Raw genomic sequence first — 115,343 nt, 5'->3', positions numbered from 1 at the left:
ATTATTTCTTCAAAAATTTGAATAGTTACCAAATTCACTGGGAATTACTGGCTAATGGTATTGTTCAAAAGTCTGGAGAATTTACCCCTGCAGGAGTGGCTCCTCAATCTGAAAAAGAATTTAAACTCGATTTGGGTGATTTTAATCAAAGCGAAGGAACAGAATATTTCATCAACCTGTTTGCTTTACAGGCCAAGGAAACAGAACTAATACCATTCGGTCATGTTGTTGCTTCAGAACAATTTGAAGTCAGTGAATTTAAAGCCCCGGAAGATCTTTTGATTTCTGCTGATCTGATTTCAATTCAAGAGAATGCAGATCAGTTAAGCCTTACCGGCAAGGATTTTACAGCTTCATTCTCAAAAAAATCGGGTGCGGTCACTTCCTACAAATTGAATGGATACGAATTAATAGAAGACCAGTTAGTACCGGATTTTTGGCGTGCTCCTACCGATAATGATTTCGGAAACAAAATGCCGGAACGATGTGAAATTTGGAAACAGGCTATGAATGATGCAAATCTTCAGGAATTTACATCGAAACAAATCTCTAAATCGGAAGTTTCTGTTCATGCAAAATTACAACTGCCAAGTATTAAAGGTGCAATAGAACTTTCTTATACAATTTACGGAGATGGTAAAATTAATGTAAACTATAGCTTCGAAGCTAAACAGCAAAAGTTACCGGAAATCCCGCGTATTGGATTACAGTTTAAACTGCCAAAGGAATTTAATAATCTTGCTTATTATGGCCGTGGCCCTCAGGAAAATTATATTGACAGAAATACCGCATCGTTCATTGGATTGTATCAATCGAATGCAGCTGATCAATATTTTCCATACAACCGACCTCAGGAAAACGGACATAAAACAGACGTTCGCTGGTTAAGCCTAACCAATCAATCAGGTTTGGGAATAAAAATAATAGCCGGCAGTGAACCTATTGAATTCAATGCACTGCACTACACTACGTCTGATTTTGATCCGGGAACGGAGAAACTTGGACGCACAACTGCTGATGTAAAAGAGCACAAATTCGTAGAAGTTCACATCGACCACAAAATGATGGGACTTGGCGGTGATAACAGCTGGGGTGCAAAACCACACAATCCATATCTATATTATGCAGATAAAGTATATCATTACAGCTTTACCATTGTACCGGTAATAAAATAATCAACACCGGATTACCAATAACACACAATGCTTAAACTGATTTTAATCGGTTTAAGCATTGTTGTTTAAAGGAGTAAAACAACTAATAAAAACTGGTATTAAAAGCAACTCCTTCTTTTCAAGAGAAAGCTTAATTTTCTTATGGTCTTTCCAGAAGGTAGATTTAAGTCTCTTCATACTTTTTTTAAATTCGGGAAGGTCTTTAATATTATCAACCAATGGGTCTATTTCGAAGAAAAGAAGAAACCAATATTGGTAGTTATTCCCTTTCGAAAACAATTCCAAATGTTCAATCGCTTTTTTTGTATCGCCTTTTTGTGCATAATAAACGGCTAAACTTGCATTTTGCTAGATAGACAATACCATACTAAAATGGAGACGGTTACTTGTAAGCATTGCATTTGGCCTGTATCTTGTTCGTCTGTTGGCATTTGATCTTAAAACACCCAATTACTTACTATCCATTGAATCGAACATCTGGATTTTTGCGGTATTCGGTTTTGCCTGTAAATACCTGAACAAACCAAGTAAAGCACTTAGCTACCTAAGTCAGGCAGCCTATCCTATCTATATTTTACACATGGCATTTATGTTTCTGGCTGCAGTTCTTATTTTGCCTCTTGAGATGCCGGTTTTCGCAAAATTCGTTATGGTTATCGCCTTTACAACGGTAGGATCTTTTTCTCTGTACGAATTGCTTATTAAGAGAATTGGTTTTCTAAGACCATTGTTTGGTCTTAAAACAAGAAGTGTGCTTGAGCTGAGCGTAAAATATTAATATACTGAAAGCAAGAAAGTCCAAATCTCTTCATCATTAAAAAAAATGAGCCTAAATTGCAGTACACATGAATACACTAAGGCATTATTTTTGTGGCAATTAGACTGATAATTTTAAAATTTGTAATGATGAAGAGATGGATGTTTTTTGTATTACTTGGTTTGATGACGGGCTGTTTAGACGATTCGGACTATGTTTACATTCGCGAACACAAGCAGAGCATATTGCTGCTGCAGGTTGACTACACCAGTTACGAATTTGAGCAAGGTACGGAGCTCTTTCTGCATGCTGAATATTCAGATGCTGATACTATTCCTATTGGTGTAGATTACGATCCTCCGGGAGATTTTGGAAATATCAGTTTATTTTATGAACCAGGCCATGAGGTAATTTTTAATGGTTCGATAGTTTGGGATGGAACCGGACATTTAAAATTCCCAAAATGGTTCTATTATCCTTCACAGTTTGCCACTTTGAATACTCCGGTTGAAAAACCTGATGATGATGAATTTCAAATCATTTTTCCGGAAGAGGGACTTGAGTATCCACTTGATTCCATTTGGAATGCAGTTAATCATTTATCAATTGTATCAAGATATCTTAAAAGTGGTAAAAAAATCGGTGTTTTTCGTTACACTCCCAGTGTTGGTGCTGGAGATCCAAACGAATGGGACTGGTATGTAATAATGAATACAAATTAAAGATGAAAACAATTTTAGTTCACGAGTAATTTTGATCACACAAAAGAGGATAAGAAAGCAATCTTATCCTCTTTTATTAATGGCACAATCGTCTATTTTACAGTTTTCTTCAAGGTTCCCAAATAAGTCCAATTCAAATCTCTTGTTTTTACTGCTTCATCTATTTTCATTTGAGTTTCGGCATCAACATTAAATACTTCATTACGGCCATAGGCATCAAAATAATGAAGATAATCTTTAAACATATCAAAAGTCATATGAGTAGTCGGAACTTTACTGCCCGAAGGCATCAGTACTCTTGCCAAAGCCCAATGGCTCATACTTCCGGCTTCTACTCTTTCCTGATGCATTGGAAGAAAAAGATTTATCTCAGCCTTCTCATACTCATCTGTTTTACCTTTGGCAGCCTCCATAAAATTCATTCGCATAACAGTTCCTAAATCCATTTTAAAATTATCGTCCGTGGTCTTAATTACTTTTAAAAACATTCTTTTACTAAGTTCTCTTGATTTCTCACCATTCTGCAATGCTTTCCTTAATTCCTCATCCGACATGGCAGGATAAGCTTTTTTTGCTGCACTCCACACATCTCCATCCGATAAAGCTTTTACCGGATCGTCATAAATAGTCACCGTTACATACTGATAGCCCTGCTCTGTTCCACCAGGTTTTAATGACCATAAATCCCAACCTTTAATTTCTCCGCTTTTAAGGCGTTCAGCATGTATTTTTTCCCAAAAAGTTTCTGTCTCCCAATAATTCGTTTCCTGATCGTTGGGAACTTTCATGAATTCAAAAACCAGAAACCGCTCTTGCTGTGCAATACCTGCACCGCAAAACAATACCATAATAACAAATAGTAGTATTTTTTTCATAACAACCAGTTTTAGGTGAATAAAACTTAAGTTACAGCTTTTTATCACTTTGTACAATAGAAAATAACATCCAATCCTTTAAATAGATATTCATAACAAATCCAAATTAGAAACAACCAAGCCATTTTACCAATTAATTATACTGCACGTTTTGTTTATCAGAGAGCTTTTGATAAATTCGAAATCACACTTCATTTAAAACAAGTTAGCTGATCATGATTACAATAAAATCTTTGGCAGGAATTCGTTTTCCTGAGCTTTTCGAAGCTTTTAGCCAGGCATTTAACGATTATGAAATACAATTAGACAGTGAGGAATTAAAAACCATGCTGCACCGCAGAGGATTCCTTCCCGAACTATCTTTTGGCGCATTTGATGACAATAAATTGGTAGCTTTTACCTGCAATGGAATCGGTTCTTTTAACGGAACTAAAATGGCCTACGATACCGGAACCGGAACTGTCAAAGAATATCGGGGACAAGGATTGGCCGGCAAAATATTCAACTACTCCATTCCATTTTTAAAAGAGGCGGGTATTTTTCAGTACTTGCTGGAGGTATTGCAGCACAATACAAAAGCAATATCAGTATATAAAAAGCTGGGCTTTTGCGTGAGCCGTGAGTTCAACTATTTCGTTCAGAAAAATGAGGACATAAAAGTTGATTCCATGAAATTAAATCCTGCCTATGCTTTTAAGCCAATCGATTTATCGCAAGCCGAAAAACAGAGTTCATTCTGCGACTTCATACCATCCTGGCAAAATAGTTTCGAAGCCATATCAAGAAAACCGGATAATTTTACTCTACTGGGAGTATTTAAGGAAGAGCAACTATTGGCTTATGGTATTTTTGAAGCTAAATCGGGCGACATTACCCAAATTGCTGTTGAACCAATACACAGACGAAAAGGCATTGGCAGCCTGCTTCTTAAAGAAATGGTGAAATTGAATCAACACAACTCCATAAAATGCATCAATGCGGAAATAGAGTGCGGGTCGATTACGGAGTTTCTTAAATCAAACTCAATTTTAGTTAGCGGGAAACAGTTTGAAATGATAATGGAATTGTAAGTCAGCTAAAATCAAAAAAAAATGCTTTGAGACAGGAATAAAATACAACTCTTAACACCCAACAAATTAACCTATGAAAATCAGAATTAAATCTGCAGAAATAACTCTTTTAATCCTCGGCATTTACCAAATTATTGGTGCAATCATGGGATTCTATATAATTGCCGTCTTACTATTCCGAACTGGAACTATTAACGGCCCCTTACTCCTTATCTTATTTATTGCAATAGGACTGTACTTACTTTCACTAAAAGCAGGAACTTTACTATTAAAAAAAGAGTACAGGTCAGGAATAATCGTTTCTATGGTATCGCAGATATTACAACTAGTAAGTATAGCTTTTGGTGGCTACAAGTATTTCTTTGTATCGGGAGCAAAATTTAATGTTGGCTTTAATTTTACAGAAGGTTTTCTTTTCAATTTCGATCTTGGAATAACATCAACATTTACAATCATGTTGAATGTTTCGGATAAAGAGTATTACATCTATTTAAACCTGCTGACTGTATTCCTTTTGTATCTATTCAACGATTTGTATTTGGAAATTACATCGGACAAAGTACAAAATGCTGCAATAGAAGAAAGTATATCTAACATGGAAATCAATTAGTCTCAATAAATATAAACACCCCAATGCGCGATCTGTTTTTTGATTTTTTAGTCCAATTTATTGGAGCCTTTGTTGTTTGGCTTTTTAAAGGTTGTAAAGGAAAACTATCAGATGAAATGGCTGGCCCCTACGATAGCAGCTCTAAAACATGGCGAAATTTCGCGATCACTTTACTCATATTTTTAATAGGCTTTGCAATAGTTTTCAAAATTGGGGTATCGAATAGTGAAGTGGAGAAAAAAACTTATGAGATACATCACAAAAGATAGTGGCTCCTTTGTTCTTCGAACATCTCCCCTTAAAAAAAGAAGAAACCCGCACAAACAAAGTTTTCCCTTCTTGAGGGGATTCCGAAAGCTTTCGCGGAACCAACAGCCGAAGAGATTCCAATCCCAATAATTCCAAACGAAGTGCGAACGCAATACAAAGGACCTCACCCTATCCCTCTCCTTCTGGAGAGGAGAACACAGCTTCCTTATGTATGAAATTTGAATGTGGAATACTCCCTTCTCCTTGAGGAAAAAAAGCCGGAGTTGAGGTGATTTCAAAAAAAAAAAGAAGAAACTCACACAAACAAAGTCTTCCCATCATGAAGAGATCCCGAAAGCTTTCGCGGAGCCGACAGGCGAAAGGATTCCAATCCCAATAATTCCAAACGAAGTGCGAACGCAATACAAAGTACCTCACTCCATCTGGAGAGGAGAATACAGCTTCCCAATGCAGGAAATTTGAATGTGCAATACTCCCTTCTCCTTGAGGAGAAGGGCCGGGGTTGAGGTGATTTCAAAAAAAAAAGAAACCCACACAAACAAAGTCTTCTCATCATGAAGAGATCCCGAAAGCTTTCGCGGAGCCGACAGCCGAAGGGATTCCAATCCCAATAACTCCAAACGAAGTGCAAACGCAATACAAAGAACCTCACTCCTTCTGGAGAGGAGAACACAGCTTCCTTATGTATGAAATTTGAATGTAGAATACTCCCTTCTCCTTGAGGAAAAAGCCGGAGTTGAGGTGATTTCAAAAAAGAACCCCACACAAACAAAATCCTCCCTTCTTGAGGAGATCCCGAAAGCTTTCACGGAGCCGACAGGCGAAGGGATTCCAATCCCAATAATTCCAAACGAAGTGCGAACGCAATACAAAGAACCTCACTCCTTCTGGAGAGGAGAACGCAGCTTCCTTATGTATGAAATTTGAATGTAGAATACTCCCTTCTCCTTGAGGAAAAAAAGCCGGGGTTGAGGTGATTTAAAAAAAATCCCCCTTACAGCTAACCATCTGTAAGGGGGAACATTGCAATGTTAAAAAATCTATTCTGTTTCAGCAAGTTCTTCCGATTTGCGGCGGCCTCTCATATTTTGCGACATTTCCAATTTCAGAATGCTCTCATTAACTTTTTTAATCATAGTATCCAGTTCGCCACCCGAAACCAAACCCGACATAGATTCCATATATTTAAACATCCCATCTAAACTTTCAGTAAGTTCCTTACGAAATAATTTGGTGTCGTTCTCACGTTTCTGATCCGCATTTTTACTGTTTCGTTCATCAAGAATCAAAACAAGCGCATCCAAGGCAATTTGCACATTATCAACAATATCTTTAATTCCCAATTGCTGTATTGCCAATTTTGCTTCCTCTACATTTTCGCAATCGGCTAAAAACATTTTTGCTTTTGCATTTTGTTCCTGCAAACTCTCCTGATGCAAATTGTAGCCATGCGTTTTACTCAAATTGATTAAAACAGCAGCGGCTTTGCGCTTATCCTCATTCGGATGCAGCTCGTAACACAAACAAATGTACTTTAAAGCCCTCCATGCATTGTTAAACTGCTTGTCGGCAAGACCCGCTCCGGCAGTTTCTGTTGTCGTATTCAGTTTATTCAACTGAACCACCAAATTATTCAAACTGGTTTCAACCCGGGTATAAAAACCAGGAATACCAAGCCCTACCCAATCGTACGATTTGGTAATTGCAACTACATCACTTCCCAACGATACAAATTCAGCATTTCTGAATCTACTTATACTAAAACCCTCAATTTTCATTTTCTTATACTTTAAAATTCGATAAAAACCTTCAATTTAATTAGCGAAGACAGTAAATCAATACACAATACTCACTTCGCATTTGTTCCATTGCCCCATTTTTAGGACGATAATGCTCTCGCTCCAAAGCGAAGCAGGTATCAGTATGTCGGAAGTATCTTCGCACCAAGCAGATGACTCCATTTTCATTTCGAAACCCCCTTCGCATTGCTGCGAAACAGCTTTTGGATTAGAAAAAAGGCATTCGCACCAGTAAAAACCACCTTTTTTATGCCAATAATACCTCCGCTCCAAAGCGATAATACTTTTACAATAAAAAAAACGCCTTCGCAGTCTGCAAATGACACTATTATTATGCTCAAAACACCTTCGCTCCAAAGCGAGGACACTATTACCATCGCGAAAACCCTTTAAACATGGGCATTCCTCAATTTAAGCACAATAATATACCCTTCACTGATGATGCTTGCTGGTTTCATCCTCCCCCAACTTCTTCTACACTTCCTTTTTATGAAACTAAATGCCTCGGCCGAGTCATTCTCCTTAACAAAACGGTTTCTAAGTTAGAAAATAATAATTGAACAATATTAATTTTAATACATGTTTTTTTATTGCACACCCCAATTATTATGTCATATTTTTGCAAAAAACCAAGTAAACATGCGCTCTCGGGCAGGATGAAAAAAAAATACATTTGTTTTGTTTTTACAGTTAAACAGATGCCGAACCAACAAATAAGACTTAAAATCGAACCAATAAAACAAACAGCACAAAATTACTGACTAACAACACCATTCTTTCAAAACAAAATAATTGCCCCTTCATCAGAAATAGCGACAAACACTTTGTGCAAGTGCAAGCGGCCACTTAACCTGAAAACAATTATTAGGACTGATTCTAATAAACAAAAACACTTGTACTTTTATTTTTATGCTTACCTTGGGGATCGCATAAGGAAAAGCGTTGGAATTATATAATCCATTATTTCATTTTGAAAGTTGATTAACGATAGAGAATAAAAACGTATTGATTTTATAATCCTTTAATTAAATCAAATAAATATGTCAGAAAACTTACAAGTAGGCATTTATCGCCTCAAAAATGAAATAGTTGAAATAGATAAAAAAAATCTACCTAAAAAACAGACGGTTGATATCACTTATTTGACTAAACTATTCCGTGAGAAAAAATACAAATCGCAAATAGTTCAACCAAACCTATCTGACATTTTTGAAATTCATTTATTTTTTAAAAGAACACCCTCAAAAATTAGATGGAAAGATTTTATAAGTAAAATTGCTGATTCAAATCAAGATATCTTAAAACATAAAGGCACTAATAATGAAAACTACATTCTCCTTCTCCGCAATATAAAAAGCGATATTGTATATGCAACAACAGGTGGCTTTGGGCATACAGCTCTTCAAAGTGTTGCGGAAAGTGATTTTGGAATAGAAATTCTATCAAGAATAGTTAAAGCAGAAGATAAAACTTTGCGTTCCACTAAAGAAAAAAATTTAACAGGAGGTATACTTGGAGAAGTTAAATTTTTCAGAAATGAATATAATTTAAATGAAAATGAAAGTTTCGGAAACTTTTACCAAGAACTACATTCTTCTTTAAATCGAAAACTTTTAATTAAAATTTTTGGTTTTAGTCAGCAAGAGATTGACTCTGAATGCCTTTGTGTTGCAAAAAATTCTTTCAGTATTAAGAAATCGATTTCCTTCAATCAATTGATATCAATCATTGAAAGGTGTGAAAACCTTATAGATACAGTGGATCCGATTGTGGAAATCAATGCTGTTAAAAAACTGAACAAAACTGAAAAAGTATTAATTTCAAAACTCGAAAAAAAGATAAGTAAGTCCATCTTAGAAAAGTACCAAAACAAACAAAGTGAAATAAGTATTGAGTTATGTCATAAAGACTTTGATAAATACCTTCATGCAGATACTTGCTTTTTAAAGTACAAACTCAATAATAAAGAACTAGGAAAGGAGTTTGAAAAACCTTTACAAAACATCCAAACAATACTCGATGATATTAAATCTCATGATTCAAATTTATCAAAAGACAGATTGAACACTCTTATTTCAAGAGCACATATAGAATGTAAAACAAATGATGGAGATTTACTTACATCCGACTTGTTAAGCAATCATTTTTATACAGAAATTTATCATCAAAACAAAAGTTACTTTTTAGCAGATAAAGAATGGTATGAGATTAAAGACAGTTTTACGAAAAAACTAAATGAACAATGTCAGTCATTTATTAATGATAATAGATTTAATAAAGCACTGGAAAAATGGAATTACTCCTTAGAAAAAGAGAATGATTTCAATGCAAAACACATTGGAAAACAAAATTTTTTAGTATTTGACAAAATCACTCCTGAAAATATAGAAGCGTGTGATATATTACATTGGGATAGTTCAAATATCTATTTAATTCATGTAAAAGCAGGTTTTGATAATTCTATGAGGGACTTAAGTCATCAAATACATATTGCGGCAAGAAGAATCAAAGAAGATTCAAAAGACGGCTATTCTTTTTTAACTAAAATGTATAATAGCCTTAAAAATACTAAGGGAAAGTCAACATATATGTTGAATGCTAAAAATCAATTAAATAAAATAACAGAAAAAGAATTTATCCATCTTTTCAAAAAAAGAAAACTAATTTTTGTTTTAGCTGTATTAGATACTGCCACAACTAAAAGAGATTTTAAAAACATTAAAAAATATGATTCTAACATTGCTAAATTTTCTCTTCATGAGCTTGTTAAAAACATGAGAAGCTTAGCAATTGATTTTAGAATTACCGAAATTTCCAAATAACATAGTCATATTTCAGTAAAAAATATAAACATATATGGATTTTATAACTATTGACTTTGAAACAGCCACATCACAAAGAAATAGTCCTTGTGAAATAGGATTAACCTTCGTGAAAAATTTTGAAATTGTAGAAAGTAAATCATGGCTAATCAAGCCAATTAATAATGAATTTGATTATTTCAATATTTCAATTCACGGTATAAATCCAGAAGACGTTGCAAAAAAGCCAGAATTTGATGAAGTATGGCACGAAATAAAACCATTAATAGAAAACCAGTTTTTGATTGCCCATAATGCAAGTTTTGATTTTAGCGTTTTAAGAAAAACACTTGAAACATATAATATTCCATTTCCTGAATTAGAGTATTCTTGTAGTTATATCTTTTCTAAAAAAGTTTGGCTTGGACTCCCCGGCTATGATTTAAAAACCTTATGCAATCATAACAATATTAAATTCAAACATCACAGAGCGGAGTCAGATAGTCGGGCAACAGCGGAGCTTACTATTAAAGCATTAAAAAAGGCTGGAGTCCAATCAAAGGAAGACTTTCCTGATAAATTAAGAACAAATATTGGCAAATTGTTTTCAGGTGGCTATAAGCCATCAGATACAAAGAAATCGTCAAAAACAATAGATTTAAAAAAAATAATTGGTGACCCACAAAAACATAATAAAGAAAGCATTTTTTATGGCCGTACCATTGTTTTTACAGGAACATTATCTTCAATGATCCGAAAAGATGCACAACAATTGATTGCCGATATTGGTGGAATAAATGGAAACAGTATTACCAAATCAACAGACTATTTAATTGTTGGACAACAAGATTATAGAGTTGTAGGCGAAGATGGTATGAGCAATAAACAAGAGAAAGCAATTAAATATATTGAACAAGGATCAGATATTGAGATTTTATCAGAAAATGAATTTACAAGAAATATATAAAAATCCTAATTAGACTCTTCAACTAAACCTATTAGCAAGTTTAAATAATAGATATTGCTCAACAGTCAAGTCCAAGTGTTGGAAACAGAACCAAACACCATCCATTAACAATCAACAAAACTAAATGAAAAAATTAAATTTTAAACAAAGAATCATATTTGTCTTGTTATCTGGCATCCCCTATGGAATTGTACTGATGCTTCTGAATTACTTCTTTGACCTTTATACCATCAAGAGTGTTTTATATCAGACCCTGCTTTTCACAATTCTGTTTGGGATAGGCTTTCCTTTTGTAATGGAAAAACTCGTGCCAAAAATGCTTTCTAAGCTTAAAACTCCGGAAATGGAGGATGATGAAATTATTATTTATGAAGATGGTGCCAATTTGTTTAGCGGCACTTGGGTAGCTGTTGGCGGCAAGTTGTTTTTAACCAATAAACGATTGATTTTCAGCCCTCACAAATACAATTTCCAAAAGGGTGAAACATCTATCTACTTAAGTGAGATTACAGAAATCAGTAAAAGAAAAACAAGCCGAATTGTGGACAATGGCTTGCGGGTAGTAACAAAAGACAATACGAAATACGATTTGGTGCTGAACGATCGGGATGAATGGCTTAAACAATTGAAAAAGTGAAAATAAGTCAGTCACGAATTCAGAAAATCATGAAACGAACACTTAGTCTTGTATTAATGTGCATTTGCCTGCAACAGTTTGTTACGGCCCAGCAGTATGTACCCCAATATTTCGCAAAACAGGAAATGGAGCAAGATCTTGTGTTTTTACATCAGAAACTGGCAAATGTTCATCCTAAGTTTTTGAATAAGGATTTCGCCAAAGAGTGGCAGACAAAATACGATTTGTTATTCGGACATCTGTCCGATAGTATCAGTAAAGTGGAAAGCTTTGTAGCTCTATCGAAATTATTATCGGAGGTGGACGATGATCATACTGCTCTTTATTTCCCTTATTCGACAAGAATTAATTACATGAAGAATGGAGGCCTTAGCATGCCGTTTAGCATTCGGGTAAGGAACAACAAGCTGTATATAAACGAATATTTTGCCGAACAAGCCGTAAATGGAATTGCAGGTGCTGAACTTCTGTCCATCAACTCGATTGATTCGAAACAACTACTGCATGATGTAAGGGTTTTAGCAGGCAATAAAAACGGAACCAGCGGCGATAAATCGGTTGAGCGGCTTTTTGCAATGTGTTACTGGATGTTATACGGCGAAACCAAGCAATACGAACTTAAAATAGCAGGCTTCAATTCTGCAGTACTTTGCAAAGCGGTAACTAACGATAAGTATTTTCAGCTAAAGAATAAGTTCTATCCGCCTAAGGAGGAAAAGTCTTTCGGTCTGCAGTTTTCTGAGAACAATGAATTTGCCTGTTTAAAAATTGCCTCCTTTTACGATACTGAAAAATTAGCTTCTTTTCTCAGTCATGCTTTCGATAGCATACAGGAAAACAAGTGCGGGAAACTGATTATTGATGTAAGTGATAATCCTGGTGGCAGAAGCTCCAGTGTTGATAGTTTACTAAATTATTTAACAAGCAAACCTTACTCTCAGTATTCATCCATTTCGGTTCGCCCCAGCCTCGAACTAAAAAGCAAATACAAGAAGAGTAAACCAGACTTTTACAAACTGATTGCCGATATTCCTGTCGATTCGCTTTATCGCATAACTGACAGTTTGTTGATACAGATACCCCGCAAAACCAATTCTCCATTTACAGGTAAGGTTTTTGTTTTAGTAAATGGCAGAAGCAATAGTGCTGCAGCCACTTTTGCCGGAGCTGTTAAAAGGTATCACCTCGGACAAATTATTGGTGAACCTACCGGAGGAACAATAAAATATTACGGCGATTTTTTAACATTCACACTCCCCTGTTCAGGTCTAAAATTCGTTGTTTCGGCCAAAGAGTTTGTTCAATACGGAAACAGAAAACTTACTGAAGGTGTATTGCCGGATTTTATTCTGGCAGCGCAAAATGCTGAACTGTCAGAAATTATTTTTCTCTTAAAAAACACCATCAATAACTAACAACTGACTTCGCACATCAAACAATACATATTTCAGGAAACAGCATCAACCAATCCCCCACTCTTTATGGAAAAATTTAAAAATGCCCTTACTCTTGTGCTCACTATTTTAGTGGTAGTGGTGCTCTACTTTGTGGTATCGGGCAACAGTAAACTAAAAGAAACGCAGAATGCCATCAATCAGGTAAACAAAGAACTGTCTGTTTTAAAAGACAGCATCGGCAAAACACAGCAATCCTTAACACTTGTGCTTAACAAATTGGAGTTTACCGAAAACGAGCTGAAAATTCTGAAAAACGAACGCGATATTCTCGAGTTGGAAGAACTGCAAAGAAGAACCCGAAATAAGGAAGAACTGAAAGTTTTAAAAGAGCAGATTCTGGAAAAAGAAAAAATGAAAAAAGAACTGCAGAAATACGCCAACACATTCGAATTATGAAGAACACTCTACTATTGCTGATTATTTTAGCATTTAGCTGTACTGCCGGCGCTCAGGAGCACGTGGGTCTAAAAAAGGCTCCACTTCAGTATTGCACCTCGAACCAATCGCCCTTGCAGCTTGTAGTTGGAGATACATTGGTTGTAATGTGCGATACCATGTATCTGATTAATAAAACCAGATACCAGTTTTACAAGAGCATCCACAAAGCCACATTGGAAGACGATAATATAGAATGCAAAAATCTGCTTAAGGCTTACGAAACCCGTTTGGAGGAACACGAATTATCGTACAACAAACTATTGGCCAACTGCAGAAAAAGCGAAAAAACCACTCTCAATTTTATCGAATACACCCAAAAATCGTTGGAAAGCACGCAAAAAACATTGCAGTACACACAACAATCTCTCAATACTTCGATGCAAAACCTCGATCGAGCCAATGAGCTGATCCGCAAAGAAAAATGGAATGCCACCCGACAGAAAGTATTGACCGGAATTGCTGGCGTGGGTGTGGGAATTTTACTTGGGGTGCTGGTTACACGATAGGCGTACTATCGAAGTTGAAGCCCTTCGGGCTTCCTTTCCTTCTCACACATTCATAACCGTAGGTTGCACCTACGGTTATTCAGGTTCAATCCCTTCGGGATTATACCACGGCACTCAATCAGAACCACGAAGTGGTTCAAGCTCAATAACCCCGTATGAAATGCGGGGATGAATGCAAAGCACGAAAGTATGAAATGCGGGGATGAGTGCAAAGCACGAAGATAGCGGGGATAGTATGAAGCAAAAATAAAACAATAAAATATGAGCACCTATACACAAATCCTTTATCAAATTGTATTCTCGACCAAGTACAGAGATAAAACACTAAGAGAAAGCGATCGAGAAAGACTTTTTCATTTCATCGGAGGAATACTGGTAAATAAGAATTGCCACCTGTATCGCATCGGTGGTGTCGAAGATCATATCCATATTGTAACGCATCTTCACCCGGCAATTGCACTTTCTAATTTAGTGAAGGACATAAAACTTGGCACCTGCGATTTCATCAAATCAAACCATATCCTACCCGATTTTTCGGGATGGCAAGAAGGCTATGGTGCTTTCACCTATGATGTATCAGCAAAAGACAATCTGATTGCATACGTGAAGAATCAAAAAGAGCATCACTCCAAACTCAGCTATCGTGAAGAGTATATACAGCTACTGGAAGAGCATGATGTTGAATTTGAGGAAAAGTATTTGTTTTAGATGTTGAACACCTTTCGGGCTTCTTTCTCTTCTTTACTCTCATAGCCGTAGCTTGCACCTGCGCTTATTCAGGTTCAATCCCTTCGGGATTACGCACAATCCGAACCACGAAGTGGTTCAAGCTCAATAACCACGTATGAAATGCAGGGATGAGTGCAAAGCACGAAAGTACGAAGTGTGGGGATGAGTGCAAAGCACGAAGGAATACAAAGAAAATATGAACCTGCTCTATCCTTTTTCAATCCAACAATAATACTGGTTTAATTTAACCGTAAAAAGCCAGTCGTTGATCCATCTAAAAATGAAATTGATTTATAAACCCCTCGAATTATTATACTAGCAAATAATTAATGCCTATATTTGCACGCTATGGGATTAAAACCAAGTGAACTTCACGATAAAAGGAATACCAGAATCTATAGCTTTCAGTTTCTTATTTTCAGAATTCTGTCCGATAAATTCCTTCCTCCATCCTACAATTAAACATACTTATATATCCGTTTTGAAAATGGATACTCAATTGCATGCATGCAATATTCTGCATGTCATATTCATCTAATTTACATTTATGTTTTATTCAAAAACGTGGCTGGGGATTTGTTTCCTTATGTCCACTACTTCCGTATATGCACAGGAAAAAGCGACTGTTGACATTGGTGGTGCACTACGCTTCAATTACAATAATTCTACCTGGAAAGATGCCCAACAAAAACGTGGCGGCGATTTGGGTTTCGATGTATTCCGATTAAATGCCAAAGCAGAATACAAGGGCTTAAAACTAAACGCAGAATATCGGTTCTATTCCGAAAGTTTTGGTGGAGCCATGTTGAAACAAGGGTGGATTGCCTACGATTTTAATGAAAACGACGAACTGCAATTCGGTTTAACCCAAGTTCCTTTTGGTATCACAACATACAATTCAAACTCCTGGTTCTTTAGCTTAAACTACTATGTTGGTTTAGAAGACGATCACGATATGGGCTTGAAGTATACTCATCAGGGTGAAAAATGGGACTACAGTCTGGCATTCTTCAAAAATGCAGAAGAGCTTCAATTTGGAAATAATTCAGATGTTTCCAACAGCCGTTATTCTTATGATGTTGCCTCAATTAGTAATAGTGACGGCAATTTGATTCTCAGAAATAAAGAGGTAAATCAACTGAATGGAGATTTGTCCTATAAAATCAACAATACAAATGCAAAGCATCGTTTGGGTGTATCTGCACAATACGGAGGCCTCTATAATATAGATACTGAGGAAATTGGAAACCATTATGCACTTGCTGCATATTACGAATTGAAAGCAGGTAAATTTGGTGTAAAAGCTCAAATAGCCAATTACAAATACAGTCCTGAGAATCCAGATGGTGAACGTGATGATGTTGTTGCTATGACTGCCTATGGTGCTCCTTATTTGGTTGCTGCCGAAGCAAGTATCTATACGCTTGGATTAAGTTACTCTATTCCTCTGGAATGGGGACCTGTATCGAATGTGGTTATCTACAACGATTTTGGATACATGGATAAGGCTGAAAGCAGTTTCGAAAGTTCAATGATGAATGTAACGGGTGCAATGTTTACCGCAGGTAATATTTATACCTATTTCGATTTGGCTGCGGGTAAAAATCAACCTTGGTTAGGATCTGAATGGACCAATGCTTTGGCTGCCGGGACTCCGGATGCTGATTGGGAAATGCGTTTCAATATCAATGTTGGTTACTACTTTTAATTAGAAAAATGAGATGTTATGACGGATCAAAGAAAAATAAAAATAAAAGTTGAGGACTTAACCCTGATTTTCGGAAAACGAAAACAGGAGGCACTCGCATTACTTGATAAAGGGATTTCAAAAGAAGAAATTCTGAAGAAAACAAAATGTACTGTTGGGGTCAACAAGGTTAACTTTGAAATTAAGGAGGGAGAAATTTTTGTTATTATGGGTTTATCGGGCAGTGGAAAATCTACTTTAATCCGCTGTTTGAACCGACTTAATGAACCTACCGCCGGTAAAGTTTTTTTTGATGAGCATGATATTACCCGTGAGACGAATAAAGAACTATTGGAAACCCGACGTACAGAAATGAGTATGGTATTTCAGAAGTTTGGTCTCCTGCCACACAGAACAATTCTTGAAAATGCTGCTTTTGGATTAGAGATTAGAGGGGAAGAAAAGCTGGCGCGGGAAGAAAAAGCCCAACAAGCACTCGAAACCGTGGGCTTAAAAGGCTATGAGCACCAATTTCCATCAGCAATGTCGGGAGGTATGCAACAGCGGGTAGGTTTGGCACGTGCCCTGGCAAACGATCCGGAAGTTTTGCTTATGGACGAAGCATTTTCTGCACTCGATCCGCTCATTAAATCGGATATGCAGGATGAGTTACTGACCATACAAAGCAAGCTGCAAAAAACGATCGTATTTATTACTCACGATTTGGACGAAGCCATGAAAATTGGTGACCGTATTGCCATCATGAAAGATGGTGTTGTGGACCAAATTGGAACAGCAGAAGAGATTCTAACAAACCCGGCAACTGAATATGTTGAAGCTTTTGTGAATAAAGTGGATCGAAAAACTATTATTACGGCTGAAACTCTCATGTTTAAAAAGAATACGCTGGTTCAAATGCCTAAAGATGGTCCCAAAGGATCCATCCGTAAAATGCGTACTATTGGAGTTGATGTTCTTCCTGTGGAGGATGAAAATAAAGTATTTCTTGGTTATGTGTGGTTGCAAGACCTTCTGGAATTGGAAACAGAAAAAGAAACGTCTATTAAGAAAGCACTGAAGACAAATGTTCCAAGTGTATATAAATCCTATTCCGTAGAAGATATGTTACCCCTAATTACAGGGACTAAATACCCTCTGGCTGTTATCGAAGAAGAAACTGGAAAGTTATTGGGTCTGATCTCTCAAACTTCGTTAATTATTGAAGCTACGCGATTTGGAAAAAAGGAAATAAGTGAACTAAAAGAACGTGCAAACGAAATGTAATATGGAAAAATTAATTGATCTTGGTACCATTATAGAATCCGGAATTAACAAGCTGGAAGAAAACTTTTCGGGATTGTGGGGAGCTGTTGATGACATTATCTCGTGGACGGTTCATAGTATGAACGATGTATTGCTGGGCATTCCTTTTTATATCATTATTGCATTTGTAGCCTTGGGGGCTTACTACGCCAATGCCGGGAAAAATGCCTTTAAAATTGAAGGATTAAAAAAAGGAGGCGGACTGACACTATTTGTCATTTTGGGATTGTTTTTAGTATTCGCGATGGGGTACTGGGAAGAATCCATACAAACAACTACTTTGGTTATTGTATCAACCCTGATTGCCCTGATTTTTAGTATTCCTCTTGGAATTTTGGCTGCCCGAAGCAAAACTGCTGATGTGATTATTCGGCCCATACTCGATTTGATGCAAACCATGCCAGCCTTTGTTTATCTGATTCCGGCTATTTTCTTTTTTAGTGTAGGAAATACTCCCGGAGTTGTAGCTACAGTGATTTTCTCGCTTCCACCAGCCGTACGTTTAACTTGTCTGGGCATTCAAAATGTTCCATCGGATGTGATCGAGGCAGGACGTGCTTTTGGTGCAACCGAAAAACAAATTTTATTTAAAATCCAGTTGCCTTTGGCAAAACCAACTATTTTGGCCGGAATTAACCAAGTAATACTACTGGCCTTATCAATGGTGGTTATCGCTTCAATGGTAGGTGCTAAAGGACTGGGAAGTATTGTTTACCAGGGAATTCAGCAAAACGACATAGCAAAAGGTTTTGAGTCGGGATTGGGCATTGTGATATTGGCCATAATTTTAGACAGAATCACACAAGCTATCGCAAAAAAATAATTATAATAATCTATAAATAGAATTATGTTTAAATTAAGAAACTTAGGAATCTTGCTTGTTGCTGTACTATTAACTGTTTCAGTTAGTTCATGCAACAACAATGGCAAGAAAAAAGGAAAAAGTGAAGATAAAAAAGAAATCAGCATCTTTTATCCCAATTGGGCCGAAGGAGTTGCGTTCACTTATTTAGCCAAAACAGCACTCGAAGCAAATGGTTATAATGTAGAATTAACCAATTTGGCTCCAGGCATGATCTATGGTGAATTGTCAAAAGAAAACTCAAAAGGTGATGTATTTCTTGATGCATGGCTTCCGAATACACACAAAGATTACTGGGACAACTATGGTGATAAGTTGGTAATATTAGGCGAATCGTTTAGCGAGGGTACAACTGGTTTGGTAGTTCCTACGTATGTTACGATTAATTCTATAGAAGAGTTGAACGCCAATAAAGATAAATTTAATAGTGAAATTATTGGTATTGGTGCTGGTGCCGGTATTCATGCCAACACGCTTAAAGCTATAGACGCATATAAACTCGATTTCGAACAAATTACATCAAGCGGACCTGCAATGGTGGCCAGTCTTGAGAAAGCAATCAGGGATAAAGAGTGGATTGCAATAACCGGCTGGAAACCACATTTCGCCTGGACCCAAAACGACTTGAAATATTTAGAAGATCCTAAAGGAGTTTACCCAAAGGATGCCTGCACAATTATTTCGCGAAGAGGATTTGAGAAAGACCAACCCAAGGCGGCTGCTTTTTTCAAAAACTTTAACCTTAAAGAAGAGCAGTTGTACGAATTAATGACAGCCATTAAAGACAAAGGTGAAGAAGCCGGAGCTGCGGAATGGTATAAAACCAATAAAGTATTGGTTGATTCATGGATAAAATAATCTGAAAGTTGAAACTTTAGATTCACATATAAAGGGAAAGAGACGTAGCTGGTGCTGCGTCTCTTTTTTGTTACAAAGTTCCTCCCATCTTGTCGAACTCCATTTTTGGTTCATCTTACGAACAGATCCAGAAAATAATCAACTTCAATTACTTAAATTCAGTTTTAAGCTCATTCAACTCCTCGCGCAAAATAAGCTCATCAGATAAAATCATGCCTGAATTTTTACGAAGTTCAATCAAATCTTTTCCATATTCTTAATATCCTGATCAAATTCAATTGATTGCATGGTACCGCAACAATTGGATCTGTCCTTTTTCATGAGCAACAATTTGTATTGAAATGAACATTAAACACCAATATTGTCCTATTTTTTGTATTGTGCTATCCACCCAAACCTGACTTCATAGTTTTTGCTTTATCCAAAAAATGAAAAAAATATATCAAGGACGCTTTTAAAATAATTTCTTTAAATGTCTAATCCACAAAAGCCCAGCATAAATAGGCCAGCTGATGATGAAGTCCTTCCTAAATACAATGAAAAAATTAAATAAATGAATTACATTAGTGTTCATAAAAAGCAAACTACTAAATATTACAATAACAAAAACAGACAACTATCCTGTTAATTATAAGAACTCGATTAGATAAACAACATTAAAAATGACAAAGAAAAAACTTGGTGTTTTAGCTTCAACCGCTATTTGTGGAAATGACATTAGCTCTTCCGTACTATATGTATCTGCTTTATCTATTGGCTTTGCAGGCCAGTATGCATGGATCACCCTGCTTATAGTGGCTGTGGTTTTATTTCTTTTCCGGAAAATTTACGGAGAGGTAGTTGGTGCTCTTCCTTTAAACGGAGGCGCATACAATGCATTGCTGAATACCACAAGCAAATCGACAGCTTCATTGGCTGCAACTCTAACCATACTTTCGTACATGGCCACTGCGGTGATATCTGCAAACGAAGCAATGCATTACTTTCATCACGTTTTTACCCAGTTACCCATTATGATGGCTACAGTTGGTCTCCTATTGGTTTTTGCAGTCCTCACCATTTCCGGAATTACAGAATCAGCGAAAGTAGCTGCCGGCATCTTTATTTTCCATCTTTTTTCATTGTCCATATTGGCTTTATTTATATTCATCTATTTGTTTCAAAATGGATTTTCCCAATTCTTGGAAAACTGGAACCTGCCTATAGGAGGGAGTATTACCATGGCGATATTTTTGGGTTTCTCTGCCTCTATGCTGGGCATATCCGGATTCGAAAGTTCTGCGAATTTTGTTGAAGAACAGCAACCGGGAGTTTTCCGGAAAACACTTTTAAACATGTGGGTTGTGGTAAGTATCATCAACCCATTAATGGCATTCCTTGCACTAAGTTTAGTTCCTATTCCCGAAATAAGATCAGAATACTCAACAACACTATTGTCGCACATGGGTAGTTTATCGGCCGGAGAATGGCTGTCAACACTCGTTTCTCTTGATGCTGTTTTGGTGTTGAGCGGAGCTGTCTTAACTTCTTACATTGGTGTTTCAGGATTGCTTGAACGAATGACTTTGGATCGAATTCTTCCCCAATTTTTCTTGCGAAAAAACAAAAAAGGCAGTTCATACCGAATCATTATCATGTTCTTTATCCTTTCTGTTTCCGTTCTGCTGATTACCAATGGTAATGTTGGGGTTTTAGCCGGAGTTTACACCATTTCATTTCTATCGGTTATGTTTCTTTTCGGATTTGGTAATATCCTGCTAAAAGTTCGCAGAGCCAAACTTCCGCGTCCGGAAACAGCAAAATGGCTGAGTGTTTTCGTTGCCATTATTGCAGTAATAGTTGCTCTTGTTGGAAATATACTGATGGAACCTCAGAATGAAAATGCACCTTCGAATGTGAATGTGTTTTTAAGCTACTTTATTCCTGCTATTATTTTTATTTCTGTAATGTTGAATCGGGTTGCTATATTAAGAGCCTTATTAGGTGTCTCCATTTACATTTTCAATTACATTAAAAACTGGTTTCTGCAAATCAGTTCTCACCTGAATAATGTTATTAATTCAATTAATGCCCAGCAATTCGTCTACTTTGCAAAACGCGATAATATAGCCGTATTAAATAAGGTAATGTTATATATTAAAAACAACGAACACACTAAAAACCTGAAAATTGTTCACGTAATTGATCCTGCAAATGAAGATGAGTCTGAATTCATAGCAAGCTTTAAAAAGGTCGTTGAAATTATTGATGAAGAATATCCGGAAATTGATGTAGAGGCTTCAATTATTGAAGGAAAATTTGGTCCGGAACTAATTAAAGAACTTTCAAACAAATGGAATGTTCCAATCAACTTCATGTTCATTGCATCACCGGGAGATCATTTTCTTTATAAAGTGGAAGATTTAGGTGGCGTGAGACTAATCATTTAAATTCTTTTTAAAGATCTTATTTTACTTTTTAATTTAAATCACAGCAAACATGATCGAATTACAGGAAATATCAAACAAAACAATAGAACTACTTCCCAAAATTGGATTGGGAGGAATCATATTATTCTTGTTTATAATGTTTTCGTGGCTAATAAAGAAAATAGTAACTAAAAGAATTAAGCCTAAAACAAAAAATCCCTTACTCGCTGATTTTTTAGGTAAAGTTGTTGCTTTTATGATCAGCATAACCGGATTTGTTTTTTTTCTTCATATCATAGGACTGGGAGGAATCGCTAAAAACATTATGGCTGGTGCCGGAATCACTACATTTATAATTGGTTTTGCCTTTAAAGATATTGGTGAAAACTTTCTTTCCGGAATATTAATGGCATTTAAAAGTCCGTTTAAAGTAGGCGATCTAATTGAGACAGGAGGAACAATTGGTTACGTGAGTGAGCTTAATCTTCGGGAAAGTATTCTTAAAACACTGGATGGAAAGGATGTATTCATCCCGAATTCTCAAATTATAAAATCTCCGTTATTCAATTATACAATTGATGGTTATTTACGCTATGAAATAACTATAAAACTGGATTACAAGGTCGACTTTAAAAAGGTTTCAGACATTATCAATAGTATTTTAGCAGAAATTCCTGAGGTTCTGAGCGGTGATAAAAAACCCATGATCGTTATTGATGAACTTGCAGCAAATACTGTGAACCTGAAAATCTTGTATTGGATAAATACTTTTAAATCAAAATCCAAAGCTTATCATCTGCAGATTAAGTCGCAGATTCTCATAAAAACAATTGAGGATCTTACTAAAAACGGGCTTTATTAGCTTGTCAATATTGCAGAATAAAAATACAAAACCCCTCAGAGCTGAAAGTCTGAGGGGTTCTTTATCTACAGTAATTTACAACACTACTTCAACAAAAACAGGCAAATGATCGGAAGGATACCTCTCCTCTATCTGATCATCAATAATTTTAAACTGATTCACAACCCCATCGCCTTTGCTGACAAATATGTAATCGATGCGATCGGTAACCGGATCGGTATGCTTAAATGCGTTAAAAGTCCCTTGCGGACCGGAGCAATTTTCGCCAGCCAAACTTTTTGTTTCATCCAATACCTCACTCAAATATTGAATTGGCGGAGTTTCGGGAGTCAGATTCAAATCGCCCATTAAAACACAAGGATATTTCTCTGGATTGTGCTCGGTAATTTTACTGTAAATCAATTTAGAACTGTTCAGTCGGGCCAACTCACCTATATGATCAAAATGAGTATTGAAAACATAAAACCGCTCCCCGCTTTGTTTGTTTTCCAAAAGCAAATAGGTACAAATACGTTCCAAAGCAGCATCCCAACCTACCGATACTTCTTCCGGAGTTTCCGACAGCCAAAAAGTTGCCTGCTTAACTACTTCATATTTGGCCGGCTTGTAAAAAACAGCACAATACTCGCCTTTTTGTTTTCCGTCATCGCGCCCGACACCCACGTAAGAATAATCCGTCAGCGCACTGTCCAAATAAGTAATCTGATCGTTCAAACCTTCCTGTGTTCCAAAAACATCAGGTTGATATTTAGTAATCAAACCAACAACATTGGCTTTTCTTGCGTCCCAACAATTCACTCCATCACCGGGATTGTTATAGCGCAAATTGTAAGTCATGAATGTTTGAGACTGTTCTTGTTCTGTGCATCCAAATGCAAATAGAACAAGCAATAAGAAGAAATAATTTTTCATTATCGTTTTTATTAATTGTGTTGCAATTCCAATTTACTGGTTTTACTATTAAGCACCCAAAACAAACTTCAATTCTCCACCCTGCATCAGCTGTTGATGAGTAATTATCAACTCCTTATATTCTTCACCGTTTAAATAAACAGCCTGAATGTAATGATTTTGTTCTCCCTGATTTTCCGCAGAAATAGTAAAGATTTTTCCGTTTGGCAGATGAATCACTCCCTTACTTACCGAAGGCGAAGTTAAATCATAAATTCCGTTGGCCGGATTGGTTGGATAAATCCCTAGCGAAGACATCACCAACCAAGCTGACATTTGCCCGCAATCCTCATTCCCACAATATCCATCTGGTTTGTTTGTGTATTGAGTAGTAATTATTCGGCGAACCATTTCCTGTGTTTTTTCCGGCTGACCGATATGATTGAAAAGATAGGCCACATGATGACTTGGTTCATTGCCATGTGCATACTGACCGATCATTCCCGTACTAAAAATAGGCAAATCGTCGGTCGTTGCCGGATAGTAGGTGAACATAGAATCCAACTTGGCAGTGAATTTATCCTTCCCTACTGTGGCGATAAATTCAGGAATATCTTGCGGCACATACCAGAAGTACTGCCATGCATTGCTCTCACAATAGTAATTGGTATAATCTTTCGCTGCAAAATCGGGGATGAAATTGCCATGCTCATCTTTCGGACGGAAAAATGTAGATTTTGGATCGTATAAGTTTTTCCAGTTCTCTCCTCTCTTCAAAAAATATTGGTAATCATCTTCCTTGTTCAACGCTTTTGCAAACTGAGCAATGCACCAGTCATCATAAGCATATTCCAGTGTCTTGGAAACTGACCAGTTCTCTCCTTCGGCATCGGCAGGGACGTACCCCAATTTCATATACTCATCAATCTGTCTGCCTTTTTCCATGGCTGATTCTTTACAAGCAGTATAAGCTTTCTCAGCATCCATTTCAATTCCTTTGAAATACGCATCAACAATTACCGGCACAGCATGGTAACCAATCATCATATTCGTTTCGTTTCCTGCCAGCGACCAAACCGGCAGTAAACCTGTTTCATCGTAGTGAGCCAAAAATGATTTGATAAAATCAACAACTTTATCAGGACACAAAATAGTATACAAAGGATGAGCTGTTCGGTAGGTATCCCATAAAGAAAAGGTGTCGTAACGATCAAATCCTTCGGCTTTGTGATTCTTTCCATCTGCTCCTTTGTGCATTCCATCAACATCCGAAAGCAAGGATGGTGTCAAATACAAATGGTAGAAATTGGTGTAAAATATCTCCTTCTGAACTTCCGATCCGGTAATTTCAATCTGTGAAAGTACTTTCTCCCATTCCTGATCAGCGCTCTTAACTGCAGCATCAAAATCCCATGCCGGCAATTCAGCCTTCAGGTTTTTCTTTGCGCCTTCCACCGAAGCCGATGACAAAGCCACCTTTACCAATATTTGTTCCTTTTCCGTAGTGGGAAAATGGGCAACAATTTTGGTTTTTGCTCCATTCACTTCACTCTCTTCTGATTTTGTCTCCGCCTCGAACAAATCGGCACTTTTAAAAGCTTTCGAGAACTTCGCTGCGAAATACACATGCTGATCTTTCGCCCATCCGTTCGATTTTCGATATCCGGAAATGGTTGAATCATTTTCGATGGTAATTTGTGTGGCATACGGACTGTCCCAATTCATTCTGAATCCTAAATCCAGAATAATTTGTGATTTTTCATCTTCGGGAAAAGTATAACGGTGAAATCCTACCCGTTTGGTCGTTGTTAATTCGGCAACAATATCAGAACTTAGCAAATCAACTTTATAATATCCTGGTGATGCCTCTTCTCTGTCGTGAGAAAATTTAGAATAGGGACGATAATCGCCTTCAGGAGTTAAACTTTCAGTAAAACGACTGTTCATTGGCATGAACAACAAATCGTATAGATCTCCCGCTCCGGTGCCCGATAAATGTGTGTGGCTAAAACCTGCAATGGTAGAATCGGGCCAAAAGTAACCTGCTATGCGATCCCATCCAGGCAAACCATTATCAGGACTCAACTGAACCATTCCAAAAGGAGCAACTGCCCCAGGATAAGTATTGCCAGGCCCATCAGTCCCGACAAAAGTATTTACATAAGCAGTAAGCTTGTTCTTGCTTTCAACATTCTTTTCACTACAGGCAAAAAGACAAATCATTGCCCAACAGGTGGCGAATAATCTCATATTCTATAATAGTTTGAATTTCTGATTTTTCACAAGATCAGAAACAATATGGAAAATTTGGCTTTTGGAGATTATGCCGTCAAATATACGGAAAAGAACAACATCCTCTAATGGTTTGAATAAACAAGAACAAAAAAAGGATCGGCCACAGCCGATCCTTTAGATTATCCATTATCTTAAACCAATAAAACCCACCAACTTATCTATTAATTAGCGATAATGGATATAACATGTACAACTACTAACTAACTATTTTAAAATTATTTTTTCCACAAGCGTCCCATTTCCTCCAAAGTTTTTCCTTTGGTTTCAGGAACTACTTTCCATACGAATAATGCTGACAATAAACCCATTCCGCCATAAATCCAATAGGTAAATCCGTGATTAAACTGGTTGGTTAACCATGAGTTGTCATTCATCATTGGGAAAGTCCAGGAAACAATCATATTTGCAATCCACTGAGCAGCAACTGCCATCGACATGGCACTACGAATTGAGTTCGGGAAAATCTCTGATAACAACACCCAGGTAACCGGTCCCCATGACATGGCAAAAAAGGCAACATATCCTAACATGGCAAACAAAGCAACCAAACCCAACTGATTAAAATAGAAAGCAAAACCCAATGCGAACATACAGATTCCCATACCAATGCCACCAATCATCATTAACGGCTTACGTCCAAACCTATCAACAGTATAAATTGCCAATACGGTAAAGATCAAATTAATTGCCCCAACCAAAATGGTTTGAAGTAAAGATGTATCGGTATCGCTGCCCATATTTCTGAAAATCTCGGATGCATAATACAACACCACGTTGATACCTACAAATTGCTGGAATACAGATAATAATATTCCGATAACTATAATTAATCCTCCAAAAGTTAACCATGGAGCGTTATTTTCTTTTAACGACTCTTTAATATCGACTAACAGACCCGGAGCTTTTTCCGAACCAACAATCTTATTTAAAAGAGTTTTTGCTTCCTCTTCTCTCGATTTCATAATTAGAAACCGTGGAGTTTCAGGAACGAAATACAGCAATACCAAAAAGATAGTTGCAGGAATGGTTTCAGATGCAAACATGTATCTCCATCCTATTTCATTTAACCAACCATCATCACCACTTGAAGCAATAATGTAATTCACAAAATAAACCACCAACATACCAAAGATGATTGCAAACTGATTCCATGAAACCAATTTACCACGAATGTTTGCTGGTGCAATTTCAGCAATATACATAGGAGAAAGCATTGATGCTATTCCTACACCCATACCACCAATAATACGGTAAAAAATAAATGAAGTGATGGTTCCGGCTCCGAAAATATTCATAATTTCAGGCATAGCCGAACCAATTGCAGAAATAATAAACAGAACTGCAGCAAGAACTAAACCTCTTTTTCTACCAATATTCTGACTAACATATCCGCCAATAGAACCTCCAATAATACAACCTATAATGGCACTCGAAATCGTAAAACCATTAATCGAATTTAAGGTATTTTCAGAAATTTCGTTTACAGATACCCAAAACTGAGTGTACCAAACTATGATTCCTGCAACAATTACAATTCCACTGTATATCATTCCCTTCTTCTTTCCATACATGCGAAACATGAAGCTGGAAACCAACAAGGAAACAACTACAAAACACAAAGAAATGATAATCTTATATTCTCCAATAACCTGCAATGCGAGAGCATGATCAGACTCTAATGGAGTAACAAAAAATACTTTTAGTGCTTCAATAGCACCATTAATTACGGCAGTATCGTAACCAAACAACAATCCCCCAAGCGTTGCCACTAAGGTGATGGTTAAGATAAACGAATTACTCCCCTGGGTTTGGGCTTGAGACATGGATTTGAAAATTAGAATTAAACTCCCGCAGGTTCGATTGCGGGAGTTTATAAGATTTATTTAAATATACCAGTTAATTAACTGCTCTAACATTTCTTGTTTTCCACTTAGTTGTTTTGGTTCCCCAACTTCTTTTGCAATCTTTCTAAGATCTTCTAAAGAAAGGTCTCCGTTAGCAAATGCTTTTCCATTTCCTGATTCGAATGAAGAGTAACGGTCTTTTTTCATTTGTAAATATGGAGATTCGGTTCTGATTTTATCAGCAATAACCAATGCACGTGCAAAAACATCCATTCCACCAATGTGAGCAATGAAAATATCTTCTAAATCAGTTGAATTACGTCTGGTTTTTGCATCAAAATTGATACCTCCGTGAGTAAATCCACCATTCTCAAGAATTGGTAACATGGCCGCAACACTTTCATAAATGCTTGTTGGGAATTCATCAGTATCCCATCCATTTTGGTAATCACCTTTATTCGCATCAATACTTCCCAACATGTTGTTGTCAACAGCAGTTTGTAATTCGTGCTCAAAAGTGTGACTTGCAAGTGTAGCATGATTTACTTCAATATTAATTTTGAAATCGTCAGCCAAACCATACTTATTCAAGAATCCCATTACAGTAGCCGAATCAAAATCGTACTGATGTTTCATTGGCTCCATTGGCTTAGGCTCAATAAGGAAAGTTCCCTCGAAACCATTCTTACGACCGTAATCACGGGCCATAGTCAGGAATCTTGCCATATGATCCAATTCCTGTTTCATATCGGTATTGAAAAGAGACATATAACCTTCACGACCTCCCCAGAATACGTAACCTGTACCACCTAAAGCAATAGTAGCATCCAATGCATTTTTAACCTGAGTACCCGCATTAGCGATTACATTAAAATCAGGATTGGTAGAAGCACCATTCATGTAACGGGCATTCGAAAATACATTCGCTGTTCCCCACAACAATTTAACTCCTGAGTCAGCTTGCTTTTGTTTTGCATAGTCAACCATAGTAGCCATTCTCTTCTCAATCTCGAAAACTGTACCATCACCAGCAACATCGGTATCGTGAAAACAGTAGAAAGGCACACCTAATTTTGTAATAAATTCAAATGCAGCATCCATTTTCGATTTAGCAGCACTAATTGCATCAGCTTCATTTCCCCAAGGAAATTTTTGAGTTCCAGGTCCGAATGGATCTCCGCCATCGCCACAGAAAGTATGCCAGTAAGCCACTGCAAAACGCAAATGATCTTTCATAGTTTTACCTGCAACAACGCGGTTCTCATCGTACCACTTATATGCCATAGGATTTTTTGATTCCGGTCCTTCGTAAGCAATCTTACCAATTCCAGGAAAATACTCTTTGTCTCCTTTTAGAATAGTCATGATGTTCTTTCTTATTAAATTATCAATCTGTTTATTAGCTATCTACTATATATTTTTTTGCAATTCTTTGTTCCAGCGATCATATGCCTTCAACATTTCTTCACGAAGACTTTCGTCAGGCTTGATTGTACTGATTTTCTCCAATCCTGCGAAAGCTTCTTCCAGAGAAGAATAAATGCCTGCACCAAATCCTGCCCCTCTTGCGGCTCCCAACGATCCATCAGTATCATACAATTCAATGGTTGCTCCTGATACGGTTGCTAAGGTTTCCCGAAACAAGGGACTCAAAAACATGTTTGCATGTCCGGCACGAATTACATTTGGCTGTACGCCGATTTCCTTCATTACTTCCATTCCATAATAAAATGAAAATGCGATTCCCTCTTGTGCTGCTCTGTAAATGTGAGCATCGGTATGTCGGTTCAAGTTCAAATTCGAAATTTGAGCACCTATTTCACGATTGTTCAAAACACGCTCAGCTCCGTTTCCAAATGGCAGAATTGTTATGCCATCCGATCCAACAGGAATTTCCATTGCCTTTTCGTTCATTTCTGCATATGACAGTCCTTTCGCCACATTATGATTCAACCATGAATTCATAATTCCGGTTCCATTAATGCACAACAAAATTCCAAGACGATTATTCTCTTCCGTATGGTTCACATGAGCAAATGAATTTACTCTTGAATAAGGATCAAATTTCACCTCATCGCTAACACCATATACCACACCCGAAGTACCTGCTGTAGTTGCAACTTCGCCTGGTTTCAACACATTTAAAGACAATGCATTGTTTGGCTGATCTCCTGCACGATAAGAAACTACCGCACTGCTCGAAAAGCCTAATTCTTTAGCAATTTCAGGAAGCACCTGTCCCTGATTCGAGAAAGTATCAACAATTTTAGGCAATACATCAGCCGACAAACCATATGCATTCAGTACATCTTCCGAAACTGAATTATTTTTAAAATCCCAAAAAATTCCTTCCGACAAACCTGAAACAGTAGTACAGGTTTCTCCGGTTAATTGCATCGCAATAAAATCTCCGGGCAACATTATTTTATAAATTTTCGCAAATATTTCAGGTTCATTCTCTTTCACCCAAGCCAATTTGCTGGCAGTAAAATTTCCTGGAGAATTTAGCAAATGCGACAAACATTTGTCTTTTCCAATACTTGCAAAAGCTTTATCGCCGATTTCAACGGCTCTGCTGTCGCACCAAATAATTGAAGAACGAACCGGCTTCAAATCTTTATCAACACAAACCAAACCATGCATCTGATAAGAAATACCAATGGCTTTAACCATCTCCCCATCTATATTTGCTGTTTGCATTACACTTTTGATTGCCTGCTTTAGATTACTCCACCACATTTCAGGATCTTGCTCGGCCCAACCAATTTCGTGTGCCGTAATTTCCATTTCCTTTTTGGGAAAAAAATCAGCAGCCAAACATTTGCTGCTCTCAGCATCCAATAATGATGCTTTAACTGAGGAACTTCCTATATCTAATCCTAATAAATACATTTTCTATTCTTTTTTACCGTTCTGCCCTGTTCTGTTCTGATGCAAATTTAAAAATGTTTTTTTAATAAAAAAACATTTTTAAAAAACTATAAAGATTTTCTCATTACAAGTTGAGTTGGTACACAATAATAAACCCGTTCAGATGTAGTTACAAACTCTGCAACCTTTTTGCCCATTAGATCAAAATCTGTTGATATTACAGTAATTCCTTTGTCGATATATTTTTTCATTGGTGTCTCATTGTAAGAAACAAGTCCTATATCTACGCCAAATTCCAGGTTTTTCTCTCTTGCTTTATCCAGAATCTTAGCCATTGCCCGATCACTAACCGAAAAATAAGCCGCACCCTTTTTCACATCGATGGAATCAATATCAGTATAAATGGAATGTTTTATCTTGTTTTGTTTGCAAAAGCGCAGAAAAAACTCAACGGTCTCGTATGGATGATAAGTATAATCCGGGTAAATCATACTAAACTCTTTGTATTTCTTTATCTCCCCCAAACCAGACTGCAGAGAAGTAAGAACAGACTCTCCAAAGTCCTGAAAGATTTGAGAATGCTGATCATCAGCCTTAATGTTCCAATCAATAATCATTACATTCTTTGGATCCAACTGCTTCAAACAGGCGGCCACTTTGGGATGATCAAAATTCATGATAATGTATTTGCTGTACTTGCCAACACTCTCTCGAATCTGAGATTTAAATACATCGATATTGTAATGATGAAAATGCAGATCCACAATTACATTATCTGCTAATCTTTTCCTGAAACTATCGTACAAAACCTCTTTGTACGCTTTAAAAGTATCCAAAAACAAAAACACTCTGGTTATTTCACCCGAAACAAAATATCCTTTATTCGGAACAGATTCAATCACGTTCCTTTTCTTCAATTCAGCATATGCCTTAAATACAGTGTCTCTGGATAGAGAACACTCCCGGCACATCTCATTTACCGAGGGCAATACATCGCCTGGCTGGAATATTTTTTGGCTGATCGCATCCTGAAATGCTTGAATTAATTGTTGAAATTTTGGGATTGGAGAGTTGCTGTCCGGAGTAAATTGAAATGCTTTCATGCGTATTATCGATTCAAGTATTCTGTTCTGTTATGGCTCAAATGTATAAATAAATTTTTAATCGGTAAAAACTGAGCTTATTATTTAGTAAATTGATACTTCTTATCCTACAAATTCATTTTTAGATGAAAATACTACTTACAGGAGCCAATGGTTATATAGGGAAACGATTACTACCCGTCCTGCTGGAGCAAGGGCATACTGTTGTCTGCTGTGTTCGTAATAAGGAACGTTTCTCACCACAAGAAATTGATCATCCCAATTTGGAAATCTTCGAAGCCGATTTATTGGATTTACAATCTTTACGCAAACTACCAGTGGATATTGAGGTGAGTTACTATTTGATTCATTCCATGCTTCATGATACCGATGGATTTGAAAAATTGGAGAAAACCTGCGCACAAAACTTTGTAGAATTTATCGATAAAACACAAAACCGGCAAATAATCTATTTAAGTGGTATTGCCAATGTAGAAGTACTTTCGAAACATCTTGAATCAAGAAAACTGGTGGAAGACATTCTAAAAAAAGGCAAAAGTTACCACACCATTTTACGAGCTGGAATTATTGTTGGCTCGGGAAGTGCTTCATTTGAAATTATTAGAGATTTGGTTGAAAAATTAGCCATTATGACAGCGCCCAGATGGCTACTCACAAAATGTCAACCCATTGCAATCCGCAACGTTATTGATTTTTTAACCAAGGTTATTGATCACGATGAATGCCTGAACCAAACTTTTGATATTGGTGGCCCTGAGGTGTTGAGTTATAAAGAAATGCTGCAGCAATACGCCGAAGTTAGAAAGCTGCCAAGAATCATCACCACCCTTCCGGTAATGACTCCCCGCCTTTCTTCCTATTGGTTGTATTTCATCACTTCAACCTCCTATAATCTGGCCTTAAACCTTGTCGACAGTATGAAAATTGAAGTGATTTGCCGTCCGAACAATCTGGCATCAAAACTGCAAATTACTTTAATGCCCTACAAAGAAGCCATAGAGCGGGCAACCGGAAAAATTAAACAGCAAATGGTGATCTCTTCGTGGACAGATGCTTTGAGCAGCGGTATTCTGCCCAATGAAAAAATGAAGTATGTTGAACCTCCTGATTTTGGATGTTATACTGATAATAAACGTTATAAATTCACGAACAATCTGGAACAGGTAATTGAGAATGTTTGGGCTTTAGGCGGCGACAGAGGTTGGTATTACGGCAATTGGCTTTGGCATTTGCGTGGCTTGCTCGATAAACTTTTTGGTGGTGTTGGTTTGAACAGAGGACGAAGACATCCTACTGAAATTGAAATGGGTGATTCTCTTGACTTTTGGCGTGTTCTGCTTGCCGATAAAGAAGGCGGAAGACTATTGTTGTATGCCGAAATGGTTTTACCCGGTGAAGCCTGGCTCGAATTCACAATAAACAGAAAGAATAATGAAAATTTCATCTCCCAGAAAGCCACTTTTCGCCCCAAAGGAATCATGGGAAGATTGTACTGGGCCTTGAGTTATCCATTTCATCTTTTTATTTTCAGAGGAATGGTAAAGGGGATTATAAATTATCGGAAGAAATAATTAGACTAGTATCATAGATATGAAGATTTGGATTAAAAAAAGAGAATAATTAGCCGCTTTTTTCTATTATATTTTTGCTGATTCAAGCTTTGGTTGTGGCATCGGTTCACATAATTCCAGTGATACAACCTTTCTTCTCATTACACCCTTGTTACTAAAGTGTCTATATATTTCATAAGTCCTTTCTACGAAATCATTATCCTCTTCACTTCCGTGATAAAATATTTTTATAGACTTACAGTATTCCGACTCAAATATACTTCGAAGCATAGTTCTATCGGAAATCCCACATGAGTGACCATAAATATGGACTTGAAAATTATCAGATTCAATAAACGATAACAAGGAAGAATAATTCTGATTTTTTGAGTAATCGAACGATTTTATATGCTTAAAATATTCGTTACCGTCTTTATCTTCAAACTCTAGAAACTTTTTATCAAACTCATCACCAAACCCAAAAATTGGAGCACCTTTCGTTCCATCTAAATTTCCGTGAATGTAGTTAATTGAAGCAGTCATTTTCTTTTTACATTCGACTAAGTAAGGCTCGCACGTATTGGTATAGTTAAAATTTAAAAAGTATAATGATTCTGGTTTAACTATTGTCTTGGCTCTTACCCTTGAAAATTCACTATAGTCAATAAGTTGGGTGAAACAATTAACAAGTGGAGATAAATCAAAATCATTTGAAAAATCATCCTGTTGTTTCTTTAGATATGTCATTAATTTATTTTTGAGAAAATCAAATTCCTCATTTAACTCACCCACATCAATTTGATTTGAATCAGCCGATTTTCCTAGTAAATTAAAATACTCTTTCTCAATATCAACCCAGTTTTTTGTTTCTATCGATTCATTTATCTTTCTTAATATATCTGAATTTATAGAAATATCAACGCTCATGTGATTTTTAAAATCTTCAAGCACTTTCGGTAATTCGCTAAATCCACTCGTGCTAAAATAATTCAAATCATTACCATAATCTTGCTTATGCTTTATATTTAAAAGCTTATCTGAATAAGTCCTATCCCTACAAAATTCTTCAATAGCATTATTATAATAATCTGTGATGAAGTGGTTAAAACTGGTCTTCATTCCATGTGCAAGGTCGAAGCCATTACCTACAATGATTAGTCGATTCATATATTATAATTCTATTATTAAACATTAGGGTTATGTAAAAGTAACAAAAGAGATAAATAATGTCCTAAATTGTTTACAAAAACAACTTTTCGGAGTATAATATAAATATGATATTTTACTCGGAATGAAATAAATTAAGTAAGAAACTATTTCAAGAAGAAGGTTTTTCCAATGCCAATTTAACAACATCTTTGTCCAGAGATTTTTACTATATTTAATACTCGTACAATTTTAAATCAATTATATATCACTCTATGAAAAAACGAGTAACAGGAATCGGGGGAATCTTTTTCAAATCGAAAGACCCAAAGGCAAGCAGAGAATGGTACAACAAACACCTGGGCATTCAGTGTCCTGACGAATACGGCGGCATGTTCGAATGGCGAAAAACCAGCAAGCCAGAAGAAACCGCTTATACAATCTGGAGTCCTTTCGAAGAAAAAACAGAATATTTTGAGCCTTCGAAAAAAGATTTCATGTTCAATTACCGTGTTGAAAATCTGGTTGAACTGCTTAAGGTTTTGAAAGAAGAAGGCGTTGAAATTGTTGGTGAGATTCAGGAATTTGAATACGGTAAATTTGGATGGATACTCGACCCGGAAGGCAATAAAGTAGAACTGTGGGAGCCTATTGAAGGACCATTCAGCGAAATGTACAAAGGAAAATCTACTTCAGAATAATTTTAACTTATTAATAAAAGATTAAAAACATTACTTACTTTGTTTGGACTTTTAAATTAAACAATACACTTTCAGTTTAAACACACATGAATAAACCAATTGTAGAGTTTCACCCCCCTTTTAGCATTGCATCGGAAAAATTGAAGTATTCTATTGTCTGTTCTCAATATCAGAACAAATGGGTATTTGTGCGCCATCGCTTGAGGGAAACCTGGGAAATGCCTGCCGGACATATTGAAAAAGATGAATCGGCCTTAGCTGCGGCAAAAAGAGAATTGTATGAAGAAACAGGTGCTACTCATTTTAGTTTGCGTGCGGTATGCGATTATTCCTGCGATTGGCAGGGAGAAATAAAATCAGGTAGAATCTTCTTTGCCAACATTCAGCAATTGGGTAAATTACCCGAATTGGAAATTGCAGAAGTCAAGCTTTTCAAAAATCTACCCAGAGAATTGACCTATCCGGATATTCAGAATTTGATTTTTGAGAGAGTAAAAGAGTTTTTGAATAAGATCCAGACACTTTAATTTCAGAATTATTTGATTTACAAAAACGACAACAATTAAATCCATGTCTCAAATTCACTTTCACGAAGATTTTTACATTCCTGTTCTTAAAGGAAGTAAAACACAAACAGCCCGAATCGATGAAGCATGTCCCGAATTAGGTACTGGAACGGCAATTTTTGATCATGGAAAATCAATTCCCATTGAAATCACCTCTGTTTCGTACAAAAGCTTTGATGAAATGAGTTTGGAAGAGGCACACAAAGACGGCTTCAAATCGAAAGATGAACTATGGTACGCTTTGCTGACTTTCTATCCCGATCTGCAAAAATCGGATTTGCTGATGTTAGTTGAGTTTAAACGTGTTGTTATTTAAAGCTGGAAATTCAGTTTTAAAAAACTTCATGTCTCAACTTTTTTGGGTGAGGTTTCTTAGAATTAGCCATATTTATTGACGGGCGAAGCTTCCCCATTTTGGGCGGGCAATACACCACCTGGGAATAATTCTCTGCAAATCGGGCGGGCAGTCCCCCACTTCGGAATAACTCTCAGCAAATCGGGCGGGCAATCCCCCATTTCGGAATGACTCTCAGCAAATCGGGCGGGCAATCCCCCACTTCGGAATGACTCTCAGCAAATCGGGCGGGCAATCACGACAAAATAGTAAAGGCATTCCTGAATACAAGCTAATATTCTAAACAGCCTACTATTTCGCCCCAAAAAAGTTCAAGTTTTAACTTATTTTTTGCCGGAGCTATTGCTGAAATAGAATACAAACCGGACTGGGCGCTTTTATTTCATCAACGAAAGTTAGCTTTCCGGTTACAGAATCTCTTTTAAAACTCACAATATTGTTGGTATTTTTGTTGGCAACCAGCAGAAATTTATCGTCGGGCGATAAGCTGAAATTACGGGGATGATCGCCACGTGTGGATTCATGTCCAACCAATTTTAAAGCTCCGTTTTCCTGTACTTCGAAAATAACAATGCTGTTGTGCCCACGGTTCGATCCGTATAAAAATTTACCGTCCTTTGAAATATGTATATCGGCAGTATTGCTTACTCCATCGAAATCGGCTGGCAAAGTACTTACATTCCCAATCATACTAACTTCTTCATTATCTGAAATTGAAAAACCAGTAATGGTATTGTCAAGCTCATTAATCACATAAAATATTTTTCCATTGGGGTGAAAAGCCAAATGCCTTGGTCCTGCCCCGTCAACCAAAGAAACTTTTGCCTGATTTGCCGGCACAAATTGATTGCTGACAGTATCGATGCTTGAAATCCACAACTCGTTGGTTCCCAAATCGACTGCAATAATATGATTTGAATTGGGCTGAAACCAAACACTATGGGCATGTGGCTGATCCTGACGATTTGCAACCGTTCCTGAACCGGTGTGTTGCTGCACATCCAAAAGATCAGACAATTCTCCATTCTCATCAACTTGTAAGTATCCAACATTACCTCCTGTGTAGTTGGCAGTTAGTACTACACCAGCATCATTTGCAGTAACAAAGCAAGGATGCGCTCCTCCGCTCGGCTTACAACTAATCAATTTTAACGAATCACCTGTCTGGTAAGATTCAACACTTCCCATGTTATTATCTTTCACCAATTCGTTGATAGACAAAAGTGTTTTTTGATTATTCGCAAAAGCCAAAAACGAAGGATTGGCTGTTTCAGCAACCAAACCAATCATTTTTAAATGACCATCTGCTTCCATTTTCAACTTGTAAATTCCTTTGGAATCACCATCGGTGTAGGTTCCCAGAAAGAAGGAGTATGTATTTTGCTTCACAGAAGTTTTGGGTTTAGAGTTTTGACATGCTGCAATCATCAAAATTGAAGCAATTAGTACAATGTTTCGTTTGATCATGAATGTGGTTTTTTTTAGAAGTCTAAAGATAAGGAAATATCATGATTAGAAAGACGGATGCAATAAAGAAACATTTGAATTTTTTGTTGAACCCATTTAAAGGGTTCTAAATATTTTAAATCACTACAATCTTCTTCTTCACCGTTCTATCCAAAAAATGAATGACTAAAAAAAAGATCCCTGCCGATAAACCACTCAAATCCATATCTGTTCGGTTGCTCGTCTTTTGGTGCTGAGAAAGCTTCCGCCCCTCCGAATCGAAAATTTCCACTTGAAACTCTGTAACCGTATCGTCTTCAATCACAATGGTAAATTCTCCCTTATTGGGATTGGGAAAAACTTTCACTGCGCCCAAATCTTCTTCTCCCGGTTCTTCGGGTGTTGGGTCGGGATCAGGATCGGTACCCGGATTGGGATCTGTGGCAAGAGTGTCTCGCACAAGTATTGTGTGATTTCCACCTGGCAAATCCACTGTAGCCTGAAGAATTCCATCCGAATTCGTGTCTCCTGAGCGCTCTAAAACATCATCTACAAATATTCCAAAAGATGTTTTACTTATTAAATCGAGCGCAAATATTTTAATTGTCCGATCACCAACAATGTCTTGAACAGAATAAGACACAGATGCCGTATCTCCCTGAGCATTTAAGAGGTATAGATGATTCTCCCAATCAACACCAATAGTGCTTTCGTTAGAATAAAGTGTTCCTCCTGCAACTGCCGGATTCAAATTGTCCCCAATCTTAATCGTATGCAAAAAAACGGTGTTCTCCTTCACTGCAATTGGTTCCACTTCAATTCGCCAGAATCCAGGGTGTTCATCATCCAAATTAACATTTCGGTTTGGCGGATAATTGGTTCCATCCACCCAATATTCATATCCGCTGCCACCTATTAAAGTTGTTGCACTAACTGCCGGCAATAAGGTTCGAACCGCAACACTCCCCTTGCCATTTGCGGCTTTATAATCTTTCCCGTTATAGGTGATGATATGATTTGCAACCTTTGTATTCGTAACGCTTCCGCTGATATCCGGTTTATTTACAAAGTGATTGATGTACTTGGCTTTTCGCACTCTGGAACTTGTATTTAATAAATGAACATGATCCAAAACAATTACACGGTCGGGCTTATGAAACAACAACCGACGTTCAAAACGATCCAATTTGTTTGCCTGATAAGAATCTGCTGCATCAGCCACCTGATAGGAAAAATCGGCACCTGAAACATAACGAATCCATTTCCCTCTTCTGTGCTGAACAGAAAAAACATCATCTAAATTTTCCAATCTATCCGATTCTATTTGCCCTCCGTCATTGGAAACACTTCGCCCAAGGTTTCGATAACTTTCTGTTCCATCGTAAACACAAATGGAATTGTGCGCTATGGTCCGCGTGTAGTAATTATTATAATGAGAAGTGCCAAACGAATCGTAAAACCCGGCATCCAAAATCAAAGGTTTGTCTTTTATAATGGTAAATGTGTTGTTATCCCGGTGCTCATGATCAGCCCGTTTAGCAGGAGCATTGTAAAACCATAGCATTGCTGCATCTTCGTTCCAGGAAGTACGGCTCACCGACAATCCGGTTTTATCGGCCCAATAATTGAGTGGCGGCTGTGGATGCGGTACGTAAGAAGCTGTAAAATCCTTGTACATCAGTTTAATAAAAACCAATATTGAATTGTTTAGATATTGTGATTGATTAAAAACCTGAACCAGATACTGACTTCGGGCATCTTGATATTCTGCTGCATGACGATACATTGCACGATTTGCCTGATCCAATTTTACAATGGCGTCACCCAGATGAATGCAATAATTATTCGGACGAAAAAAATACCAATACTGATTGACCGACTCACGAATCCAAGGCTGGGTTTTATAATAGTCCCGATCGGTTCCGTACTTCATATCGTCGAAGAACTGGTATTGATTCGGTAAATTTATCATTCCGTAGGCCGCACCCCAATTCCATCCGCCATCATCATCACGAAAGTGTGCAAAAGCCGGTAAAATGCCATTTTCCCACTTTCCAAGCAAAGTTTGATACCAGGAATTTACTTGAGACAATTGCGAAGAAGAAAGGCCATCGGCTCCATGCAGTGCAATAGCTGCACGCATTGTCATGATACAATTGTTTATGTTGTGACTGGTTACATAACTATTTCCTGAACCTGTTAAAATATAGTTGTTCATGAAATACTCCAGAACCCGATAGAAGGAAACGGATAAATTTTGCCGCTGCGTTACAGGAATATAATCGTAAGTCCAATCGAGAAGAATAGCGCCAAACTCACAATTTTCGCGAAGCAAATTCTCTTGAGTATCTCCTGAATAATTGTCGAAATTAATTCCATCGATATAAGTAATGTATTTCTCAATAATAAATTCACACCTCGCCTGAGCCAAATTATCAGTCCCTAACTGCAGTAAAAAAGCAGTCATTTTAGATAGCATATAGGAATCACCATTCGTCCAATTATAAGTCCACTGAGCTGAATTTGAACCAGCTAAGTAGTGATCGGAATCTGTAATCCAATTGTTATTGTAGCTATTTATAAATGTATTGTAGGTACTGCCGCTATCTCCACCCGAAATATTCGACTTTAGCCAATCGAATCTTTCCTTCCCCAATTCTACTCTTGGCCTGTTCGCATTTACCTGCGAATAAACCTGATAAGAAGATTGAATAAGAAATAGAAATAATATGATTGTCCTGAAGCCCCTCATTGATCCCGTCAGTTTAATACAAACATCAAATTACAAAAAATCGGGGAATCGAAATCTAAAAAAGATACATCGGAGACTTATTTAGAATACACAACACTCTGCATTTGTATACTAAAACGTATTAAAAATTAGCCTAGTACAATTTATTATTGAAGTCAATTTCCCGATTTAACTTTCGTAATTCTCTTATCAGGAAAGCTCCCGCCACAATGGCTGCACCAATATCGGATATGGGACCGGCAAACCAAACACCATCCAAACCAAGAAAAGTAGGAAGAATAAAGAGAATTGGGATTAATAAAATAACCTGACGCATTAATGTAAGTACAGCCGAAATGCCGGCTTTTCCTATCGACTGAAAATAATTCCCAACAACAACCTGAAAACCAACCACCGGTAACGCAATCAATATAATCCGTAAACCGTAAGACCCCATATCCAGTAATTCTGCACTGGAATTATTGAAAGCCTTAACAATTAATTCGGGGAATAACTGAACCCCAAGAAAACCAACAATCACAATTCCTGTTGCTGCTTTAATGCACAATATCAGACATTCTTTAACTCTGGCGTAATTTTGCGCCCCATAATTGAAGCCAAAAATAGGTTGCGCCGCCATATTTAGAGCCACCACAGTCATTACAATCAGCATGGCAACAGAGTTAATTACACCCATTGCTGCTATAGCAATATCGTTGCTGTACTCTACCAACTGCACATTATATAATGCCTGAACAAAACTTCCGGCCAATTGCATCGAAAATGGAGCAAAACCTATGGTTAAAATGTAAAAAACAATCTCCCGGTTCAATTTAAAATTTGAGAACCGAAGTTTTATGACTGATTTTTCGCTTCTGAAATGCCTGATTACCCAGATGCATAAGATCAATTGCGAAATAATCGTAGCATAGGCAGCTCCTGCAACGCCCATATCCAAAACAAAAATAAAGATGGGATCGAGAATGATGTTTGTGCCGGCACTAATCAGCATGGAGTACATCGCTATTTTGGCGTTTCCTTCGGAACGGATCAAATTGTTTAAAGAAAAGCCTACAACACTAAAAACCGCCCCGTAAAGAATAATATTTAGATATTCGTTGGCAACGAACATGGTATCATCTCCAACTCCAAAAATCCTGAGTAATGGATCCTTTATTAAAAATCCGATTACAGTAATAATAACTGAAACGATAATCATGAGAACAAATGAATTTCCCAAAACCCATTCTGCTCTGCCCAAATCTTTCTTTCCCAGATTGATAGATATTCGAACGCCTGCACCAATCCCGATTAGCATGCCAAATGCCATCATGATTAACATGATTGGAAACACTGCACTCAGACCTGATAACGCAATTGCACCAACACCTTGACCAATAAAAATCCGGTCGACTACATTGTACAATGAGTTAATAACCACCCCGGTAAAAGCTGGTAAGAAATACTTCCAAAGCAAGCTTTTGATACTTGCACTCTCCAACTCCTGAACATTCTTACTATTCTTATCCATAAACTTATTTCGAGATGCAAAAGTATCAATAATGCTCGCTTGCACTCAATTTTATATATAAAAAAAGGTTAAAAATCGGTAAACGCAAGCTAATGAAGGGTAAAGCGAACAAAAAAAACATGTTAACAATTTGTATTCTTCGTATTCTCAGATGAATCCTTTTTGACTTTTTGCCTCAGTTACAAGCACAATATTTATTTATTATTAATATTCATGAAACTTTTGCAGATTATAAAAAAATAATAGTTCTTTTGCGAAATTTATTTCCGAAATTAAACTCTTCAATAAAATAACCTTCAAGATAAAACCAAATATGTTTGCATCAATTGATAAGATATTAAAGTATCAACTCTTTAGCATTGACAATTATAAAATCACAATATTTACTTTGCTTAGTATCTTACTGATTTATATACTAACTAAAATATGTCTTTATTTAATTAAAAAAACCCTTTTTCGTAAGCACAAATTTGTTAAAACAGACGAAGGCAATACATATGCCCTGTTCCAGATCATAAAATATGTGGTTTGGATCATGTCGATTGGTTTAATGCTTGAAGCCATACATATAAAAGTAACTGTGCTTATTGCCGGCTCGGCTGCCTTACTGGTTGGTGTAGGTTTAGGTTTACAGCAAACCTTTAACGATATGATATCAGGAATCATCCTCCTCTCGGAGCGATCGATAAAAATTAATGATATATTGGAAATTGATGGAGATATAATTAAAATTCAGAGCATTGGATTGCGAACCTCAAAAGGTTTAGACAGAGATGAAATTTCGATTATTATTCCCAACTCGCTAATTACTACAAACAAAGTGATTAATTGGAGTCATCAATCTAAAAAAACCCGCTTCCGGATTCCTGTGGGAGTAGCCTACGGCTCTGATGTTGATTTAATATTAAAAACCTTAGAAGAAAGTGCTTTTGAACATCCCGATATTTACGAAAGACAATCTATTGAAGCCCGGCTTGTAAATTTTGGCGCCTCCTCATTGGATTTTGAATTGCTATTTTTCAGCAAAAACATCTTTAGAATAGGCAAGGTGAAAAGTGATATCCGTTTAATTATTAATAAAAAATTTATTGAGAACAATATAACTATCCCTTTTAATCAATTAGATGTGAATCTGAAAAAAGAAATCTAATTGCAAATTGCTCTCATATTGCTGTTTTCATGGTTTTGCCTGAATTAAAAGTATAAATGAAAAAATGAATACAAGTTTGTATTGATTCTCCTTTCAGGAAATGATCGTACTATTGCATCATTTCCATTACAAGTTGGCATAAAGTAGATATAAAAGGGGAAACAAGCGTTTAAAATTAATTTCCTACATTGGAAAATTTTAAATTGCTTCTCAACGAGAAAAATAAAGAAATTACAATTACATGAAAATAATCATTGGGAAAATTGACAGGGCTGATTTTCCGGATCTGCACTTATCAAATATTGATTTAAAAGTTGATACCGGAGCGTATACGTCTTCTATTCATTGTCATCAAATTGAAGAGTGTCAGGTTGGAAATGAAAGACATTTAAAATTCAAACTTTTGGATCCCTCCCATCCCGATTATAACGAAAAAGAATTCACTGTTAAAAATTACAAGAAAAAAAGAGTTAAAAATTCTTTTGGGAAATCAGAAACCCGTTTTGTAATTGAAACAATTATTATATTATTTGATAAGGAGTTCCTTATTGAGCTTTCTTTAAGCGAACGCAGCGAAATGAGATATCCGATACTAATCGGAAGAAAACTTTTAAATGGAAAATTTATTGTTGATACTTCAAAACGCAATATTTCTTTCAAATTGAAACAAAAAAATCAGCAATAGAAAATTTAAAGTCCATCCAATAAATGTTAATTACATATTATGAAAATTGTTATTTTATCAAGAAATCCTAAATTATATTCTACCAAAAGATTAGTTGAAGCAGCAGAAAAAAGAGGCCATGAAGTACTTGTTGTGGATCATTTAAAATGCATTATTGAAATTGAAAAAAAGAAACCTAAGATCTTCTATGATGGCGCATACTTGATGGATGTTGACGCAATAATTCCAAGAATTGGTGCCTCTGTTACTTTTTACGGTTCAACAGTAGTCCGCCAATTTGAAATGATGAAAACATTTACAGCTGTTGGTTCTGAAGCTTTAATAAAATCGCGGGATAAATTAAGAAGCTTACAGGTTCTTTCACGCGCAGGTGTAGGCTTACCCCGCACCGTTTTTACCAACTACACAAAAGATGTTAATCATGTAATTCAATCGGTTGGAGGCACACCACTTGTACTTAAACTTCTGGAAGGAACTCAAGGATTAGGTGTTGTTTTAGCCGAAACTCCAAATGCTGCAACTTCAGTTATTGAGGCATTTAACGGACTAAAAGCCCGTGTGATTGCTCAAGAGTTTATTAAAGAATCGAAAGGTGCTGATATTAGAGCTTTTGTTGTTGATGGAAGAGTGGTTGGAGCTATGAAACGGCAAGCATTAAAAGGTGAATTTCGATCTAACCTTCACAGGGGAGGTTCTGCAACAATTATTGAATTGACTGATGAAGAGGAAAACACGGCAATAAAAGCAGCAAAGGCAATGGGATTAGGAATTGCTGGTGTGGACATGCTGCAATCAGCAAGCGGACCTTTGGTTTTGGAGGTAAATTCATCGCCAGGTTTGGAAGGTATCGAGATAGCAACCAAAAAGGACATCGCAAAACAAATAATTAGATTCATTGAAAGGAATGTTGATTGATAAGTATACCATACTAGGCAAAGAAATTCAGAAAGGTGAGCGTGCTTTCTTAGAATTGGAAGTTGCAAAATTGCATACCCGAAATACCATTAAGGTTCCCGTAATTGTGGAACGTGCGAAAAAAGATGGTCCTACCTTGCTTTTAATGGGTGGTGTGCACGGTGATGAAGTTAATGGAGTTGCCATTGTTCGAAATATCATTCGAAAAAAATACAACAAACCAAAAAGGGGAATGATTATCTGCATTCCCGTTTTTAATGTATTTGGATTCTTAAATCTCCGCAGAGAATTTCCTGACGGCAGAGATTTGAACAGAATGTTCCCTGGTTTTTTAAATGGTTCTCTTGCCAGTCAATTTGCATATCGTTTTACGAAAGAAATTGCACCCAAAGTTGATTATGTGATCGATTTTCATTCGGGCGGTGCTGACAGGTCAAATTTCCCTCAAATTCGATGCGTAATTAAGGAAAAAAAAACATTGAAACTTGCACAGGTTTTTAATGCTCCGTTTATTTTGAATTCCGATTACATTTCCAAATCTGTTCGCGACACCATTCGCAATCTGGGAAAAACAATTCTGCTCTTTGAAGGTGGAAAATCGAATGATCTGGATGAAGATGTTATTAGCTGCGGTGTAGAAGGCGCAGTGAACGTGATGAAATATTTAGGATTACAGAATGGAGATTTGCAATTAAAGCAGACACCAGTTGTGATTCCTAAAGCTCAATGGTTAAGAGCTTCCAATTCGGGTATGTTTCAATTACGGGTTGCTAATGGAAGTTGGGTCGTTAAAAAACAAATTTTGGGCGAAATAACAGATCCTTACGGAGGATATGAAAAAAAAGTGCTTGCTCCGTTTGATTGTTATGTGTTTTGTGTAAACACTGCACCTATGGTGCATAAAGGAGATGCTCTGTTTCACGTTAGTCTTGAAACGGATAAATTAAATTCGGACCTTATCTCTTCTGACTATTTGGTAGAATAAAAAACCCTTTATTAATCTCTATTCAATATAAAAAACAAACTATAAAAGCCTATTACTTTCAACAACAAACAACTCAATAATTGGCACATCACAGCAGGCTTACACCTCCTAATAAACGATAAACCAAACAATAGCTAATCCCTTAAAATAAAGAGTCATACATTCAGAATAAGTTAAGACACTTATTCATGTCAATCACAGATCATTCATTCAACAAATCGGATTTCATCAATTTATTTTGCATCTTCAATAAATATTTTAAAACCTGATGATGAATCCAATTAAATACTTTTCCATACTAATCGGTATTTTTACAATCCTTTTTACATTATCGCCACAGTGCTCTCATGCTGAGGAGACTGATCCAAACAGGACTCAAGTTCCATTTTCAACAGACACACAAAATTTTACCGTTTGGAATGGGGAAAACTATGTGCCTTTTTTTATTAAAGGAATTAACCTTGGCGTTTCAATTCCCGGAACATTCCCAGGTGAACTGGCCGCAAGCAAAGATCAATATGCTCGCTGGATAGAGGATATTCATGATGTTGGATTTAACTGTATTAGAGTCTACACACTTCATTACCCTCGTTTTTACGAAGCTTTAAAAGAATTTAACGATGCAAATCCGGCAAGTCCGATGTATATAATGCATGGTGTTTGGCTAGAGGAAGAACTAAGTGGGTACACCAATGATTTGTATCAGCTAAATGATGCATTCAATCAGGAAATTAAAGACGTGGTTAACTGTATTCATGGAAATAACAGTATAGATCACCGGTTTGGGAAGGCCTATGGATTATATACTGTTGATGTATCGCCTTGGCTTATGTCTTATATTATTGGAAGAGAAATTCATCCGGCAGAAATTCAGGAAACAAATAGTAAACATTCTGATCAAACTTCATTTTCAGGTACTGCTTTTAAGTTGGCAAGCGCCTCTCCATCCGAAGTTTGGGCAGTATCACATCTGGATGAACTTGTACGATACGAACGCAACAATTACAATACGGAGCGTCCTGTTAGTATTTCCAGCTGGCCTACTTTGGATCCCTTAGCACATCCAACAGAAACTACAACAGATGAAGACAAGCAATCATTGGATTTAGCCAACTTAGATTTATCGGGAGCACCTGCCGGTTATTTTGCCAGCTTTCACGCATACCCATATTATCCTGATTTTATTAGCGAAGATCACGGCTATAAACAATACTCCGATCCCCTTGGTCCGAACAGTTATTTGGGTTATATCAGCGATCTCAAGAATCATTATAAAAATTTCCCGGTTCTTATTGCCGAAATTGGAACCCCTTCAAGTTGGGGAATTGCACATTATGCATCCAATGGAATGAATCATGGTGGTTGTTCAGAAATTGAACAAGGACTCAATTTCCTAAGACTTCTTGATAATATTGAGGAAGCAGGTTGCGCAGGAGGAATACAATTTTCATGGATAGATGAGTGGTTCAAACGAACCTGGATTACCGATGCTTTTGATTTCAATCCTGAAGCAAGAATACTTTGGCACAATATTACCGCTGCAGAACAAAATTTTGGTTTAATCGCATTTCGACCGGCAGAAACCACCTACACCGAATTAGAAGATTTTGGCACCAATAAACCCATAAAAAAAATCCTTACTTCTGCAGACTATGATTTTTTCAACATTCGTTTGATGCTTGAAAAAGAGCTTTCGAACATTGATACCATTTGGATGGCAATTGACACCTATGATGCCAACTTGGGCGAATCAATATTGCCTTCGGGAACTACGATTACCAACAAAGCGGAATTTGCCCTACGTATCACCAACTATTCTGCCGAATTATTTGTAACTCAGGCTTATGATTTATTTGGTTTATGGCATGGTGTTTCAGAAGACAAGCAGCTTTATCATTCTGTTGCAACAGATGGAGCTCCATGGAATCTGGTTCGCTGGAAGAATAATGACGAAAACTATGAAATACAATACGTTGGAAATTTAAAAACCCGCAGAACAGAATTACCTCCTTCAAGTTTGGATGCTGTCATCATCTCAAATGATTCAATTGACATTCATCTTCCCTGGTCGTTATTACAGGTTACCGATCCTGCCAATGCAAAAGTAATGAATGATGACCGAGCCACACCTGAAACAGAAGAAGCCATCTCTGATGGCATAGCCCTAAGCGTTCTCCATAATGATGTATTATTGGAAGGAAATAATAGATTCATTTGGAGCTGGGGTGTACCAACTAACTATGTAGAAGTGAAAAAGCAATCTTACTATGTTGTAAAAGATGGATTGATTGAATTTAATAATGTACCAATTGCATATACTGATAGCTATTCCACAAATCAGGGCGAAAATCTTGTCGTTGAAGCTGAAAATGGACTCTTGGCCAATGATTTTGATTTTGACGGCAATACATTCTATTCTGAACTATCAGAATTCTGCGAAAACGGCTTTGTTTTCCTTTCGGAAGATGGATCCTTTGAATACATTCCTGATACTGGCTACAGTGGTGAAGATTTTTTCACATACCGCGCTTTCGACGATAGTGGCCACTCAATTAAGACAAAAGTGACTATTAATATCACTCCTGTTACTGCTGTTGATGATTTTACAAAAGAAGATTTTGCACTTGCTGTTTACCCAAATCCCGTAAGCACATTTTTACGTATTGATTTGCCAAATAATCGACCAACTCAATTGCGAATAATCAATCTAAAAGGATCTATTATTTACCAGAAACAAATAAGCGACACAAAGCACATCATTGATGTTCATTCATTTTCAAAAGGTGTTTACTTACTCAATATCCAAACAAGCAATAATCTACTGAGCAAAAAAATCATCATCAATTAAGGAAAACAATGAATACAAAAAAAAACCTCGTTCAACGAACGAGGTTTTTTTTTACCTGCTAATATTGTTAGATATCTTTCTCTGAGTGCTGGACTCCACTTCCTCTTTTTTTAGTTTTTAACACATTGTACTTTTTACCAAAATTATATCGGAAGGTCAAATTTGCCACCCTATTTTCAAAATTGTACTTCATTCTTTGAGTAAAACGATCTCCTGAAGTATTTACATTATACTTACTGCTATTTAAAACATCGTAAATCCATAAAGATATACTTGCTTTGCCTTTCATTATTCTCTTACCAAAAGCGAAATCTACTTGAAAGGATTGATCGTAATTTCCTTGAACAACAGGCATATCAGAGTCATAACGCAAAGTTGTTTGAAAATTGAACCACTTAGGTATTCGCATAGTTGAAGTTAGCTTTCCAAAAAAACCAAAATCGTCATTGGTAGAAAAACTCACTTTAGCAGAGGGTGTATACTTTTGATAGATTCCGGACAAGTAGGAATTAACACTCCACCATTTGTTAAATTTTGTAGATATATTAAAATCAACACCTGCATATTGTAGATTTCCAACATTCTCATAAGTCACAATCGCCACATTGCTTTCATTAACAGAACGATACTGTCTTATGATATTATCCTTGTACTGATAATACAAATTTGTAGTATAGGTTATCTTATCTCTTTTGTAAACAAAAGTTAACTCCGGCATATGCGTATAATAGGCTCCCAATTCTTTAGAACCCAATCTCTGATTTTCCGGATCTTGAAGATTTTGAAATGGATTCAACATTCTGGAATCAGGACGATAAACCATTTTAGAATAAGTCAGCAATACCTGCTTATTGTCGGATAATTTATAGGAAAGATGTACGCTGGGGAAAAAATCTAAATAATCGTCATTATACGCTTTATTCGTCTCAATATCCGAATACTCAGACCGCAAACCAAACTGATATCCGAAATCTCCTTTCTCTCCACTAAATTGAAAATACAAACCATGAATGCTCTCTTTATAATTAAACGCAGTAGATAAATCGATAGGCTCATTGTACTTTATCTCATTCGTTCGGTACAAATATCCGGTTTCTATCGAACCCACTTCACCTAAAGGCTGTTTGTAATCCATTTGAATAATTGCTTCCTCGCGGTTAGAATTGAAAAAGTCACTGGTATTCCCTTCTACTTCATCAGTATAATTTCCGTAATTTTCTGCTTTATTCCTTGTATAGCTTGCATCAAAAGAAAATTCCTGTCCTTTTCTATCAAACTTACGAATATAAGAGGCGTTGTACACCCAGGAATTCAAATCAATATCAACAGCACTTTCACGGGATGTTTCATTTGAAAAAGTACTACTGGTAATTAAATTTCGTGAATAGTTATAGATTCCATTCCGATTTTGCTTCACATTTCGATTGGTAACAGAAAAACTCACGGTGTTCTTATCATTTATTAAATAATCCATGCCCAATTGTCCAATGTGACTTCTATCGCCTAAATCGACATCGGCACGGCTATTCAACATCTCAACATTATTGTCTATTTCTGTAAATCGTGATAATTCATAATCTCTGCCAGACCAATCGTTTCGATAGCTGTATGATCCTGACAAATTGAGTTTTCCGGTTCGTAAATTAAGTGCAGTCCGACCCGAATGCTTGTTGATCGTACCAATGGTGGCGGAAGCATTTCCATTAAACCCCTTGGCTCTATCCTTCTTCATAATAATGTTTACAATCCCAGCTGAACCTGAAGCATCATATTTTGCGGAAGGACTTGTAATTACTTCTACACGGTCAACATCTGCTGCCGGCATATTACTCAATACATCTCCGGGACTCATTCCAAGTAATCCACTCAGTTTCCCATCGATTAATATTTTCACATCAGAACTTCCCCGTAATTGTATTCCGCCATTGGCTGTAACATTTAATTTAGGAATTGTTGCTAAAACTTCATTTATAGTACCTCCATCTGAAACAGGTGATTTTGACACATTGTAAACTGTTTTGTCCAATTCGATTCTGGCAAAATCACGATTCCCGGTAACTTCCACTTCCGTTATCCTTTGAGTATTGGCACGTAAAGTAAGTGGTTTAGACAAAAATAGCTTTTCATTTTCTTTTAAAAGAATTGGCTTACTGCTATAGCTCTCAAATCCAAGATATTCAACTCTGTAATAGCAGTTTAAGCTCTCTAATCCAGCTAATTCAAACTCCCCTTTTCTATTTGTGATAGTTCCCTTAACCAATAAAGAATCAGGTAAGGAATAAATTGATACTGTGGCATACTCAAGAGGCTTTTGATGTTCATTATCGACAACTACACCATTCAAATATGAATTTGTTACAGCTTTTGTAGAATCCTGAGCATAGGAATGCACAGCGGGGCTTAAAAAAAACAGAAGGACCGGCAATAATCCATTTCTGCAATCAAGTTTTAGACTCATTAGTAGTGTGTAAATTAGTTAGTGTATATAGTAACAGGTTGCACAAAAGTAGAAAATTTATGTTACGAATCAATTAAAAATCAAAAAACTTTTCCGCCAATTCACAAACAGAAACAATCAGTTTGTCATCAGTTTACATGTACTCACACTAAAAACCTTATTAACACTGGTCATTCGACTAAAACAACAAAAACTCAGCACAATTTAGTATAAAACACACTTAACAAAAGAAGCCCTAAAAAAACATATGGCTTTTGACATAAAAAAAGCATCTTTTCGTGAAAAAATGATGCTTACCATATAAAAACAGATCAATGATTAAATTTCCAACTGCAGTTTTAATTGCTTAAATCCATTTCGACTGACGTTTAAACTTTCCCCGGTTTTTAAAATTACAATCCAATGATCCTTCTCGTAAGGCTGCAATTGAGCTATCTGATCAATCTTCACCAAATAAGTTCGATGTATTCGACAAAACTCTTTCGGGCTTAAATGACTTTCAAAATATTTCATTGTCTTTTGCTTCAGATACCTTCCCTCATTGGTATAAATCATCACATAATCGTCCTGAGCCTCAAAATATTTTATTTTGTCAATTGCAATTACGTCAATTTTATTTCTTGATTTCACCACCACCCGGGTCAATAATTCATCCGAGGAATCGTTATGATTTTTTATTTTCTCAATCTGATCTTCACTCGTCACCGAATTTGAAATGCGATCCTTCACCTTGCGCACGGCATCCTGGAAACGTTCATTTGAGAATGGTTTGAGCAGATAATCAATTGCATTGTGTTCGAATGCTCTGATTGCATATTCGTTGTAAGCTGTTGTAAACACAATATTGCAAGGTTTATCGAGTAATTCCAACATTTCGAAACCTGTCAGTTTAGGCATCTGAACGTCTAAAAACACCAAATCCGGCTCCAACTCATTAATTGCTTTTAAGCCTTGAAATCCATCTGAATACTCACCTAAAATTTCAATATCCTGACAAGCTCCCAAATAAGAGCGAACCAAATCTCTGGCCAATGATTCATCATCAATAATTATTGCTTTTATTGCTTCCATATCTTATAAACTTTGTGGAAATTCCAGATAAACAGTAAATTGATCTTCTTTCTTAACAACTCGCATCAAATCAGCACGGCCATAAATTAAATGCAGGCGTTCCTGTATATTTTGTAAACCAATACCATTTCCCTTTGCAGGAACCGAATCCGGATCAAAATTATTACTGATATTAATTTTTAAAATATCATTCTCAAAACGACACTTTGTTAGTACACAAACAGGCTCAAGGCTTTCATGCACTCCGAATTTAATCGCATTTTCGTATAATGGCTGTAAAATTAGATTGGGAATTTTTAGTTTCCCGCAGTCGGGTGAAAGATCAAAATGAAGCTGCAGACGATCACCAAAACGAACTTTCTCAATTTCCATATACAAACGAATATTACTCAATTCGTTACTCAAATTATTTAACTCTTTTAAATTCTGAGCCAGAGAATAACGAAGGTAGGTTGACAATTTAACAAGCATCTCTCTGGATAACTCTGGCTTTGATAAAGTTAAAGAACTTACCGAATTTAAACTATTAAAAAGAAAATGCGGATTAATTTGAGATTTTAATGCTGTTAATTCTGCCTCTTTCACTAACTCTTTTAGCTCAGATTCACGAACCAATTTATCTTGAAAATTACGATAATACATTACTAAATAATACACAATTACAATATAATCGTACATCCCAAAGGCCATAAAAATCTGCCAATGCACAGGAATAAGATAATCGAAACCTTCACTGGTGGTGCCAAACCACATAGTTCGTAATTGATATGCGGACGATATCCAGATTCCCACCACAATTAAACCAGCAGTTAAATGATGTAAAAAAAAATGGAAAAACCCCAGACTTTCGATACTGGTATACATAACAATAAACCAAATACATGCACCTAATATCAATAATGGAAATGAAAAGCTAAAGGCATTTACGGCAGAATCATAAATAGTCCTTCCCTCGAAATACCATCCAATCATAAATAACAGCATCGCAAAAAATACCCAGGCTGCTATATAAATTGGAATGGCAAAACGATTTTTCAGAAGAGGATGCTGCATTTAAAATTATTTATATGATTTAATTTCACAACCACCCAGAGCGACAAATCCTTTAATGATTAGTTCCTTTTTAGGTTCAACTATATAATTAGTGGTTGGTATTCGTTTGTCGGAAACACCGCCTAAAATAGCAGAGACTTCAACCTTAACCTCCCAATCGGATGGAACAACCAGAACACAACCACCAAACATTGTAAATACGTCAATTATGTTTGTGCCTTCGGCCAGATCGGCATTGGTGAGATTTAATTCTGTTCCTCCAAAAACACAGGTAACTTTTCCACCTCTAAAATTTTTGGTGTTAATTACTTTTTCACCACCGCCAAATATATTTAGCTCATCGATATAATCAGAATCTGATCCTACCGCCGATCGCTTGCTAACATCACATCCGTTTCGTTTTCGGATAACCACAACTCCTATTACAATTAGCATTACAGGCCAAAATAAGCCTCGCCAGTTAAAGCTCCAATCGAATACAATAGGCATTAAAAACACCCCTCCCACTGCCATTAGAACAATTCCTGTAGTTTTATCATCTTTACCAAAAAAGAAAAGTGCCCCTAAACCAAACAGTAACATTGGCCACGAAAAGATAACATGCCTTAAGTCATAGGGAATAAAATCCAGATTTTTAAGAACCAATAAGCATCCAAATAGAATTAAGAAAATACCGAATATTGCACGGTTGTTTGGGTTTGATTTATGTTGTGATCTCATGATGATATATTTTATGATATGAATTTATTTATTTTTACAACAATATGGTGAATCAGGAGAAAAAATAAACGCAATGCCTCCTAAAATAAGTAGTACAGGAAAAAACCATATCTCCCAATTTTGTGGTAGAAAATACAAATCATCCATAAGGAAGTATCCTCCGACAGCTATAGCCATCAGACCTCCAAAAAATCTCCGACGAACCAAAATCTGCAGTACGCCAATTAAAATTAAAACGGATTCCCACCGATACAAATAGGTTTCGATAAAATCAGACTGATAATTGAGCCGTTCCAAAATAATTACGATTCCAACTATTATTAACCCAAGCCCAACAAACAGACTTTTATTTTTTTTATTTTCATCCATGATATTGTTGTTTAAGATTAGTGTATCCTTTATTTCTAAAACTAAAGTAATGCAATATAATAGCTTTTAATTCTTGAAATCGGTTAAGTGTGCTCAAGAATCGGTAAATGGTGCGAAATGAAAATGATCTCCGATATCACTTGGGAACGTCATGTCCAGCGAAGTCAGAACATCTGTTATTCAAAGTTAAAGATTCGTCGACACCACCTCTTCCTACCTGTAATTGCTTTCCATATGGCTGTACTTTACAACTCATAATCAGACAGTTCATCAATTACAGTTTTCGATCTCAAAAATCATTGAAATCACCTCAAGGTTTACTATTTTTACCATTCAGGGCTTGTTATAAAAAACACAGCTCATCTATTCACACAACGATAGACTTTTACAACTATGAATCAGGCAGAAGCAAAAGCTCGCATTGCAGAATTGCGCGGGCAATTACATACATACAATCACAATTACTACGTTTTATCGCAGCCAAGCATCAGCGATTACGACTTTGATATACTCTTGAAAGAGTTGATGACTTTGGAAAATCAATATCCTGAATTTTATGATCCCAATTCGCCAACCCAACGAGTTGGCAGCGACATCAATCTGGAATTTAATCAGGTAGAGCACAAATACCCGATGCTTTCGTTAGGCAATACCTATTCGGAGGAAGAAATCCGCGATTTCGAAAACCGTATTAAAAAGTTGATTGATGGTGATGTTGAATACGTATGCGAAATGAAATACGACGGCACATCAATTTCTTTAACCTACAAAAATGGAAAACTGGTTCAGGCAGTAACCCGTGGCGATGGTGTAAAAGGTGATGATGTTACGGCTAATGTGAAAACAATCAGATCGGTACCTTTGCAATTAAGTGGTGATGGATATCCTGAAGAATTTGAAATACGAGGCGAAATATTAATGCCTTTTACTGTTTTTAATGGCTTGAACGAGGAACGCGGGGATATTGGAGAAGCGCCGTTTGCGAATCCTAGAAATGCAGCTTCGGGAACATTGAAAATGCAAAACTCATCGGTAGTTGCAAAGCGAAAGTTGGATTGCTACCTTTATTATTTGTTGGGCAAGGAAATTCCAAGCAGAAACCATTACGACAATTTATTGGCCGCTAAAAACTGGGGGTTTAAAATTCCTGACAACACAGCGCTTTGTAAAAATATCGACGAAGTAATTGCATTCATTAAAGAATGGGACGAAAAACGCAACTCGTTGCCGGTTCCTGTAGATGGAATTGTAATAAAAGTGAATTCGCTGGATATGCAGGAAGAACTAGGTTTTACTGCAAAATCGCCTCGTTGGGCAATTTCCTATAAATACAAAGCAGAACGGGTATCTACCAAACTGGAAAAAGTGACTTATCAAGTAGGCAGAACCGGATCGATTACTCCGGTAGCCAATTTAACGCCAGTGCAATTGGCCGGCACAACAGTAAAAAGAGCATCACTGCACAATGCTGATATCATTCAAAATTTAGATCTGCACGAAAACGATACTGTTTATGTGGAAAAAGGCGGCGAAATTATTCCAAAAATTGTTGGTATAGAACTGACTGAAAGATCTGCGGAAGCACAAGCAATTCAATACATTGAAGAATGCCCTGAATGTGGCACTCCTTTGGTACGTAAAGAAGGCGAAGCGAATCATTATTGTCCGAATGATATGGGCTGTCCGCCCCAGATTAAAGGGAAAATTGAACATTTCATCAGCCGTCGTGCTATGGATTTGGACGGATTGGGCGAAGAAACCATCGACCTGCTTTTTCAAAAGAATCTAATTCGTGATGTTACAGGTTTGTACCGATTGACTAAAGAGGATATGATTCCTTTAGAGCGCATGGGTGATAAATCTGCAGAGAGAATATTGACAAGCATTACAAATTCAAAAAATATTCCTTACGAAAGGGTTTTGTATGCTTTGGGCATTCGGTATGTTGGCATTACAGTAGCGAAGAAATTGGCAAAAGCGATACCTTCTATCGACAGATTAGCAGAATCGACGCTTGAAGAATTGATTCAAGTAGACGAAATTGGAGTAAAAATTGCTGAAAGTATAGTAGAATACTTTGCCAATGAATACCATAAGAATTTAATTGCCCAGTTAAAAGAATTTGGCTTGCAATTGGAGACTGAAATTGTGGAAAATGAGAGTGCGAGCAATACACTTGAAGGTTTATCCATTGTTATATCCGGAAGCTTTTCAAAATACTCCCGCGATGAATTAAAGGAAATGATTGAACTGCACGGAGGAAAAAATGTAAGTTCTATATCGAAGAAAACAAGTTTTCTTTTAGCAGGAGAAAAAGTGGGACCAAGCAAATTTGAAAAAGTAGAAAAATTAGGAATTGGAATAAAAACGGAAGATGAATTTTTGAAGATGATTGGGATGAGCAGTTAGCAGTTAGCAGTTAGCAGTTAGCAGTTAGCAGTTAGCAGTTAGCACAAAATTAAAAGTTTTAGTCCTTGTTTCTTTACTCTTTTATCTTAAAAAAAAATGAATTTTACCGCTATAGATTTCGAAACAGCAAACGGACAACGAAATTCTGCCTGTTCGCTTGGTTTGGTCCGTGTTGAGAATGGAATTATTGTTGAAAGCAAAGATTGGTTGATATCGCCTCCTGAAATGTATTTTCATCCGATGAATGTTAGTATACATGGAATTACAGAGGAAGATGTAATGAACGAACCCAGCTTCAATTACATATGGGAAGAAGTGGAAGATTATCTTCATGGTAAAATGGTGATTGCCCACAACGCCAGTTTTGATGTATCGGTACTTCGCGCCTGTTTAGACACTTATGGCATTCGTTTTCCGGAATTTGATTACCTATGCACCGTACAAATCAGCCGTAACATATGGCCCAATATGCCAAACCACAAGCTGAATACAATGGCTCACTTGTTCGATATTCCACTTAAACACCACGATGCATTAGAGGACACTTTGGCTTGTGCTAAAATTGCAATAAAAGCATGCGAAGTAATGAATATGAATAGTCTCTTCGATCTGGCAAATGAGTTACACATTGCCCCAGGCAAACTGAATCCAAATGGTTACAAGGCTCCAAAAAAAATTAAATAAGCTTAATTTATGATTTACAAAATGATTTTTTTCATAACTTGTGGTTTCAAATTGTGATTGCCTGTGCAACCCATAAATACAAGCCTTCAACTTAACTATCGAATATAAAATGAGTTTTTTTCAAAATATTAAAAATCAGCTTGCCGGCTTAAAAATCAAAAGCAAGCTAAAAAAAAATACGCGCAAAAAGGAGTTTCACAATTTAGAAAGTTCTAAAAGTATAGGGATCCTGTTTGATACTCTTCAGGAAAAGAATCACTCTGTAGTAAAAAAGTTCGCAGAAGATTTAAGCCAAAAAGGCTATAAAGTGCAAACCGTTGGTTGGGTTAACGCCAACGAACTGCCTGATTTTGGTGTGGCTCAAAAAATAGTTTTCTATACCAATAAGGATGTGAAATGGAGCGGAGAACCAATCATTCCCGAATTAATTGAATTCATCAATACTAAGTTTGATTTACTCTTTGTTCTTACTAAATCGGAACATCTGTCGATAAAATACATTACACAAGTTTCATTGGCATCCTGCAAAGTTGGTTCATTGGTGGACAACTGTGAACATCTTGATTTAATGATTGATCAGGGGAAAAACAATTCTATGGAAAATCTAATCAGCGAAAGCTTAAAGTATCTTTCACAGATTAAAAAGTAATAAGGATGAACAGCAACAAATTTACAGGAACAGGCATAGCTCTTATTACTCCATTTAAAAATAATGGAAGTGTCGATTATACTGCACTTAGCGACACTGTTAATTTTCAGATTAAAAATGGTATTAATTATTTAGTAGTGCTGGGAACTACAGGTGAGGTATCAACACTTTCGTGTGATGAAAAAATTTCCGTCATCAACCACATTATTGAGGTGAATGCGAAGCGCGTTCCTTTGGTGGTTGGCTTTGGAGGAAACAATACACAGGCTGTTATTCAGCAGATTCAGGAGTTCGCCGAATTTGATGAAATTGACGCCATTCTATCAGTTGCTCCTTACTACAACAAACCCAGTCAGGAAGGCTTGTTTCTGCATTATCAGGCCATTGCAAATGCCAGTCCGGTTCCGGTAATTCTTTATAATGTACCAAGCAGATCTGGTGTTAACATCAGCGCTGAAACCTGCGTAAAACTGGCTTCGGAAATTGAAAATATAATTGGTGTAAAAGAGGCTTCAGGTAATATGGAACAACTTATGAACATTCTTAAAAACAAACCAAAAGACTTTTTAGTGATATCAGGCGATGATGCCATAACCTTTCCTCTTATTTCATTAGGAGGCAGTGGTGTTATTTCTGTACTTGGGAATGCTTTTCCAAAGGAATGGAGCCAGATGGTAAGATTAGCATTAGATGGCAAAAACAAGGAAGCTCTTCAGATTCATTATAAGATGTTTGGAATCATCCAAAACCTTTTTACAGAAGGCAATCCTGCCGGAATTAAAGCAATTCTAAGCATGAAAAAACTCTGTGAAAATTGTTTGCGTTTGCCTCTCACTCCAATTAGTGAATCGCATTACCTAAAACTATCAAAATTAGTAGAGGATTTATAATCATATTGGCATAAAAATTGTAATTACCTGAATACAATTCACTTCAAAAAATTAGAATATTATTTATAACAAAAAATGAAAATATTATGAAGTATTCATTTCGCTTATTTGTTTTCGCACTGGCTGTATTAGCTGGCGTTTCGTGCTCGAGACAAGTTACCCGGGTATCTCCTGATCAGCAAATTGATTTAAGTGGTCGATGGAACGATACCGATTCAAAATTGACTGCCGAGGCTTTAATTGATCAATTACTTAATCAAAATTGGATTGAAGATTATCAACAGGAATTTAATCGTAAACCTGTTGTTATTGTTGGCTTAATCACCAATAAAAGTTCAGAACACATCGATTCGGATACTTACATTAAAGACATCGAAAAAGCCATTTTAAATGACAGTCGGGTTCGCTTGGTACAAGCGGGTGCCAAACGAGAAGATCTTCGTCAGGAACGTGCAGACCAACAAGATTTTGCATCCAAAGCAACTCTTAAAAAATGGGGACAGGAATTAGGTGCTGATTTCATATTACAAGGTGACATCAATTCGATTATAGACAGTTATAAAAAAGAAAATGTTCGTTACTATCAGTTAAATCTGGAGTTAACTAATCTTGAAACCAGCGAACTGGTTTGGATGGGTGATAAGAAAATTAAAAAGTACGTAAACAAATAAATTAGTACTCAACAGGAAGTCATTGGTTGGCTTCCTGAATTTCTTTATTCCTTTTTCGATGAAGCAAAAATTATCCTTACATATATCGGGTAAAATACTCCCTGTTTTTTTATTTGGTGTTCTTCTTCTATTATCTGGTTGTGCTACCTATTACATGCAAAATGAAGCTTTTAACAACTATTTTTTGCAGGGCGACATAGCGAGTGCCGAAAAAGTACTGGATAAAGATAAAAAGAGCAATCGAAACAAAAATAAAGCCTTGTTTTTACTGAATAAGGGAACCTTATCGTGGATGCAGCAAGATTATGTTTCGGCGACTAAGTATTTTAACGAAGCGGATCTTTTCATTGAAGATCAACGTAAAAATATTGGTTCGGAAGCATTGGCAATGCTTACCAATCCAATGGCCAGACCCTATGTTCCAGAGGATTTTGAGAATGTAATGCTCAATTTCTATAAAGCGTTAAGCTATTTGGAAATGGGCGATACGGAAGCGGCTTTGGTTGAATGCCGAAGAGTAAATGAAAAATTGTATGCCCTGAACGATAAATATCCAAAGAATTATCAGAACAGATACAGCGATGATGCCTTTGCCCATACACTAATGGGGTTAATTTACGATTCGTCGGGAGATTCGAACAATGCCTTTATTGCTTATCGGAATGCTCTTAAAATTTATGAGGACAATTATCTAAAAAACTTTAATACTCCTGCACCGCAGCAATTGAAAGAAGATCTTCTTCGAACTGCCTATAAAACCGGTTTGATGGAAGATTATGAATTTTTCAAAAATAAATTTGGCTTCGATTTCCAAAAGGCCGACAAGACTGAAGGAGATGTAATAATCATCTGGTTGTCGGGGCTTGGTCCGGTAAAAGCAGAATGGAGCATCAATTTTAGCGCCGTTAATGGTCGCGATGGCTATCTGACCATGGTGAACAATGAAGAAAATGTTACGTTGCCTTTTTTTGTAGGAAATATGGATAGCCGGACACAAAATTCTTTTAGTGATCTGGATTTTGTTCGTGTTGCTTTTCCAAAGTATCAGGAACGAATTCCCTACTACACAAATGCCGATATCATTATAAATGATTCGCTTAGCTATCCTTTGGATAAAGGAGAAGACATAAACGCAATTGCTTTTAAAACATTAAAAGACCGAATGGTGCGCGAAATGGCAAATTCTTTACTTCGACTTGCCACCAAGCAGGCAATTGAAAGTTACACAAGAAGTAAAGATGAAAATTTAGGTGCTATTATCAGCATTTTTAATGCCGTTACTGAAAAAGCCGACACCAGAAATTGGCAAACCCTACCCAACTCTATTCACTACACCCGAATTCGATTGAAAGAGGGAAAACATACCGTTACTCTTAGAGTAAATTCTCCAAACGGAGATAGCAAAGATCAGCAATTTGATCTTGAAGTGAAGGCCGGGAAAACCAAATATTTCACCTTTCACAATATGGAATCAAACTAACACCTCATTTTTTGAAAGGGTGAAACAGACCAATTTGTTTTTCTCTGAAATAAATTCAGTATTTAAAGTCAATTCTTCATTAAAAAACCTTTGACAGCCCATAAATAATCCAATGGCCAAATCAATCAGTAATTTTTCAGTCTGATAACTCATCTGAAACGTGGAATCATTAATTTTCACCACTCTAAAACGTGGAATTTCAACCGGAGTAAAGCGTTCCTGAATTTTATTGTGGATGAACTCATCTATCTGATCCAAGAAATCGAATATGCTGCTGTTACCGGCAAAACTGGGTCGAAACAAAATTACCAAACGGGAGAAAAGATATTCTCCAAAGTTTTTTGCGACATCGGGAACTGAACTTTTCACTTCGGAACTAAGCAAATTACACAACTCAACAAATTGACTGTACGGATAATCGGCTGTTGCTTCGTAAACACCGTTATTTCCTGTTCCCAAATCAGAAATGATCTTTTCGGTTAAGATTAAATCATACTCCTTCTCTATCATTTCCAAAAACTCTGTGAAAAATATTCCCTTCATCGTTCCTCCGCTTTTACTATCGACCAATGCAAATCAATTGTATCAGTAAAAATATATCACTATTATTATAGTGTGTAACGGACTAGAATAAAAGTAATTGTGTAGGAGGGTAAATAAATTTAAAGGAATTAATATTTAATACTTCGCCTTGCTTTACATTATAAATCTATATTGTTTTGAGTTTTATTTTCAAGTTCAACCAATAATTTCTGCATCGCAATAAATTTATTCTCATAATCCCATCTGCCTTTGTCTTTGTTATGCGCAATCTCATAAAACTTTACTGCTTCCTTAGGTTGATTAACTTTTTCGTAGATCTCACCTACGTAATAAAATGACTCTGCTCTTTCAGGATAATTGGAAATAGAATATTTTAAAAAAGCCATTGCGTCATCATACCGTTCAGCATCTTTAAGCTGAATACAAACATTCTCAAGCAGAGAATAGGGCAATTTTTCATTTCTGCCATAACTCAACAATACTTTTCGTTGATAAGTTTCAGCAACCTCAACACCCTTTTCAACTAAAACCTGTACATCAGGATATTTGTATTCCGCGAAAATAGTTTCCATGCCCTGCATTAAACTTTTACGATAGAGGGTGTAATGACTTTCGTCGGGCATCCATGCATAATTCCATTTCAGATCAGATGGTGCTTTTGTTTCTAAGGATAGAATTAAGGATTTACAGGATTTTAACATCTCCGTAGCTTCCTCGGCAAAAGAAACAAACAGTTGTTTTCTAATGGATGAATTGTTGCTTAAGAACTGGTCAATATCGTTCACAATCGCCTTATTATTCCACCAAAGAATCGGACTAAAGGCCAAATATTTATCAAATAAGTCGGGTCGTGTAGAAAATGCATATACTACGAAAAGACCACTATAACTGTGTCCCATAACCAGCCGCTGAGTACTCGCTCTAAAATTATCTGCAATAAAGGGAAACACATCCAACTCGAGGGTTTTAATAAAATTATCGGCTCCTCCCCGGGTTCGAAAAATATTTTTATTCATAATTGAATCAACAGGAGTCATATCGCGAAAGCGATCGGTATTCGGAAGCCCTACAACAATATGAGGCGGAATAAAATGATTATCCATGAGAAAACTTAAAACTTCGATTCCCATATCGAAGTTCGTCTCTGCATCCAACAAATAGATTGTTGGGTATTTATAATATGTGTCGTTATATTCGTTGGGAAGCAAAACTTTTACATCGCGGTATTCTTTAAGAACTGTGGAATAAACACGGGAACTATGCAAATTTTTTAAGTTTACTTCAGCAGAAGTATTCGAACAGATCAGTAAGGCAAATAAAGTTGAAAACAAAATTCGCATCATAATAACATTTGGTTTAGGTTTAAAGCGTTAACAAATTACGATTATTTACAGTAAGATCAAAGATTTAGCGAGACTTTACAAAAGCATCAAAACTATTGTTCTTATTAATTACACAATACAATTCCATATAAAAAGCCGAAATAAGAATATTCCGGCTTATGCTTCTAAAAAAAAAATCTTTACTCTAAATATAAATCTAAATTTAATTCAAAATCATCATAAATTGTTTTATCTCCCAGATTATCGAAGAAAGAACCGGATCCGTAACGAACGTTGAACTTTGTTCTATCGATAGTCATTTTTCCACTTACATGTACACTCGCATCATGTTTGTGTAAATTCGCCATAAATTCAATGGGTTCAGTAATTCCTTTGATTGTAATATTTCCTTTTACCTTGTAATTACCATCTTCCATTTTCTCGGCATTGGTAATTTCAAATTTTGATTCAGGAAATTTTTCCACACCAAAAAAATCGTCGGATTTTAAATGACCTTCCAACTTTGCTTTGTAATCAGCATCCTTCAGGTCTGTATTCGCAATACTTGTCATATCAACAACAAAACTTCCTTTAACAATTTCACCTTCGTCAAGTACCAAGCTTCCACTCTTTACTTTAATGGTTCCGGAATGTTCTCCTGTCACTTTTTTACCTAACCATTCAATTTTACTATTTTCAGCATTCAATTTTAAATTGTCTTTTTTTGCCAAAGCCGTGCCTGGAGTCGAAACAACACTGACAACAAGAACTACTATCATTACTAAACCTAATCTCTTCATAACTTCAAATATTAATTAAATTTCTTTTATTCGTTTTAAAATATCTGTAAGAACCTTACAATTACAAATTTAGCACGTAATTGTTCATCGGTAAATGGACAAATTCCCTTTATTGTTGGATTATTTTCTAATCAGACTCCGATAATCGCTTAATGTTTGACTGGTGTATTTTTTAAAGAAGCGGCTAAAATAAGCCGGATCATTAAAACCCAAATTATAAGCTATTTCCTTGGTATTCAAATCAGAACTATAAAGCATTTTTTTTGCTTCTTTTATCACTCTGTTTCTGATTAATTCTCCTGCTGTGATACCGGTTGTTTTCTTCGTAATCTCATTCAAACATGTTGCTCTCAAATTAAGCATATCGGCGTAGGAAGAAACATTTTTTTGTTCCTTGTAATTATCATCTATCAGCTGTTTAAATTTAATAATGACCGAGCCAGGATGCTCTTCGTCTAAACTCACATCCAAATCGTGCTGCTCTTCATAAATTCTTCTTGATTCCAATAAAAACAACTTCAATTGCTGCAATAACATCTCGTGACGGTATCGATCATCGTTCTCAAATTCTTTTTCCATCAATTCTATAATTCCCTTAAAAACCATTTGCTGCTTTTCATCCAATGTAATAATTGATCGGAAATCGGGGTTACTGAACAATGTTGAATCGGAAACTGAATCTTCACCATTCTCTTTAACAGCAAAAAATGCTTCGTTAAAGGTTATAGAATAACCTGTGCAATGTGCATTACTAATAAAACGATGCATTAAGCCCGGCGGCACAAAAAGAATCGAATTTTTACGCAATGTGTACTCAACATATTTGGTGGCATGTATTGCTTCTCCTTCCTTAATCCATGTAATGGTGTAAAAATTATGCATATGATCGTCCCCATTCTGCTTTCTTACCTCATTACACATGTTCTGAAGTTTATGAATGTGAAATAATGCCTTGGATTCTTCAAGGTCCTCAAATAATTCTGAAGGTTCTCTGTTCATATGATTATAATTGTGTGTGTTTGCCATATGAAACTCCCAAATTACACTCATTCTTACTGTAATTCTTTTCACATGGTTGTTTCAACTGTTTCTTTGTATTCTAGTAAAATTATACAAATAATTCCAGACAATTATATCTTTTACTTGTTAATCGCTTGTTAAACTTCGCCAACATTCATATATCCTTAGCTAAATTTACTACTAGCCAAGACTTCTTAGCTAGTTGCAGTAAAAATTCTTCTATTGTAAAATCCTACCTGTAAAGTTCTTAGCAAAACCATTCGTTTTTGTCTCTAAAAAAACATTAAAACATTTGGAGAAATCGGTCTAAAACCCCTATATTTGCAGGACAAACAAGAATAAAGGACGCGTAGCATAACTGGATAGTGCACCTCGTTACGGCCGAGGAGGTTGGGGGTTCGAATCCCTCCGTGTTCACAGAAAACTCATCAAAAAATTGATGAGTTTTTTTTATGGGCTAATTTCTCAAATTTAAACCGGGATGAGAACCCAATTGGGGTTCGTAACTTGTTCATGACGAGGAACGAGGAATAATCCCTCCGTGTTCACTGAAAAACTCATCAAGAAATTGATGAGTTTTTTTTATGGGCTAATTTCTCAAATTTAAACCGGGATGAGAACCCTTTATAGCATGAGAATTAACAAAAAATGTATCGAGTACCGTTTTTAATGGTGCTTTTTTACCATTAAACTTTGATAAAATACTATTAATTCCTGTAATTCAAAAAGGGTATATTTATAACCTTTACGTATATCAAATTAACTGGAATTATTTATGAAATCTATTTCTCTTAATCGATTTTTTTTCTTTTTGGTATTTTCAATACCATTTTGTATTTCAGCACAAAAGCACACCGAAAGAGAGCTGATTTTAATTGATAAAGACTGGCGTTTTTCGTTTGGTCATTTATATGATACTCAGAAAGATTTTAATCATGCAACAGGATATTTTTCCTATTTAGCCAAAACCGGATATGGAGATGGTCCGGCAGCTCCAGCTTTTGATGATCGTGCGTGGCGAAAATTAGATTTGCCTCACGATTGGGCTGTAGAGCAATCGTTTAGTGAAAAAGCCAGTTTTAGTCACGGATTTAAAACTGCCGGGAAAAATTTTCCTGAAAAAAGCATAGGCTGGTATCGAAAAAAAATCAATATTCCGGAAACAGATAAAGGACGAATTATTTCTTTAAAATTCGATGGCGTTTTTAGAAATTCAAAAGTTTTTTTTAATGGACATTATCTCGGAACAGAAGAAAGCGGTTATAATGGTTTTGAATATGATATTACAGCATATGTGAATTACGGCGGCAAAAATACAATTGTTGTGCGTGTTGATGCTTCGATGGAAGAAGGCTGGTTTTATGAAGGTGCCGGAATTTACAGACATGTATATTTAAAGAAAACGAATCCGATTCATGTTGCAGAAAACGGAACTTATGTTACCTCAGAAATAAAAGAAAATAATGCGGAAGTTACGGCTGATGTTACTATTGAGAATAAAGGCAGTTATAAAGGTATGATTGAAGTTGTCCAGACTATTTTGGAGGCTTCAGGAAAACAAATTGCAACTATTTCTGAAAATACAACGACTCCTGATTTTTATAAAACAATACATTACACTTCAAAATTACAAGTAAATAATCCATTGTTATGGGATATTGAAAATCCGAATTTGTATCATTTAATGACTCAGATTAAACAAGACGGAAAAATTATTGATCATTATGAAACAACTTTCGGAATAAGAACAATAAAGTTTGATGCCGAAAAAGGTTTCTTCCTGAATGGAAAATCAGTAAAACTAAAAGGCACCAACAATCATCAGGATCATGCGGGAATAGGAACAGCTTTGCCGGACGAATTGCAGTATTTCAGAATCAAAAAACTGAAAGGGATGGGTTCGAATGCGTATCGTTGTTCGCATCATCCGCCAACTCCTGAATTGTTAAAAGCTTGTGATGAATTAGGGATGCTGGTTATTGATGAAACCAGATTGATGGGAATTAACGATTATCATTTAAATAATTTAAAACGAATGATCGAACGCGACCGTAATCATCCGAGTATTTTTTGCTGGTCTGTTGGAAATGAAGAATGGAAAATTGAAGGTGGAATTGTTGGTGAGCGTATTACGAACGTCATGCAGGGTTTTACAAAAAGTATCGATACTACAAGACCTGTTACAGTTGGAATTAGCAGTGGTTTTAAAAGCGGAATATCATCTGTTGTAGAAATTATGGGCTATAATTATTTGGGTAACGGGGATATTGATGCCCACCGAAATGAATTCAAACAACAGCCTGGAATGGGAACAGAGGAAGGTTCTACATTTGCAGCACGAGGAATTTATTTTACAGATGATACCAAACATTATCAAAGTGCCTACGACAGAAAACCTCGTCCGACATTTTACAGCATTGAAGAAGGCTGGAAATTTTATGCAACGCGTCCGTATTTAGCAGGACTATTTATTTGGACGGGATTTGATTATCGCGGAGAACCAACGCCTTACGGCTGGCCATCTGTAACTTCTTATTTTGGAATGATGGATGTTTGCGGTTTCCCGAAAGACAATGTGTTTTACTTAAAATCATGGTGGGGAAATGAACCTGTTTTGCACATTATGCCACATTGGAACTGGAGTGGAATGGAAGGCAAGGAAATCGACGTTTGGGCCTATTCAAATTGCGATGAAGTAGAACTTTTCCTGAACAAAAAAAGCTTGGGCAAAAAGAAAATGAAGCAATACGGACATTTAGAATGGAAGGTAAAATACACGCCGGGAACTCTTGAAGCGATTGGTTATAAAAACGGCAAAAAAGTACTTTCAGAAATCCAGAAGACAACTGAAAATCCCGAGAATATAAAGCTTTCGGTTGATAAAGAAAACCAGACAAACAGCAATGTTGTTGTGGTAACCGTTGAGACAACAGACAAAAATGGTGTACATGTACCAACTGCAAATCATGAAATAACATTTTCTTTAAAAGGTGGAAAAATTCTTGGTGTTGGCAATGGAAACCCGACATCTTTAGAAAAAGACCAATTTATTGATAATATAGAATTACTGCCAATAACTGATTTTGAAGAGAAAAAACTGGCTTCAGCAGATTCAAATCAAAAAGTAACAGATTCTGAAGATAACTGGCTGGAAGGGTTTAAAGACAGAGATTATAAAAATCAGGCTCCGGCTTATGTTTACAGAGGTAAATTTGATTTAAAGAGCAATCTTAAAACAAATACGGTTACTTTCTTTTATAAAAAAATTGGCGCAAACGCAGTAATTTCTGTCAACGGAAATAAAATTGCCCCGAGTACAGAAGATGATCAAAAATATGTTTTTAATACCAGTGTTTTAAAGCAAGGAACAAACGCCATTCAGATTATTGCTCAGCCTTTGCAAAAATTAAAAGAGTGGGATGTTATGAACACAGATCCCGGAATTATTCAGGTAATAACACCGTCTGAACCCTGGAAACGAAAGTTGTTTAACGGATACGCACAAATCATTATTCAAAAAGAGGATAATACAAATGAAGTTGTTTTATCGGCTGCAGCCAAAGGTTTAAATGCCGGGAGTTTAACTTTGAAAAAATAATTTCAGGTTAGTTTAACCGCAAAAAATAGAGGTTACAGGTGGCCTTACAATTAATATATATCCACACAAAAAAACTGAGTATTTGTAAATTAAGTAATTTGTTTAAAGTTTAAAAAAATGCCACCCGAATTATCAAGTGGCATTTCAAAATTATTAAGCTTCTAATTATTTGACAACTATGCCCAAAACTTCTAATTTCTGACGCTCGCTACCCTCGTAAAACAAATCGAGACAGGCACGCAAATCGGAGCAATAGGCCATAAATTCGACATAGTACTCTTGTTTTTGAGCGGTGGCTTGCTGCGCTTCTCCATCCTCTTTTTCAGCCTTCAGCTTTAAGTCATCCAGTTTGACCAAGTCTGCCTGCAATGCTGTAATTGCCTCGGGCGTTAAACTAGCCAGTGTCAGTTTTTCCTGAATAGCTTCATGTGTAATAATTGCACTTACAGTATCATCAGCTAAAGATTTCCACTCAGGATATGCCGCCGGCACTTCCTTATTTAAACGCAAAAGGGTTGATAATTCAAGATCATTTTTAAAAAAGTAGCGCCCCACCTTACGAATACGAATCAGCTTATCGCGCAGCATCGTGTAAAACCCGTTGAATTCCCGAGTTGCCTGACTGGATTCAATACCTTCGATATTTTGAAGCTCGAAAGCTGTTTTGGTTTTTGTATAAAGCGACTTTCCCAATTCGATACGCTCTTCGGAATAGATTGGCTGTATGCATTCCTTAATGGATTCAGCAGCCGAAATACCATAAACCAATAGTCGTCCTTTTTCCAGTTCTTTTAAATAACTTTCTTTCATCTGTTTGTATTTTTTTATTTTTGGTTAGATGGAACTTTCCATGAGTAAATAATCATTCCCGAGTATGAGTTAATAATTATTGAATCATGAACGTTTCATAACATTACTTTATAAATGCTCTTTTTTTTATTTGCCATAATGAAATTATTATTCTCAAGTCTGAAAAGCAAAAACTATTCAATAAATTTTTTATGATATATTTCACACTTTAGGAATTCATTTTTTATGACTTTCTGTCACTTTTTGATGATTCCCCCGGCTTTTTAGCTTTTCCCTGCACTTTTCTCCGACTTTCTGTCACTTATGTTCAATCTCCCCACAGTTTGGAAGTGTTCCCCTCACTCATCTCTAATTTTATTGCACTTGAGTAGGATTTTCCTGAGCTTATTAGCTCCTCTCCTCTCTGTTTTGAGATTTTATGCTGCTGATGTGATGCTGAATTGTTCTTTTATGGGATTTTGGAGGGATTTGGAGAGTAGAAAACTGGTGTGACGTGGTTTTTTTCTTGGGGTTGAAAAAAAGGACGCGTAGCATAACTGGATAGTGCACTACCTTACGCCAACATAGGTTGGGGTTCGTAACTTGTTCCCGACAAGGAAGAATCCCTCCGAGTTCACTAATTGTAAACAATCAGCTAGTTGAGACTAATTGGGTGTTTTTGGGTTAAATAACTCCTCTCCCATTCCATAACCTTGTATCTTGCATAAGATCTGCACAAAGGGTGTATTTTCACACATTTCCCTGTTCAAACTCGATTTCAACAAAATTGATCTCGCAGATCGATGCGTAGCATTACTAGAAGTTTATGATAATCGGTACATATATGTATTTAATGGATACAACTTATATGAAGAAAAATAAATGACTCCCTTAAAATAAAACAGGTTTGAACCTGCAAAGAGAAGTAATTACGAAACTCTGACAGGTATTATACGCTGTCAGGATATCGTAATTGGACTGAACTGATCAACGAGTTTTTATTATTATTTCGGGTTGTAAATCCTATTGCTCAGAACTCCTGATTGCAAATCAGGGGCAGCAGCGGTAATCTTTAGTCATACCCTGACATTTACAGCTTCTCTATAGTCAGAGCATGACAAGAAAAATATTTTAAGGCGATACGGCTGGCCCAGATTTGTTATCTGGATTTAATTAGTTGGCGATTTATAATCGCCTAAGCTGTAAATAGAGGATTGAAAATCCTCAACTCGAAACCTGCAGATTTGTAATCTGCAGGAGCACGGGAAATTATAAGATGTTGTATTTGTGTGATTTTTCAAATTATTTCTTCTGTCCTATAGAATGTTTGCCTTACTTATTTTTGTATTTCTTTTGCAGTGCATTCAAAAAATATCTTAGGTACTGATCTAAAAATTCTCGATAGTGTTTATGATCTGGATTACGGAAAAAAGCACTCAACTCATGTTTGCTTATTTTTTTATCTATTAAGGCGAGCATATCTAAGATGTCATCTGATTTCAAGTCCAATGCAATTTTTAGTTTCCGAAGAATCATATTGTTACTTAAAGGATCTTCTGGCTCTGGTAGTGGGCCTTCTCTTTTTCCGCGTTTTTCAATGATTAATCCGTTGAGGAAAATAGCCAGTTCTTTATCTGTGATTTCTACTAATAATGGGTCATCATCTTTTTTAAACCAACCATCCAAATCCGCTTTACTGACATCGTAATTGGCTAATTTAAAAAGTTCAATCATTTTGAGATCACTAAAGTCAAACACGTAACGAACACGTCTTAATATATCATTATTGGTCATATTGTCTTTTATTTAATTTTCACTTCATTCATAATTTTCATTTTCCTAATCTACCCCCCGTTACTTGTGAGGCAGTTGCGCTAATCAACTCTTATTGTATTCAGGTTCCCGAAACTACAAAACAATAAGTGCTTACCAAAAGAAACAAGAAGAAATAAAAAAAGACCACCCCTTGCGGGATGATCTTTACCTAAATGAATGAAGGGATTACTTCTATTTCCTTCGGTATGCAAAAACGATTTAAGTCGTTGTTTCTGCCAGTGGAAATTCCTCTGGTCTACATATTTGTAATCGTTATTATGGATTATAAGTAAAACCCTTACATTTCTCGACCAATTCCATTACTTGAGCATGAGATATTTCGCCATTGGTTATGTAAGGATATTTTATCATTGGATGATCGACCATAAAGCCTGGGAAATCTGCATTATAACCTGATTTTCCTTCTCCTGTGAAGCCTTTGATCCAATTTGGAACTAATTCCATCAGCAATGCCCGGGTTTGCTTGTTTTTCCAGTATTCGCTAAAAAATGTGTACTCGTCGAAAGCCAAAGGAACTTGTTGCGTTGATTGCAGGGCAACAACTTCTGATAATCTGATATCGCGTGATGATGATGCTGCAGAAATTGTAAATTCGCCGCTTTCAGCAATCCACATCTCTCTTTTTCCATCGTAGCAGGAGAAATCCCGGGCTTCCAATTTAAAAGTCACTTCTTTTTCTTCTCCCGGCTCTAAGTCAATTTTCGCGAACTTCTTCAACTCTTTTTTAGGGCGAAATAGTGTACTTTTATTATCGGTAACATACAATTGCACAACTTCTTTCCCTTTTACATCACCTGTATTTTTAACTGTTACTGTTGCGCTTACTCCTTCTTTATCGGTCGTTTTTTTAGCCGATAGTTTAAGATTACTGTATTCAAAAGTTGTATAAGACAATCCAAATCCAAAAGGAAACAGAGGTTCAATTTTCTTTTCATCGTAGTAACGATAGCCAACAAATATGCGCTCTCCGTAAAGGACTTCGCCTTGCTCACCCGGAAAATTTAAAAATGAAGGAGTGTCTTCTAATTTCACAGGAAATGTTTCGGCCAGTTTGCCTGATGGATTTATTTTCCCAAACAAAACATCGGCAACAGCACCAGCTCCGGCTTGTCCGCCCAGCCAGGTTTCCAAAATACCATCCACTTCATTTATCCATGGCATGGTAACTGCGCTTCCGTTGGTAAGTACGGCAACCGTGTTTTTCTGAACTTTCGCAATCTCACTAATTAGTTTGTTATGAGATACAGGCATATTAATATGGGTTCGGTCTATGCCTTCGGATTCGTACTGCAATGGTAAACCTGCAAATACCAAAGCAATATCGGCATCGGCAGCTGCTTTTTTGGCTTCATCTATTAGCGACGTATCATTATCATCAGATAATTTATAGCCTTGCGCATAGCTTATTTTTATGTCCTTGCCATATTCTTTTTTGATGATGTCAAGCGCTTTATCAAGCCGGGTAGGTTTCACTTCAGAGCTTCCGTTTCCCTGATAACGGGGAGCTGAGGCAAATTCTCCAATAATGGCTACACGCTTGTACTTCTCTTTTGTTACAGGTAATATCTGATTTTTGTTCTTCAAAAGTGTTATGGCTTCTGATTCAACCTGCCGTGCATAAGCGTGATGCTTTTCAGCATTGAGTTCAGCACCTTCTTTTTCGAGAGCTTTTGCTTTAAATACAATTGTCAGGATCTCTTTTACCAATCCATCAACAACGGCAATATCCAAATCTCCGTTTTTAACTGCTTCCACTACAAGAGAATCATTTACACCACTAACTCTGGGCATTTCGATGTGCATGCCTGCTTTCATTGCTTCAACCCGGTTAACCACTGCAAACCAGTCTGAAATAACAATGCCTTTAAATCCCCATTCCTTTTTAAGCATATCGGTTAACAAATACGGACTTTGAGTGCCGTAAACGCCCTGAACCCGATTGTAACAGGCCATAATTGTCCATGGCTGTGCCTTTTTAACCGCTATTTCGAATGGAGTGAGGTAAATTTCGTGCAGGGTACGATTATCCATATTGGAGTTGTTGTACATGCGCATGGTTTCGACATTGTTGGCTGTATAATGTTTTAATGATGTTCCCACGCCCTGGCTTTGAACTCCGTTGATATAGGCGGCTCCCAGTTCGCCTGATAAAATTGGGTCTTCAGAAAAGAACTCAAAATTTCTTCCGCCCAAAACTGATCGTTTGATGTTGACACCCGGCCCTAGAATTACATTCACATTTTGCGCCTGGCATTCTTCACCTATGGCTTGTCCAACTTTATTGACCATATCTAAATTCCATGTTGCAGAAAGTGCCGATGCAGTTGGAAAGCAGGTAGCCGGCAACTGATCGCCGTAACCAGCCTTATTGGTTGCCGGCGCCCGGCGCAGACCATGGGGACCATCTGCCACCCAAATCCATGGGATATTCAGGCGTTCGACCGGCTGTGTGCTCCAGTCATCGCGACCGGAACAAAGAGCAGCTTTCTCCTCTAAAGTCAATTTAGAAACCAGTTGGTCAATTTTATCATTGACATCCAGGTCTGATTTTTTAGTCTGTGCTTTCAATACCATATTTGATAGTATTAGGATGGAAAACAATAGTAAATTTTTCATGTTTTATTAATTACAAATTATAGGGTTTAAGGTACAAATAATTATCATTATACACATTTAAAATCCGGCTTAAACAATCAACATAAAAGATTGATTTAAAAATCATTTGACACGAAAAAACTGATTTTAAACTTACCAATTATACCAAATTAACATCAAAATTGATCTTATAAAATAGTGCTTATAGAATCAAGTCATACCCTGACAAGAACGGCTTGGATATAGTCAGAGCATGACAAGCTGATATTTTAAGCAGGATTTTGAAATTAAAACTGATTTTAAACTTGCCAATTATACCAAATTAACATCAAAATTGATCTTATAAAATAGTGCTTAGAATCAAGTCATACCCTGACAAGAACGGCTTGGATATAGTCAGAGCATGACAAGCTGATATTTTAAGCAAAATTTTGAAATTAAATTGGTATTACAAGGATATAGTTGTGCCATAAAAATTAAAACAGTTCCTATTTCACTGCAAACTCAGCACCCAAATCGGCATTGGAATTTCCTCCAATCCAAAGCATAAATTTTCCAGGCTCAACAACATTCGTCATTTGCTGATTATGAAATGACAATTCGCTTGCCGGAATTGTAAAACTCACCCTTTTGGCTTCTCCTGCCTTCAGTTTCACCCGATCGAAAGCTTTTAGTTCTCTTACCGGTCTGGTAACATCTCCAACCAGATCACGAATGTAAACCTGTACAACTTCTTCGGCAGTACATTCGCCTTTGTTGCTTAACAAAACGGATACTTTCAACTCTTCTGTTCTTGCAATCACCGGTGTTTCAATCCGTAAGTCTGAATATTCAAAATCAGTATATGATAATCCAAAACCAAAGGGATATAAGGGTTCAAAACCTTCATCCATGTAATGAGAAGTATTTCCCAATGATGTTTGATAGGCCTTTACGGGAATTTTATCAATTGAAGGCCAGTTATTGGGATCAACAGGTCGTCCGCTGTTTTTATGATTGTAGTGCATGGGAATCTGTCCAACCGATTTTGGCATTGTAATAGGCAATTTACCTGAAGGTGATACTTTTCCAAACAAAATATTTGCCAATGCTGTTCCTCCCATAGTTCCCGGATGCCATGCATACAGCACTGCATCTGCATTTTCGTATACATCTCCAATACTCAATGCTCTTCCTGCCATTACAATCAGAACGACTGGCTTGCCTGTTTCCGATATTTCCTGTATCAGTTCTTTTTGAATTCCAGGAAGATCAAGTCTGGCCCGGCAATGAGCCTCTCCTGATAATATCGCTTCCTCGCCCACGCATACAACAACAACATCAGAGGATTTTGCAGCCTTTATTGCTTGTTTGAAACCATCTGAATTTTTGTCTCTTGTGTATTTTAATCCTTTTGCAAAATTCACCTTCGCATTTCCCAGTAAATTTCTAATTCCTTCGAGCGGCGTAATTGATAACAAACTGTCGGCATCGAAGCTCCATGTTCCCAATTGCTCGTATTTTTCATGAGCCATCGGGCCAATAACTGCAACTGAATTTATTTTTGTGGAAAGAGGCAACAGCTTATTTTTATTCTTCAAAAGAACGATGCTCTGTTCGGCTGCTTCCAGAGCTGCTTTTTCTATGTCTTTTTCTCCAATTTCGCCCTGTCTGTTTTCATCAACATATGGGTGCTCAAATAAGCCCAGTTCAATTTTGATTCGCAGTATATTTCTTACTGCATCATCAACTAAATCTATATTTATAAGACCCTCATCCAAAAGTTCCTTAATATGATTTTTGTAACAGGTGGAAGCCATTTCCATATCAACGCCTGCTATCAAAGCTTTTTTTGCTGCATCTTTTTCATCAGAAGAAAAACCATGACTGATCAATTCATGAATTGACGCCCAGTCGCTGACCACCATTCCATCAAATTGCCACTCCTCTCTTAAAACCTTACGAAACAAGAATTGATTTCCTGAAGCCGGAACGCCATTCAAATCATTGAATCCTGTCATAAAAGTTCTGATACCGGCATCCTTGGCTGCTTTGAATGATTTAAAATAAACATCCCGCAATTCTCCTTCAGGAATAAGTGTTGTATTATAATCCCGGCCTCCTTCTGCGGCACCATAGCCGGCAAAGTGTTTTGCGCAAGCGGCTATTTTACCATTTGAAAAAAGAGAACCATTGGTGCCCTGAAAACCTTCGGTAGAAGCAACAGCCATTTTTGAAACCAAGTATGGATCCTCTCCAAAACTTTCTGCAATTCTCCCCCATCGGGAGTCTCTGGCAATATCAATCATGGGTGCAAATGTCCAGTTAACACCAGCTAAAGAAGCCTCTTGTGCTGCAATACCTGCCCCTTTTTTTACTATTTCAGGATTCCAGGTAGCTGCTTGCCCCAAAGGAATTGGGAATATGGTTTTAAAACCATGTACAACATCTCTACCTATTAGCAAAGGAATACCCAACCGACTTTCTTCAATTGCTGTTTTTTGAATTTCATTTACTGTTTTTACGTCAACTTCGTTCAAAATAGAGCCAACATTTCCAGCCTTTATTTCTTCTTTTATCTTATCCGGAATTTGTCCGGAAAAGCCATTGATCTGACACATTTGTCCTATTTTTTCATCAATTGTCATCTGCGACAAAAGTTTCTCAATCTTCTGATCATTAATAGATAAAGAAGATACACAAGACTGTAAAAGGCAAAGACATATCCCTAATACGTAAAATCTATTTACCATTTTTTCATTTTTAATCGTTCTTGAAAACCCAAACGGAATCAACTTTCACCTGTGTGAAAATTGAATTAGTTTAGCCCAGAGTTTCTTTCTCAGTCCCTTCAACGGCAAACTTAAAAAAGGGGCGCTGCACAAAGAATTCCAATGCCTTCCGAATGCAACGCCCCATAAACTATTCTAATTTATTATAATCATGAACTCTTCCAGATTTAAATCCATGAGTATATAGCCCAAACCTGACAGAGGTGTTATTGAATTGAACGAATTTCCACATTATCAATAGTAATTCCTTCCTTCATATCACCACCGCCACCTCTTATAACAAGATATACTGTTCCTGCAGTTGCTGCGGTAAAGACCCCATTGGTTTCGGTTGAACTTCCTACCTTAGTAAATTTCCCTGCAAATGGAGTTGTTCCACTTCCATCCCATGTATTTATGCTCAATAATTTTTCTCCTTCATTGTAATCGCCGGATACTGTTTCCGGATCACTATAACCACAATACACTTCGAACCATGTATCAGAACAGCCTGTAGTAGAACTGATATACATATCGATTTGATAACTACGCCCTTCCTCTACCTGGATGGCTTGGTAAATTCCATTACCTCCCCAGCTGGGCGTTGTTAAGTTAGCATTACCGTCATTAAAATTCCAGGTGCCGTTACCTGCACCCGTGCCACCAATTGTCCATTCTGCTATATCATCTTCAGAAGTAAACTTACCTCCTCTGATTAAATTTCCAGAAATTGGATCTGAAGTTTCAACATTCACCACGCTTGATGCTTCGCTGCTTAAAATTCCACCTGCTACAATTACCTTATGCTTTATTTCATATTCTCCTGCATCTGGTAAGAACAATTCAAATGAATTACCGCCAGTAGAAAAACCTGTTCCATCTCCTAGATCCCAATAATTACTAATAACATATTTGTTACTATTGGTCGTAATTTGATATCTATTTGCAGAAATTTCATCCACTGAAAATCTTACATCTATCATTTGTTCTGTTACATGTTCTTGATCGTCGTAAGTATCCTGAGTACAGGAAACCATTCCTAAAGAAGTTAACAAGACGAATAATCCTATATATATTATTTCAATACGTTTCATATGATTATATTTTTGTGTGCTTGCCATATGGAACTCCCAGATTACACTCATCCTCCTGTGTGTAAGACTTTTTATAGGGGTCGTTTCATATGATTATATTTTGTTTTTTAATAAGGATTTTGAGTTAAACCGCTATCTGAATCCATCTCGGCCTGCGGAATAGGCAGATGTTTTTTATTCTCTGTCCAAGTGTTTTTTCTGTATTCGTTTGGAGCAAGTACTGTTGCTGCCATTCCGGTACGAACCAAATCCCAATAGCGCTTACCTTCACCCACAAACTCAAGATGACGTTCCTTAATGATATTATCAACAGTAGCAGTAATGCTACCTACACCTGCCCTATCCCGAACTTCATCTAAATAAGTTTGAGCACTTCCTGTTCCTGATACTCCACGTGCTAATAATTCAGCGGCGTTAAGTAGTGTTTCAGCATATCGGTAAACCCTAAGGTTATTGTTGTAATTCATATCCGCAGAACCTGCATAACCGGCATTTCCGTTAGCTCTTGGAAGGTATTTTTTCAAAAAGTTTCCTGTGTCCTGATAACGTCCTTCGTAAGTAGCTCCAGATTGAGCTGCATAAGTTGCAAAATTTAAAATTCCACCATTTTTACGTTGGTCATTATCCTCATACAAATCATATGCTTCCTGACGGACAGGTTCAAATCCCCAACCTCCATCAAAATCATCACTTCCTGATAAACTATTAATACCAATCAATTTAGGATAAACAGTACCCCCATCACCGATGGCACTCCCCCAATCTTTTCCTCCATTAACACTAAAATAGTTCACTTCAAATATAGATTCCTTAGTCCATTCTCCACTTTCTTCCCAAATTCCTGCAAAATCATCATTCAAGATATATTGGTGACTTGCAATAATTTCATTCATGTAAGCCAATGCTGTTGAATAGCGGCTTTCATCATTCTGATACATCACCACTTCAGTATATACCATATAAGTCATGGCCAAGGACACTCGTCCTGTATTTTCAGAAGTAGTTTTTATTGATAATCCACCATTGGCAATCACATCTTCTAATGTTGTGATTATACCTTCATAAACTTCATCGGCAGTTAACTGAGCTGCTATATATGGAAAATCGAGATTAGTTTCATAATATGGAATATTACCCCAAAGTTTCCATAACCACATATAATAGTAAGCCCTTAATGCTTTAGCTTCAGCAATGTAAAGTGCTTTGTTTGATTCGGAAATATCCTGTACATTATCCATATATTCCAAAACAGCGTTAGCACGCTTTACTCCTGAATAAAAAGTGGTCCATAAATCGCTGCAAACAATTTCCGGTGTCGCTTCGTAATTGAACATCTTATGCAGAAAAGGCAAATCACCCTGGTCATTTCCTCCAACATACACATCATCTGACATTACATCTGACACTAAGTTAAGTTGAGTATATTGTCCCCAGGCATAATCTGTCCAGGATAATGGATCATAAGCAGCAACAAGTGCTTCAAATATACGATCCTCTGTTGTATAATAATCATCTATCAATACGCTGCTTGCCGAATCTACTTCAAGGAACTCCTCTTTACAAGAACCCAAAAGGATAAAAAATAAGCTGCAAATTAAAATATATTTATTCTTCATTACTTTAAGTTTTTAATCGTTAAAAAGACAGGTTTAAACCAACTGTATATGTTCTTGCCTGAGGATATATTCCGCGATCAATACCAAGAGAAGTACCTCCTGAAGAAATTTCAGGATCAAAACCGTCGTATTTTGTGAAAGTGAAAAGATTCTCTGCTGCAACATAAAAGCGCAAACTATTTACAAATGCCTTATTGACAATATTTTTGGGTAGAGTGTAACCTAATGTTACATTTTTTATGCGCATATAATCGCCATCTTTAACATAGAGGTCAGATGATAACCAGTTGCCGTTATTGTCTGAAAATGAAAAGCGAGGAATTGTATTGGAAGTTCCTTCTCCTATCCAACGATCTAACATATAGGCAGGCAAATTAATATAACGCAAGTCTGTACGTCGGGTAGCATCATAAATATCGTTACCAACAGTTCCCTGCAGCATCATGCTAAAATCAAAGCCTTTAAAATCAATTCCAAAGTTTATACCGTATGTCCAGTCAGGCATACCCTTTCCAATCATTGTACGGTCATCATCTCCAATAGAGCCATCTCCATTCAAATCCACAAACCTTACATCTCCAGGAACTGCATTCGCCTGGATTAAGCCACCTTCATTATTCACATGTGAATTAATTTCTGCATAATTTTGGAAAATACCATCTGTTTTATATCCATAAAAATAGGGGAATGGCAACCCATTTTGGGCTCTCGAAATAGTTCCTACATTAGCATAGCTATCGTAATTAGCAAAACCATCTGCATTTCCCAGATTAACCAATTCGTTTTCAAGATAAGAAGCGTTTCCTCTAATGCTAAAGTTGAAATCTCCAAGCTTGAATCTATAGCCTAAATCAAATTCAATACCCCAGTTTTTCATATCTCCAACATTACCAGTTGGTTTTGATTCTCCCACATAAGAAGGAATCGACATCGTCATCAACATTCCATTGGTTTTCTTCTCATAGTAATCAACTGTAAATGTCAATGCACTATTTAAGAATCCGAAATCAAGTCCTATGTCGGTTTGTTCCGATTCTTCCCATGCTAATGAAGTATTAGCCAGCCCAGATGCTTTTGTTCCATTTACTAATGTTCCATTCCCTGGTCCAAAAGCATAATTATTACCTGTTGAAGTAAGGGCGGTATAACCAAAAGCCCCGATATTTTCATTCCCGTTTTTACCCCATGAAGCTCTCAGTTTAGAAGAAGTTAACCACTCTGGACGTGATTCCATGAATGCCTCATTTGTAATATTCCATCCCAGTGAAATTGAGGAGAACACACCATATTTTTTTCCCGGACCAAAATTAGAAGAACCATCTCTACGAATAGTGGCCTGAAACATATATCTCTCTGAAAAGTTATAGCTTAACCGGGCAAACATTGACGCTAAAGTATGTGGGCTCCAAGCTCCTCCTCCAACTGTCTGGTCTCCATTTGCAGCTGTTCCGGTAGTAAAATCAATATTGGCTTTGTCTCCATTTTCTTCAACCATAAATTTATTACTTCCGCCTAAACCACGACCTGTTACTTTTTTAGCTGATTGCCCTAACATTACGTTAAAATTATGCTTGTCGGCAATACTCTTTTCGTATGATAAGATATTTTCTACCTGCCAGGTAAATCCGCGATTCATACTCGACCAAACTTTTGAATAATCAGAATAAGCAGATTTACCTAAATAATATTCAGGTGTCCAACCATCATTACCCCAAAATGCAAGATCAGTTCCAAATGAAGATCTAATCTTTAAATTGTCCCAGATCGTTAATTCGCCCCAAAATGACGACACTAACTTGTCCGAGTTATTCTCTTCTCCCGGTAAAGCCAGCTGAGCGACCGGATTAGTGATTTCGTTATAGTCATCACCAGCGATTGTATAAATTAACCCATTCTTTGGGTCACGAACCGCCGTTGGGTGAAGGGCTGCAGCCGCTGCCTGATCCTCTTCATACAAACCTAACAATGGTGAGAATGAAATTGCACCTCCAAGTGCTGAACCATACTCGGAGTTTGTTCCAATACCTTTAGAGTTTATTCTTGAATAGGCAACATTAATTCCTACTGTTAATTTATTTAAAAAATTACGGTTCATATTATCCAAAAGATGGTATGTTGTATTTGACCTTAATGAGATTCTCTCATAATTAGAACGGTCAAAATTTCCACCAACGATTCCATCCTGCTTATAATAACCTGCAGAGAAATAATATAGAACTTTATCGGATCCGCCGCTAACACTCAATTGATGGTTTTCAACAGGGGCATTGTCATAAAAAACCATATCCTGCCAATCTGTACCCTTACCCAATGCATAAGGATCATCATATCTTGCAGTTTCCCCTGAATTAACTAAACCTTCATTTATCAGTAAAGCATATTGTTGGGCATTTAATACATCCCTTTTATTCCATTTGCTTTGCCAACCTCGCGAGAAATCATATTTTACAGATAATTTGCCTTTATCTCCACTTTTTGTAGTTATCAGAATAACTCCATTAGCAGCACGGGCACCATATACTGCTCCTGATGCAGCATCCTTTAGAACTTCAATAGACTGAATGTCACTTGGATTTAAATAATCTATTCCTCCATCAATTGGCATACCATCAACAATATATAATGGATCACTATTATTAATCGTACCAATACCACGAATTCGTACTTGCGAAGAAGCTCCCGGCTGTCCGGAAGATGATGTAACGGTTACTCCTGAGGCCAATCCTTTCAGAGCATTATCGATGCGAACAGGTGCAATACTTTCTAAATCATCTGCTGAAACTTTCGCAATTGAAGCAGTTAAAACACTCTTTTTCTGCACTCCGTAACCAACAACAATAACTTCGTCAAGTCCTGTTGTTTCCACATTTAAAACCACATTCATTTCTGAATTGTTTCCCACCACAATTTCCTGTGAGCTAAAACCAATCAGCGAAAATACCAGTATCCCATCATTTGAGATCTCAATCTGATATTTTCCATCCATATCGGTAGTAGTACCGATTGTAGTACCTTTAATCACTACCGAGGCAAACGGCAATGGTATACCATCCTCTGCTGAGGCCACTATACCTGTTACGACATGCTTTTGTGCAAAGGATTGCAAGCAAAATAATGCCAAAACTAAAAACAAGACTGTTTTTTTCATAGATAATTAGTTAAGATGATTAGTTAATTATTTTCAATAAATGGATCTGTCTGTTAGCTTCCGGATCCACCGTAATTATATTCGGGTAATTGCAAACCCAATATGTTTTTCCTGCTGATTCCCAGCTTTGTAAGAAACAATAACAGTAAGAGAGCAGCTTCCCTCTTGTGCCTTTTTGGTGATGGCAATTCCGAAATTAAGTTTGACTTTTTTCCCTGAGATATTTGGTGAGGAATTGCCATTGAAATCTGTATTACTATTGAAGCAAAACACTTATTTAACAATCAGAACCTTCACGGTTTTGTTTATGTCTTCACCTGAAACTGTAAGCAGGTATATACCTGTTGCATATTCATTTACATTAATGGAATGACTTTTTTCGGAACTCAACTGAGAAAACAACTGCGTTCCGCCCATCGTAAAAAGACTAATTTGCCTGCTGGAAGAGGATTCAAAACTGAGGTTTAAAATATCGGACGTCGGATTGGGAAATACTTCAAATTTCGACTCATGAATTGGATTCTCAATTCCTGTAACAGTGCCGTCATCAAAAGAAATCCAATTCAGATTGTGTTCTCCTGATTCAGACAATAAGCGTAAAACTGTTTTGCCTTTCGGGAGATCTATTGTTATGGATTTTGTTTGCCAGGATTGCCATCCATTGGTACTTCCAAAAAAAACAGATTCATTGGAAACCATTTCTCCGTTCACTGAGTTCAAAACAAGAATTTTTGCATTTTTTGCTGTAGCAAACCTGAAATTCATAGTGAAAGTTCCCGCTGCCGGCACATACAGCAGATATTCCAAATAATCACCATCCGAAGCATAGGAAGTGTTTCTCCCTTTTCCTGTGTCGGTACAATCTTCCAACTCAAAGCCACTATTGATCATGAAATTTTCCGCTTCAATTTTTCCAGGTATTTCAAAATGCCTGTTGAAATTATTTTCGACAATTACATTTGCAAAAGACTCCAGTTCTTTAGAACCTGATTCTACACTGTTTCCTGTATAGGAAAGTTTGATTTCATGATTATAAAACAAATCCTTCTCAGTCATTAGAATCATCTTTCGGCTGTTATTCGGATCCAAAATAAAATCTGAAATGGGAACTGATTCTCCATCAACCGTTAATTCAAATTCATTGATATTAATATCGTTTTCAACCGATGTAATTGGCCGATTTACATCAAGAAATATTTCATTATCAATTTTTGCAGAACCGGCTTTTAACAGCTTAAAAGGAACAGCGCTTATTTCGACTGGTTCAATCAATGAAAAGCGGTTTACATTCAGCTCACCGCCATCAAACACAAGTTTAATTTTAACCATGCCTTTTGGCAGAATAATGTTATTTATTGTGCTGGTTATATAGCTGGTCCAACTGCCTGTAGAAGGAAGTTCAAACGTTTCGGAAACTATCTGACCGTTTGCCTCAATATGCATAGAGGCTTTCCCGGTACCAGCTGTTCTGATTTCTAATTTATAGGCCGCATTAGCTTCCGAATTAACGGTATACTGTAACCACTCACCGCTTTTCACAAAACCAACATTGTAACCATTGGTTTCCGTATCATTACACTTCTCAATATCCACACCGTCATTGCGGTATTCCCAACCCTGATTCCATGCCTTATATTCACCGGTATTTAGATGATAATTTGCAGTGTCTGTATCGAAGTAAGCATAGTTGTTTCTGCCCAGATCATAATCGACGGCAAATATTTTCTGACTTGTAGTATGTGTTTTAAATGGTTTTGTTTCTGTTGTGTGAGGCTGACGAATAAGGGCATCAATTACATCGTACTGAATCGTACAATTTTCAAATTTGTGATTGTTGGCAAAGGTCATAACCGCACTAAATGCTTCATCCGAAGTCATTGTACCATTGCCTTTCCACATCTCAATCATTTGTAAATAATCAGCATTCGTTTCAACCTTTAGTATGTTATTAATGCCTGATTTTTTCACCGGCCACCATGACCATCCCACATTGTTGCTTTCTGCTAATGCCGCCAAATTTGTGAACCATGTATTCGAGTTTTCTCCTGTTTCACCCAACCAAACCGGACGATTTTGCTCTTCTCTAAAATCTGTTATCCATTTTAGTGCATTTACATCATTATATGTCCAATATTTATGAAAACTGTAAACCATGTTATCATCCCAGGCAGGAGTCAAACCAGAAAAATCATTAGCAAACGAATTCCCTTCAATAAATAAAATGTGATTGGTATCCACCTCACGAATGGCATCGGTAATTTTGCCATACAAATCGCGAATTTTCGAATTGTTGCCCTCGGGAAATGTCCAATTGATCTCATTAATTAGATCATAACCTCCAATCCATGGCTCATTACTATATCTTTCAGCAATTTTTTTCCAGAGTGCAACTGTTTTGTCTTTGTTCAATTCACTTTCCCATAAGGATGGCTTCGAAGAATCGTAGTCAGAAATTGCAGCATCTTTCCCTTGTCCTCCTGGTGCTCCATGCAAATCAAGAATCAAATACATCTGATTATCGGAACACCACGAAAGCAAATCATCTATCATGTCGAAGCCTTTGTTTGTCCATGTTATTTCGCCTTGTACAGGTTCGTTTTCGATGGCAGGAGTAAACCATTTGTAATGCATTGCAACACGTATACAATTAAATCCCCATGCAGACATCGAGTCAACATCAATTTTTCTAAAATGATTTGAAAGCCAAACATCATAAAATTCGTTGGTGCGGGTCTCTCCTACTGTTTCAATTAATTTATTTCTGAACTCATGCTGAGTGTTAGCTACATCTGAAGACTGCATCATGTAACCTTCCTGAATCATCCAATTCCCGGTTCCGATACTTCTGATTATTAAATTGTTTCCATTTCCATCAACAATACTTGTTCCATTAACATGTGCAAATCCCTGCGAAAAAGCAGGAGCGGAAAAACTAAGGAACAAGAATATAAAAAAGGAGAGATTGAGAAAAATCTTCATTTTACAATTCCCGTATTTTCCTTCTGATTGATATTCAAGTCGTCGTAACATATTTTTACTATTTAGCAGCAGTTTCATTGGTATAGATTTATTCCTGTTGGATTTGTGGTTATTCGTTAATAACAATTGTTGCAATTGAATGAGCAGGAAGAACAGACAATGCACCTCTTCCTTCTAACCATATTTTAAATTCAAGTTGCTTATCGGTTTGATTCATTGCTACAACAGCAATGCTATTGTCTTCATTTACAAAAGCTGTTGCCAGAATATTGTCATCATTCGAAGAACAAATGATACGCTGTGCACCTGGACGGATGTATTTTGAGAAATGCCCCAGGTAGTAATAGGAATTCATGTAGACAATTTCACCCGTTTTTGTATTTCCGATAATTGGTGCGTAACAATAATTGGCAACATGATTCGGACCTCCTTTTTCATCGAGTAAAACATTCCAATCAACCCAGCCCGAAGCCGAATTATTAAGATCATGAATAATTGACTCTCCATATCTTTCTCCCCAACTCCATTCACCCAGCTTACTGTAATCGAACGGGAATACACATCCTTCAGTGAAAATGGTTTTCTTATCAGGGAATGCCTCGGATACAAGTTTCACGTTTTCAAAATGATCTCCGGTATACCAATGAAAACCAGTACCCCAAATATATTTTGAAGCTTCAGGATCATCTAAAACAACTTGAGCACGCTGGTACATTAATCCTCGGTTGTGATCCCAGATAATAATTTTCTTGTCCCCCATTGAACTATTTTCAAGAGTTGGCCCCAGATATTTTTTTACAAAATCTCTTTCTTCCTCAGCAGTAAAAATGCAGGATTCCCAGCGTTGAACTGCCAATGGCTCATTTTGAACTGTAAGCCCCCAGAAATCAATCCCCTGCTTTTTATAGGCATCAAAGAATTTAACGAAATAATCAGCCCAAGTCTGAAAATATTCCGGTTTTAAACTTCCTCCTTCCAACATGTTGTTGTTGGTTTTCATCCACGCAGGAGGACTCCAGGGTGAAGCGAAAAGTTTCATTTCATTCCCTGATTTGGCCAAAGCTTCTTTGATGAAAGGTATTTTATATTGATTGTCGTGTTCTATGGAGAAATTGTCTAAAGCCGTGTCGCCGCCTACTTCTGCATAAGAATAGCTTTCACTTGAAAAATCACAACTATGAATATGAGTACGACACAAACTATAGCCAATTCCCTTTTCACGATCGAAATAAGCCTCTAAAATTTCGTTTTGTTTGTTTTTGGGAAGCTTATAAAAAGTTTCTGCGGCAGCATCGGTAAGTGCACCACCAAAACCTTCAATAATTTGAAAACGCTTTTTTGCATCTAGTATAAGAGTGGAAAAATGTTCTTCCGGCTGATTAAAATCCCCAACCAACAGGCCATCAGATTTTGAGAATCTTAAATCCCCTTCTTTTGCGGTAGTATATTGAATTGCTTTTTCAAGAGTAATCTTATTATTGCTTCGACTATTCGTCTGCAAATTTTGATCTCCATTCTGTTGATTGCTTTGTCCTGCAATTGGATTACATGCATTAAGTATGCCTATGCTAATAACTGCAAATAAAAAATATTTCAATATTGTGCTTGTCATCTATTTGTTTGTTTGATTTTCAAAACAAATATATATGCGCACAATAGGGTAACATGAGTTTGATACCTCTCAAATACTCCTCAAACGTTTACAGACACTACTCAAAACTACTCTGACAGTTGTAAATATCTTATAAACTGATTCTTATAAAAACAATAAATTGCATTAATTTGATGACAAAAATGGAGATAAACCAAACGAAAAACTTATAAATCCATTAAATATCTCTGTAATGACTCATTGGAATCGAGTTCTAATTTTTTTCGAAGGCGATAGCGGTCGTTTTCGATTGCTCGTGTCGTCTTATGCATAAATTCGGCAATCTCTTTTGAAGAAAGATTCATTCTTACATACGAAGCAACCTTTACCTCAGACAAAGTTAAATCCGGATATTCATTGCGTAACTTACTTATAAATTCATTGTACATTTTATCCAACCGAGGCTCAAGGTATTTCCACTCCTTATCATCGTTGATTTCGTTATCAATCTCATCAATTACAATCTGCAAGCCACTTTTTACTGCAGGCATTGCTTTGGCCGCAAGACCAAGCATCCGATTTTTATAATTGATCAGTACCCTGTTTCTATTTACCGTGTAAAAGGTCAGTTTTTCCAATTCCGATTCAATATTTTCCTTTTCAAGTTCTGTTATTCTTTTTTCCTTTAAAGCCTGTTCCTGCAGGAATTTTATTTTTAAAAGACGCAATCGATAATTATAAGCTGCCACTGCTACACCAACTATTAAGCCAACAACTAAGAAAATAAACCATTTGGTTTTCCAGAAAGGAGGAAGAACATGAATGCTAAGCTCTGCTATATTATCCCCCCACTTTTTATCATTATTTGAAGCTTGAACTTTAAATGTATAATTTCCATTTTTTAAATTTGAATAAGATACAAAACGATGTTCGGAATCGGAATCGTACCAGTTTTCATCAAACCCTTCCAATTTATATTTGTACTGACACTTTTTAGGATGTGTATAATTCAAGGCCGCAAATTCAATTGAGAAGACCTTATCGGAATAAGTTAACTCAATCTCTTTGGTGTGTGTGATATCATTTTGCAATTTAACCAGCTGATTAATTGAATCACCCGGTAAAACTTCCTGGTTCTGGATTTTTAGTTTCGTAAAATAAACTTTTGGAATCGTAAGATTTAAGGACAATTCTGAAGGATTGAAAATGTCCAGCCCATTTTTAGATCCGGTTAAAAAAGTACCATCTTGTAATTTAATAAAAGCCTGAGCATTAAACTCATTCGATGATAAACCATCCGATTTATCAAAAGACATAAATTCCTTCGAATCCTTACTTAGCACAGCAATTCCATCATAGGTCGTCACCCAAATTCCACCGGCTGCATCTTCCTGTATACCAAGAATAATCATAGATGGCAAACCATTTTTTAATGTGTATTGAATGCCTTCCTTCTCTTTTTTATTGTATTTAAACAGGCCATTCCCTTCTGTTCCAATCCAAATATTTCCCCACTTATCTTGAAATAAATCTTTAATTACACCTTCGGTAGTAATATTTGAATTTGTACTAATTCTCAATACATTATTAGCTTGCTTGTCGTAAACATATATTCCGTTGCCTTCGGTACCAAACCATATATCTCCATCGGAATCTTCCATAACAGACATCACATTGGAATGATCAATTTTAATCAATTCTCTGGAAGATGGTCCTATATTTTTGAATGTCTCTGTATCTGAATTAAAAAGATCAACACCATTTCCCAAAAGTCCCAGCCAATTTTTCCCCTGACTATCCACCAGAATGGTCCAAACATTTTCGGAGTGTAAACTTAAATTGTTTTGAGAATTCTGATGAAAATGCTTAAAAGATTTCGTTTTATAATCATATATATTTAAGCCCGCGTTGTAAGTACCTATCAGTATATTGCCATTTACATCCTCTGCCAAACTAGTGATAACATTACCCGATATACTGGTTTCATCTGAAATCTTAGAATAAAAATGAGTTAATTTATTTTCTTTGCTGATAACATGTAAACCTGATCCATCTGTACCTATCCAAACATTTCCTTTACTATCCTGTAAAATGCCAAGCACCGATTTGCCTTTAAAAAAGGAACAAATATTATCAGGCAAAAGTTTGTTTGCAAATTTCTTCGCCAGAGGATCATAATATGCTACACCTTTATCGTATGTTCCTACCCAAATTCTGTTGGCATTGTCCTTATATAATGTATATACCTGATTACTTGGCAAACTATTAACATTTTCATCATCAAAATTCACATAATCAAATGTTTCATTTCGGGTATCCAATATGTTAATTCCTCCCCCATCTGAAGCAATCCAGATTTTACCATCCGAATTTACAATCATATCTCCAGTCAGAACTTCAGAACTCAGACCATTTTTTTTAAAATAAAATTTTGATTTTTTCGATTTCCGGTTGTATTTGCATAAACCGTGCTTGTCAGCAGATATCCATAAATTACCTTCTCTGTCCTCAAGAAGACGCTTTCGATAATTCCCTGAATTTAATTCTAAATTGTTGTAGGATATCGAAAAAAACTTACCGGTTTTTCTATCCAGACGCTGAATATCCTTTTCAAAAGTTGCAATAAATAACTGTCCATCGTGAGTCTCCAAAATATCACTTACTACGTAAGAGTTTATACTTTGAGGCTCACCGTTAGGATGATATACTTTAAATGAATCCGTGCTTTTATCAAATAAAGCAAGACCACTGTTGCTGCCTATGACAACTGTCCCATCTTTTAAAACTTTTATTCGATAAATCTGATTGCCTATACCATTCCTGATGCCGTATTTTTTGAATTGATTTGTTTTTGGATTGAATCTATTAACTCCATTTTGATAGGTTCCCACCCAAATAAATCCATCTTTATCTTCAGCAACAGATAATATCCTGTTTCCGGAAATAGAATTGGTATCTTGTGTGTTTCGATATACTTTCACTTCGTAACCGTCGAAACGACAAAAGCCATCCCGAGTACCAAACCACATAAATCCAGAAGCACTTTGCAAAATGCATTCAACATTGTTATGAGGAAGTCCTTGTTCCTTTGTGATCCTATTAAAACTGTATTGGGCAAAGGAAAATTTAAGGCATAAAATTAACAACGCGCTTAAAAAAAGCTTTTTGTTCTTTAAAGTTTTTATCATCGGTAGGTGCTATGAATTCTCAAATATACAATAATTCACATATTTTAAAAACAGACTAAATATCAATTACTTTCAATATATTCTATTTTAGAAATAGGTAGAATAAAATTCACAACAAGCATCTTAATATTTAGATCTGTAATGTGTTGACATTTAAAAGATCACCCCTTTTTCGAGATGATCTTTACCAAAATGAATGAAGATAATACTTCTATTTCCTTCATAAACCAAAAACAATTTAAGTAGTAGCCTCTGCCAATCTCCTTTGATCCAGATCCGTTTTTATAACAACACAAGTTTCGTGATCGATGGTATAGAAGTACAGGAGAATTGCACATGACATGTATAAGATTCCGGGAATTACCGATATCATGAGTTTTATTCCTGTTATGGCAGTTGCTGTTTGCTCAATATTGGGTGTGAATTTGAATATGGCAAGCAACCATCCTGCCAAAGCTCCACCAATTCCCCATCCTGCTTTTTGGGCAAATGTAGCTGCAGAAAAGACCAAGCCGGTTGAACGTCGTCCGGTTTTCCATTCCGAATAATCAGCTGTATCGGCAAGCATAGTCCAAAGCAAAGGCACGGCAGGAGCATAAGCCATTTTTGCAAGGATATTAAATGCATAAATCATTGTCAAATTATTGGCAGCAGGCAGATACAAGCAGATGAAGAAAAATCCGGAAAGCAATGAACTAGCCAAAAACACATTACGCTTACCGAATTTTTTTGCCAATGGTTTTGAAAATGGAATAGCAACAATCAGTGCTACTGTACCAATCACATTAAACAACTGAACATTTTCTTCCTTGCCTATATAGTATTTAAAATAGTATGCAATGGACAAATTCTGCATTGCAAACATGATGAACGAAATAATCCCAACAAAAAACAGAATCATCCAAGGTTTGTTCTTAAACAAATTTCTAAAATCCTCCTTTAAGTTTTCTTTCTGCTCTTTAGGCGGTTGTACTCGCTCTTTTGTCGTTTTAAAAGTAATCATGAATAAAATAAAACTGATAATGGAAAACAGAATTAACGTGTACTGATATCCTTTTGCATTATCGCCTCCCCCAAAATACAGAGCCAATGAAAGGGCGGTACCTGAAACAATAAATTGCCCGACGAATGCAAAAATAAACCGATACGAATTGAGCCCCGCTCTTTCGTAAGAATCCGAAGTAATTACCGCTCCCAATGATGAATAAGGAAGATTTATAGCTGTAAATACACTCATTAATAAAATATAAGTAACCCCAGCATAAATCACTTTACCCGTTGGTCCGAGATCAGGAGTGGTAAAAGTTAAAACGGCAAGAACACTATATGGCAAAGCCATCCATAAAATGTAAGGCCTGAACTTACCCCAACGTGTATTTGTTCTGTCAGCAATAATTCCCATAATAGGATCACTTATCATGTCCCAAAAACGGGCAATCAGCATAATAGTTCCTGCGGCCGCTGCGGAGATTCCAAAGGTATCGGTATAGAAAATCAGAATCCAGAAACCTACCATATCCCAAACAAAATGAGAGGCTGTATCGCCTAAACTATATCCTACTTTTTCCTTTATCGATAATTTTGAGTCTGTTGTATTCATTGTGATATAATTGTGTAATTTATTGACTCTACATCAAGCCTTTTTTAAAATTAATCTAATGGTTTCTCTATTTATATTATTATCCTAAAGCCGGATGGGCTCTTACTTTTCTCCTTAGATGAGAAAAGTAAGCAAAAGAATCAAGCCTCTCGGAAGCTGTTCGGCTTTTCATGGCAACAGACAACCCAAATCGCGCCCGATCGGCAGTCCCTGCTCTAATTATTTCAACTAAAATTATTTTCTTCAATTCACAATACTCATTATTAATTGTCAATCTCATAGATATCGTATTTTCTGCTCCACTCAATTTCCTGATCTGGTTTTAGGTTTATATCAAAGAATAGTTCTGGACTAATAACATGTTTCCAACCCCAGAGGTTGATCTTGTCTGTTTTAAAACTTCCTGTTTCGCTGACACCAATTTTACTTTTGGTATTGATTAATTCCCAGTGAGCATCCACATTCTTGCTTCCTGAAAGGTTGCTGAAAAAGAATTGTTCATTTGGCATATTTTTAAACGTAATTTCGTTTTGTCCAAGCTCCACTTTCTCTTCAGGATTTACTGTTGCACCTAATAATTCCGGTTTGATATCAAATGGGAATTTTAAGATGTAATTACTTCCCATTAATTCTTTATTGATGGCTAAAAAATTGTGGCAGTATTCATTCGTAGAAATGATTTTTCCGCCTGTGTTATGTAAGTAATACCGAATAACAAAACTGCTTTCCAATAATTCGATTTCCTTTTTCAGCACATATGAATATCCATTAACATTCGGAGAGATACATTCAATGAGTAATTTATTTGTATCAGTAATAATTTTAAAATCGGCAGGTTCAGTTTCATAAGCCTTGCTGAAACTGTATTCAGCCCCCTCTTTTTTTAATGCTCCTACACCTATTTTTGGAAAATATTCTCCCTCTTTTATTTCATCAAAGCCGACAGGCATTTCAATGCCAAATTCATTGTAAAAACCTTTGCCATAAATATTTTCAACATCCCCTTCTATTTTTTCTTGAGTACAAACAGGAATTCCTTTAAATTTTACCGAAGTAATTTTACTTGTCCAATCGAATCTTGAAAACTGATAATTTTCCGATGGCAAATCGATGTGAATTTCCAGATTCTTATTTTTTAGGATGTATGCCATACTGTTATCTTTTTTAGGCTGACCAATAGTTAGTAAGGGTAAAATTGTCAGTAAAAACAATGCTGTTTTTTTCATTCTTATGGATATTGGATTGGACTATTTCGAAACCGGTAAGTTTGTATATTTTTCTTTTACAACAGAGAAAGCTTTTTTCTTGTTCCTGTCAATATCTACTATTTTCGTCGCAAACAAGGATTCTACTCCTATCAAATATTGTAATTGCGACGATTGCAATTGACTTTCATACCCAGGGCGATGCCCCGGGCTATTATATTTAAGGCTTTCAGCCTTATTGATTTTTACCTAACAATAATTGTTTGCAGAGCTTGCGCATTGATCTGTATGTTAACAGAACGATCGCCTAAGGAGATCTTCATATTTTTTGCTTCCTCTTTCATATTCAAAATTACAACAGCGATTATTTTGCTTTGTATTACATCCCATCATAATAAGTAGGAATAAAAAGGATAAGTAATATTTAAAATTTTCCATTTGTTGCTTTTATTGTGTTACTCTAGAGTCAAATTCATCGTAAATTAAATTGTCCCTCCCGCATAATTCGGAGTGTTATTTATAAGAAATATTTTTATCAAAAAATCCTAATGCCTTGCAATAACCCTCATTCGGATAACAATTTTCAAACCTGCTATTTTCTACAAACTGCTTTAATACAGCCACAATTTCTTCTCGTTTTATTCCACCAATACTATCTCTCAGAGCCCTTATATTACGAAATGAGCTTCTATCGCTTTCGGCGTATGTTATAAAATTGTCATAACCAATAGGTTCATTAAAGTTCATTGGACCACGTGTATTATCCATTTTCTTGTATGGCCAAAAGGTCCAATGAATATCATTCTTATCTAACAGCTCTCTAAAATCTTTAACCCAGGCATCCTCATTCTCACCACTTTCACCCATCAATAATGGCACTTTATATTTATCTCTGAAGTCTACATATTGCTGTATTTCCTTTTGTTCAGGTGGCATCCAGTACTTATGAAATGTATAAGCTAATTGATCATCAAACGGTTCAGAAAACACAGAGAAATCTGTCTCCCAAACAGCTCCTCCTAAAAATACAATATGATTACTATCGACCTCTCTTATTGCTTTGGTAATCTTTTTATACAGTGGCTCTAAATATGGTTTTAAATTATCATCATCAAAATATTGAGGGATGGGCTCGTTCAAAAGGTTATACCCTATAACAGCAGTATTATTTGCATACCTCTTTGCAATTTCCTGCCAAATATCAGCGACCTTTTGTTTCATTCCTTCATCCACCATTAACCAAGGATAGCCATCACTGTTGTCTATATTATCACCTGTTTGACCTCCTGGAGCTGCATGCATATCCAGCAATACATAAATATTGTATTTCTCACACCAACTAATGGCTTTGTCCAAATATTTATAACCATGCATATCTCTTCCCAAAAAATCATCATGAGTCAGTAAGCGATAATCGAATGGTAAACGGATAATATTTACTCCAGCTTCTGATAACCATTTTATATCGGCCTCAGTGATATAAGTCTCCAAAAAAGAGTCCCAAAAAGCCGTAGCAGCACTATCCCCGATCAATTCGCGTATGCTTTGGTCTATTTGGCGTGGAGAGTTACAATCTTTCAATTTGAACATATAGCCCTCTGGTAATAACCAATTTCCCAAATTCACCCCTTTTAGGTGCAATAGATCACCTTTCGCCGAGTAAATATTTTCACCATCCACATAAACGAATTTTTTTTCTGCTTTCTGACAAGATGTAAACAGCAATACTAAAATGAAGAATATCCAGATTTTCGACATCATATTTATTGATTTAGCATCGTGTACAATATTCATATTTTTCATATCAAAATGTGTAAATCTCCTTGTTTTTGAGAACCTTATTTATTTGATGAAATAGATAGAATTAAATTCACCTTAAATGAATTGTCATTCACAACTATTCAACTAAGCTTATTTTATATTTTATCAGGTATAATTTCGCCTGTAACATTACTGATCACATCACCTTCATGTTTTACCTTACCTCGACGTGCGATTAAAGCTTCTCTTATTTCATGAGATCTCGTTTCTGTAATATCATATTTCCATATCAATACAATTGCAAGAAATGCTGTAGTAATTGGAATCAGGATATCTGCTAACCTGAGGTTTGTAATGGTCTCTGCAGACTGAACATCAACACTTTCATCGAAGCCAATATAGTGCAAAACAACACCACTGGTAAGCATGGCAATAGCTGTTCCCAGTTTCACCATCCACCAGTAAATAGCTCCGAATGTAGCTTCTCTACGTTCTCCATTATTCAGTTCATCCAAATCGCAAACATCAGCAGTCATCGACATCATTAAAGTAAACAAGCCACCTATCCCGAATGACAAAAACGGAATTGGCATGAACATCAACCAAGGGTATTCAGGATTAAATCCCCACCATTTTAATGCATATCCCACCACTGAAAGAAGAGTGGCTATGATAAAAGCATTCTTTTTTCCAAAGTTCTCCGAAAGTTTGGTAACAATAGGAATTACAAGAAATGCAGTCGCCATTGCACTTATGGTGCCAAACCATGCCGGCCAACCTCCTGCTGCCACTTTATCTCCCTGAAAAAGATAATAGACAATAATAAAAAAGGCAAATTGAGCAATAGTCTGAAAGCCATTAAAAATGAGAAAGGTAGACCCGCAAAGCTTCATGAATGGCTTGTTTTGAATGGTTAACTTTATCCCTTTTATAAATTCTTTTGTGTTGGCAGCCAATTCTTTTGCCGACAAATTTTTCATCTTATCCTGATCGGGAACGATCATTTCATTGTTAAAAAGGGCTGGAAGAATCCCCAGAACCATGCACAAACCACCTACCCAAATGGAAAGAATTCGTGCCCCTTCAGGCGCGGAATCGAAAATCGATGGATTGTATATAATCACCCAAAACCAAGGGGCTATCATCCATGCAATTTGTCCCATAAACTGAGATACGGCCATCAATCTGGTTCTTTCATTGTAATCGGGAGTCATTTCATAACCCAAACCAATTAAAGGTGTCGCAAAAATGGTGTAACCGATATAAAAAAATATGGATATCACTAAAAAGTAAAAGAAATTGTAAATCTCAGAATTTTCAGGATTCAATTGCCACATAATCATAAATGTGACTCCTGAAATAACGCTCCCTATTAAAATATAAGGTTTTCTTCGTCCCCATTTCGATTTTGTATTGTCTGAAATAAATCCCATAATAGGATCAGTTAATGCATCCAAAAGTCTGGGTAATGCACCTAATAATCCGGCAAGGATAGGATCCATTCCCAAAGACATAACCAGTACGACCATAAACACACCCAGAGCAGCAGGAAATAACTGATTTGCCAGATGTCCTGATCCAAATGCCAGTTTTTGTCCAAATGGGACAATGTCTTCCTTTGCTGTTTTATAATGTGTCATGTTTTTATAGATTATGTGATGTGAGATTCTAGATATGAGAAATAATTATTGCATTACTTTTTTTTGTTTTCTATCAACAGTGAATAACCCCCAGTGCTTTTCTGCTCCTAAAGGATTTGCTGTTTCTCCTTTCCAATCTTCATCGAAAGCTTCAAAAAAGAAGCTTGTAATGTTCATGTCTGCAGACCATTTCATCAGGTCGTTATAATATTGTTTTTGCTTTTCTTCGCTGGCTCTTTCTCCAAATTCTGAGGCTACTGTTGCCCATCCTGCTTCTGTTATTACTATTTTGCTATCAGGAAGTGCATTTCTAACTTTTTGCACATTCTCGATGGTGTAAGACATTGCTTCGGCAATATCTTTGCCTTCCCAAACAGGATATACATGAATTGATATAAAATCAACAGCTTTAGATAGTTTTTCACCCTTTGCAGCCCACCATTCGTAATTATCGGCAACAGTAACAGGTTGTTGAATGGCTTTCTGAACTTTCTGCACATAAGAGATGATCGAATCTGTATCTACTTTGTGATCGTTCCACTCAACCAAAGCTTCGTTGCCAACATTAACCGCTATAACAGTTTCGGGATATTGAGTGGCCAAACGAATTCCTTCTTTTATTTCCTTCTGGTTTGCAATATAGTTTTGCTCTAAAATTGCTGCTGGAATCGGTTCAGTTAACCATCCACAAGTTTCATGAGCACTCAATTCAGCTTTCAACCAAATTCCCAACATTACTTTAATGTCTAGCTTATTTTCTTCGATAATTCTCAATACGGCTTCCGAATTTTCACCAGAATCGTATAACCGAATTAAATTAAAAAGAGAATCATGAGAGATAATCTGAAGATCTTCGAGAATCTGTTCATCCGTTGGATTAACGGCTCCTTCGCCTCTATCGGGATGTTGGCCTGTTCTAAATCCAGAATAGCAAACCGCTTTCGAAACTCCGTTCAATAAGTCCTTAGTAGTTTGCTTGATTTCTATCTTAGTTGTCTTGGTTAAATCTGATTCTTTTTGGGACACTTTCTTTTCATTTTTACAGGATATCAAAAGCATTGAAATCACCAAAGTGATCATCATGCCTGTGCTCCTGCTATTTCTTACTGAGTTTTTCATAGTTCTTTAGGTTTCGGGATTTCATACTATTTTGAATCAGCAAATAATTTTGCCATCACCTTTTTTGGTTTTCGGTCGACCGTAAAAAGGCCCCAATGTTTTTCCGGTTCCAATGGTTCTTGCGAACCTTTCCAAGGTTCATCAAAAGCTTCAAATACAAAAGTGAGTACGTCATCTTCCTCGCTCCAATTCACCAAATCGTTGTAATAAATTTCCTGCAAATCCTGACTTACATTTCCTATAGAAATGCCTCTACCGTTTGAATTGGTTGCCCAACCGGCTTCAGTTATTACAACTGGCTTGTTAGGATACTTATCGGCAACACTGTAGTAATTTTGCTTGGTGTATTCCATTGCCTCATGAATATTTTTATATTCCCACACCGGATAAGTGTGAATGGATATGAAGTCAATTTCCTCAACCAAACCTTTCAATTTATCCAGCCATGGCACATAATTTTCACAAAATGTAACGGGCTGTTTTGCTCCTTTTTTAATCATTCGAACATAGCGAATCACATTTTCTAACGGCACATAATGATCAGTCCAGTGAACTAATGCTTCATTTCCTGCTGATAATGAAAAAATAATTTCAGGATATTGATTGGCCAATTGAATCAGCTTTTGAATCTGATTCAGGTTTCTTTCCTTATTTTCATTCAATTCTTCTTCCGAATAGGTACCTCCCCAAGGGCATCCAAAATTGTTCATTTCAGCACCTATGTAGGCGCCTAACATTACTTTAAAATCGAGCTTTTCTTTTTGAATCACCTCCAACACAATATCCGTTTGCTTATCGCAGTCGTATAACCGAAGATATTTCCAATGATTATTCAATATTAAAAGATCTTCTTTAATCTGCTCATAAGTTGGATAAATCCCTGATTCAGGGCTTTGTCCTTCTCTGAAACCCGAATAACAAATTGCTTTTCCGGGTGCTATAGTAAGTGGTTTGTTTCGATTCATTCTGTAGTGGTTCATGCAGTTTCAATTCAAGGAATCAACTATTTCGAAAATTTTAAGTTCTCATCCTTATCCCAAATTCCCCAATAAGCTCCAACATCACCTTCGTCAGAGGTTTTCCAAGCTTCATCGAAGGATGAAAAATAGAAAATGTCGATATTCTCTTCCTTAGACCACAATTGTGTATTTATAAAATATTTAAGAGCATTTGCTTTGGAAGGTTTTGCTCCATGAAATTTTTCACCAACATTTGGCCAGCCGGTTTCAGTGATAATTACTTTTTTACCATTTCCTGCTTTTAATGCACGATTGTACATGTCTTTCATATACAGATATGAATAATCGAGGCTGCATCCTTCCCAAAATGGATAACAATTGGCCAATATCACATCGCAAGCGGTAGTTATTCTAGGACGATTGCCGAATTCATAATAAGCATCAACATACCCGACAGGAATTCCCGGAAGTGCTTTTTTCACCCTATAGATGTAATCCAACAATTCATCTTCGCTTAAATCCTCGCGATACAGCACCTCGTTTCCAACTGCAACAATATCGGCATGACCGGCTTTAGTTACTTCAATAAGACCCGCAATTTCATTTTCGTTAATGCTTTTGTATTTCCCCAACCAAGCACCTACTAAAGTTTTCATCCCATTTTCTTTGGCAATTTTAGGAATGAGTTCATTACCTTCTGTACAAGAAAATGATCTTACCCATTTGGTATGTGGCTTGATGATGTCAATTCTTCTTCTAATTTGCTCCTCACTCAACAATGTTCCAGGCTCCTGCCCTTCTTCATAAGGACTAAAACACAATCCGTGCATTCCAGAATTCAACAATTTATTATAGAGAGAAACTAATTCATCTTCCGTTTTACCGGAAAGATCCATTCCGGCAAGAGACATTAAATATTCACTTCTTACTGACATCTGTTTAAGCTTTTAAGATTAGAGTTTAAGTTAATCTGTACAATCACAATCTTGTTTGTGATTGTACAGATTGTATCAAATATTATTTTTTACCGATTAAAAAATCGATTCTCTCCACTTCTCCACTTCGATTAAAAATCAAAGCACTTGTCTCCCCATCTATTGTATTGTTTGGAATCACTTTCGTTTCTCCATTTTTTAATGTAATTGTAATTTGATTTTTATCTGCTAAAGAATAGATTACAGGAACCTTACAGAAAGTAAAGGCTAACTGACCGCGATGGATGGCAATTTGTTTCTCCTGTCCATTCACATCGTAATAAACAAACAGCTCATCATGATTCAATATCTCTTGATCGTTAAACAAAGATGTCCCAAATACTATTTCGCCATTATTCACATGGATGCCCAGCTCAGCAATTCTTGATATAAAATCTTCTTTTACCTGACCGGTCATGCCTGGTTGTTGAGCACCGGCATGAGAAGGTGTATGAGAATAAGCATCCGTTGGGAAAGCTCCATATAACTTTGGTGATTTATACAATCCAATGCCTGCTTTAATTTCGAAATAATGATCCTTTATTTTACCGATCACCACTGGATCTGCTTCCTGTTCGATGGCGTTAAAATAGCTTTCCTGTGCAGCAAGCAGGAGTTTTGAAACCATGTGCCAATAGATACTACCCAAACCTTCAAATCCATAAAAAGTACCCGAGCGACCAGTAAATGACTGATGATCGAACATCTCTTCGAAAATATCAAGCACCTTCTTTTTTTCCTCTTTAACAAGCTGTCCGTATTTATTTGTATTCAGATTATTGATCGCATTTTCCAAAACCTGGGCATTCCTAAATGTGCCATCAAAATGATAACCGCCTAATTTATCTACATTCAGAATTGAAGAATCCTGATCAGCAAGCAGCTGAGATAATAATTTAGATTCTTTCACCTGATTGGCAGGAATGTTATTCTTTTCTATAAACAGAGGTAACTGTCTGTTTGGATAAAGAAAATAACTGTATTGATCTTCCCGAAACAATGCACTTGCTTTTAAGGCATCGAGTATATCGAGACTTTCTTTAGAGTTTAAATAACCAGAGCTTAAAACAGCAACCTGTCCTTCGAGCATTTGGTATAAATAGCGAACCGAAACACTTTTATCGGTAAATGAAATCAGATTGTAAGCATGATACAAACCATCTTCACGTTTGTTTACTTTAATGGATTGATCCATGTAAACCAAAGCCAAATTGGTGAAATCTAACAATTCACTCACTTTCACAGTTTTTTTCAATCCTGAGAAAGAATTGGCATAAATTCCATTTCGGTAGCTAGTTCCGGCTTCTCCCAATACATCCGCAAAACGGCGTCTGTCTTCATCCGAAAATCCTCTTTCCAATAGAGATGCATTTTCAGAAAACAAATTAAAAATGCTATCCAATAACGTTTTCACTTCTTCGGAAATTTGAACTTCATTTATTTCTAAGCCCTCAAATTTTACAGACCAAAACTTCAGGAATCTTCTTAGGTAACACAAAGTAACCATCGAAACACCATTCCCCACTAAGGCATTGTTAGCGTCGTTCCACTCTGGACGCTGTGTGTTTAACCAGATACCCGCTTCAGGAATAAAATTGCTCAATTTGGCCAATAGTGTTACCAAAATCTTTTCGGTAAGATTCACCTGATACAATTGATCGCCTCCATTTGTTAGCATGCGGGCATCAGCTCCAATCAGTGCTACCCTGCTTCGAATCTGATCATTTAAAGCAAAATCGAACTCTATGGTATCCTGTGGATTTTTTACAATATCCTGGTAAGATTTAATTCGATACGGAACATTTGCATACACAAAATTCTCTTTCGAAAGCATCTCATCTAACTTTTGCGGATGATATTCATTGGATAACTCCAGAAATTTCTGAAGATAAATAATCTGATGATCTCCCCAGTAGCCAATATAAGCCCATGGATCATTCGGATCCGGACATTCCCAATCAATTCCCTCTCTTGTTATTCTGTATGGATTGTAACCATCAGGAGTAGATGCATTTACAAATTTACCAATCATACCCTCAATGAATTCAGGATACGACAAACCTAGTGCTTCCCAGTTTTGAAAGATATCACGCCAGTTTCCCTGATAATTCAATTTTGGTGAGCCATCGTCATTTTTTGTTTCGATAGAAAACTGGTTCCATGGCCGACTTGGATCACCATGCCTTCTGCTGAATGTTAACGGAAGATATTCATAACAGATTCGAATCAAATCAGAATTACCAGTCTTTTCAGCCTGTTGATTCAATTCTGTATAGGTGATTTTTGATGGCAATTGATCAATCCACGATTTAAATTCCTTAGCAACCAATTTATTGGTTTGCTGAACGAATAGCTTAAAATCATCTGATCCAACAAGGTAATTATCAGTAAAAATACCTCCCCGCATTACATTAAAAAGCGTATTTGAAAAGTGACGAGCATAAGCCAAATCATCATTACTCATTTGCAAACCATCCGCGTCTGCAACAATTTGAATTAATTTTTTTGTGCCTAAATCAATATCATTTGCTACTGATTCAAAGATGTTCTTTTCAATATTGATAAAATGATTTAGATTGGCAACATCAGCACTGTTCTGATTTACTTCTGCAACAATTATCCACTCCCGCGAATCTTTTGCCGCCAATTCCAATTCTGCATTTAAAATATAGGCTCCTTTTGTTGCCCTAACATCAAATTCAGCTTCAACCTGAAGTCCTTCCTTAAACCGATCACATTGTTTGCTTGACAAAAGAATTTTCCTTTTGTCATTTAATCCATGCGACCATACAGTAGTTGCATTTAACGATTCACTTGGTTCAGCTCTGTCAACAGGAATTGAACTCAGCATATATAGTCCAAGACCACTTTCCACAAGCAATTCACTTTTCTTATAAGCATCTAATAAATTGCTGTATTCATTCTGAAAATCGTAATCCAAACCACAAGGAAGAATATTTTCAATACCATCAAGTATCTCAAATTTTACTGCTTCATCACTTATATTACTGACAATCGATTTTTTTACCCAGCCAAATTTTTCACTGTTGCTCCAGCCGTATTGGAAACTCATTCCCAAATCGAAATTTACCTCTTCAAAAATGACTTTGTTGCCATAAATACTCTTATACAAATTCCGTTCAATCTTGTATATATGTCGCAGACCATCAGAGAAAGGTTTCCATAGAAAGGCTTTCTCATCCTTTTCAACCAATACAATTGTTTTACTCCCTGTTTTATCTCTGTAATCGTGAATTTTATCAACGGTATAATAAGGGAACAATGCGCTATTCCTGTCTTTTCTTCCTGCCGACAAAGAACCATTGCTCGATATGAACATCCAGTGATCCGAATCACTAACTATACTCATAAAGAAGTCTGACATTTGATCAGAATTGCTGATCTTGTAAAACTTTTCATTATGTAGTTCTACGAATTCCCCCTCAACGTCAGCCTTACTGCAATTCAAACTCGTGTCTCCCAAATAAATGTTATTCTTCTTCATTCCAATTTTAATTGATTCTACTTCAATTACTTTTTATAGTAAAAACTTCTGATTCTTATATTTATAAGTCACAATCAAATTCTTCCGATTGTAAGCATTCATTATTCTTTTACAAGGATCAACTCTAAAACGAAAGCAATTATCTTTTCTGAAAGATCCTCACATAATCAACCTGCATCGTCTGAGGAAATGCTTCAGCATCTATTCCTTCCACACTACCCCAGGCTCCGCCCACGGCAACATTTAATATCAAGTAAAATGGTTTTATATATGGCCATTTAGATTCGCCCAAACCTTCATTTTTATATTCAAAATAAAGTTGATCATCAACATAGGCTCTCATTACCTCAGGTGTCCACTCCCAGATGTAGGAATGAAATTTTTCAGCTACATCAGAAATCATAATTGTATCTGTTTGTTGTGTGCCTTTTTGCCATTGATAATCAGTTGAATGAGCGGATGCATGAATTGCACCTAAATTATGTCCCACATGTTCCATGATGTCGATTTCACCAATATTTGGCCAATCTCCATCCTTAAAAGACCAGTCTTTCGGCATCATCCATATAGCAGACCAAGTACCTCTTCCCTTTGGAAGCTTGGCATTCACCTCAATTTTTCCGTACAGCCAATTTGCTTTTGAATTTAATCGGGCAGATGTATAATCCTTACCTTCGTACTGCTCTTTTAATGCAATAATGTTAAGAACACCATCCTGAACCCATGCATTTTCCTTCTTTGCTTTTGTATAATATTGAGCTTCATTATTTCCCCAACCTTCTGAATTTCCTTCTGTATCGTACATCCATTTTGTTGAATCAGGAAGGCCTGTATAATCAAATTCATCACTCCAGACCAATTGGTAATTGTCGGAATCGCCTTCACTTTTTTCCGAAGTTTTAGATTTCTTTGAATTACAAGCAGACAAGAGAAATATTGTCCCTAATGATAGGATGGTATGTTTTAGTAGCATCATTTATGTTTTGTTTTTTCGATTACTGATATACACGCACGTAGTCTATTTCCATTGATTGAGGAAAAATGGCATTATCGATTCCCTGAGCACCTCCCCAGTTTCCACCAACAGCCACATTTAAAATGAAGAATTGATCTTCATTAAATGGCCAATTGCTTGCCGTTTTAGTTGATGGTGCATAAGTATGAGTTACATTATCAGGAGTATCGATATAAAACACCATCTCTGTTTCATCCCATAACAAACCATAAATGTGGAATTCTTCTTCGGCAGTTGTCAGTGTTTTACTGCTGCCATCACCATTAGAACCAGAACCGGCAGTTGTGTGAACTGTAGCATGAACAACATCAGGTTGATAACCTACATATTCCATGATATCAATCTCACCACATGCAGGCCAGCCTGCTGTGTTGAGATTACTTCCCAGCATCCATATGGCAGGCCATATTCCTGTACCGGAAGGTAATTTGGCGCGAATTTCATATCGTCCGTATGTAAATTCTTTTTTGCCTTTAGAAATCAACCGAGTTGAAGTGTATGAACCGGCAACTTTATCATCATTCACTTTTTTTGCTGTAATAATCAACTTGCCATCTGTTACTTCAGCATTATCACCATTGGTGTAATTCTGTAATTCGTTGTTTCCCCATCCACCGGCTCCGGTTTCAAAAGTCCAATAATCTGCATTAACCGAAGTTCCATCAAACTCATCAGACCATACTAGTGTCATATTATCCACATAGTTAGGATCATCTTGAATTATGGTAATTGTTTGTTTTGTTGAAAAGGTATCATTCCCTACAGCCACAATCAATTCTATTTCATACTGTCCGGATTTAGGAAAATAAGCAATTGTATTCTCCTCATTATCAATCTCCATATTACGATATACCCATTTGAAAGAATCGTAATTGCCTATAGTTGTATTTATCAAAACTACATTATTGGGATTGGTTGGATCAATTTCTGCACTAAAAGAAATTTCGAAATCGGTATTTGAAATGCTAATTATTTTGCTGACCTCTGCTTTATCCCCAGTAAAACCAAATAATGTAAGAGTTACGTTGTACTCTCCTTCAACAGGATAATATATACTAAAGCTTTTATTTTTGTCTGTTGTAGTCACAGGAGTCTCACCATTTCCAAAATCCCACTCCATAGAATAGTATTCTCCTTCAGATTCATTTTTAAATTCCACATGATTACCATCAGTATAATCAAAGGTGAAATTCGCATTCATTCCTGATTCTGAATCGTTGCTTCCGCAACTTGCGAGAAGAAGGAAACCAAAACAAACAAAAATTATTTTCAATATATCTATCCTTTTCATAACCATTATCATATTATTGCGAAACTCCTCATTTACAATTCTAATTTCAGTAAACAAGAAAGATTTGTATTCAATCTTTTAATTGGTAAAAGACGTTGCACAATAGGTATTAAAAATCCAAATATGCAACGTCTTGTTTTCTATATTTCCTTATACCTGATCTTGTGATAAGAATTCTAACCTATTTAGTTAGTAAATTCGTTTTAACAATATCAACTCCATATTATTGCACAGGTTTAACTGTGGTAAAAGTTTGATACCAAGCATATGTTTCATCCTCTTCAACTCTAACTTTCAATAAGTTTTCTGTTACCTGTATGATTTCATAAGTACTTGCTCCAACGTACCATGACATAAAACCACCATCACTTAAACTAAAGCTGGTTCCTCTGTATCCCCCATCAATTGTTGCAACAGATGATGCTGGTCCGAACGAGACGCTTTTAACCCCAAACATAGTGGTAACAACATCTTCACCATAACATAAATCGCCATCAACTCCTATCTTACCTGCGTAGGTTCCTGGAATATATGCAGATCCTGTAGTTTGTTCGAAAGTTAAACCTTCAGCAGTTTTGGTAAACACAAATTCAGCATCATACATACACGATTTTTCGAATGGTGCTGCACTAAACCATGCTCCATATGCTTTGCCTGCATCTTCATAATTAGGGCCTAAAGCGATGTGTCCTGGTTGATCTGCTGCCCAATACCACGTCTTAGAGCTTCCTCCTGTCAGGAATTCTGCAGCTTCATTATCTGTGAAGGTGCTTAAAACTTCAATCTTTATGGTTTTACTCGAAGAAATACCACCTGTACCAATAGCGATTACAGTAACATTGTATGTGTTAACACCTGTTTTAGCAAAAACATGTGATACATTACCATCCGCAACAATCTCACTATCTTTTCCATCACCAAATAAATAATTAAAGGTAATTTCATCATTTGCTGATGCCGAAAAATTTACCGCACCACTGCCATCACCATATGGATTTTCATCATCCTGCCCAACGATCACATAGGAAAGGTCAACATTGCTTGGTACTGTTAGTGTACCTAATTCATACTTCTCTTCATCGCAACCAGTAAAAATTAGCAGCGCTCCCAGAAGCAGAGTGGATATATATTGAATATTTTTTTTCATAAGTTATTCTCTTAAATTAATAGAAATAAAGGTTGTCTATAAAAACCATTGCACCAGAAGATTCGAAGAGCAACTGGGTTACCCCTGTTAAGTCGGTAGAATAATCTGCTAAAGCGATATCAACACCTGCCCAACGACCTAGAATTATGGATGGTACCACCTCAATATCTTCGTTATCTACGATGGTGTTCACCAGTTTTAAAGCAAGACTGGTTGCATCATTTGTCCAATAATCAAAATGCACATAAGTCTTGCCGGACAAATCAGTTGGATTGTCGTAATCTGTAACAATTCCTGTGTAGTTAAGGGCTTGATATAAGAGTACATTATTTCCACCAAAATCAACATTGGTTAATGTAGTTGTTTGTCCCCAACCTGGATTCCATTCATTTACTGTAATATTTGTATAGGCATCGCTAAATATGGAAATCACATCTGCAGCATTAGCTGTTGGTGTTGGCGCAGCTTCTGTCGGTGCCTTATAGAAATATAAGTTATCAATATATACTGTTGCACTCGAAGATTCGAAAAGCAACTGCGTTACCGCTGTCAGGTCAGTAGAATATTCTGCTAAAGCGATATCAACACTTACCCAACTTCCAACAGTAACATCAGAAACCTCTACAATATCTTCACTACCCGCTACTGTGTTCACCAACTTTAACGCCAGCTTATCGGCATCACTCGTCCAATAATCAAAATGAACAAATGTCATTGCTGATAAATCAGTTGGATTGTCATAGTCAGTTACAATACCAGTAAAGTCTAATGATTCGTACAACAAAACATTATTCCCGCTAAAATCAATACTGGTTAATGTTGTTGCCTGTCCCCAACCAGGATTCCATTCATTTACTGTAGTATTTGTGTAAGCATCACTAAATATGGAAATCACATCAGACACATATCTTGCAGGTGGTACTGGAGCCGCTTGTGTTGGCGATGATGATTTTGCTTTATAGAAATAAATATTGTCTACAAAAACAGTTCCTGCAGCCCATGGATCACCAACTAATTTTAATTGAATAATATCTGCAACTGTTAATCCCTGATCCGTAAATGCAGATATCGCAAGATCAATACTGGTCCATTCAAAAGCTGTTAAATCGCTCGAAACTGGTTTTTCACCATTTGTACCGCTTATCAGTGAAGTTTCTAATTTGGTAACATCAGGTGTCCAAACATCCATATGTAAAAATTCCATATCAGTAATATCTACAGATGTTCCATCAGCTAAAGCAATTCCCTGATAGCTAAGATTGATGTATTGAAGCATTTTATCACCATTCAGATCAAATTCTCCATAGCTGCTTCCCTGACCCGATTGTCCCCAATCCGGGTTGTAGTTAATTCCTTCAATATCATCATAAGCAGAACTGTAAATTGAAATTACATCTTCTACATTTCTGGAAGGAGGTGTTGGTGCCGATGTAACCGGAGCTAAAATCTCAGTAACTGTAAATGTGAATGTAGAATCAGTAGTCGCTGCTCCTGCACTTTTTGCAATTACTCTAATCTCATAATCACCTGCCACTGGATAAATGTGAGAAGCAACCACATCAGGCATTGCTGCTGTAGGCTCTTCATCTACTGTATCTCCAAAATAAATTTCAAAAACAGCAGCATAGTCAGCAGTTGCACTAATGTTTACCTGCTTCGAAATGCTCAAATCGTTTTCGATTTTGATTTTGAGATTTTCCGGTGCTTTGAATGAGACATTGACTTCTTGAATAAATTCAGTAGAAAGACCAGTAGAACCAATAGCTAAAATGCTAAGCTGATATACACCTTCGATATAAGTATGCGTTGCCTCTTGACCCTGAGTATATTCTTCAACTTCAGAACCATCACCAAAATCTATTCTATAAGATGAAGCACCATCTGCATTTGGTATAATTGTTACTATACCCGTATTATCCTGAGTAATATTGAATATGGCTGACACATTAATTGGTGCAGTCACATAATCCAATGAATACAACTTATCTTCATCCGTTTCGCAAGCAAAAACGACAGCTAAAATGAAAATAAATGCGCTTATTTTATTTAGTATTTTCATATGATTATAAATTTTTTTTTAGTTGCCATATGGAACTTACCAAGCAGGAATAATCATCCCCATGTGTGTCAAAATCACTTTGGCATGGACGTTTCATATGATTATAATTTGTTTTTATTTGCCATATGGAACTTACCATGCTGAGATAATCATCTCTCTGTGAGTCAAAATCGATTTGGCATGGACGTTTCATATTCTTTTAGTTTTAATAATTTGGATTTTGTTCCCAGTTCCCGTTGGCAAACTGAATTTCTTCTAATGGAATAGGAAACACCTCATTTTTACCTGCAACAAATCCATCTATTTCACTGGCTGCTCTGCCTGTTCTCACCAAATCAAAGAAATGATGTCCTTCTCCTATTAATTCAACTCTGCGTTCATGATAAATCGCATCGGTTAAAGCAGCTCCTGTTAATGTAACATCGTGATTCGTATCGCCAAAAGCTCTGCGTCGAACCTGTGAAAGATATTTTTGTGCTTTTGTGTCTGAGATTCCACCTCTATTATTGGCTTCAGCGGCCATCAATAAAACATCAGCATATCTGATTGCTCTGTAATTGTTAGGATTGGTCAAGTTCAAGTCACCTTGTGCGTCAGCACTCCTTTTTCGCGGAATGTATTTTCTATTGAAGTATCCGGTATGTTCAAAACCAGTAGTATATTCTGCTCCTGTTTCTGCAGCCCAGGCTTCGATATCCAGTATGGCAACATCTTTACGGTTATCACCTGGTTCGAACTCATCTACTGCATCTTGTGTCGGCAGATTAAAACTAAAACCAGACGTATATAAATCACCAACATAACCTCTTACTCCACTAAATCCAACCGCAACATTTCCTTCACTGCATTGCAGACAACCAAAACCAGCACCTTCAACATCAGTATATTGAACTTCGAAAACCGATTCTACTCCATTTTCACCTTCTGCCTCGAAGATTGTATTGTAATCAGATACTAATGAATAATTTTCATCCATAATCAGCTCATCAAAAACTGCAGCAGACTCAGAAAATTTATCCTGAAACAAATATGCTTTACCAAGCAAAGCCTGAGCGGCACCTTTTGTTACACGTCCGGTTTGACTTGCAGTTGTTGGCAACACTTTGATAGCCAAAAGCAGATCTGCTTCAATTTGTGCATATACATCAGATACCGGTGAACGTGGAATTGAAGTTTCATCTCCTAATTTATATCGCTCATCGATTTTAAGTGGAATTGCTCCAAACCATTTTACCAATTCAAAGTAATAATAGGCTCTTAAAAACCGAACTTCACCAATCATTATTTCTCTTCCATCAAAGTCGATATTATCTTTAAATTCCATAAAGTAATTGCAACGCTGCACTCCGGCGAACATCCAGTTCCATATGTCTCCCAGATTACTATTTACAGGTGTATGAATCATATCATCAACCTGTTGCCATCCAACAACATCAGTAGCACTTTCGCCACCACAAAGAGTATTGTTTGAAGCTATTTCTCCTAATATTACATTTACATACGTTGATTGTAACATATCGTAAGATGCAATGAGAGCATTGTAATAATCATCTGAAGAATTAAAATAATTCTCAGAGTCAATTGAATATTCAGGTGATAATTCTACAAAGTCATCAGAACAAGAAAAAACTAATGCTGATAATGAGATAAAAACCGTGAATATAACTTTGTTGTATAATCTATTTTTCATTTTCATGGCTTTTTAAAAATTAAGGTTTAATCCGAATGTAAATGTTCTGGCTGCAGGATAGAAACCATAGTCAATTCCACCACCAATTGGTGCGCCGGTAGATGCTGCCGGATCAAAACCTGTATAGTCAGTAAACGTATATAGGTTGGCAACAGAGCCATAGAAACGCAGTTTAGAGATTCTTAATCTTTCAGTGATACTCTTTGGGAATGTGTACCCAAGTTGAACATTCTGAATTCGTAAGAAAGAGGCATCTTCAACAAAATAGTCTGAGAAAATATTGTTTGCAGTTGCAGCAGTTGTCAACCGTGGAACAGAATTGCTTGTTCCCGCTCCAGTCCATCTGTTAAGGCTGGTACTTAATCTATTTACATTTGAATTGGATCTCTCGTAATTACGAACCATCTCATTTCCAATTGAAGCGTAAGAATATGCTACGAAATCAAATCCTTTATAATTCACTGAAATATTCAAGCCCATTGTTACATCAGGAATAGGATCTCCCAAATTCGTTCTGTCATCAGAAGTTAACTTTCCATCTCCATTGATATCAACATATCTGATATCTCCAGGTGATGCTTCGGCTCCCAGTGCAGTTTGAGAAGGATGTGCATCTACTTCTGCCTGATTTTGGAAAATACCATCTGTTTTATATCCATAAAAGTAACCAATAGCTTTTCCCACTTCCATTCTGGAAGGCGCTGGCTGACCGACACCAAAATTTCCACCTTCAATAAATCCAGAACCATTATTTACTTCAAGAACCTCATTATTTAATGTCGTGAAGTTGTAATTCACTTTAAAACTTAAATCTTTGGTAATGTTGCCTCTGTATCCAACTGCGAATTCAAATCCTTTGTTGCGTACAGTACCCGCATTTACTGTAGGACCAGCTGCTCCAGGAGCAGCTACACCAAGAATACCGGAAACAGGAATATTTCCAATCAGCAAATCGTTGGTAGTCTTAATAAAATAATCGGCATTAACATCTATTTTATTGTTCAAAAGTTTGACATCAACTCCAACATCAAACTGTTCTGACTCTTCCCATTTCACAGTTGGATTTGGATTTGCACCAATAGCTGTTCCCGGAGCCAAAACACCATCAAAAACATAGGTCGCTTCACCATCTAACTGCGAAATGTATTTATAACTATCAATTTTGTCAGATCCTAACAAACCATAACTCGCTCTCAATTTAATAAAATCGATTTCTTCAATGCCGCTCATGAAATCTTCATCCGAAATAACCCAACCCGCAGTTGCAGAAGGGAAGTAAGCAACACTTTCATCAGGACCAAATTTTGTTGAGGCATCCCTGCGGATCATTGCTGACAGCAAGTATTTTCCTTCATAATCGTATTGAATTCTTGAGAAATACGACAATCTTCTTTGATCAAAAGTCCATGATCCCACTGATTTGGAATCACTAACCCCATTAGCTAATCCTATGTCTGCAAAATCCCATGAATTATTTGGAACATCATAACCTGTCGCATCCAAATGATTTCCCCACTCTTTAAAAACGGTAGTACCAAGTGTTGCTGATAAATGATGCTTTTCGTTAAAAGTATTATCGTAAGTAACAAATGCATCAAAAGTATAATCATTGAAGTTTTCGGCATTCTGATTTACACTACTTCGTGTTTTATCGAACACTTTTCCTCCGTAATCAACAATTTTACTAAATGTCTTAGACTCTGAATTACTAGTATTAAAACCAATCCTTGCTGTAGCTTTTAGATGTTTGGAATATTCGTAATCCAAACTAAAATTACCATTCAACTTCTTCAAGTTGTAATCATTATAAGTATCAGCAATCTGTGCTAACGGATTAATAATTTCGATACCAAGACTGGTTGGAGCCAGGAAATAATTTCCATTTGAATCGTAAACCGGCATTGTTGAAGGCATATTTAATGCATTAAATAATACAGATCCAAGACCATTTTCATTAATCGATTTTCTTTTGATATAGGTGTAAATTACAGATGACTTCATCTTAAAATTATCGGAAAGATCAGCTCCTAAATTCACTCTGGCTGTATTACGTTTATAACCCGTTTTATCCTTCCCTACTATTCCTTTTTGGTCCAAATCAGAAGCACTTAAAGAGTATACAATTTTATCAGAACCACCATTAACACTAATATTGTTATTTAATACAGGAGCTCTTTCAAACAATTCATTTTGCCAGTTTGTTCCTTTACCTAAATTTGCAACATTCAAAAAAGGCAAAGCCTCACCATTAGCCGCATAGGCCTCATTTAATAAAACACCATATTCTGTTGCATTTAAAACAGGCAATTTTCTTGATGTTTCCTGAATACCAATAGAACTATTAAAGCTTACAGTTGCTGCTGTATTTTTTCGACCCGTCTTGGTTGTAATCAAAATGATTCCATTAGCACCAACTGTTCCATAAATTGCGGCTTGCGCATCCTTAAGAACAGTAATAGTCTCGATATCATCAGGATTAAGAGTTCCTAAATCACCTTGATATCCATCAATGATTGCTACCGGAGATGCATCACCGTTTGTAGAGATTCCTCTAATACGGATGTCTAATCCTGAACCTGGAGCACCGGAAGCAGAAGTAACTGTTACTCCTGCAGTTGTTCCCTGTAGTGCCTGCTCTACCTTAACCGGTTTTAAAGCTTCAATTGTTTTAGAGTCAACAATGGACACAGCGCCAGTCACATCCCGTTTCTTTTGAGTACCATAACCTACTACAATTACCTCATCAAGACCTGTTGTCTGAGTAAGTAGTATAACGTCAATTACAGTTTGACTTTCGACAAGAACTTCTTTAGTCTCAAATCCTATCATTGAATAAGCAAGTATCGCATCTTCAGTTACTTCAATAGAGTATTTACCATCAAAATCAGTTGAAGTACCAATAGTTGTTCCTTTTACCACTACTGAAGCAAATGGTATGGGCGTACCATCCTCAGCTGAGGAAACGACACCAGTCACAACATGCCTTTGCGCGAAGGTTGTCATGCAAAAGAATGTGAGAAATAAAAACAAGACCGTTTTTTTCATAAATTAGTTAGTTAAGATTAGAAATTAGTTCGATGTTCTGTTTTTACAGTATACACCTACAACGATTGCAATGTAAGCCCAACATCTATCCTAATCAAAAAAAACAATACATCACAAACTCTACATGCTGGAAACACCAATACATCATTACTACATCACAGCGCACATAATCTTTTATAAAGCTCTATTTTTTAGAATTTTAACTTTCCTTAACAATTCAATATTTTTTAAATCCACCATACATCAAATTAAAAAGAGGCTAATGATTTTCATCACCAGCCTCTTTTTAGACAGAATAAATTTTATTGATTAGACGTTTAATATGAAGTCAATTAAATTTTCTTCCCTTGCTATATTAAATTTTTTACGCAAACGATACCGACTTATTTCTACTCCCCGAACAGAAATATTCATCAGTGGCGCAATTTCTTTTGAGGACAGGTTCATTCTTAAATAAGCACAAATTCGTAAATCTTTTGGTGTTAATTGCGGATGCAGCAATCGTAACCTTTTCAGGAAATCTTCGTGCACCTGATCAAAATGCACTTCGAACTGCTCCCAATCCTGATCGCTGTTGAATTCAGCATCAATAGTTTTCATTAATTGCCTCACCTGAACAAGAGCTGTTGGATCTTTAATTTTTTTCAGAGCTTTTTTCAATTCTCCAACCGAATAGGAAAGCACCTCATTTTTATGGATGATATTCATAGTAGATCCGGCCAACTCACGGGTTTTAAACTCAACTTCGCTTCGTAATTTATCATTCCTAAGCTGCACAATCTCCTTTTCTGCAATAAGTGCCTCTTCCCTAAATTTTTGTTCCTTTAGTCTCAGCTCTTCCTCCTGCTTCTTTTTTAACTGGTTTTGCAAATACTTAATTCTATATCTTATAATACTAACAGCAACGTAAATGCAGAACAATACAAGTAAAACATATATAACAAGCGCTGTGTGAGATCTATACCAAGGAGGTAAAATGGTAAAATGAAATGTATCCTTAGCAGATTTAACTCCATATTGATTCTCTGAAACCACTTCAAATACATATTCTCCCTCCGGAAGATTAGTATACTCTTTTTGAGAATTATTTGCCCATGGTGATGGAATTTCATCAAACCCTAATAATTGACACTGATATCGAATTAATTCCGGATTGCTAAATTGAGGCGCAGAATATTTAAATCGGATGGCATTGCTCTTATAAGGCAGCTCAATCCTATTTTCATTATCCGAATTAAATTGAATTTCATTAGCATTGGAATAAGTTCCGTAATAAATAACAGAATCTGTTTTCCCACTGATACGAACTTCTCTAATGATAGTCTGAAAAGTATCGTTGTATTTTTTTTCAACAGTAGGATCGTAATGTACAAATCCATCCTCATTCCCAAATAAAACATTTTCCTTATCAACAACCGTAACATTCTCAAAAGCTCCAATAAAGGAAGATTTTAGGGGTGCGAATGGCTTTTTCAGTATTTCATATGAATTGTCTACTTGTGACTTTAATAAACCTATGTTTTCAGCTTGAAAAAACCAGACATCACCATTCTTTTGCTCAAACAACTTATTAACAGGTTCTTCGCTGTCAAATATATTATTTAAAGACTGATGAACTTCAAATCGATCCGATTCAGCCACATATTTATAAAAACCATTACTGGTTGAAAAAACAATTTCATCCCGGAGTTTGTGTACATCTATACCCAGATTTGACTGAAAGCCGTCTTCCACTCCATAAAATCTGTACTTTGTACATTCATCAAATCCTTCATTTAAGAGCAGACGATATACACCTTTGTAACCGTGACACATCCAAATCGAATTGTCGTCGTTCCAAACCATTTCTCTGCATGATTCATTGAAACCTTCAATTCTTTTGCTAAATTTCCACTTATTATTCGTTTGTTTCGATTTCTCATAAAGTACTAAACCAGTATAGGTTCCACCAATCATTACATTCGGAATCTCTTTTTTATAAATGTAATTCCATCCCCCGGCTATGTCAGAAATTAACTTTCCAACCTTTTTATCAATACTAAATGTTCCTTTATTGTGTCCGCAAATCAGCTCCCCGTCTACTACTTGTAAATGCCATACCTGCCCCGAAGTATTCTTAACCAATTCGAAGGCCTCTTCTCCATTCCTTATACCCTGCGAAAAATCATACTTCCGCGCAAATAATCCAGTGTTTGTTCCCAGATACAAATACCCATCATGATATATTGATGCATAACCTGCTCCAAGATCTTTTTCTTTTGGAAAAATGGAAAGAGGAGAACTAATTTCCAGATAATCGATTCCATTGTCCAATCCAACCCACAAATTTTCCCTTCGATCCAAAAACAGACTTAGTACTGTATTGTTCTGTAAACCTTTTTCAGTATTAATATTTTGAATTATTTGTCCATCCTTGTTAATGATATAAACACCATTCCGAACCGTACCAAAAGCAAATTTTGAATTCCCAAGTGATATTCCTGTATATACCTGATCAGTTTTGAATTTTTGACTCAAATCATTGTTCCATGTGGTAATCTGAGTACCATCATACAAAAACAAACCATCTAATGCAGTAGCAATG

83 protein-coding genes and 1 tRNA gene (2 of these 84 cut by a window edge) are annotated in these 115,343 nt (G+C 36.5%); 35 read left to right on the top strand and 49 right to left on the bottom strand.

The genetic code is table 11. The features are described 5' to 3' along the window. The 3 genes from GQR60_RS02740 to GQR60_RS02730 form a co-directional block, all read left to right on the top strand. Positions 1-1,175, top strand: partial view of a glycoside hydrolase family 2 TIM barrel-domain containing protein gene (locus tag GQR60_RS02740; protein WP_124991460.1) — the end only. It extends 1,948 nt beyond the left edge of the window; the window shows 1,175 of its 3,123 coding nt (coding positions 1,949-3,123); its start codon lies off the left edge, out of view; its stop codon occupies positions 1,173-1,175. A gap of 424 nt (positions 1,176-1,599) precedes the next feature. Then, entirely contained in the window at positions 1,600-1,953 is a 354-nt protein-coding gene (locus GQR60_RS02735; protein WP_124991459.1) for an acyltransferase family protein, read from the top strand. Between the two features lie 128 nt (positions 1,954-2,081). Further along, complete coding sequence (locus GQR60_RS02730) at positions 2,082-2,654, top strand: hypothetical protein (protein ID WP_124991458.1); 573 nt, start codon at positions 2,082-2,084, stop codon at positions 2,652-2,654. Between the two features lie 92 nt (positions 2,655-2,746). Here the strand turns inward: GQR60_RS02730 and GQR60_RS02725 are convergent, their stop codons facing one another. Continuing rightward, the gene (locus tag GQR60_RS02725; RefSeq protein ID WP_124991457.1) at positions 2,747-3,529 is read right to left on the bottom strand and encodes a hypothetical protein; all 783 of its coding nucleotides are present in this window, start codon (positions 3,527-3,529) and stop codon (positions 2,747-2,749) included. Between the two features lie 215 nt (positions 3,530-3,744). Between GQR60_RS02725 and GQR60_RS02720 the strand changes: the two genes are divergently transcribed. After that, the gene (locus GQR60_RS02720) at positions 3,745-4,599 is read left to right on the top strand and encodes a GNAT family N-acetyltransferase (RefSeq protein ID WP_191991582.1); all 855 of its coding nucleotides are present in this window, start codon (positions 3,745-3,747) and stop codon (positions 4,597-4,599) included. Positions 4,600-4,672: 73 nt separating this feature from the next. Next, complete coding sequence (locus GQR60_RS02715) at positions 4,673-5,209, top strand: hypothetical protein (RefSeq protein ID WP_124991456.1); 537 nt, start codon at positions 4,673-4,675, stop codon at positions 5,207-5,209. Between the two features lie 1,310 nt (positions 5,210-6,519). Here GQR60_RS02715 and GQR60_RS02710 read toward each other — a convergent pair. Next, complete coding sequence (locus GQR60_RS02710; RefSeq protein ID WP_124991455.1) at positions 6,520-7,257, bottom strand: DUF6261 family protein; 738 nt, start codon at positions 7,255-7,257, stop codon at positions 6,520-6,522. Between the two features lie 185 nt (positions 7,258-7,442). Beyond that, the gene (locus GQR60_RS02705) at positions 7,443-7,655 is read right to left on the bottom strand and encodes a hypothetical protein (protein WP_124991454.1); all 213 of its coding nucleotides are present in this window, start codon (positions 7,653-7,655) and stop codon (positions 7,443-7,445) included. Positions 7,656-8,318: 663 nt separating this feature from the next. Here GQR60_RS02705 and GQR60_RS02700 point away from each other — a divergent pair. From GQR60_RS02700 to GQR60_RS02640, 13 genes are all read left to right on the top strand, one after another. Next, on the top strand, positions 8,319-10,100 hold the full coding sequence (locus GQR60_RS02700; protein ID WP_124991453.1) for a DUF6119 family protein: 1,782 nt from the start codon (positions 8,319-8,321) through the stop codon (positions 10,098-10,100). Between the two features lie 34 nt (positions 10,101-10,134). Beyond that, positions 10,135-11,046 (top strand): exonuclease domain-containing protein, encoded by a 912-nt coding sequence (locus GQR60_RS02695; RefSeq protein ID WP_124991452.1) that lies wholly within the window; start codon positions 10,135-10,137, stop codon positions 11,044-11,046. A gap of 124 nt (positions 11,047-11,170) precedes the next feature. Beyond that, positions 11,171-11,683, top strand: a complete 513-nt coding sequence (locus GQR60_RS02690) for a GRAM domain-containing protein (RefSeq protein ID WP_124991451.1) — start codon at positions 11,171-11,173, stop codon at positions 11,681-11,683. Between the two features lie 29 nt (positions 11,684-11,712). Further along, complete coding sequence (locus GQR60_RS02685; protein WP_124991450.1) at positions 11,713-13,098, top strand: S41 family peptidase; 1,386 nt, start codon at positions 11,713-11,715, stop codon at positions 13,096-13,098. Between the two features lie 66 nt (positions 13,099-13,164). Next, entirely contained in the window at positions 13,165-13,536 is a 372-nt protein-coding gene (locus GQR60_RS02680) for a hypothetical protein (RefSeq protein ID WP_124991449.1), read from the top strand. Then, complete coding sequence (locus tag GQR60_RS02675) at positions 13,533-14,084, top strand: hypothetical protein (protein WP_124991448.1); 552 nt, start codon at positions 13,533-13,535, stop codon at positions 14,082-14,084. Before GQR60_RS02680 ends, GQR60_RS02675 begins: the two co-directional genes overlap by 4 nt. 261 nt (positions 14,085-14,345) lie before the next feature. After that, entirely contained in the window at positions 14,346-14,792 is a 447-nt protein-coding gene (gene tnpA / locus GQR60_RS02670; RefSeq protein ID WP_124991447.1) for an IS200/IS605 family transposase, read from the top strand. Between the two features lie 607 nt (positions 14,793-15,399). Continuing rightward, entirely contained in the window at positions 15,400-16,521 is a 1,122-nt protein-coding gene (locus GQR60_RS02665) for a hypothetical protein (RefSeq protein WP_124991446.1), read from the top strand. Between the two features lie 18 nt (positions 16,522-16,539). Further along, positions 16,540-17,784 carry a quaternary amine ABC transporter ATP-binding protein gene (locus GQR60_RS02660; RefSeq protein WP_124991445.1) on the top strand — a complete coding sequence of 415 codons (1,245 nt, stop codon included), beginning with the start codon at positions 16,540-16,542 and terminating at the stop codon, positions 17,782-17,784. A 1-nt stretch (position 17,785) separates the two neighbouring features. Further along, on the top strand, positions 17,786-18,646 hold the full coding sequence (locus tag GQR60_RS02655; RefSeq protein ID WP_124991444.1) for an ABC transporter permease: 861 nt from the start codon (positions 17,786-17,788) through the stop codon (positions 18,644-18,646). A gap of 24 nt (positions 18,647-18,670) precedes the next feature. Beyond that, the gene (locus GQR60_RS02650) at positions 18,671-19,543 is read left to right on the top strand and encodes a glycine betaine ABC transporter substrate-binding protein (RefSeq protein ID WP_124991443.1); all 873 of its coding nucleotides are present in this window, start codon (positions 18,671-18,673) and stop codon (positions 19,541-19,543) included. Positions 19,544-20,205: 662 nt separating this feature from the next. Then, entirely contained in the window at positions 20,206-21,972 is a 1,767-nt protein-coding gene (locus GQR60_RS02645; protein ID WP_124991442.1) for an APC family permease, read from the top strand. 49 nt (positions 21,973-22,021) lie between these two features. Next, positions 22,022-22,813, top strand: coding sequence for a mechanosensitive ion channel family protein (locus GQR60_RS02640; protein WP_124991441.1), 792 nt, complete (start codon positions 22,022-22,024; stop codon positions 22,811-22,813). Positions 22,814-22,888: 75 nt separating this feature from the next. On the opposite strand, the gene GQR60_RS02635 is transcribed toward GQR60_RS02640, so the two are convergent. From GQR60_RS02635 to GQR60_RS02610, 6 genes are all read right to left on the bottom strand, one after another. Beyond that, a complete protein-coding gene (locus GQR60_RS02635) occupies positions 22,889-23,725 on the bottom strand; it encodes an endonuclease/exonuclease/phosphatase family protein (RefSeq protein WP_124991440.1) in 837 nt (278 codons plus the stop codon). A gap of 48 nt (positions 23,726-23,773) precedes the next feature. Then, on the bottom strand, positions 23,774-25,954 hold the full coding sequence (locus GQR60_RS02630) for a GH92 family glycosyl hydrolase (RefSeq protein WP_124991439.1): 2,181 nt from the start codon (positions 25,952-25,954) through the stop codon (positions 23,774-23,776). Between the two features lie 260 nt (positions 25,955-26,214). Next, positions 26,215-27,822, bottom strand: a complete 1,608-nt coding sequence (gene xylE, locus GQR60_RS02625; protein WP_124991438.1) for a D-xylose transporter XylE — start codon at positions 27,820-27,822, stop codon at positions 26,215-26,217. 60 nt (positions 27,823-27,882) lie between these two features. Further along, the gene (gene xylA / locus GQR60_RS02620; RefSeq protein WP_124991437.1) at positions 27,883-29,208 is read right to left on the bottom strand and encodes a xylose isomerase; all 1,326 of its coding nucleotides are present in this window, start codon (positions 29,206-29,208) and stop codon (positions 27,883-27,885) included. Between the two features lie 45 nt (positions 29,209-29,253). Continuing rightward, positions 29,254-30,735, bottom strand: a complete 1,482-nt coding sequence (locus GQR60_RS02615) for a xylulokinase (RefSeq protein WP_124991436.1) — start codon at positions 30,733-30,735, stop codon at positions 29,254-29,256. 86 nt (positions 30,736-30,821) lie between these two features. Continuing rightward, complete coding sequence (locus tag GQR60_RS02610; RefSeq protein WP_124991435.1) at positions 30,822-31,817, bottom strand: GntR family transcriptional regulator; 996 nt, start codon at positions 31,815-31,817, stop codon at positions 30,822-30,824. Positions 31,818-31,942: 125 nt separating this feature from the next. Here GQR60_RS02610 and GQR60_RS02605 point away from each other — a divergent pair, with 125 nt between their 5' ends. Then, complete coding sequence (locus tag GQR60_RS02605; RefSeq protein WP_124991434.1) at positions 31,943-33,388, top strand: SDR family oxidoreductase; 1,446 nt, start codon at positions 31,943-31,945, stop codon at positions 33,386-33,388. A gap of 66 nt (positions 33,389-33,454) precedes the next feature. On the opposite strand, the gene GQR60_RS02600 is transcribed toward GQR60_RS02605, so the two are convergent. Next, positions 33,455-34,534 (bottom strand): AbiH family protein, encoded by a 1,080-nt coding sequence (locus GQR60_RS02600; RefSeq protein ID WP_124991433.1) that lies wholly within the window; start codon positions 34,532-34,534, stop codon positions 33,455-33,457. A gap of 254 nt (positions 34,535-34,788) precedes the next feature. Here GQR60_RS02600 and GQR60_RS02595 point away from each other — a divergent pair, with 254 nt between their 5' ends. The 3 genes from GQR60_RS02595 to GQR60_RS02585 all read left to right on the top strand — a co-directional run bounded on the left by GQR60_RS02595 (position 34,789) and on the right by GQR60_RS02585 (position 36,096). Next, positions 34,789-35,214: a VOC family protein gene (locus GQR60_RS02595; RefSeq protein WP_124991432.1), complete on the top strand. Its 426-nt coding sequence runs from the start codon at positions 34,789-34,791 to the stop codon at positions 35,212-35,214. 86 nt (positions 35,215-35,300) lie between these two features. After that, complete coding sequence (locus GQR60_RS02590; RefSeq protein ID WP_124991431.1) at positions 35,301-35,741, top strand: NUDIX hydrolase; 441 nt, start codon at positions 35,301-35,303, stop codon at positions 35,739-35,741. 43 nt (positions 35,742-35,784) lie between these two features. Further along, on the top strand, positions 35,785-36,096 hold the full coding sequence (locus tag GQR60_RS02585) for an ASCH domain-containing protein (protein ID WP_124991430.1): 312 nt from the start codon (positions 35,785-35,787) through the stop codon (positions 36,094-36,096). Between the two features lie 378 nt (positions 36,097-36,474). Here the strand turns inward: GQR60_RS02585 and GQR60_RS02580 are convergent, their stop codons facing one another. The 3 genes from GQR60_RS02580 to GQR60_RS02570 form a co-directional block, all read right to left on the bottom strand. Further along, a complete protein-coding gene (locus GQR60_RS02580; protein WP_225441316.1) occupies positions 36,475-37,602 on the bottom strand; it encodes a lactonase family protein in 1,128 nt (375 codons plus the stop codon). Positions 37,603-37,717: 115 nt separating this feature from the next. Beyond that, positions 37,718-40,333 carry a T9SS type A sorting domain-containing protein gene (locus GQR60_RS02575; protein WP_124991429.1) on the bottom strand — a complete coding sequence of 872 codons (2,616 nt, stop codon included), beginning with the start codon at positions 40,331-40,333 and terminating at the stop codon, positions 37,718-37,720. Between the two features lie 133 nt (positions 40,334-40,466). Continuing rightward, positions 40,467-41,843 (bottom strand): MATE family efflux transporter, encoded by a 1,377-nt coding sequence (locus GQR60_RS02570; RefSeq protein ID WP_124991428.1) that lies wholly within the window; start codon positions 41,841-41,843, stop codon positions 40,467-40,469. Between the two features lie 313 nt (positions 41,844-42,156). Here GQR60_RS02570 and GQR60_RS02565 point away from each other — a divergent pair, with 313 nt between their 5' ends. The 5 genes from GQR60_RS02565 to GQR60_RS02545 all read left to right on the top strand — a co-directional run bounded on the left by GQR60_RS02565 (position 42,157) and on the right by GQR60_RS02545 (position 48,426). Beyond that, positions 42,157-42,993, top strand: a complete 837-nt coding sequence (locus GQR60_RS02565; RefSeq protein ID WP_124991427.1) for a mechanosensitive ion channel family protein — start codon at positions 42,157-42,159, stop codon at positions 42,991-42,993. A gap of 241 nt (positions 42,994-43,234) precedes the next feature. Beyond that, positions 43,235-43,678, top strand: coding sequence for an ATP-dependent zinc protease family protein (locus tag GQR60_RS02560; RefSeq protein WP_124991426.1), 444 nt, complete (start codon positions 43,235-43,237; stop codon positions 43,676-43,678). Between the two features lie 39 nt (positions 43,679-43,717). Then, on the top strand, positions 43,718-44,593 hold the full coding sequence (rimK, locus tag GQR60_RS02555) for a 30S ribosomal protein S6--L-glutamate ligase (protein WP_124991425.1): 876 nt from the start codon (positions 43,718-43,720) through the stop codon (positions 44,591-44,593). Then, positions 44,583-45,578 (top strand): succinylglutamate desuccinylase/aspartoacylase family protein, encoded by a 996-nt coding sequence (locus tag GQR60_RS02550; RefSeq protein ID WP_124991424.1) that lies wholly within the window; start codon positions 44,583-44,585, stop codon positions 45,576-45,578. The genes rimK and GQR60_RS02550 overlap by 11 nt, the downstream gene beginning before the upstream one ends. A 271-nt stretch (positions 45,579-45,849) precedes the next feature. Next, complete coding sequence (locus GQR60_RS02545) at positions 45,850-48,426, top strand: T9SS type A sorting domain-containing protein (protein ID WP_160463396.1); 2,577 nt, start codon at positions 45,850-45,852, stop codon at positions 48,424-48,426. A gap of 67 nt (positions 48,427-48,493) precedes the next feature. On the opposite strand, the gene GQR60_RS02540 is transcribed toward GQR60_RS02545, so the two are convergent. From GQR60_RS02540 to GQR60_RS02520, 5 genes are all read right to left on the bottom strand, one after another. Continuing rightward, positions 48,494-50,884, bottom strand: coding sequence for an outer membrane beta-barrel family protein (locus tag GQR60_RS02540; protein WP_124991422.1), 2,391 nt, complete (start codon positions 50,882-50,884; stop codon positions 48,494-48,496). Positions 50,885-51,202: 318 nt separating this feature from the next. Further along, positions 51,203-51,955 carry a LytR/AlgR family response regulator transcription factor gene (locus tag GQR60_RS02535; RefSeq protein WP_124991421.1) on the bottom strand — a complete coding sequence of 251 codons (753 nt, stop codon included), beginning with the start codon at positions 51,953-51,955 and terminating at the stop codon, positions 51,203-51,205. A 3-nt stretch (positions 51,956-51,958) separates the two neighbouring features. Then, the gene (locus GQR60_RS02530; RefSeq protein ID WP_124991420.1) at positions 51,959-53,008 is read right to left on the bottom strand and encodes a sensor histidine kinase; all 1,050 of its coding nucleotides are present in this window, start codon (positions 53,006-53,008) and stop codon (positions 51,959-51,961) included. Positions 53,009-53,014: 6 nt separating this feature from the next. Continuing rightward, positions 53,015-53,728, bottom strand: a complete 714-nt coding sequence (locus GQR60_RS02525) for a LiaF transmembrane domain-containing protein (protein WP_124991419.1) — start codon at positions 53,726-53,728, stop codon at positions 53,015-53,017. Positions 53,729-53,752: 24 nt separating this feature from the next. Beyond that, entirely contained in the window at positions 53,753-54,097 is a 345-nt protein-coding gene (locus tag GQR60_RS02520) for a LiaF transmembrane domain-containing protein (protein ID WP_124991418.1), read from the bottom strand. Between the two features lie 393 nt (positions 54,098-54,490). On the opposite strand from GQR60_RS02520, the gene ligA reads away from it, so the two are divergent. The 6 genes from ligA to GQR60_RS02490 all read left to right on the top strand — a co-directional run bounded on the left by ligA (position 54,491) and on the right by GQR60_RS02490 (position 60,880). Further along, positions 54,491-56,506, top strand: a complete 2,016-nt coding sequence (gene ligA / locus GQR60_RS02515; protein WP_124991417.1) for an NAD-dependent DNA ligase LigA — start codon at positions 54,491-54,493, stop codon at positions 56,504-56,506. Positions 56,507-56,602: 96 nt separating this feature from the next. Continuing rightward, positions 56,603-57,190 carry an exonuclease domain-containing protein gene (locus GQR60_RS02510; protein WP_124991416.1) on the top strand — a complete coding sequence of 196 codons (588 nt, stop codon included), beginning with the start codon at positions 56,603-56,605 and terminating at the stop codon, positions 57,188-57,190. 109 nt (positions 57,191-57,299) lie between these two features. Then, positions 57,300-57,839: a DUF6913 domain-containing protein gene (locus GQR60_RS02505; RefSeq protein ID WP_124991415.1), complete on the top strand. Its 540-nt coding sequence runs from the start codon at positions 57,300-57,302 to the stop codon at positions 57,837-57,839. Between the two features lie 5 nt (positions 57,840-57,844). Then, a complete protein-coding gene (dapA, locus tag GQR60_RS02500) occupies positions 57,845-58,729 on the top strand; it encodes a 4-hydroxy-tetrahydrodipicolinate synthase (RefSeq protein WP_124991414.1) in 885 nt (294 codons plus the stop codon). A gap of 86 nt (positions 58,730-58,815) precedes the next feature. Further along, a complete protein-coding gene (locus tag GQR60_RS02495; protein ID WP_101309201.1) occupies positions 58,816-59,400 on the top strand; it encodes a penicillin-binding protein activator LpoB in 585 nt (194 codons plus the stop codon). Between the two features lie 58 nt (positions 59,401-59,458). Beyond that, positions 59,459-60,880 carry a COG3014 family protein gene (locus GQR60_RS02490; RefSeq protein WP_124991413.1) on the top strand — a complete coding sequence of 474 codons (1,422 nt, stop codon included), beginning with the start codon at positions 59,459-59,461 and terminating at the stop codon, positions 60,878-60,880. Here the strand turns inward: GQR60_RS02490 and GQR60_RS02485 are convergent. The 4 genes from GQR60_RS02485 to GQR60_RS02470 all read right to left on the bottom strand — a co-directional run bounded on the left by GQR60_RS02485 (position 60,872) and on the right by GQR60_RS02470 (position 64,595). After that, a complete protein-coding gene (locus GQR60_RS02485; protein WP_124991412.1) occupies positions 60,872-61,423 on the bottom strand; it encodes a heme NO-binding domain-containing protein in 552 nt (183 codons plus the stop codon). The genes GQR60_RS02490 and GQR60_RS02485 overlap by 9 nt on opposite strands. Before the next feature lie 158 nt (positions 61,424-61,581). Beyond that, on the bottom strand, positions 61,582-62,766 hold the full coding sequence (locus GQR60_RS02480; RefSeq protein WP_124991411.1) for an alpha/beta hydrolase-fold protein: 1,185 nt from the start codon (positions 62,764-62,766) through the stop codon (positions 61,582-61,584). A gap of 179 nt (positions 62,767-62,945) precedes the next feature. Continuing rightward, positions 62,946-63,545: a YceI family protein gene (locus GQR60_RS02475; protein ID WP_124991410.1), complete on the bottom strand. Its 600-nt coding sequence runs from the start codon at positions 63,543-63,545 to the stop codon at positions 62,946-62,948. Positions 63,546-63,665: 120 nt separating this feature from the next. Continuing rightward, the gene (locus tag GQR60_RS02470) at positions 63,666-64,595 is read right to left on the bottom strand and encodes a helix-turn-helix domain-containing protein (protein ID WP_148096529.1); all 930 of its coding nucleotides are present in this window, start codon (positions 64,593-64,595) and stop codon (positions 63,666-63,668) included. Between the two features lie 313 nt (positions 64,596-64,908). Between GQR60_RS02470 and GQR60_RS02465 the strand changes: the two genes are divergently transcribed. Both GQR60_RS02465 and galA read left to right on the top strand, forming a co-directional pair. Then, positions 64,909-64,982: transfer RNA gene (locus GQR60_RS02465), tRNA-Arg, on the top strand. A 358-nt stretch (positions 64,983-65,340) separates the two neighbouring features. Next, the gene (gene galA, locus GQR60_RS02460) at positions 65,341-68,163 is read left to right on the top strand and encodes a beta-galactosidase GalA (protein ID WP_124991408.1); all 2,823 of its coding nucleotides are present in this window, start codon (positions 65,341-65,343) and stop codon (positions 68,161-68,163) included. Between the two features lie 165 nt (positions 68,164-68,328). Here galA and GQR60_RS02455 read toward each other — a convergent pair whose 3' ends face one another. The 27 genes from GQR60_RS02455 to GQR60_RS02330 all read right to left on the bottom strand — a co-directional run. Further along, a complete protein-coding gene (locus GQR60_RS02455; RefSeq protein ID WP_124991407.1) occupies positions 68,329-68,973 on the bottom strand; it encodes a hypothetical protein in 645 nt (214 codons plus the stop codon). A 1,311-nt stretch (positions 68,974-70,284) separates the two neighbouring features. Next, complete coding sequence (locus GQR60_RS02450; protein WP_124991406.1) at positions 70,285-70,746, bottom strand: YehS family protein; 462 nt, start codon at positions 70,744-70,746, stop codon at positions 70,285-70,287. A 297-nt stretch (positions 70,747-71,043) separates the two neighbouring features. After that, on the bottom strand, positions 71,044-73,404 hold the full coding sequence (locus GQR60_RS02445) for a glycoside hydrolase family 3 C-terminal domain-containing protein (RefSeq protein WP_124991405.1): 2,361 nt from the start codon (positions 73,402-73,404) through the stop codon (positions 71,044-71,046). Between the two features lie 467 nt (positions 73,405-73,871). Beyond that, positions 73,872-76,115 (bottom strand): glycoside hydrolase family 3 N-terminal domain-containing protein, encoded by a 2,244-nt coding sequence (locus tag GQR60_RS02440; protein ID WP_124991404.1) that lies wholly within the window; start codon positions 76,113-76,115, stop codon positions 73,872-73,874. A gap of 245 nt (positions 76,116-76,360) precedes the next feature. Further along, positions 76,361-77,227, bottom strand: coding sequence for a hypothetical protein (locus GQR60_RS02435; RefSeq protein WP_124991403.1), 867 nt, complete (start codon positions 77,225-77,227; stop codon positions 76,361-76,363). 107 nt (positions 77,228-77,334) lie between these two features. Continuing rightward, complete coding sequence (locus GQR60_RS02430) at positions 77,335-78,843, bottom strand: RagB/SusD family nutrient uptake outer membrane protein (protein ID WP_124991402.1); 1,509 nt, start codon at positions 78,841-78,843, stop codon at positions 77,335-77,337. Positions 78,844-78,862: 19 nt separating this feature from the next. Then, a complete protein-coding gene (locus GQR60_RS02425) occupies positions 78,863-81,991 on the bottom strand; it encodes a SusC/RagA family TonB-linked outer membrane protein (protein WP_124991401.1) in 3,129 nt (1,042 codons plus the stop codon). A gap of 273 nt (positions 81,992-82,264) precedes the next feature. Continuing rightward, on the bottom strand, positions 82,265-85,021 hold the full coding sequence (locus tag GQR60_RS02420) for a carbohydrate-binding protein (protein ID WP_225441315.1): 2,757 nt from the start codon (positions 85,019-85,021) through the stop codon (positions 82,265-82,267). 58 nt (positions 85,022-85,079) lie between these two features. Then, complete coding sequence (locus tag GQR60_RS02415) at positions 85,080-86,582, bottom strand: glycoside hydrolase family 30 protein (protein ID WP_124991400.1); 1,503 nt, start codon at positions 86,580-86,582, stop codon at positions 85,080-85,082. A gap of 206 nt (positions 86,583-86,788) precedes the next feature. Further along, on the bottom strand, positions 86,789-89,749 hold the full coding sequence (locus GQR60_RS02410) for a two-component regulator propeller domain-containing protein (protein WP_124991399.1): 2,961 nt from the start codon (positions 89,747-89,749) through the stop codon (positions 86,789-86,791). Between the two features lie 238 nt (positions 89,750-89,987). Next, positions 89,988-91,349, bottom strand: coding sequence for an MFS transporter (locus GQR60_RS02405; RefSeq protein ID WP_124991398.1), 1,362 nt, complete (start codon positions 91,347-91,349; stop codon positions 89,988-89,990). A gap of 79 nt (positions 91,350-91,428) precedes the next feature. Further along, the gene (locus GQR60_RS02400) at positions 91,429-91,629 is read right to left on the bottom strand and encodes a hypothetical protein (protein ID WP_124991397.1); all 201 of its coding nucleotides are present in this window, start codon (positions 91,627-91,629) and stop codon (positions 91,429-91,431) included. Beyond that, positions 91,613-92,575: a hypothetical protein gene (locus GQR60_RS02395; protein ID WP_225441314.1), complete on the bottom strand. Its 963-nt coding sequence runs from the start codon at positions 92,573-92,575 to the stop codon at positions 91,613-91,615. The genes GQR60_RS02400 and GQR60_RS02395 overlap by 17 nt, the downstream gene beginning before the upstream one ends. 224 nt (positions 92,576-92,799) lie before the next feature. Next, positions 92,800-92,907: a hypothetical protein gene (locus tag GQR60_RS20325; protein WP_394367638.1), complete on the bottom strand. Its 108-nt coding sequence runs from the start codon at positions 92,905-92,907 to the stop codon at positions 92,800-92,802. Positions 92,908-93,067: 160 nt separating this feature from the next. Continuing rightward, positions 93,068-94,357: a glycoside hydrolase family 5 protein gene (locus GQR60_RS02390; protein WP_124991395.1), complete on the bottom strand. Its 1,290-nt coding sequence runs from the start codon at positions 94,355-94,357 to the stop codon at positions 93,068-93,070. A 113-nt stretch (positions 94,358-94,470) separates the two neighbouring features. After that, the gene (locus GQR60_RS02385) at positions 94,471-95,955 is read right to left on the bottom strand and encodes an MFS transporter (RefSeq protein WP_124991394.1); all 1,485 of its coding nucleotides are present in this window, start codon (positions 95,953-95,955) and stop codon (positions 94,471-94,473) included. 45 nt (positions 95,956-96,000) lie between these two features. After that, positions 96,001-97,074, bottom strand: coding sequence for a glycosyl hydrolase family 17 protein (locus GQR60_RS02380; protein ID WP_124991393.1), 1,074 nt, complete (start codon positions 97,072-97,074; stop codon positions 96,001-96,003). A 26-nt stretch (positions 97,075-97,100) separates the two neighbouring features. Beyond that, complete coding sequence (locus GQR60_RS02375) at positions 97,101-98,054, bottom strand: glycoside hydrolase family 17 protein (RefSeq protein ID WP_225441313.1); 954 nt, start codon at positions 98,052-98,054, stop codon at positions 97,101-97,103. Positions 98,055-98,077: 23 nt separating this feature from the next. After that, positions 98,078-98,968 carry a glycoside hydrolase family 17 protein gene (locus tag GQR60_RS02370; RefSeq protein WP_124991392.1) on the bottom strand — a complete coding sequence of 297 codons (891 nt, stop codon included), beginning with the start codon at positions 98,966-98,968 and terminating at the stop codon, positions 98,078-98,080. 82 nt (positions 98,969-99,050) lie between these two features. Next, complete coding sequence (locus GQR60_RS02365) at positions 99,051-102,512, bottom strand: hypothetical protein (protein ID WP_191991581.1); 3,462 nt, start codon at positions 102,510-102,512, stop codon at positions 99,051-99,053. 139 nt (positions 102,513-102,651) lie between these two features. Beyond that, positions 102,652-103,488 (bottom strand): glycoside hydrolase family 16 protein, encoded by an 837-nt coding sequence (locus GQR60_RS02360; RefSeq protein ID WP_225441312.1) that lies wholly within the window; start codon positions 103,486-103,488, stop codon positions 102,652-102,654. A gap of 19 nt (positions 103,489-103,507) precedes the next feature. Next, the gene (locus GQR60_RS02355; protein ID WP_160463395.1) at positions 103,508-104,818 is read right to left on the bottom strand and encodes a family 16 glycosylhydrolase; all 1,311 of its coding nucleotides are present in this window, start codon (positions 104,816-104,818) and stop codon (positions 103,508-103,510) included. A 223-nt stretch (positions 104,819-105,041) separates the two neighbouring features. Beyond that, positions 105,042-105,965, bottom strand: coding sequence for a PKD domain-containing protein (locus tag GQR60_RS02350; protein ID WP_124991390.1), 924 nt, complete (start codon positions 105,963-105,965; stop codon positions 105,042-105,044). Between the two features lie 16 nt (positions 105,966-105,981). Then, a complete protein-coding gene (locus tag GQR60_RS02345; protein ID WP_124991389.1) occupies positions 105,982-108,024 on the bottom strand; it encodes a hypothetical protein in 2,043 nt (680 codons plus the stop codon). Positions 108,025-108,229: 205 nt separating this feature from the next. Then, positions 108,230-109,714 carry a RagB/SusD family nutrient uptake outer membrane protein gene (locus GQR60_RS02340; protein WP_124991388.1) on the bottom strand — a complete coding sequence of 495 codons (1,485 nt, stop codon included), beginning with the start codon at positions 109,712-109,714 and terminating at the stop codon, positions 108,230-108,232. Between the two features lie 12 nt (positions 109,715-109,726). After that, positions 109,727-112,759, bottom strand: coding sequence for a SusC/RagA family TonB-linked outer membrane protein (locus tag GQR60_RS02335; protein WP_124991387.1), 3,033 nt, complete (start codon positions 112,757-112,759; stop codon positions 109,727-109,729). A gap of 309 nt (positions 112,760-113,068) precedes the next feature. Further along, on the bottom strand, positions 113,069-115,343 hold the 3' portion of the coding sequence (locus tag GQR60_RS02330; protein WP_124991386.1) for a helix-turn-helix and ligand-binding sensor domain-containing protein. The gene runs 656 nt beyond the window's last position; the window shows 2,275 of its 2,931 coding nt (coding positions 657-2,931); its start codon lies off the right edge, out of view; it ends in the stop codon at positions 113,069-113,071.

This window comes from Labilibaculum euxinicum (assembly GCF_009795715.1).
GTDB classification, from domain to species: Bacteria; Bacteroidota; Bacteroidia; order Bacteroidales; family Marinifilaceae; genus Labilibaculum; species Labilibaculum euxinus.
Note: the sequence above shows the minus strand (reverse complement) of the source record. Positions and strands in the feature narration are given on the sequence as shown.

Coding starts and splice junctions, on each gene's coding strand:
- GQR60_RS02730 (WP_124991458.1), top strand. CDS start 2,082: ATGAAGAGATGGATGTTTTTTGTATTACTTGGTTTGATGACGGGCTGT.
- GQR60_RS02725 (WP_124991457.1), bottom strand. CDS start 3,529: ATGAAAAAAATACTACTATTTGTTATTATGGTATTGTTTTGCGGTGCA.
- GQR60_RS02720 (WP_191991582.1), top strand. CDS start 3,745: ATGATTACAATAAAATCTTTGGCAGGAATTCGTTTTCCTGAGCTTTTC.
- GQR60_RS02715 (WP_124991456.1), top strand. CDS start 4,673: ATGAAAATCAGAATTAAATCTGCAGAAATAACTCTTTTAATCCTCGGC.
- GQR60_RS02710 (WP_124991455.1), bottom strand. CDS start 7,257: ATGAAAATTGAGGGTTTTAGTATAAGTAGATTCAGAAATGCTGAATTT.
- GQR60_RS02705 (WP_124991454.1), bottom strand. CDS start 7,655: ATGGTAATAGTGTCCTCGCTTTGGAGCGAAGGTGTTTTGAGCATAATA.
- GQR60_RS02700 (WP_124991453.1), top strand. CDS start 8,319: ATGTCAGAAAACTTACAAGTAGGCATTTATCGCCTCAAAAATGAAATA.
- GQR60_RS02695 (WP_124991452.1), top strand. CDS start 10,135: ATGGATTTTATAACTATTGACTTTGAAACAGCCACATCACAAAGAAAT.
- GQR60_RS02690 (WP_124991451.1), top strand. CDS start 11,171: ATGAAAAAATTAAATTTTAAACAAAGAATCATATTTGTCTTGTTATCT.
- GQR60_RS02685 (WP_124991450.1), top strand. CDS start 11,713: ATGAAACGAACACTTAGTCTTGTATTAATGTGCATTTGCCTGCAACAG.
- GQR60_RS02680 (WP_124991449.1), top strand. CDS start 13,165: ATGGAAAAATTTAAAAATGCCCTTACTCTTGTGCTCACTATTTTAGTG.
- GQR60_RS02675 (WP_124991448.1), top strand. CDS start 13,533: ATGAAGAACACTCTACTATTGCTGATTATTTTAGCATTTAGCTGTACT.
- tnpA (WP_124991447.1), top strand. CDS start 14,346: ATGAGCACCTATACACAAATCCTTTATCAAATTGTATTCTCGACCAAG.
- GQR60_RS02665 (WP_124991446.1), top strand. CDS start 15,400: ATGTCCACTACTTCCGTATATGCACAGGAAAAAGCGACTGTTGACATT.
- GQR60_RS02660 (WP_124991445.1), top strand. CDS start 16,540: ATGACGGATCAAAGAAAAATAAAAATAAAAGTTGAGGACTTAACCCTG.
- GQR60_RS02655 (WP_124991444.1), top strand. CDS start 17,786: ATGGAAAAATTAATTGATCTTGGTACCATTATAGAATCCGGAATTAAC.
- GQR60_RS02650 (WP_124991443.1), top strand. CDS start 18,671: ATGTTTAAATTAAGAAACTTAGGAATCTTGCTTGTTGCTGTACTATTA.
- GQR60_RS02645 (WP_124991442.1), top strand. CDS start 20,206: ATGACAAAGAAAAAACTTGGTGTTTTAGCTTCAACCGCTATTTGTGGA.
- GQR60_RS02640 (WP_124991441.1), top strand. CDS start 22,022: ATGATCGAATTACAGGAAATATCAAACAAAACAATAGAACTACTTCCC.
- GQR60_RS02635 (WP_124991440.1), bottom strand. CDS start 23,725: ATGAAAAATTATTTCTTCTTATTGCTTGTTCTATTTGCATTTGGATGC.
- GQR60_RS02630 (WP_124991439.1), bottom strand. CDS start 25,954: ATGAGATTATTCGCCACCTGTTGGGCAATGATTTGTCTTTTTGCCTGT.
- xylE (WP_124991438.1), bottom strand. CDS start 27,822: ATGTCTCAAGCCCAAACCCAGGGGAGTAATTCGTTTATCTTAACCATC.
- xylA (WP_124991437.1), bottom strand. CDS start 29,208: ATGACTATTCTAAAAGGAGACAAAGAGTATTTTCCTGGAATTGGTAAG.
- GQR60_RS02615 (WP_124991436.1), bottom strand. CDS start 30,735: ATGTATTTATTAGGATTAGATATAGGAAGTTCCTCAGTTAAAGCATCA.
- GQR60_RS02610 (WP_124991435.1), bottom strand. CDS start 31,817: ATGAAAGCATTTCAATTTACTCCGGACAGCAACTCTCCAATCCCAAAA.
- GQR60_RS02605 (WP_124991434.1), top strand. CDS start 31,943: ATGAAAATACTACTTACAGGAGCCAATGGTTATATAGGGAAACGATTA.
- GQR60_RS02600 (WP_124991433.1), bottom strand. CDS start 34,534: ATGAATCGACTAATCATTGTAGGTAATGGCTTCGACCTTGCACATGGA.
- GQR60_RS02595 (WP_124991432.1), top strand. CDS start 34,789: ATGAAAAAACGAGTAACAGGAATCGGGGGAATCTTTTTCAAATCGAAA.
- GQR60_RS02590 (WP_124991431.1), top strand. CDS start 35,301: ATGAATAAACCAATTGTAGAGTTTCACCCCCCTTTTAGCATTGCATCG.
- GQR60_RS02585 (WP_124991430.1), top strand. CDS start 35,785: ATGTCTCAAATTCACTTTCACGAAGATTTTTACATTCCTGTTCTTAAA.
- GQR60_RS02580 (WP_225441316.1), bottom strand. CDS start 37,602: ATGATCAAACGAAACATTGTACTAATTGCTTCAATTTTGATGATTGCA.
- GQR60_RS02575 (WP_124991429.1), bottom strand. CDS start 40,333: ATGAGGGGCTTCAGGACAATCATATTATTTCTATTTCTTATTCAATCT.
- GQR60_RS02570 (WP_124991428.1), bottom strand. CDS start 41,843: ATGGATAAGAATAGTAAGAATGTTCAGGAGTTGGAGAGTGCAAGTATC.
- GQR60_RS02565 (WP_124991427.1), top strand. CDS start 42,157: ATGTTTGCATCAATTGATAAGATATTAAAGTATCAACTCTTTAGCATT.
- GQR60_RS02560 (WP_124991426.1), top strand. CDS start 43,235: ATGAAAATAATCATTGGGAAAATTGACAGGGCTGATTTTCCGGATCTG.
- rimK (WP_124991425.1), top strand. CDS start 43,718: ATGAAAATTGTTATTTTATCAAGAAATCCTAAATTATATTCTACCAAA.
- GQR60_RS02550 (WP_124991424.1), top strand. CDS start 44,583: ATGTTGATTGATAAGTATACCATACTAGGCAAAGAAATTCAGAAAGGT.
- GQR60_RS02545 (WP_160463396.1), top strand. CDS start 45,850: ATGAATCCAATTAAATACTTTTCCATACTAATCGGTATTTTTACAATC.
- GQR60_RS02540 (WP_124991422.1), bottom strand. CDS start 50,884: ATGAGTCTAAAACTTGATTGCAGAAATGGATTATTGCCGGTCCTTCTG.
- GQR60_RS02535 (WP_124991421.1), bottom strand. CDS start 51,955: ATGGAAGCAATAAAAGCAATAATTATTGATGATGAATCATTGGCCAGA.
- GQR60_RS02530 (WP_124991420.1), bottom strand. CDS start 53,008: ATGCAGCATCCTCTTCTGAAAAATCGTTTTGCCATTCCAATTTATATA.
- GQR60_RS02525 (WP_124991419.1), bottom strand. CDS start 53,728: ATGAGATCACAACATAAATCAAACCCAAACAACCGTGCAATATTCGGT.
- GQR60_RS02520 (WP_124991418.1), bottom strand. CDS start 54,097: ATGGATGAAAATAAAAAAAATAAAAGTCTGTTTGTTGGGCTTGGGTTA.
- ligA (WP_124991417.1), top strand. CDS start 54,491: ATGAATCAGGCAGAAGCAAAAGCTCGCATTGCAGAATTGCGCGGGCAA.
- GQR60_RS02510 (WP_124991416.1), top strand. CDS start 56,603: ATGAATTTTACCGCTATAGATTTCGAAACAGCAAACGGACAACGAAAT.
- GQR60_RS02505 (WP_124991415.1), top strand. CDS start 57,300: ATGAGTTTTTTTCAAAATATTAAAAATCAGCTTGCCGGCTTAAAAATC.
- dapA (WP_124991414.1), top strand. CDS start 57,845: ATGAACAGCAACAAATTTACAGGAACAGGCATAGCTCTTATTACTCCA.
- GQR60_RS02495 (WP_101309201.1), top strand. CDS start 58,816: ATGAAGTATTCATTTCGCTTATTTGTTTTCGCACTGGCTGTATTAGCT.
- GQR60_RS02490 (WP_124991413.1), top strand. CDS start 59,459: ATGAAGCAAAAATTATCCTTACATATATCGGGTAAAATACTCCCTGTT.
- GQR60_RS02485 (WP_124991412.1), bottom strand. CDS start 61,423: ATGAAGGGAATATTTTTCACAGAGTTTTTGGAAATGATAGAGAAGGAG.
- GQR60_RS02480 (WP_124991411.1), bottom strand. CDS start 62,766: ATGATGCGAATTTTGTTTTCAACTTTATTTGCCTTACTGATCTGTTCG.
- GQR60_RS02475 (WP_124991410.1), bottom strand. CDS start 63,545: ATGAAGAGATTAGGTTTAGTAATGATAGTAGTTCTTGTTGTCAGTGTT.
- GQR60_RS02470 (WP_148096529.1), bottom strand. CDS start 64,595: ATGAGTGTAATTTGGGAGTTTCATATGGCAAACACACACAATTATAAT.
- galA (WP_124991408.1), top strand. CDS start 65,341: ATGAAATCTATTTCTCTTAATCGATTTTTTTTCTTTTTGGTATTTTCA.
- GQR60_RS02455 (WP_124991407.1), bottom strand. CDS start 68,973: ATGAAAGAAAGTTATTTAAAAGAACTGGAAAAAGGACGACTATTGGTT.
- GQR60_RS02450 (WP_124991406.1), bottom strand. CDS start 70,746: ATGACCAATAATGATATATTAAGACGTGTTCGTTACGTGTTTGACTTT.
- GQR60_RS02445 (WP_124991405.1), bottom strand. CDS start 73,404: ATGAAAAATTTACTATTGTTTTCCATCCTAATACTATCAAATATGGTA.
- GQR60_RS02440 (WP_124991404.1), bottom strand. CDS start 76,115: ATGGTAAATAGATTTTACGTATTAGGGATATGTCTTTGCCTTTTACAG.
- GQR60_RS02435 (WP_124991403.1), bottom strand. CDS start 77,227: ATGAAACGTATTGAAATAATATATATAGGATTATTCGTCTTGTTAACT.
- GQR60_RS02430 (WP_124991402.1), bottom strand. CDS start 78,843: ATGAAGAATAAATATATTTTAATTTGCAGCTTATTTTTTATCCTTTTG.
- GQR60_RS02425 (WP_124991401.1), bottom strand. CDS start 81,991: ATGAAAAAAACAGTCTTGTTTTTAGTTTTGGCATTATTTTGCTTGCAA.
- GQR60_RS02420 (WP_225441315.1), bottom strand. CDS start 85,021: ATGTTACGACGACTTGAATATCAATCAGAAGGAAAATACGGGAATTGT.
- GQR60_RS02415 (WP_124991400.1), bottom strand. CDS start 86,582: ATGACAAGCACAATATTGAAATATTTTTTATTTGCAGTTATTAGCATA.
- GQR60_RS02410 (WP_124991399.1), bottom strand. CDS start 89,749: ATGATAAAAACTTTAAAGAACAAAAAGCTTTTTTTAAGCGCGTTGTTA.
- GQR60_RS02405 (WP_124991398.1), bottom strand. CDS start 91,349: ATGAATACAACAGACTCAAAATTATCGATAAAGGAAAAAGTAGGATAT.
- GQR60_RS02400 (WP_124991397.1), bottom strand. CDS start 91,629: ATGAGATTGACAATTAATAATGAGTATTGTGAATTGAAGAAAATAATT.
- GQR60_RS02395 (WP_225441314.1), bottom strand. CDS start 92,575: ATGAAAAAAACAGCATTGTTTTTACTGACAATTTTACCCTTACTAACT.
- GQR60_RS02390 (WP_124991395.1), bottom strand. CDS start 94,357: ATGAAAAATATGAATATTGTACACGATGCTAAATCAATAAATATGATG.
- GQR60_RS02385 (WP_124991394.1), bottom strand. CDS start 95,955: ATGACACATTATAAAACAGCAAAGGAAGACATTGTCCCATTTGGACAA.
- GQR60_RS02380 (WP_124991393.1), bottom strand. CDS start 97,074: ATGAAAAACTCAGTAAGAAATAGCAGGAGCACAGGCATGATGATCACT.
- GQR60_RS02375 (WP_225441313.1), bottom strand. CDS start 98,054: ATGAACCACTACAGAATGAATCGAAACAAACCACTTACTATAGCACCC.
- GQR60_RS02370 (WP_124991392.1), bottom strand. CDS start 98,968: ATGTCAGTAAGAAGTGAATATTTAATGTCTCTTGCCGGAATGGATCTT.
- GQR60_RS02365 (WP_191991581.1), bottom strand. CDS start 102,512: ATGAAGAAGAATAACATTTATTTGGGAGACACGAGTTTGAATTGCAGT.
- GQR60_RS02360 (WP_225441312.1), bottom strand. CDS start 103,488: ATGATGCTACTAAAACATACCATCCTATCATTAGGGACAATATTTCTC.
- GQR60_RS02355 (WP_160463395.1), bottom strand. CDS start 104,818: ATGAAAAGGATAGATATATTGAAAATAATTTTTGTTTGTTTTGGTTTC.
- GQR60_RS02350 (WP_124991390.1), bottom strand. CDS start 105,965: ATGAAAAAAAATATTCAATATATATCCACTCTGCTTCTGGGAGCGCTG.
- GQR60_RS02345 (WP_124991389.1), bottom strand. CDS start 108,024: ATGAAAATACTAAATAAAATAAGCGCATTTATTTTCATTTTAGCTGTC.
- GQR60_RS02340 (WP_124991388.1), bottom strand. CDS start 109,714: ATGAAAAATAGATTATACAACAAAGTTATATTCACGGTTTTTATCTCA.
- GQR60_RS02335 (WP_124991387.1), bottom strand. CDS start 112,759: ATGAAAAAAACGGTCTTGTTTTTATTTCTCACATTCTTTTGCATGACA.